This window comes from Pandoraea captiosa, assembly GCF_902459775.1.
GTDB classification, from domain to species: Bacteria; Pseudomonadota; Gammaproteobacteria; order Burkholderiales; family Burkholderiaceae; genus Pandoraea; species Pandoraea captiosa.
This window is the reverse complement of the sequence record NZ_CABPSQ010000010.1, coordinates 56,391-171,733: the sequence shown is the minus strand read 5'-3', so window position 1 is coordinate 171,733 and position 115,343 is coordinate 56,391. Positions and strand designations below refer to the sequence as shown.

Annotated in this window: 99 protein-coding genes, 1 tRNA gene, 4 pseudogenes and 1 riboswitch (2 of these 105 cut by a window edge); of the genes and pseudogenes, 26 read left to right on the top strand and 78 right to left on the bottom strand. The window is 62.8% G+C overall.

The features are described 5' to 3' along the window. Positions 1-624 (top strand): annotated as a pseudogene (locus tag PCA31118_RS21405) (IS3 family transposase) (its annotated part extends 81 nt beyond the left edge of the window); the annotation flags it as partial. Positions 625-788: 164 nt separating this feature from the next. Here PCA31118_RS21405 and PCA31118_RS21400 read toward each other — a convergent pair. The 12 genes and pseudogenes from PCA31118_RS21400 to PCA31118_RS21350 all read right to left on the bottom strand — a co-directional run. Beyond that, positions 789-1,142, bottom strand: a pseudogene (locus PCA31118_RS21400) (DUF2489 domain-containing protein); the annotation flags it as partial. Positions 1,143-1,205: 63 nt separating this feature from the next. After that, a pseudogene (locus tag PCA31118_RS21395) lies at positions 1,206-1,430 on the bottom strand (hypothetical protein); the annotation flags it as partial. 171 nt (positions 1,431-1,601) lie between these two features. Continuing rightward, positions 1,602-1,991 carry a hypothetical protein gene (locus PCA31118_RS21390; protein ID WP_246190361.1) on the bottom strand — a complete coding sequence of 130 codons (390 nt, stop codon included), beginning with the start codon at positions 1,989-1,991 and terminating at the stop codon, positions 1,602-1,604. Between the two features lie 205 nt (positions 1,992-2,196). Then, positions 2,197-3,078, bottom strand: a complete 882-nt coding sequence (locus tag PCA31118_RS21385) for a hypothetical protein (protein ID WP_150627015.1) — start codon at positions 3,076-3,078, stop codon at positions 2,197-2,199. A 215-nt stretch (positions 3,079-3,293) separates the two neighbouring features. Beyond that, the gene (locus PCA31118_RS21380; RefSeq protein WP_150627014.1) at positions 3,294-3,536 is read right to left on the bottom strand and encodes an Imm74 family immunity protein; all 243 of its coding nucleotides are present in this window, start codon (positions 3,534-3,536) and stop codon (positions 3,294-3,296) included. 299 nt (positions 3,537-3,835) lie between these two features. Beyond that, the gene (locus PCA31118_RS21375; protein WP_150627013.1) at positions 3,836-4,291 is read right to left on the bottom strand and encodes a hypothetical protein; all 456 of its coding nucleotides are present in this window, start codon (positions 4,289-4,291) and stop codon (positions 3,836-3,838) included. 138 nt (positions 4,292-4,429) lie between these two features. Further along, complete coding sequence (locus PCA31118_RS27700) at positions 4,430-5,044, bottom strand: Imm52 family immunity protein (protein ID WP_425495390.1); 615 nt, start codon at positions 5,042-5,044, stop codon at positions 4,430-4,432. Positions 5,045-5,056: 12 nt separating this feature from the next. Next, positions 5,057-16,927 carry a two-partner secretion domain-containing protein gene (locus tag PCA31118_RS21370; protein WP_150627012.1) on the bottom strand — a complete coding sequence of 3,957 codons (11,871 nt, stop codon included), beginning with the start codon at positions 16,925-16,927 and terminating at the stop codon, positions 5,057-5,059. Positions 16,928-17,033: 106 nt separating this feature from the next. Further along, positions 17,034-17,975, bottom strand: a complete 942-nt coding sequence (locus PCA31118_RS21365) for a peptidylprolyl isomerase (protein ID WP_246190360.1) — start codon at positions 17,973-17,975, stop codon at positions 17,034-17,036. Positions 17,976-18,042: 67 nt separating this feature from the next. Then, positions 18,043-19,869, bottom strand: coding sequence for a ShlB/FhaC/HecB family hemolysin secretion/activation protein (locus PCA31118_RS21360; protein ID WP_246190359.1), 1,827 nt, complete (start codon positions 19,867-19,869; stop codon positions 18,043-18,045). After that, the gene (locus PCA31118_RS21355) at positions 19,866-22,013 is read right to left on the bottom strand and encodes a filamentous hemagglutinin N-terminal domain-containing protein (RefSeq protein WP_246190358.1); all 2,148 of its coding nucleotides are present in this window, start codon (positions 22,011-22,013) and stop codon (positions 19,866-19,868) included. Before PCA31118_RS21355 ends, PCA31118_RS21360 begins: the two co-directional genes overlap by 4 nt. 488 nt (positions 22,014-22,501) lie before the next feature. Continuing rightward, positions 22,502-23,290, bottom strand: coding sequence for a DNA-binding transcriptional regulator (locus tag PCA31118_RS21350; RefSeq protein ID WP_150627011.1), 789 nt, complete (start codon positions 23,288-23,290; stop codon positions 22,502-22,504). 288 nt (positions 23,291-23,578) lie between these two features. Between PCA31118_RS21350 and PCA31118_RS21345 the strand changes: the two genes are divergently transcribed. From PCA31118_RS21345 to PCA31118_RS21295, 11 genes are all read left to right on the top strand, one after another. Then, a complete protein-coding gene (locus PCA31118_RS21345) occupies positions 23,579-25,420 on the top strand; it encodes a bifunctional 3-(3-hydroxy-phenyl)propionate/3-hydroxycinnamic acid hydroxylase (protein WP_150627010.1) in 1,842 nt (613 codons plus the stop codon). A 2-nt stretch (positions 25,421-25,422) separates the two neighbouring features. After that, the gene (locus PCA31118_RS21340) at positions 25,423-26,382 is read left to right on the top strand and encodes a 3-carboxyethylcatechol 2,3-dioxygenase (RefSeq protein ID WP_150627009.1); all 960 of its coding nucleotides are present in this window, start codon (positions 25,423-25,425) and stop codon (positions 26,380-26,382) included. A gap of 18 nt (positions 26,383-26,400) precedes the next feature. Then, positions 26,401-27,186: a 2-keto-4-pentenoate hydratase gene (gene mhpD / locus PCA31118_RS21335; RefSeq protein WP_150627008.1), complete on the top strand. Its 786-nt coding sequence runs from the start codon at positions 26,401-26,403 to the stop codon at positions 27,184-27,186. 134 nt (positions 27,187-27,320) lie between these two features. Continuing rightward, positions 27,321-28,601, top strand: coding sequence for a 3-(3-hydroxy-phenyl)propionate transporter MhpT (mhpT, locus tag PCA31118_RS21330; RefSeq protein ID WP_150627007.1), 1,281 nt, complete (start codon positions 27,321-27,323; stop codon positions 28,599-28,601). Between the two features lie 141 nt (positions 28,602-28,742). Then, positions 28,743-29,621 carry an alpha/beta fold hydrolase gene (locus tag PCA31118_RS21325; protein WP_150627006.1) on the top strand — a complete coding sequence of 293 codons (879 nt, stop codon included), beginning with the start codon at positions 28,743-28,745 and terminating at the stop codon, positions 29,619-29,621. A 446-nt stretch (positions 29,622-30,067) separates the two neighbouring features. Then, complete coding sequence (locus PCA31118_RS21320) at positions 30,068-30,259, top strand: hypothetical protein (RefSeq protein WP_150627005.1); 192 nt, start codon at positions 30,068-30,070, stop codon at positions 30,257-30,259. A gap of 97 nt (positions 30,260-30,356) precedes the next feature. Further along, positions 30,357-30,569, top strand: coding sequence for a hypothetical protein (locus PCA31118_RS21315; protein WP_150627004.1), 213 nt, complete (start codon positions 30,357-30,359; stop codon positions 30,567-30,569). A 40-nt stretch (positions 30,570-30,609) separates the two neighbouring features. After that, a complete protein-coding gene (locus PCA31118_RS21310) occupies positions 30,610-30,801 on the top strand; it encodes a hypothetical protein (RefSeq protein WP_150627003.1) in 192 nt (63 codons plus the stop codon). A gap of 212 nt (positions 30,802-31,013) precedes the next feature. After that, positions 31,014-32,186: an HlyD family secretion protein gene (locus PCA31118_RS21305; protein ID WP_150627002.1), complete on the top strand. Its 1,173-nt coding sequence runs from the start codon at positions 31,014-31,016 to the stop codon at positions 32,184-32,186. 2 nt (positions 32,187-32,188) lie between these two features. Continuing rightward, positions 32,189-34,618, top strand: coding sequence for a peptidase domain-containing ABC transporter (locus tag PCA31118_RS21300; RefSeq protein WP_174990554.1), 2,430 nt, complete (start codon positions 32,189-32,191; stop codon positions 34,616-34,618). A gap of 125 nt (positions 34,619-34,743) precedes the next feature. Further along, positions 34,744-36,237, top strand: a complete 1,494-nt coding sequence (locus PCA31118_RS21295; RefSeq protein WP_174990553.1) for a TolC family protein — start codon at positions 34,744-34,746, stop codon at positions 36,235-36,237. A gap of 80 nt (positions 36,238-36,317) precedes the next feature. Here the strand turns inward: PCA31118_RS21295 and PCA31118_RS21290 are convergent. The 6 genes from PCA31118_RS21290 to petA all read right to left on the bottom strand — a co-directional run bounded on the left by PCA31118_RS21290 (position 36,318) and on the right by petA (position 40,515). Then, positions 36,318-36,393: transfer RNA gene (locus PCA31118_RS21290), tRNA-Thr, on the bottom strand. A 138-nt stretch (positions 36,394-36,531) separates the two neighbouring features. Further along, positions 36,532-36,990, bottom strand: a complete 459-nt coding sequence (locus PCA31118_RS21285; protein ID WP_150627000.1) for a ClpXP protease specificity-enhancing factor — start codon at positions 36,988-36,990, stop codon at positions 36,532-36,534. Positions 36,991-37,066: 76 nt separating this feature from the next. Continuing rightward, entirely contained in the window at positions 37,067-37,678 is a 612-nt protein-coding gene (locus tag PCA31118_RS21280; protein ID WP_044457268.1) for a glutathione S-transferase N-terminal domain-containing protein, read from the bottom strand. An 83-nt stretch (positions 37,679-37,761) separates the two neighbouring features. Further along, positions 37,762-38,481, bottom strand: a complete 720-nt coding sequence (locus tag PCA31118_RS21275) for a cytochrome c1 (protein WP_044457269.1) — start codon at positions 38,479-38,481, stop codon at positions 37,762-37,764. Positions 38,482-38,512: 31 nt separating this feature from the next. Next, positions 38,513-39,898, bottom strand: coding sequence for a cytochrome b (locus tag PCA31118_RS21270; protein WP_150626999.1), 1,386 nt, complete (start codon positions 39,896-39,898; stop codon positions 38,513-38,515). A gap of 2 nt (positions 39,899-39,900) precedes the next feature. Continuing rightward, positions 39,901-40,515 (bottom strand): ubiquinol-cytochrome c reductase iron-sulfur subunit, encoded by a 615-nt coding sequence (gene petA, locus PCA31118_RS21265; RefSeq protein ID WP_150627034.1) that lies wholly within the window; start codon positions 40,513-40,515, stop codon positions 39,901-39,903. Positions 40,516-40,941: 426 nt separating this feature from the next. Between petA and mscL the strand changes: the two genes are divergently transcribed. Next, on the top strand, positions 40,942-41,388 hold the full coding sequence (mscL, locus tag PCA31118_RS21260) for a large conductance mechanosensitive channel protein MscL (protein WP_044457272.1): 447 nt from the start codon (positions 40,942-40,944) through the stop codon (positions 41,386-41,388). 60 nt (positions 41,389-41,448) lie between these two features. Here the strand turns inward: mscL and PCA31118_RS21255 are convergent, their stop codons facing one another. Next, complete coding sequence (locus PCA31118_RS21255; RefSeq protein WP_150626998.1) at positions 41,449-42,198, bottom strand: Nif3-like dinuclear metal center hexameric protein; 750 nt, start codon at positions 42,196-42,198, stop codon at positions 41,449-41,451. 18 nt (positions 42,199-42,216) lie between these two features. Here PCA31118_RS21255 and PCA31118_RS21250 point away from each other — a divergent pair, with 18 nt between their 5' ends. After that, positions 42,217-43,431, top strand: coding sequence for a Do family serine endopeptidase (locus tag PCA31118_RS21250; protein WP_044457274.1), 1,215 nt, complete (start codon positions 42,217-42,219; stop codon positions 43,429-43,431). A gap of 106 nt (positions 43,432-43,537) precedes the next feature. Here the strand turns inward: PCA31118_RS21250 and tatC are convergent, their stop codons facing one another. The 26 genes from tatC to PCA31118_RS21120 form a co-directional block, all read right to left on the bottom strand. Further along, positions 43,538-44,353 carry a twin-arginine translocase subunit TatC gene (tatC, locus tag PCA31118_RS21245; protein ID WP_150626997.1) on the bottom strand — a complete coding sequence of 272 codons (816 nt, stop codon included), beginning with the start codon at positions 44,351-44,353 and terminating at the stop codon, positions 43,538-43,540. 108 nt (positions 44,354-44,461) lie between these two features. Beyond that, positions 44,462-45,004 (bottom strand): Sec-independent protein translocase protein TatB, encoded by a 543-nt coding sequence (gene tatB / locus PCA31118_RS21240; RefSeq protein WP_150626996.1) that lies wholly within the window; start codon positions 45,002-45,004, stop codon positions 44,462-44,464. Positions 45,005-45,016: 12 nt separating this feature from the next. Further along, positions 45,017-45,262, bottom strand: coding sequence for a Sec-independent protein translocase subunit TatA (tatA, locus tag PCA31118_RS21235; protein WP_150626995.1), 246 nt, complete (start codon positions 45,260-45,262; stop codon positions 45,017-45,019). Between the two features lie 294 nt (positions 45,263-45,556). Beyond that, positions 45,557-45,931 carry a histidine triad nucleotide-binding protein gene (locus tag PCA31118_RS21230; protein ID WP_150626994.1) on the bottom strand — a complete coding sequence of 125 codons (375 nt, stop codon included), beginning with the start codon at positions 45,929-45,931 and terminating at the stop codon, positions 45,557-45,559. 53 nt (positions 45,932-45,984) lie between these two features. Then, positions 45,985-46,398 carry a DUF4870 family protein gene (locus PCA31118_RS21225; RefSeq protein WP_246190357.1) on the bottom strand — a complete coding sequence of 138 codons (414 nt, stop codon included), beginning with the start codon at positions 46,396-46,398 and terminating at the stop codon, positions 45,985-45,987. Positions 46,399-46,545: 147 nt separating this feature from the next. Next, positions 46,546-46,911: a phosphoribosyl-ATP diphosphatase gene (locus tag PCA31118_RS21220; RefSeq protein WP_150626993.1), complete on the bottom strand. Its 366-nt coding sequence runs from the start codon at positions 46,909-46,911 to the stop codon at positions 46,546-46,548. A gap of 5 nt (positions 46,912-46,916) precedes the next feature. Next, positions 46,917-47,315 (bottom strand): phosphoribosyl-AMP cyclohydrolase, encoded by a 399-nt coding sequence (gene hisI, locus PCA31118_RS21215; protein WP_044457280.1) that lies wholly within the window; start codon positions 47,313-47,315, stop codon positions 46,917-46,919. A gap of 57 nt (positions 47,316-47,372) precedes the next feature. Continuing rightward, complete coding sequence (gene hisF, locus PCA31118_RS21210) at positions 47,373-48,146, bottom strand: imidazole glycerol phosphate synthase subunit HisF (protein WP_044457281.1); 774 nt, start codon at positions 48,144-48,146, stop codon at positions 47,373-47,375. 38 nt (positions 48,147-48,184) lie between these two features. Continuing rightward, a complete protein-coding gene (gene hisA, locus PCA31118_RS21205; protein ID WP_044457282.1) occupies positions 48,185-48,934 on the bottom strand; it encodes a 1-(5-phosphoribosyl)-5-[(5-phosphoribosylamino)methylideneamino]imidazole-4-carboxamide isomerase in 750 nt (249 codons plus the stop codon). Positions 48,935-49,125: 191 nt separating this feature from the next. Then, a complete protein-coding gene (hisH, locus tag PCA31118_RS21200; protein ID WP_150626992.1) occupies positions 49,126-49,767 on the bottom strand; it encodes an imidazole glycerol phosphate synthase subunit HisH in 642 nt (213 codons plus the stop codon). After that, the gene (locus PCA31118_RS21195) at positions 49,764-50,390 is read right to left on the bottom strand and encodes a MarC family protein (protein ID WP_150626991.1); all 627 of its coding nucleotides are present in this window, start codon (positions 50,388-50,390) and stop codon (positions 49,764-49,766) included. Before PCA31118_RS21195 ends, hisH begins: the two co-directional genes overlap by 4 nt. 159 nt (positions 50,391-50,549) lie before the next feature. Continuing rightward, entirely contained in the window at positions 50,550-51,137 is a 588-nt protein-coding gene (gene hisB, locus PCA31118_RS21190; protein ID WP_047906164.1) for an imidazoleglycerol-phosphate dehydratase HisB, read from the bottom strand. Between the two features lie 27 nt (positions 51,138-51,164). Next, positions 51,165-52,229, bottom strand: a complete 1,065-nt coding sequence (hisC, locus tag PCA31118_RS21185; protein WP_150626990.1) for a histidinol-phosphate transaminase — start codon at positions 52,227-52,229, stop codon at positions 51,165-51,167. A gap of 17 nt (positions 52,230-52,246) precedes the next feature. Continuing rightward, the gene (locus PCA31118_RS21180) at positions 52,247-52,678 is read right to left on the bottom strand and encodes a hypothetical protein (protein WP_150626989.1); all 432 of its coding nucleotides are present in this window, start codon (positions 52,676-52,678) and stop codon (positions 52,247-52,249) included. A gap of 220 nt (positions 52,679-52,898) precedes the next feature. Beyond that, a complete protein-coding gene (gene hisD, locus PCA31118_RS21175) occupies positions 52,899-54,221 on the bottom strand; it encodes a histidinol dehydrogenase (protein ID WP_150626988.1) in 1,323 nt (440 codons plus the stop codon). Further along, positions 54,218-54,907, bottom strand: a complete 690-nt coding sequence (gene hisG, locus PCA31118_RS21170; RefSeq protein ID WP_044457289.1) for an ATP phosphoribosyltransferase — start codon at positions 54,905-54,907, stop codon at positions 54,218-54,220. Before hisG ends, hisD begins: the two co-directional genes overlap by 4 nt. Further along, the gene (gene murA, locus PCA31118_RS21165; protein WP_150626987.1) at positions 54,904-56,247 is read right to left on the bottom strand and encodes a UDP-N-acetylglucosamine 1-carboxyvinyltransferase; all 1,344 of its coding nucleotides are present in this window, start codon (positions 56,245-56,247) and stop codon (positions 54,904-54,906) included. Before murA ends, hisG begins: the two co-directional genes overlap by 4 nt. Then, positions 56,244-56,483 carry a BolA family protein gene (locus PCA31118_RS21160; RefSeq protein WP_044457291.1) on the bottom strand — a complete coding sequence of 80 codons (240 nt, stop codon included), beginning with the start codon at positions 56,481-56,483 and terminating at the stop codon, positions 56,244-56,246. The genes murA and PCA31118_RS21160 overlap by 4 nt, the downstream gene beginning before the upstream one ends. A gap of 18 nt (positions 56,484-56,501) precedes the next feature. Then, positions 56,502-57,257 carry an ABC transporter permease gene (locus PCA31118_RS21155; protein ID WP_150626986.1) on the bottom strand — a complete coding sequence of 252 codons (756 nt, stop codon included), beginning with the start codon at positions 57,255-57,257 and terminating at the stop codon, positions 56,502-56,504. Further along, entirely contained in the window at positions 57,254-58,180 is a 927-nt protein-coding gene (locus PCA31118_RS21150; RefSeq protein WP_150626985.1) for an ABC transporter ATP-binding protein, read from the bottom strand. The genes PCA31118_RS21155 and PCA31118_RS21150 overlap by 4 nt, the downstream gene beginning before the upstream one ends. A gap of 313 nt (positions 58,181-58,493) precedes the next feature. Beyond that, positions 58,494-58,751 carry an STAS domain-containing protein gene (locus tag PCA31118_RS21145; RefSeq protein WP_044457292.1) on the bottom strand — a complete coding sequence of 86 codons (258 nt, stop codon included), beginning with the start codon at positions 58,749-58,751 and terminating at the stop codon, positions 58,494-58,496. 4 nt (positions 58,752-58,755) lie between these two features. Next, a complete protein-coding gene (locus tag PCA31118_RS21140; RefSeq protein ID WP_044457293.1) occupies positions 58,756-59,376 on the bottom strand; it encodes an MlaC/ttg2D family ABC transporter substrate-binding protein in 621 nt (206 codons plus the stop codon). Between the two features lie 261 nt (positions 59,377-59,637). Beyond that, positions 59,638-60,567, bottom strand: coding sequence for an MlaA family lipoprotein (locus PCA31118_RS21135; RefSeq protein ID WP_150626984.1), 930 nt, complete (start codon positions 60,565-60,567; stop codon positions 59,638-59,640). A 5-nt stretch (positions 60,568-60,572) separates the two neighbouring features. Continuing rightward, positions 60,573-61,124 carry an outer membrane lipid asymmetry maintenance protein MlaD gene (gene mlaD / locus PCA31118_RS21130; RefSeq protein WP_150626983.1) on the bottom strand — a complete coding sequence of 184 codons (552 nt, stop codon included), beginning with the start codon at positions 61,122-61,124 and terminating at the stop codon, positions 60,573-60,575. A gap of 53 nt (positions 61,125-61,177) precedes the next feature. Then, positions 61,178-61,945, bottom strand: coding sequence for a lipid asymmetry maintenance ABC transporter permease subunit MlaE (gene mlaE, locus PCA31118_RS21125; RefSeq protein WP_150626982.1), 768 nt, complete (start codon positions 61,943-61,945; stop codon positions 61,178-61,180). Then, the gene (locus PCA31118_RS21120; RefSeq protein WP_044458574.1) at positions 61,942-62,754 is read right to left on the bottom strand and encodes an ABC transporter ATP-binding protein; all 813 of its coding nucleotides are present in this window, start codon (positions 62,752-62,754) and stop codon (positions 61,942-61,944) included. The genes mlaE and PCA31118_RS21120 overlap by 4 nt, the downstream gene beginning before the upstream one ends. Before the next feature lie 347 nt (positions 62,755-63,101). Between PCA31118_RS21120 and PCA31118_RS21115 the strand changes: the two genes are divergently transcribed. Beyond that, complete coding sequence (locus PCA31118_RS21115; protein ID WP_150626981.1) at positions 63,102-63,638, top strand: GNAT family N-acetyltransferase; 537 nt, start codon at positions 63,102-63,104, stop codon at positions 63,636-63,638. 49 nt (positions 63,639-63,687) lie between these two features. Here the strand turns inward: PCA31118_RS21115 and PCA31118_RS21110 are convergent, their stop codons facing one another. The 4 genes from PCA31118_RS21110 to PCA31118_RS21095 all read right to left on the bottom strand — a co-directional run bounded on the left by PCA31118_RS21110 (position 63,688) and on the right by PCA31118_RS21095 (position 67,257). Continuing rightward, complete coding sequence (locus PCA31118_RS21110) at positions 63,688-64,881, bottom strand: thiamine phosphate synthase (RefSeq protein ID WP_150626980.1); 1,194 nt, start codon at positions 64,879-64,881, stop codon at positions 63,688-63,690. Positions 64,882-65,062: 181 nt separating this feature from the next. Beyond that, positions 65,063-65,908, bottom strand: coding sequence for a thiazole synthase (locus tag PCA31118_RS21105; RefSeq protein ID WP_425495389.1), 846 nt, complete (start codon positions 65,906-65,908; stop codon positions 65,063-65,065). Between the two features lies 1 nt (position 65,909). Continuing rightward, complete coding sequence (gene thiS, locus PCA31118_RS21100) at positions 65,910-66,107, bottom strand: sulfur carrier protein ThiS (RefSeq protein ID WP_150626979.1); 198 nt, start codon at positions 66,105-66,107, stop codon at positions 65,910-65,912. A gap of 16 nt (positions 66,108-66,123) precedes the next feature. Then, positions 66,124-67,257 (bottom strand): FAD-dependent oxidoreductase, encoded by a 1,134-nt coding sequence (locus tag PCA31118_RS21095; protein ID WP_150626978.1) that lies wholly within the window; start codon positions 67,255-67,257, stop codon positions 66,124-66,126. A gap of 133 nt (positions 67,258-67,390) precedes the next feature. Further along, positions 67,391-67,510, bottom strand: a riboswitch (TPP riboswitch). 231 nt (positions 67,511-67,741) lie between these two features. On the opposite strand from PCA31118_RS21095, the gene PCA31118_RS21090 reads away from it, so the two are divergent. The 3 genes from PCA31118_RS21090 to PCA31118_RS21080 all read left to right on the top strand — a co-directional run bounded on the left by PCA31118_RS21090 (position 67,742) and on the right by PCA31118_RS21080 (position 71,919). Further along, positions 67,742-69,535: an ABC transporter ATP-binding protein/permease gene (locus PCA31118_RS21090; protein WP_150626977.1), complete on the top strand. Its 1,794-nt coding sequence runs from the start codon at positions 67,742-67,744 to the stop codon at positions 69,533-69,535. 203 nt (positions 69,536-69,738) lie between these two features. Continuing rightward, complete coding sequence (locus tag PCA31118_RS21085; protein ID WP_150627031.1) at positions 69,739-70,518, top strand: SDR family NAD(P)-dependent oxidoreductase; 780 nt, start codon at positions 69,739-69,741, stop codon at positions 70,516-70,518. Positions 70,519-70,659: 141 nt separating this feature from the next. After that, entirely contained in the window at positions 70,660-71,919 is a 1,260-nt protein-coding gene (locus tag PCA31118_RS21080; protein ID WP_150626976.1) for an MFS transporter, read from the top strand. Between the two features lie 208 nt (positions 71,920-72,127). On the opposite strand, the gene PCA31118_RS21075 is transcribed toward PCA31118_RS21080, so the two are convergent. The 6 genes from PCA31118_RS21075 to PCA31118_RS21050 all read right to left on the bottom strand — a co-directional run bounded on the left by PCA31118_RS21075 (position 72,128) and on the right by PCA31118_RS21050 (position 83,268). After that, positions 72,128-73,069, bottom strand: a complete 942-nt coding sequence (locus PCA31118_RS21075) for an SMP-30/gluconolactonase/LRE family protein (protein WP_150626975.1) — start codon at positions 73,067-73,069, stop codon at positions 72,128-72,130. Further along, the gene (locus PCA31118_RS21070; RefSeq protein WP_150626974.1) at positions 73,066-73,890 is read right to left on the bottom strand and encodes an NAD-dependent epimerase/dehydratase family protein; all 825 of its coding nucleotides are present in this window, start codon (positions 73,888-73,890) and stop codon (positions 73,066-73,068) included. Before PCA31118_RS21070 ends, PCA31118_RS21075 begins: the two co-directional genes overlap by 4 nt. 134 nt (positions 73,891-74,024) lie before the next feature. Further along, positions 74,025-75,353, bottom strand: coding sequence for an MFS transporter (locus PCA31118_RS21065; protein WP_150626973.1), 1,329 nt, complete (start codon positions 75,351-75,353; stop codon positions 74,025-74,027). Positions 75,354-75,867: 514 nt separating this feature from the next. After that, positions 75,868-77,334, bottom strand: a complete 1,467-nt coding sequence (locus PCA31118_RS21060) for a glutamate synthase subunit beta (RefSeq protein WP_044457306.1) — start codon at positions 77,332-77,334, stop codon at positions 75,868-75,870. 98 nt (positions 77,335-77,432) lie between these two features. After that, the gene (locus tag PCA31118_RS21055; protein WP_425495388.1) at positions 77,433-82,166 is read right to left on the bottom strand and encodes a glutamate synthase-related protein; all 4,734 of its coding nucleotides are present in this window, start codon (positions 82,164-82,166) and stop codon (positions 77,433-77,435) included. 400 nt (positions 82,167-82,566) lie between these two features. Further along, complete coding sequence (locus tag PCA31118_RS21050) at positions 82,567-83,268, bottom strand: transposase (protein WP_150626972.1); 702 nt, start codon at positions 83,266-83,268, stop codon at positions 82,567-82,569. Positions 83,269-83,466: 198 nt separating this feature from the next. On the opposite strand from PCA31118_RS21050, the gene PCA31118_RS21045 reads away from it, so the two are divergent. The 3 genes from PCA31118_RS21045 to PCA31118_RS21035 all read left to right on the top strand — a co-directional run bounded on the left by PCA31118_RS21045 (position 83,467) and on the right by PCA31118_RS21035 (position 86,006). Further along, a complete protein-coding gene (locus PCA31118_RS21045) occupies positions 83,467-84,315 on the top strand; it encodes an OmpW/AlkL family protein (RefSeq protein WP_044457308.1) in 849 nt (282 codons plus the stop codon). A 281-nt stretch (positions 84,316-84,596) separates the two neighbouring features. Then, on the top strand, positions 84,597-85,346 hold the full coding sequence (locus PCA31118_RS21040) for an OmpW/AlkL family protein (RefSeq protein ID WP_150626971.1): 750 nt from the start codon (positions 84,597-84,599) through the stop codon (positions 85,344-85,346). A gap of 282 nt (positions 85,347-85,628) precedes the next feature. Further along, entirely contained in the window at positions 85,629-86,006 is a 378-nt protein-coding gene (locus tag PCA31118_RS21035; protein ID WP_174990552.1) for an ElaB/YgaM/YqjD family protein, read from the top strand. Positions 86,007-86,327: 321 nt separating this feature from the next. Here PCA31118_RS21035 and PCA31118_RS21030 read toward each other — a convergent pair whose 3' ends face one another. The 6 genes and pseudogenes from PCA31118_RS21030 to pilM all read right to left on the bottom strand — a co-directional run bounded on the left by PCA31118_RS21030 (position 86,328) and on the right by pilM (position 94,242). Next, positions 86,328-87,464: a deoxyguanosinetriphosphate triphosphohydrolase gene (locus PCA31118_RS21030; protein WP_150626969.1), complete on the bottom strand. Its 1,137-nt coding sequence runs from the start codon at positions 87,462-87,464 to the stop codon at positions 86,328-86,330. Positions 87,465-87,479: 15 nt separating this feature from the next. Beyond that, positions 87,480-88,556 carry a 3-dehydroquinate synthase gene (gene aroB / locus PCA31118_RS21025; RefSeq protein ID WP_150626968.1) on the bottom strand — a complete coding sequence of 359 codons (1,077 nt, stop codon included), beginning with the start codon at positions 88,554-88,556 and terminating at the stop codon, positions 87,480-87,482. A 570-nt stretch (positions 88,557-89,126) separates the two neighbouring features. Then, positions 89,127-89,645 (bottom strand): annotated as a pseudogene (locus PCA31118_RS21020) (shikimate kinase); the annotation flags it as partial. Next, entirely contained in the window at positions 89,551-92,436 is a 2,886-nt protein-coding gene (locus PCA31118_RS21015) for a type IV pilus secretin PilQ (protein WP_150626967.1), read from the bottom strand. The gene PCA31118_RS21015 and the pseudogene PCA31118_RS21020, both read right to left, overlap by 95 nt. Beyond that, complete coding sequence (locus tag PCA31118_RS21010) at positions 92,426-93,094, bottom strand: PilN domain-containing protein (protein ID WP_150626966.1); 669 nt, start codon at positions 93,092-93,094, stop codon at positions 92,426-92,428. Before PCA31118_RS21010 ends, PCA31118_RS21015 begins: the two co-directional genes overlap by 11 nt. Next, positions 93,085-94,242 carry a pilus assembly protein PilM gene (gene pilM, locus PCA31118_RS21005; protein WP_150626965.1) on the bottom strand — a complete coding sequence of 386 codons (1,158 nt, stop codon included), beginning with the start codon at positions 94,240-94,242 and terminating at the stop codon, positions 93,085-93,087. The genes PCA31118_RS21010 and pilM overlap by 10 nt, the downstream gene beginning before the upstream one ends. A 244-nt stretch (positions 94,243-94,486) precedes the next feature. On the opposite strand from pilM, the gene PCA31118_RS21000 reads away from it, so the two are divergent. Then, positions 94,487-96,937 carry a penicillin-binding protein 1A gene (locus PCA31118_RS21000; RefSeq protein WP_150626964.1) on the top strand — a complete coding sequence of 817 codons (2,451 nt, stop codon included), beginning with the start codon at positions 94,487-94,489 and terminating at the stop codon, positions 96,935-96,937. Between the two features lie 12 nt (positions 96,938-96,949). Here PCA31118_RS21000 and cyaY read toward each other — a convergent pair whose 3' ends face one another. Continuing rightward, a complete protein-coding gene (gene cyaY, locus PCA31118_RS20995; RefSeq protein ID WP_044458581.1) occupies positions 96,950-97,282 on the bottom strand; it encodes an iron donor protein CyaY in 333 nt (110 codons plus the stop codon). A gap of 57 nt (positions 97,283-97,339) precedes the next feature. Here cyaY and lptM point away from each other — a divergent pair, with 57 nt between their 5' ends. Both lptM and lysA read left to right on the top strand, forming a co-directional pair. Further along, positions 97,340-97,567 carry an LPS translocon maturation chaperone LptM gene (gene lptM, locus PCA31118_RS27425; RefSeq protein ID WP_150626963.1) on the top strand — a complete coding sequence of 76 codons (228 nt, stop codon included), beginning with the start codon at positions 97,340-97,342 and terminating at the stop codon, positions 97,565-97,567. Positions 97,568-97,732: 165 nt separating this feature from the next. After that, positions 97,733-99,001 carry a diaminopimelate decarboxylase gene (gene lysA, locus PCA31118_RS20985; protein ID WP_150626962.1) on the top strand — a complete coding sequence of 423 codons (1,269 nt, stop codon included), beginning with the start codon at positions 97,733-97,735 and terminating at the stop codon, positions 98,999-99,001. Between the two features lie 51 nt (positions 99,002-99,052). Here lysA and msrQ read toward each other — a convergent pair whose 3' ends face one another. The 5 genes from msrQ to PCA31118_RS20960 form a co-directional block, all read right to left on the bottom strand. Beyond that, positions 99,053-99,718, bottom strand: coding sequence for a protein-methionine-sulfoxide reductase heme-binding subunit MsrQ (gene msrQ, locus PCA31118_RS20980; RefSeq protein ID WP_150627029.1), 666 nt, complete (start codon positions 99,716-99,718; stop codon positions 99,053-99,055). 56 nt (positions 99,719-99,774) lie between these two features. Continuing rightward, positions 99,775-100,770 (bottom strand): protein-methionine-sulfoxide reductase catalytic subunit MsrP, encoded by a 996-nt coding sequence (gene msrP / locus PCA31118_RS20975; RefSeq protein ID WP_150626961.1) that lies wholly within the window; start codon positions 100,768-100,770, stop codon positions 99,775-99,777. Between the two features lie 264 nt (positions 100,771-101,034). Then, positions 101,035-102,219 carry a c-type cytochrome biogenesis protein CcsB gene (gene ccsB / locus PCA31118_RS20970; RefSeq protein ID WP_150626960.1) on the bottom strand — a complete coding sequence of 395 codons (1,185 nt, stop codon included), beginning with the start codon at positions 102,217-102,219 and terminating at the stop codon, positions 101,035-101,037. 11 nt (positions 102,220-102,230) lie between these two features. Further along, the gene (locus PCA31118_RS20965; protein ID WP_246190356.1) at positions 102,231-104,366 is read right to left on the bottom strand and encodes a cytochrome c biogenesis protein ResB; all 2,136 of its coding nucleotides are present in this window, start codon (positions 104,364-104,366) and stop codon (positions 102,231-102,233) included. A 174-nt stretch (positions 104,367-104,540) separates the two neighbouring features. After that, positions 104,541-105,197, bottom strand: a complete 657-nt coding sequence (locus PCA31118_RS20960) for a c-type cytochrome (protein WP_150626959.1) — start codon at positions 105,195-105,197, stop codon at positions 104,541-104,543. A gap of 298 nt (positions 105,198-105,495) precedes the next feature. Between PCA31118_RS20960 and yihA the strand changes: the two genes are divergently transcribed. Beyond that, complete coding sequence (gene yihA, locus PCA31118_RS20955) at positions 105,496-106,164, top strand: ribosome biogenesis GTP-binding protein YihA/YsxC (RefSeq protein WP_150626958.1); 669 nt, start codon at positions 105,496-105,498, stop codon at positions 106,162-106,164. 603 nt (positions 106,165-106,767) lie between these two features. Next, positions 106,768-107,766 carry a porphobilinogen synthase gene (hemB, locus tag PCA31118_RS20950; RefSeq protein WP_150626957.1) on the top strand — a complete coding sequence of 333 codons (999 nt, stop codon included), beginning with the start codon at positions 106,768-106,770 and terminating at the stop codon, positions 107,764-107,766. Positions 107,767-107,803: 37 nt separating this feature from the next. Here hemB and dsbD read toward each other — a convergent pair whose 3' ends face one another. The 11 genes from dsbD to rplO form a co-directional block, all read right to left on the bottom strand. Next, on the bottom strand, positions 107,804-109,705 hold the full coding sequence (gene dsbD, locus PCA31118_RS20945; protein ID WP_150627027.1) for a protein-disulfide reductase DsbD: 1,902 nt from the start codon (positions 109,703-109,705) through the stop codon (positions 107,804-107,806). A 97-nt stretch (positions 109,706-109,802) separates the two neighbouring features. After that, positions 109,803-110,135 carry a divalent-cation tolerance protein CutA gene (gene cutA, locus PCA31118_RS20940; RefSeq protein ID WP_150626956.1) on the bottom strand — a complete coding sequence of 111 codons (333 nt, stop codon included), beginning with the start codon at positions 110,133-110,135 and terminating at the stop codon, positions 109,803-109,805. A 188-nt stretch (positions 110,136-110,323) separates the two neighbouring features. After that, on the bottom strand, positions 110,324-110,716 hold the full coding sequence (gene rplQ, locus PCA31118_RS20935; protein ID WP_039393695.1) for a 50S ribosomal protein L17: 393 nt from the start codon (positions 110,714-110,716) through the stop codon (positions 110,324-110,326). Between the two features lie 156 nt (positions 110,717-110,872). Next, positions 110,873-111,850 (bottom strand): DNA-directed RNA polymerase subunit alpha, encoded by a 978-nt coding sequence (locus PCA31118_RS20930; protein WP_039393697.1) that lies wholly within the window; start codon positions 111,848-111,850, stop codon positions 110,873-110,875. A 105-nt stretch (positions 111,851-111,955) separates the two neighbouring features. Continuing rightward, on the bottom strand, positions 111,956-112,579 hold the full coding sequence (gene rpsD / locus PCA31118_RS20925; RefSeq protein ID WP_044457324.1) for a 30S ribosomal protein S4: 624 nt from the start codon (positions 112,577-112,579) through the stop codon (positions 111,956-111,958). 152 nt (positions 112,580-112,731) lie between these two features. Continuing rightward, complete coding sequence (gene rpsK / locus PCA31118_RS20920; RefSeq protein ID WP_010804113.1) at positions 112,732-113,136, bottom strand: 30S ribosomal protein S11; 405 nt, start codon at positions 113,134-113,136, stop codon at positions 112,732-112,734. Positions 113,137-113,153: 17 nt separating this feature from the next. Continuing rightward, positions 113,154-113,519, bottom strand: a complete 366-nt coding sequence (rpsM, locus tag PCA31118_RS20915) for a 30S ribosomal protein S13 (RefSeq protein ID WP_044457325.1) — start codon at positions 113,517-113,519, stop codon at positions 113,154-113,156. 35 nt (positions 113,520-113,554) lie between these two features. After that, positions 113,555-113,671: a 50S ribosomal protein L36 gene (rpmJ, locus tag PCA31118_RS20910; protein ID WP_010804115.1), complete on the bottom strand. Its 117-nt coding sequence runs from the start codon at positions 113,669-113,671 to the stop codon at positions 113,555-113,557. 19 nt (positions 113,672-113,690) lie between these two features. Next, a complete protein-coding gene (infA, locus tag PCA31118_RS20905; RefSeq protein WP_010804116.1) occupies positions 113,691-113,909 on the bottom strand; it encodes a translation initiation factor IF-1 in 219 nt (72 codons plus the stop codon). Positions 113,910-113,918: 9 nt separating this feature from the next. Beyond that, entirely contained in the window at positions 113,919-115,256 is a 1,338-nt protein-coding gene (gene secY, locus PCA31118_RS20900) for a preprotein translocase subunit SecY (RefSeq protein WP_039406340.1), read from the bottom strand. Positions 115,257-115,279: 23 nt separating this feature from the next. Next, positions 115,280-115,343 carry the final stretch of a 50S ribosomal protein L15 gene (gene rplO / locus PCA31118_RS20895; RefSeq protein ID WP_039393709.1) on the bottom strand. Its footprint extends 371 nt past the window's final position, so only the last 64 of its 435 coding nucleotides appear in the window; the start codon falls outside the window, past its right edge — the gene reads right to left on this strand; the stop codon is at positions 115,280-115,282.

The window sequence follows — 115,343 nt, the reverse complement described above, 5'->3', positions numbered from 1 at the left end:
AGTCGCTTGATGGCGGAGCTTGGACTGATCTGCAAACAACCGGGCAGCCACGCCTACAAGCGAGCCACTATCGAGCGCGTGGACATTCCGAATCGCCTGAATCGGCAGTTTGTGGTGGAGGCGCCGAATCGAGTCTGGTGCGGCGACATCACATACGTTTGGGCACAAGGCCGTTGGCATTACTTGGCCGCAGTCCTGGACCTGTTCACGCGCCGTGTCGTCGGTTGGGCGTTCTCGACGCGTCCTGACACCGACCTGGTGGTGCAGGCACTCGACATGGCCTATGAGCAGCGCGGTCGTCCACAAGGGCTGCAATTTCACTCGGATCAGGGTGGCCAGTACGGTAGTCGTAAGTTCCGCCAGCGACTATGGCGGTACCGGATCGAGCAGAGCATGAGTCGGCGCGGCAATTGCTGGGACAACTCGCCAATGGAGCGTTTGCTCCGGAGTTTGAAAACGGAATGGGTACCGAACACGGGATATATGACGGCGCCGCAAGCTCACCGGGACATCAGTCATTACCTGATGCAGCGATACAACTGGATACGTCCGCATCAGTTCAACGACGGGCTAGCCCCAGCCGTAGCAGAAGAAAAACTTAACGCAGTGACCGGGATGGGTTGACCACTACAAACTTCCGCCCCGAAGTCGCCGGAGGGCTCTTCGAGATAGCCCGTGCCGTACGCACAATCACCGTGAATTACGCAAATCGCACGACAGCGCCGCGACGCTCCCGGACGCCTTACAAGAGCAAACCCGGCTCGCGGCCGGATTCAGTGCTCTATAGTTCATGCGTCATCTGCCTCATCACTAACCGTGTCGAATCGGGCTATCAGGTTTCTGCAGGCCTGCAGAGCAAATGACCGTGCCCACTCTTCTGTCCGTTTGAATTCTGGTTCAAGGCGAGCAAGAGCTTCGGCCGCCCAGAGAGGCCGCTGAGCTTCAAGAGGTAAATGATCGGTTTCAGACATGATAACCAGAAAGGAATCAAAGTCGGGATCACGCTCGGCAATACCAATCAACCGATTCTTTATGGCGTACACCTGAACGGCCCCCTCAAGGAACGATACCCTGCCGTCAAGCATGGCCTGAGCCAATTCGACCAATCTTCGGCGCTCCGTAATCTCGCGTTCATTCATTGCTTGCCGCCGCTCATTTCAACACGATTGATTTTGGTTCCACGACTTGACCGGTCACAGCGTTTCGACTTGCGGGGTGTAGGTGTTTGCGGTCGTGATGCCGTTGACCAGACTCGTACCCGTGAGCGACACCGACTGGCCCACCACATTGCCCACGTTGACGATCTGACCGCCCGACGTCAGCGTCAAATTCGGCGCTTGAATCGTCGCAGCGATGTTCCCCACCGGCGTCGGCGGGTTGATCACACCGCCTACGCTCGTGTAAGCATCCCCATACAGCGACGTACACTCCGTAGCACTGCAGATTCCGGTAGGCGATGAGCGCCTGCTCGAAGTTTACTGCACGACCACAGGCATTGGTCGTCGCGTTGTGGCGCTGCCGAACAACAATCAAAATTCAACACTCGAGCCCTTCAAAATCGACATCAGGATCAGTTGATGGTCGATCCAACCTGCGAGACATTAGGTGTTATCGCGCTCAGGTAACCAGCCGTCCTCGATTCTTTTGATTAACAAGGTGTCATTCCATATCTGGCGAATCGGCAATTTCCTCTGGTCGTCCGTGATCTCTCCCACCATCCACTCTTTTTCACCATCCCACAGCCACCAATTTTCCACTCTTTTTGTGACTGAATTGGCGTTACCTGCGCGAAAAAGTGGCATACCCCGGGAGTATTCCGGAATTTCAAAATTCCCGACTTTACTAATGCCCCCTAACTTCAGCGCCCCCGCAACCGGGAAGAAAATAAAGAAATTTGTAACCTCATTAACGAGAGATGCCATGTCTTCCGGAGGCTCCTCAAACACCCCCGGCAAAACCCTGATCATCGACCCCATAATCTTGTGCTTCATGACATACTGAAAATACGCCAATCCCCTCGAAGTTCTTATTGAAAATATGTCGCCAATTTTAATCATTTTACGAACCCACCATATTCAATATTTTTCAGCAATTTTACCCCCCCCTCTTTAGCGATTCAGCGCAAATAGTATTTTTATTATATATGCCATTTATTTTATTCATCAGTGAGCCAGAATTTTCCCCAATACCATTGTATTAAATCAAGACCCGCTCCCTTGCGTCTTCACGCGCAAGTCCTTGAAGACCAGCTATTGGCTCAATAAATATGCCCTGTTGAGCCAGATGGGTCCGAACTCTGGCGACCACGTTCGCGCGGTTCGTCAGCGTGCCGGTGTTCACCGTCAGCGTCCCGCCTGAGGTGATCGAGCCCGTGTTCAGAATGCTGCCGCCTGTGGCCGTGTTGCCAAAGTTCAGCGACAGGTCGTTGCTCGCCAGAATCTGGCCGCCAGCAGACAGCGCAGAGAAGTTCTCCGGCAGGTACACCTGAGGCATCAGCGCTGTGACGGTCGGGCACTTCGCATTGCCCGTCGCAGCACATCCCGGCTCCGGCACCGTCTGCTCGACGTACCAAAGCATCGGTTGCGACAACCCGGCGACCTGCTCAGGCGTCAGTGCTTGACCCAACTGGATGTTGTTCGCCTTCGCGTACTCCACCGCGTTGCCGTACAGCACCAGCTTTTGCTGGTCGTTGACGCTCAACTGCGACGTGCTGTCCGTCGACAAACCATTGATGAAGCTCGCCTTGCCCGTTTGCATCAGGGCCGCTTGCTGCAGTTGGATGGCTTCTTGCTGGGGAGAAAAGTAGAACGTCGTCGTGCTCGGCTGCAGCGACGCAGGTAAGTTCGAGATTAGAACCTGCGGCGAGACGGGATCGAGCGTTGCGCCCAATCCGCCCACGACATAACTCGGGCCGTTCTGCTGGCCGACCGCGCCCGTGAGGATCGACGACCCCGTGCCGCCCAAGCTCGCCGGGATCGTCAGGTTCAGACCACCGTTCGCCGGTGCCAGGCTAATCACCTGCGGTGGGTTGCCGACTTGCGGGGTGTAGGTGTTTGCGGTCGTGATGCCGTTGACCAAGCTCGTGCCGGTGCGAGTGTCAGTAGGTGTTAAGCGTCTGAGCGCTGTTGACCACCGGGCTGCTGACGTTGATCGTTGCGTTAAGCCCTGCCGTGATCAGGACGACTGCCAATCTGGACTGACAGATCCGGAACGATGGGCCCGTACGAATTTCCTAAGCGGATGTTAATCAACATCCCAGCCCGGAAGTCCTTACCGCAGGCATCTGTCTTCCCTCATTCCACCTCTAAGCTATGCCCTCCGCTCAAAAAGTCTCTTCTTATGTCATCGATAATCATCTGCTTTTCCTCCGGAGTGACAATCAAATTCTGATTTGGAGGATCCCACGATTTGATTGTGTCGGAATAGATAACAAACCCAAGTTTGTCACCACCAGGAAAAAACATTTCCCCATGCACGGTCACGGTTCGATCCATTAGTTTTACCAATATGTGACCACGAGATACGTCGACAACCATTATGGACCTCTCGAAAAAATTACCTTACTAGCACCAGTTGCCGGATCAATAGTGATGATCTTCGTGAAATTTGGATTGTTGATTAATGCCGGTAGTTCTGCTGTTTCCCACACATTTAGCGGACGAAGATTCTCCCCTATTACGGCCCGGACTGTACCTGATGCACCCGAAGCGTACTGAGCAGAGATCTGTTGCCACGCCTTTACGACAGCGGGATTGGAGGAATCCCACGCGGGCATCTCGATGCCTTTTTGAGCAATCATCATTTCAAGGGTGGCACCCCCTCTGTGCTGAGCAATTTAGGCAGCACACCCCGGCTCCGGCACCGTCTGCTCGACGTACCACAGCATCGGTTGCGACAAGCCTGCGATCTGCTCAGGCGTCAGGGCCTGACCCAGTTGGATGTTGTTCGCCTTCGCGTACTCCACCGCGTTGCCGTACAGCACCAGCTTCTGCTGGTCGTTCACGCTCAACTGCGACGTGCTGTCCGTCGACAAACCATTGATGAAGCTCGCCTTGCCCGTCTGCATCAGGGCGCCTTGCTGGAGTTGGATGGCTTCTTGTTGCGGCGAGAAGTAGAACGTCGTCGTGCTCGGTTGCAGCGACGCTGGCAAGTTCGAGATCAGCACTTGCGGCGAGACGGGATCGAGCGTTGCGCCCAATCCGCCCACGACATAACTCGGGCCGTTCTGCTGGCCGACCGCGCCCGTGAGGATCGACGACCCCGTGCCGCCCAAGCTCGCTGGGTTCGTCACGCTCGACCGTTTGCGAGAACTGCTCGCATTCCGTCCAGACAGCCGTTTAGACTCTTTCTCCGATAGGCTTTTCTTAATCGCACAACCCGATCAATTAACTCCCCCAGACTACCGGCCAAAATTTTCCGAAAATAATAGCTATGAAAATATAATCTCGCCACCCGCAACCTCATAGCCAGCAAGACCTAAAAATTCCGGATAATTTTCTTTTATTGACGATGACATATACAATGCCCTATCCAAAAAAGGGGCATTTTTTTTATTATTACCCCGACCTCCTGAGCTGGACGCAACTACAGCCCAGTCGGGTTGCCAAGCACGGATCACAGATACAAGAAGGCGCCTCACTTTTGCGACGGAATCCAAGTCGAATTCCGAGGGAATTGTTAACGATACCGCATTATTAACCCCGGGAACCTCCGAATATAAGCCGCATCTCATCGTCAGGGATGCTGCGTGGTCATCACCCGCACCGTTCCACACGGAAATTCGGAACCCTAGCTCATCAATAGATTCGCCACCGACATCCCGGCGATTCACTCCTTTAAGAAATAAGGTCTCAAGGTGATGCAAGTCGGAAGTGAGGCGCGGACTTCGTCCTGCCTCAGTTCGACTGCGCCCCGGTAGTCGCCACTCGATAAAGTCATCCGACAAGGTTGATAGATCTTCCAAAAACGTGGAAGCTCGACGAGCACATTCTCGCGCTGATTCCTTCCGTGGTCCCCAGTACGCTCCCAAAAAGCTATTACTCATGATTCACCCCCTTCATTTCGGCGCTTTATAAACTATGGAAATTCCGCGAATACCTTCCCGATCAAGAAGCGATTGTATTGCCTTGGCGGCAGATGGCTCAGCGACAATCCACCGAACCGAACGACCGTTTGCTGCTAGGAGTTGGCGTTGCGCTTGGTCAATAAGGGCGTACTGCCCCTGAAACCAGGGTCGAAACTCACCGTTCTTCGCCACGAATCGAGCATACCCGGGCCCTTTTGCGTCTAATAACGTACCGTCGGCGTCGACCCCATCGAATTTGACGCCCTTGACCGTATACACCTTCCCTCTAGCACCCGTAACCTGCTCTTGATAGTCTCGTGCCCCGGGCGACATCGCCTCGTTGGCGGACGTCCAGGTTCCTTCGTCATCATTTGTGTTGGGAGGTTCGTTGCTGCCGCTAGATAACGTCCAACCGCTTGGCGCGGCACCACCACCGACAGAAGGCGGTCCCATGACGCAACCACCGCCTCCTGGGGCAGCGAAGCAAACAACCGTCGGCGACGAGACTGCCTTGCCTCCCGCCGTCGGCGGAGTACGATCATTCTCCTGAGTGAGCGGATTTGCGTCCGCCGGAGGCGTTTCACCGGACTGCTGATGCTGCGCCAACAGGAACTGGTGCGTTATCCACGCGCGTGCGTTTGAGCGCCAATTTACGACGGAAATTAACGCATCGACGAGTTTCGTGACAAACCCGCTATCTCCCGGATGCTCCTCAGCGTTGTTGGTCGCCTCATTCTGCGCCCAGAACGCCCCAGCATTTGCGTCTGATCCAGACGCTCCCGCTCCGAATGCACCTGCGAGGCCCGCGAGCATCGTTAATGCAGCCCGCTGCGAGGGGTCCAGCGATTGACTGCCGTTGCCCATCGCTTGTATCAAGTCAGGCGTCAATGCAGCGCTAATGCTTGCCCCGATAGCTCCCCCAGCGCAATCGCTTCCCAACGCTGCTGCGCCAGCGCACCCTAGGGCCGCATGGGCGGCCACATAGGCCAAGCCTCCCGACAATCCATCACCAAAGCCGCCCGCCTCGTTCAACTCACCAATCTGAAACGCTAGCGCCGCACCAAGGTTGCTAACCCCACTGCCCTTCAACGCCTCTAGGAAACTCCCTCCCTGAATCGCCGTTTGAACGCCCGCCTGAATCGCCGACACCCCAGCCATTGCCGCCAGTTGGCGAGCATAATCGCTCGCCGTCGAACTCACCGCATTGCTCGCCAGTCCTTCGGCGATACTCGGATTCGCACCGGCCAGATTGGCCAAACTATCGGACGAACCCGACATCGAAAAGCCCAAGCCATCGGCATCACTGAACGTGATTCCTCGGGTCAGACCGGCCGTGACCGCCGAGACCGCGCCTGCCGTCAAGACATCGCCAAAATTGAGCGTGCCATTCGTCATGACCTGCGACGCGGCCGAGGCGAACGCGCTCGCCACAAATGCCGACGCCATGGCGTTGCCCACCGTGCCCGCCGCGAACATTCCGCTGGAGAGCAACCCTCCTGTGACACTCGCAGCGGCGGTCTCGGCTGCGGCTGCCGTACCACCTTCAACGATCGCCGTCATCGCTGCATCGAGTGCTGCTTGCTGTGCTGCAGTCTCCGCCGACGCCAATGCTAGCGATGCCCCCTGCGTCGCGATAACCGTCATCGCCATGATGACGATCATCCCGACCTGCTGAATCCCGAAATTCCCGCCCTGCTTCACAAAATCCGTGTGCAGGTCGTTTTGCAGTGTCTGCTGGAGGAAGTTGTCACCCAACTGCGCAGCTACGCCCGCGATGAATGCCTGGGTTGCAGACTGGTCAACCTCTCCGTTCTGTCCCAGCAGTTGAAGCGCACCACCAATCTGGTTGAACTGATCGACGTTAAGCGTCAGGCCGCCCGCTGCGGCGCTCATGAAGCCGCCCGGCTGCACCATCGTGCCGGTGGTCTTCAGATAGCCCGCGTCCTTGATGTAGCTCCAGATCTCACCGACGTCCACCACGTTCGCGCGGTTTGTCAGCGTGCCGGTGTTTACCGTCAGCGTCCCGCCTGAGGTGATCGAGCCCGTGTTCAGAATGCTGCCGCCTGTGGCCGTGTTGCCAAAGTTCAGCGACAGGTCGTTGCTCGCGAGAATCTGACCGCCAGCCGAGAGCGCCGAGAAGTTCTCCGGCAGGTACACCTGCGGCATCAGCGCTGTGACGGTCGGGCACTTCGCATTGCCCGTCGCAGCGCATCCCGGCTCCGGCACTGTCTGCTCGACGTACCACAGCATCGGTTGCGACAAGCCGGCGACCTGCTCAGGCGTCAGTGCTTGACCCAACCGGATGTTGTTCGCCTTCGCGTACTCCACCGCGTTGCCGTACAGCACCAGCTTCTGCTGGTCGTTGACGCTCAACTGCGACGTGCTGTCCGTCGACAATCCATTGATGAAGCTCGCCTTGCCCGTTTGCATCAAGGCGGCTTGCTGAAGCTGAATCGCTTCCTGCTGAGGAGAGAAGTAGAACGTCGTCGTGCTCGGCTGCAGCGACGCGGGCAAGTTTGAAATCAGCACTTGCGGCGAGACGGGATCGAGCGTTGCGCCCAACCCGCCTACGACATAGCTCGGGCCGTTCTGCTGGCCGACCGCGCCCGTGAGGATCGATGATCCCGTGCCGCCCAAGCTCGCCGGGATCGTCAGGTTCAGACCACCGTTCGCCGGTGCCAGGCTAATCACCTGCGGTGGATTGCCGACTTGCGGGGTGTAGGTGTTTGCGGTCGTGATGCCGTTGACCAAGCTCGTACCCGTGAGCGACACCGACTGGCCCACCACATTGCCCACGTTGACGATCTGACCGCCCGAGGTGAGCGTCAAATTCGGCGCTTGAATCGTCGCAGCGATGTTACCCACCGGCGTCGGCGGGTTGATCACACCGCCTACGCTCGTGTAAGCATCCCCATACAGCGACGTACACTCCGCCGCACTGCCGCAGCTCCACACATCGTGACGCTTGTCCGACTCGGACATGCCCGTCTCTTGCACCCAGTGCGAGTGCCAGTAGGCATTGAGCGTCTGTGCACTGTTGACCACCGGGCCGCTGACGTTGATCGTCGCGTTAAGTCCCGCCGTGATCAGACTGCCGACGTTCGTCAGCGACCCGGCGTTGATCGTCAGATTGTTTCCCGCACCGATGATCGACGAGTTGCCCGACTGCTGATCGACGTACGCCTCGCAGTAGCTCTCCTTGTAGCCACCCGCCGTCATGCAACCCGAGTACTTTTCGAGCTTGCCGTAGTTCTCATGCACCTGCACCGGCGGCGGCAGCGTGTTGGTGATGCCGCCCGCTACATTCAGCGTCAGGTTGTTGCCCGCAAGGATGTTCCCCGACGTGTTCGTCAGTGAATCGGCTGCGGTCGTGCCCGTGGCCGACGAACCGACGCCACCGATCACGAGATCGTGACCGGCGATCAGATCACCATACTTGTTGTTGATCGTGCCCGCAGCAATCGTGAGGTTGTTGCCCGCGATGATGGCCGCGTTGTTCTGCGCGAAGGTGAACGAGGTGGTGTTCGGGTTCTGGCCGCGAACGTCGTTACCTCGGTAGCAAGCAACGTTGCTCGTACCCGCCGCGCACCCCGCCTGTGACATGAATTGCTGGGTATTTCCCCCTTGATTCGTGACGCTCGCGGCGTAGATGTTGACGTTGTTTTGGGCGTAGATCATGCCCTCGTTCACGAGGTTGCCGCCGTAGAGGTTTAGCGTATTCGCAGCGGTGATCAGTCCGAGCGACGTCGACCACGAAATCGTCGAAGTCGACGTTGGGGCTGCAGCGTCCGTCGAAATCTTGAAAGCGACGAGTTCATGCTCGTTCTGCATATCGGCGATCGTTTCATAGTGAGCAGCCGGAACCTCGATCTCACCGAGAGAAGCCAATTGCGCAAGAAACGCAGAATACTGCCCCTGATCCACCGCATTGAGAACGGTACTCGTCGCTGTCGGCGCTACCGCACCGTTGGAGAGCGTGCCGACATTGAGTGTGACATTCCGACCTGCCGCGATCTGCCCGCCCCTATTGGAAAGATTCGCAGTTGTCAGCGAAACATCTCCACCCGCGATCATGACACCCGACGCACCCATCTGAGTCACAGTCGATGTTTGGTTGACCGTTGGCAACGCAATCGCGATCGACTCCTGCGCACCCGGCACCGGCGCAGTGCTCATTTGCCAATAGTCATAGTCGACTGGATAGTCGCCCACCATCCGACTGCCGCGGAACTTGTTCATGTAGAACGTTCCGGAGTCAATCACAGGCGCGCCAGTGCCCGCATTACATGACAAAACAGCTAGCCCGTTGGTGCAACGGTCTCCCGTCCACGGACTGATGCCGTCTGGCTTGCCTTCCAGCGTTACTCCCGTAGGCGACAATAGATCACCGAGCGTTGCAGTGGACGTCACATCGAGCCACCGAACGTTCATGTCGCCTTCACCGCCACCCGGTCCTTGGCTGAGCCGCGAACTACGTATTCCGATAATCGCACTCCAGATCAGACTCGGATCAACGACCGTCGTGGTAGTCGTCACCGAACCCGACCCCGCCGCCTGATCATTCACCACCGCCCCCGCATTCACCGTCAGGTTGTTCCCTGCGATGATCGTGCCGCCGATGTTATTCAGCGTGCCTGGCAGCGAGAACGTGATGTCGCCCGCCGCCTGCGTCTTGGCGCCGGCGTTCGTGAAGTTGCCGCCGGTCGCGCTCAGGTTGCGGTTCGCTTCGATGAGGCCACTATTGATGACGTCTCGGGTCAGCGACAGATCGCGGTCGGCGTGAATCGTCGCGCCTGCGCCGTTGATCGTTGCCGCGTTGATCGTCACATCGCTGCCGCCCACTACACTGCCGCTGTTCGTGAACCAGCCGTTGCTCGCCAGCGTCAGTGCGCCGTTGCTCTGGATCGTGCCGCTATTGATGAACGACGACAGGCCCGTGAGCGACGTGCTCGCACCGCCCAACTGCAACATGCCCGCGTTATTGATGACGTTGGCCGTGATCGACATCGTGCCGCCAGCCTGCAACGCGCCGCCCGTCACGTCGAACGTCGCCGCGCCCATCGACGCCGCCAGATTGCGCGTCGCGGCCAGTTCGCCGCCGGCGGTCGTCACCGTACCCGCGCCATTGACCGTCAGCGAGAGATCCGCGCTCGTGGGCGTCGCACTCGTCACGTCGCCTGCCAGGATCATGCCGCCGTTGTTGTTCAATCCGTTGACGTTGAGCGACACACCGCCCGCGCCGAGCACCGTGCCGCTATTGGTCAGTGTGCCCTCCGCCGTAACGGACGTCGTGCTGCCGTTGAGCAAACCGGCATTGGTGACATCCCCGGTCGACGTCAGCGTCAGCGCCTTCGTCGACGCCAGTTGCCCACCCGCCTGGTTGACGATGCCACCGGCCTTGATCGTCAACGCGCCCGCGCTAAGCACCGACGCGCCTGCCGAGTTCGTAAACGTGCCCGCACCGGCATTGAAGGTCGTCGCGCCGTTGATCAGCGCGAGGCCGTGCGTCCTTACCCATTGCGTCGCAGTCACATCCAGCGCGCCGCCGACGATCATCGCGCCGGTGTCGATGCGCGCGCCGCTCAGCTTCGCGTCTTGGGTGACGAAGAGTTGCCCGCCACTGGCATCAAGTGCGCCGATTGCTGTGACCGTGAAGGATTTGGACGCGGTCGTAGCGCCGTTGATGACGACGTTCCCGCCATCGAGCGTCACGTCGCCGACGACGGTGTTGGTGCCTCCCAGGGTGAGCGTCTGCCCCGCACGCAGGGCGATGGTGTCGTTGCCCGAGACGTTCGCTACGCCGAGGTTTCCGCTCTGCGCGGTCAACGTCATCGCACCCATGCTCGACACGCCTTGCAGTGCCGTCAGTTGCGTCGCAGCGGTCGCATCGAGTGTGCCACCCACGAGCACCTTGTCCAGCGTCAGGCTGCCCGACGTGCTGGTGAGCGATGCCTTGCCCATCGAGGTCAACGCACCGAGCAACGCGTCGCTGGCGGATGTGATCCTCACATCCCCCGCCGTATCCACACCGCCCAGCGTCAGCTTGCCGCCGGAAGTAATCGCCACGTCCTTGCCGAACGTCAGGGCGCCATTGCTTCCATTGATGTCGCCACCCGATTGCAATGTTGCGGTGCCCTTGCCGAGCAGATGGCCGCTCAGCGCCATCGTCGTGCCGGACGTCAGCAACGTGTCACCGTTGACCTGCGCAGCCCCCATCGCCAACGCACTGCCCGCCTTCGCCGTGAAGTTCTGAATCGCGGTGACGGGTCCGGCCAGCGTGACGCTGCCTTGCGTCGCGGTCAGTGCAATGTCCTGATTCGCCGAGAGCGCGCCAGTCACCGTCAGGCCCCGCGCGGCCGTGACGGTCAGACCCTCACCCGCCGTCACTGCACCGCCGAGCGTCACGTCGCGTCCGGCATTGACGCTCAGGCGGGCGCCAGTGCCGATATCTCCTGCAACGCGAACGTCGCCGGCACCACCCGCCGTGAGCGTTGCCGACTTGCCCGCCTGAATCGTGCCCGCCGTCAGATCACCTGTCGTGGTCATCGCCAGCGCCTCGCCTGCGACGATGGCTCCCGTGACTTGCGTCGCACCACCTGACACCGTGGTGAGGCCACCGTTGCCAAACGTGAGCGACGTAGCGCTGAGCTTGCCGCCCGCCGTCAGCAGACCGGCGACGGCGTCTGCCACGACGCTACGTACGTTGCCCAGCGTCATGTCGCCGCCGGAGGTCAGACGCACCAGACCGTTGGCCGTCGTGTCTCCTTGCATCGTCAGCGACTTGCCCGCATCGACCGTCATGTCGCCCTGCGCGCCCGCGTTGCCCGTGGTGATCGCGCCGTTCGCCGCCGTCAGCGTGAGATTGCGCTCGGAAGCCGTGTCGCCTTGCAGACGAATGTCGCCCGTCGTGGCGCTCACCGTGACGTTGTCGCCGCCGACGGTCTTGCCGGTCACGGCGACGTCGCGCGCACCGGAGAGCGTTACCGTGCCAAGTGCGACGGCGTCGCCAGTAATGGCGACATCGCCGCCGCCCGCCGTCACCGTCAGCGCCTGGGTCGCCTGCACGTTATGCAGACCTGCGTTGTTTGCGGCGTGGACGTCGACGTTCTGGCCGGAAAGCGCGCCCGTGAGCGCAATGCTGCGCCCCGCATCGAGCGTGACGTCTGCGCCGAACAAGGCGGTACCGTCACCGAGGATGTCGCGACCGGCGCTCAACGCGCCGATCCCCTGCACGTTCGTTTGCCCGGTCAGCGTGAGATCGTTGACGGCATTAGCGCGCAAGTCACCTTGCACGCTCAGCTTGCCGCCAAGCGTCGCGTTGCCCGCACTCGTTGCGAGCAGCGCGCCCGCAGTCGTTACCTCACCACTGATGGCGAGGTCACCCGTGCGCGTCATCAACGAGAGATCGCTCATCGTGAGCGCCGTCCCCGTGACCGACAGATGGCGTTGTGCGACCAGTTCGCATGCCGCACCGCACGCCACGCTGCCGGCAAGGAGAATGTCGCGTGCCGCAGTCGCCGAAAACGCATTCGGCGACGACACCGCGCCGTTGAAGACGATGTCGCCCGCACCAGCCAGCGCCCCGGCCGTGCCGGTCGTCGTGACGTTGATGCCGGTGGCCGAGTTGAGAACCCCGAGCGTCGCATTGCCACCGGCCGTCACGTCGATGGCATTCGCCTGCACGCCCCCCGTGAGTCGCGTGTCGCCTGCCGACGCGAGCGTGGCATTGCCCGTGAAGACGGCCTTGCTGCTGCCATCGCCGGTATCGAGCAACGTGCGGCCCGCCGTCAGGTTCGCGTTCACGCCGACCAACACCGCGCCGAGTTGCAGATCGCGTCCGGCGTTGATCGTGACGTCGCGCAACGCACTCGTCGACTGACCAAGCGCGACATCTTGTGCCGCGTTGAAGAAGAGGTTTGCGGCGCCGCTCACACCGCCCGTCGCGCGAATGCTGCCGCCACGTGCCGTCAGGTTGGCGTCGCCTACCGACTGGATCGCGCCGCCCACGACGATGTCGCGTTGTGCGTCGAGCGTGGTGCCCGCGCCGCCGCCGAGCGTGCCCGCCACGGTGATGTCGCGCGCGGCCTGCAACGACACGGCGCCCGCTGCGCCGGATTCGCCATTGACCATCACGTCGCCACCACCGGCAAGCCCCCTGGCGGTCAACGTCAATGCGCCGGTCGACTGCGCGTTTTTGACGGTCACGCTATTGCCCGCGACGACCGTCAGACCGCCGCCCTGCAACAGGCCGTTCTGGTCGATGTCACGCGCTGCGCTGACGTCGAGCGCGCCGGTGAACGACGCGGACCCTGTGCCGCTCACGTCGCGTCCGGCATCGATGCGTCCGGTGCCTTGACCGTTCAACGCGCCCTGGACGACCGTGTCGCGCCCGGAGGCGAGCGTTGTGTTGCCTGCAACCGCCGTCTGCCCGGCCATGACGACGTCCGTCCCCGCCAACGCGGTCAGTTGCCCGCCGACACCGAGCTTGCCCTGCGCATCGACGTTGACACTGCCTTGCGTGGCCGTCAGCGATGCGTCTTTCGCCGTGCGGACCGTGCCCGTAATGTTGACGTCGCGGGCGCCGGTGAGCGTGGCGTCTTCGCCTGTCTGCAAGGTGCCTGCGACGGTGACGTCGCGCGCACCCTTCAGCGTGACTGCCCCGACCACGCTCGATTCGCCGTTGACGATCACGTCGCCTCCGCCCGCATTGCCGGTGGCCGTTACCGAGAACAGGCCGTTCGACGTGACGCTGGACACCGTTGCGCTGTTGCCCGCAGCCACGCTCACACCGTTGCCCTGCAACACGCCGGACAGATTGATGTCCCGGTTCGCCGTGAGCCTTGCGGTATCGGAGAACGCCGATGCGCCCGTCCCGACGAGATCGCGACCTGCTTGCAGCACGCCCCCCAGCCCAACCAGTGCACCGTTGAGCACGATGTCCTGACCGGCCGTCACCGATGCATTGCCGATGGCGCTGGTCTGGGGTGCGCCCAACGTCACCGTCTGCCCTGCGCTCAAGGCAAGCGTGCTGTTGGTGCTCAGATCGGCCGTCGTCGTCAGATTGCCGGATGACGCCGTCATCGTGACATCGCCGACAGCCGTCACACCACCGTCGACCTGAATGTCTCGCTGCCCGGTCACGGTGAGTCTGTCGTTGGCGGCGATCTTTCCCGTCGAGGTGATGAACACGTCACGTGCCGCGTTCAGCGTGGCGACGCCGAACGACGCGAGCGGTCCCGTGAGGCGAATGTCGCCACCACCGCCGAGACCGTTTGCCGTGACGTCCAACGTGCCGCTAGCCTGAATGTCGCCGAGCGTCACATCGTTGCGACTGGTGACGGCCAGATTGGCCGTCTGCAACTTGCCGCCGAGCGTGGCGTTTGCGCCTGAGGTGAGCAACGTATTGCCGAGGAAATGCGCGCCGCCGCCAATGTCGAGGTTCCCGCCCGCGTCGAGGGTGGCTGTGCGTTGTCCGGACACATTGCCCGACACGCGCATGTCGCCACCGGATTGGAGACGGACGTCGCCCGCGGCCGTGGCGGTGCCCGCGATGTCGAGCGTCGTGCCCGCATTCGCCTTCAGGTCGGCGCTGGCTTCGACGGTGCCCGGCACCGACACGGCGTTGGCCGCGCTCACCGACAGCGTCTGGTTCGTGCCCGCGGTTTGAAGTGTTCCGGTGACGGTCACGTTGCGCGAAGCGGCGAGCGACAGGGCGTCCCCACCGGCCGTCGTGCCGGTCACGAGCACGTCGCGCGCAGCCGTGAGCGCCGCCGCGCCATAGAACGAGACCTTGCCTTGCAGTGCGATGTCGCCGCCACCCGCGCTACCCAACGCACTAAGCGTTGCCATGCCGGTGCTTTGCGCGTCATTGAGCGACAGGCTGTTCCCCGCATCCATGTTCAGCGCACCCGCCAGCAAGGTCCCGGTCAACGAGATGTCGCGAGCCGCGCGCAACGTTGCGTTCGTGCCGAAGGCGAGCTTGCCCTTGCCGGTGACATCGCTGCCGGCGCGCAGCGTCGCATCGGTTTGTCCGAGCAGCGTACCGTCGATATTCAGCGCGCCGTCGGCGCTCAATCGCGCGGTTTGTGTCGAAGCGATATCTCCCTGAACGTCGAGGCCGCCTCGCGATGTCATGTCCAACTGCCCGCCGGAAGCGAGTGTGCCGTCGACGCGCGTGTCGCCCGCCGATTGCGTCGCCACGCCGCCGTGCCCCGTCAATCGCGCGCCCTGGGCGATCTGCAAGTCGCCGCCGGTCGTAATCGACACATTGCCCGTCGCACCGGTGCTGTCGGTGACAAACATACCGCGCGCGGCGTTGGCGACCAGTGCGCCGGCGACAGTCACCGGTCCCGTGAGTCGAATGTCGCCTTGCGCGATATCCTGCGTTGCGAGCGACAAGTCACCGCCCACTTGCGCTTCGCGCAGCGTCAGCGTTTTGGCCGCGCTCAGCGTCGCACTGTCGTTGGACTGAATGCTGGCGAGCGTGAGATTGCCACCTGCGCGGACGTCCAGTGCCTTGCCCGACTGAAGCGAGCCTGCCGCAGCGACGTCACCGGTCGCCGTCAGGCGATAGCCCGTCTCGCCAAGGCCGGTGCCGGTAAGCGCAACGTTGCCTGCGCTGCTCATCTGCACCTGCTGCTGCGCGGCGTGATTCGCCACCGTAAGATCGCCGCCGGACGAAAGCGTCAGGTCGCCGGCGGTGGACGCAAGATCGCCCGCCATACGCACGCCAAGGCCCGCCGTCGTGCCGATCACCTGAATCTGCCCGGCAGTCATCGCGCCGAAACGTGTAGCGTCAATGGCGAGGACCTGCGTGTCGCCCGTGGCGCGCTGCACGGCCTGCGCCGTATTCGCCGCGCCGTTGGCGGTCGTGATGTAGCGCGTGCCCGTACCGTCCACGGCACCGGTCGAGACTTGCTGATTGCCGGTGATGACGTTGATACGCGTACCGGCATACAGTGGGGCATTGACACCGACCGTCTGGCCGATCAGGTCGATGGCGCCGACCGTGCCCTCGATGCCGCTGCCCGGACCGTTCGCGCCCGCGTTGCCTTCCAGTTGAATGTGGCCACTGGTGACGTTGAAGCCGAGCGCGCCGGCGTTGGCGAAATCGGTCGGCGTGCCGCCGGGCGCGCTCAGGAACTGCGGCGTGCCCGTCGCGAGCGTCACGCCGATGGTGTTGGTGAACCCCGCGCCACGCACCGAAATACCGTTCGGGTTCGCGATGATGACCGTGGCAGGGGCGCCGAACACTTCCAGCGGGCCATTCAGCGCGCTCGCGTACGCACTGCCGGACCACGTTACCTGATTGACGATGGTGCTCGCCGTGCGCCCCGACAGATTGGGGTTGGCGGCGATGGCGCCGCCATTGAGCGACGTCCCGTTGAGCAGACTGTTGTTGAGGATCAGGCCTGCGGCGTCGACGTTGAAGGTCTGGTACTGGTTGAGTGAGATACCTGCCGCATTGGGGGCGGTGATGTTGACCACCGGTACGCCGTTGCCGCTAGTTGTGATCTTCGGCGCGAAAACGACAGGGGCCGTCGGATCGGTGATGGGGGCCGCCAAGGCTTCACGCATGCCCACGTGCACGCGTAGCGTGGCGAGCGAGCGCATGACCGTCAACGCAGTGTCGTCAAAGCCCGCGCGATTGGCGGCGAGTTCGCGCGCCGCGGACTGGCTCAGCTCGAACGTCACGGAGATCGGGCTCACGAGCAGTGTCAGGGCGACGCATGCCGCAATCGTGCGTTGCCACACGCGAATCGTCGGCGTCTCGTTGAGGACGAGATCGCCTGCGTCGTCGGTACGTGCCGATTGACGAGCGGTTTTCCCGGCTTCGATGAACTCTCGTGAAGTTGCCTTCATGACGTGCCTTGTCCGTTTTTATGACGTGCGTTGCCCGAGGCCGCCGTGGTAAACATGGCGGCCTCGAGACTTGCGGATTGCGGTGCGTGCGGTAGAGCGACTGCGGTTACTGCTGAATGCGTGCGTTCTTGACGAGGTCACCGATGACCTGCGCAGTCGCCTTCTCCATCGCCACTTGCTCAAGTTGCTTGCGCAGCAGCGGTGCGCTGTCTTCGAACTTTGGAATCTGCGTGGCGCGCTTGTCGTCCATGCGCAGAATCCAGAACTGCTCGCCGATCTTCAATGGCTCGGCAGATACCGCGCCCTTGGGCAACTTCACCAACGCTTCGGCGATCGGTTGCGGCCAGTTCTGCGTATTGCCCGCCGTGATCGGCGTCTTGAACGAGACCCAGTTCAGTTGGCCGCCCTGCGCGGCGTTGGGACCCTGGCTGTACTGACGCGCCAATGCCGCGAAATCGCTGCCATTCTTGAGCGCGTCGAGCACGGTCTGCGCGGTGGCGGCGTCGCGTACCGCAATGGCGCTGGCGTGATACTCGTTTTCGCCCAGCGTTGCGACCACGGCGTCGTACTTGGCTCTGACGTCGGCGTCGCTCACCGGTGCGGCGTTCAGATGCTCGGTCATGTACGTGCGCGTGACGATCACCGTCTTCGCCGCTTCGAGCGCAGCCTGCACTTCCGGACGTGTCTCGTAATGCTGCTTGAGCGCGGCCTGCTTGAGCAGTTCGTTGGCGATCAATTGCCCCTTGAACAGTTCACGCAGCTGCGCACTGTCGGGCTGGCCGCTCGCCTTGACCATCGCGTCGACCGACGCCCTCGAGATCGTCACCCCGTTCACGCTGGCGACGGCATCGGCGGGCAGCGGCTTTGACACCGCGCCCTTGCCATCAGTCTTGCCGTCGGTCTTGCTGTCGACCTTGGCGTCGGCCTTGTTGTCTGCCTTGTTGTCCGCCTTGGTCACTTGCCTGGCCGCCATCGCGCTCGGCAGCGTCATGCTCAGCGCTGCGAACACGCTCGCAGCCACGCACACACGGCTGAACTTCACCTTCATCGATTCTTCTCCCGCAACGTTGGCGAGCATTGCGAGCCGGGTGCCCGCAAACCCGCGTCTTCAGAATTCATCCCGCCCAGTTGAGCGTGACGAGAACGACACTTCCCTTCGGCCCCAGCGACGATGGCTGCACCAACGCGCGCCCCGCCATCAACTCGCCTGAGAACGTCTGCCCCCGGAACTGCCACTGCGCACGCACACCGACACCGGCGCCGACGAGCGTCGGCCAGCCCGACTCGGCCACCAGATGCGCCTTGCCGCCGTCGAGGAACAGATACGGCTCCCACCGCAGGCCCTCCCAGACGGGCGCGTTGGCCCATACGGCCTCGTTGCGGACATAGAAGCCGCTGTCGCCCGCAATGCCGCCTTGCAGGAAACCGCGAACGGAATCGGTCCCACCGAGGAAGATCTGTGCGTTGCCGAAGAGCGCCACGCCGCTGTACTGTCCGGTGAGCGTGGTACGCCACGTCCAGTACGTCGGGCCGAGCTGGGCAAGCGGCATCTGCACCGTGGTGCTGGCGTCGAGCTTGGTGAACTGTGCGTGAGCGTCCTGCTTCTGGATGCCGTCGAAGTCGCGTGTGGCATCGAGCCATGGCAGCCCTTGCGAGATGCCGAGCGACGCCGTCAGCGCCCCCGGCTGACCGTTGCGCGTGAAGCGCCACAGTCCCGAGACACCGACGCGCAAGATCGTGAGGTCCTGCGGTGAAAGGGGAATGTCGTTGACGTCGCGCTCGGTAGAGAGCTTGGTGAGCGTGGCGTCGAGACTCACGCGGCCCGACGACGAGCGCGTGAGCACGGTGTTCCAGCCGAAGATCTGACTGAGCGTGCGGCCGTAAAGCAGCGCTGTGCCACCGATGATCTGCTGGTATTCGGAAAGCGCTGCGGTGTAGCTGAACGTCTGATATCCGTAAGGGACGGCGGCAGACACGACGAGCGCATTGCTGTCGCGCGTGCCGGTATAGGCAAGGCTCAGCGACTCCTGCAAGCCGATGACGTTGCCTGCCTCGACCGACGCCCGCGTGCGCCACCGTCCGGTTGCCGTGCTGCCGTAGTTGTCGAGGCCGACGTTGTAGTTCAGACGGCTGCCGAACGGATTCTGGATGGCGACGATGGACTCGCCTGCCGCCTGCCCCGGCAGTATCTGGATCTGCGCCTGGTTGCGACGCAACCGATTGATCTGATCGACGCCCTGTTCGAGCGCGGGCAACGCCAGCACGTCGCCGACCGATGTCGGGAAGGCCCAGGCGGTGCCGGCATCCGTCAGCAAGCCGCCACCGTCGCCCGGCTTGCCCTCGCCCGAGGGGCGCAACGCCCCGCCATTCAGCGTGAAGCCGCTGATGCGACCCGCAACGATGGTGATGGCCAATGTGCCCGACGACAGGTTCTGCGGCGTTGCAAGATAGGCCCGCGTGGTAATGAGACCGTCCGCCACGAAGGCTTCCGTCAGACGACGCAGCAGCAGATCGATGCGACGACGACCGAGCGCTTTGTGCAGGAACGGGGCGGTAATGCGATCGAGGCGCGGCTGGCTCAGTACCGTGTCGCCCTTGAAAACGATCCGGTCGATGCGAAACGTCGGCTCCGGATCGGGGAGCGTTTCGACGTCGGCATCTGCCGGGAGATCGGGGATCTGTGAGGCCGACGCGGGCGCCGAGGGCGCCACTTCGATCTGCGCTGGCTGACGATCGAGTTCGCGCTGCAATTCGCGATTGCGCTGCTCGTCGAGCAGCCGTTGCCCCGGGTCCTGCTGCGGCACGATGCCGGACGGTAACGTAGGTAGCGTGGGCAGCGGCGGCAGTCCCGGCGGGGTTTGTGCAAACGCAGCGTCCGTCGTCCAGCACAACGCGAGCGACACACCAACGATGCGCGCGAGGATTCCGATACGCATCGTCATAGGCCGAACCACGTTGTCAGACCGAGGTGTGTGCCGATACGCGCGGGTTCACGATAAGGCACGTAAGCCGTCTCGATGCCCTGCGCCGCCCTCACGCCCCCGGCGCCCGTGATGACGCCACCCTTGATCACGCCTCGCCCGGTCAGCACGACCTCGCCCGAAGCGGCGGAAAACAGGCCGCCGTCGTTCTGCGCATAGATGGCCGCCCAGTGGTTGCCGAACCATGCCTTGAGCCCGCGTGTGCCGTTGTAGGCGGTGTAGCCCATCAGCCCCTGCGCGGTGACGAGGGGCGCGTCCACGGTCAGGTCCCCGCCCCACGCAATGACGTTGCCACCCACGTTGGTCGCGCTTTGCCCCGCCCGAAGGGTGACGCTGCCCGCCGCCTGCATCTGTCCGCCATACGAGGCCGTCGTGCTCGACGCCACCGCCTTGCAGACAATGAAGCACGAGCGCTGGTACGACGCCTGTCCGGTCATGACCGCCTGATTGACGAGGTCGTTCGTCGCGGTGACGCGAATGTTGCCGCCGTTGGTGAGCACCGTGCCGCCGTTGTTATAGACGTTACGCCCCGAGAGCGAGACGTTGCCTGCGTCGGCAATGATGTATGCGAGTTGGCCCGGCGCGGGAATCGAGCCGTAGTCGACGGAGAAACCTTCGTCCCGCGTCGAAAAAAGCAGCCAACGCCGGCCGCTGTTGGCGTAGGCCGTGGCGACGCCGCCGTTCGCGCCCTCAATGTGAGAGATCGCGTTGCTGAGATCGCCCTGCGCTTGCATCGAGACCGACTGGTTCGATTCGACGCGCGCGTTGAGGTTGACGATGTCGCGTGCAGCGCGCATGACGACGTCGTCGTTCACGCCGAAGAGCACGCCGAACGCGCCGCCCGGATTCGTCGGATCGGACCTGTTGGTAATGGTGCCGGTCGCGTTCAATGTGATGGCGCCCACCGACGACGCGAGTGCGGTATCGCGCGCAACGCCCTGAATCAGGCTGCTGACGTTCGTGATGTCACCCTGACTGTCGATCACGACGGCGCTGCGCGACGACACCAGCGTCGACTGAAGCGTCCCGGCGTTGGCCATCAGTACGCCATGACTCGAGAGATTGGCCGAACCACCGGCGAGGATCGCCGCGCCGCGCAGCGTCGTTTGTCCCGCCGCTTGCCACGACAGGTTATTCGCAACGTTGATCTTGCTCGACGGCGCCAGCATCACGTCGCCTGCGGACGTCAACGAAAAATCCCCGGCGTTCGCCATCATGGCGCCCGCGTGGCGTACGCCAGCGCCGAGGTCCGTGGTAAGCAACTGGATTCGGCCGGAGGTAATGCTGCCGTTCGGTTCGACATCGAGCGCAATGGCATTGGGGTTCGCCTGCTGCTGATTGGCGAGGGAGACCCAGTCGTTGTTGTTGTCGTCCGGGGAAAAGCGCGTGTTGAGCGAGACTTTGCTGCTGCCCGCGATCACGCGAACGTAGGCCGTCGGGGAGGAGAAGTCGTTGGTAATCGGCGCACTGACCTTGACCGACTTGGCGATGAGCTCCAGCCCGATGAGGGTGCCCGCGAGCCCGCCGCCAGCGACTTCGATCGTGCCCTGCCCGGTATTGAGCACGACATTGCGCTGGTAGAGACCGGGAGCGACGAGCACGTCGCTGAACGACACCTGACCGGTGGAGAGCGCGACGTGGCCGGTGTTGACGAACGAGCCTCCGTTCACCGTGACGCCGTTGGGGTTCGCAAGGACGACGTTCGCCCGCGGGCCGGCGACGGCAATCTGGCCCTGAATCAGACTGGGGGCGGTGCCGGTCACTTCGTTGACGATGGTCCGTGCGTTCACCCCGGCGTTGTTGAGGGTGGCGCCGGCACGATCGACATTGAAGCTGGTGTAGGTGTTGTGGGACACGCCGTAAACAGGCGGGGCGACGGCGACGTTCTGACGGCCATCGGCACCGACGCTGACCGAAGTGGCTGTGCCGCCATCAGGCACGATGCCTGCGGCATGGCAATGCGCGGCCGCAGCGAGCATCGTCGCCAGGCCGTACTTCGCTACCCCTCGGAATGTCTGAAACCGCTGATTCCCCGAACTACGATTGTTGTGCCCGCCAATCTCGCCGGCCAACGGCGAGACTTCGCGCGTTGATTGCCTAGGCATCTGATCTTTCGTTTTGTAGTTGTCATACTGCTCACACATCCGAAGGTCACGTCTGACGCGGCTGTGCACCGCATCGTCGGTGTTCCCCGAACGGCACCTCGCGCGCCGGCTATCGTGTCGTGCCGGCTTCGCGCGAAGTCCCGCGCCCTTCGAATTCCTAGCCGGTGAGAACCGGCCCAGACAGAGCATTACGGAAAGACGTTATCGATTCTTTAGACTACCGACAGATCTTTTTGAATTTTCTCTTTGTTTTCTGTCGTATTGCGAAACAATCTCATTTCTAGACAATCATTAGAATCACCGAATGCGCGGAATCTACGTTGAATTACGTAGACCATTGATTTCTTTGGATGACTTTCGGTGAATCGCGAAACATCAGGTGTCCATATGGATTCCGCGGCATCTATGAAGTCAAAAAAGCTTCATGCTTCCGAATTCGCTGCCAATTATTCGGATACCGGCGTTTTTAGGAATGAAACCGGCTCACCTCATGTCAACCCCGCGCACGCCGCGGCCATCTCCGCAGCGGCGTCCTGTAAGGCGGGGACGAAGCGCCGTTCGGCTTCCGCGCGGCTGACTGCCTGATCCAGGTAAATGACGTTCAGGCTCGCGAGCACCCGGCCCTCTGTCTGAATCGCCACCGCCACTGCGCCGATCTTTCGTTGGTCGAGCCAGTCGCCATGATTCGAGCCAAAGCCGGCTTCTCGGGTCTGACGCACAAGATTGCGGATAAATGCATCGTCGTTGGCGAATCGCTGCTGCAATTCGCCTCCCGCGCCTGTGCGCAACAAATCGAGAATGTCCTCACGCTCGGCGTCCGGACACATACAGAAGTACGCACGACCGGCAGCGGTGAACAGCATGGGCAAGCGCCGCCCCACCATGGCGCGGTGAAACGACAGCGGACTGAAACGGTGCGTCGTCTCGCGAATAATCATGGCGTCGCCATCCGGCGTCGTCAGATCCGACGGCCACACGACTCGCTGCATCAGTTGTCCCATGATCGGCGGCGCCACCATCGCAATGCGTTCATCGTCCGTGAAGCCCTCGCTCAGCGAGCGCACCGCGAGCGCCAGCCGAAAGGTGTCGTCCGAGGTGCTGCGGCGCACGAACCCATCCTCCAGCAACGTTTCCAACAGCCTGCGTACCGTCGTGCGATGCAATCCCGTCGCTTCGCTCAACTGCTGCGCCGTGGCACGCCCGCGCTCCATCGCATTGAGCGCCCGCAGTACCAGCAGGCCACGCGACAAGCCCCGAACATTCGGGTATTTGCTCATAAAAATACCTTTTAAATCAACCATGTGCATTCTATGCACATTTCATCGAATTTGTTGAGCAGTTTTCGTCCCCTGCCTAGACTCATCGAAAAATCAGAGAGCTAGCGGAGACACCCTCCTTTCTGCACGAGTGACGTTCGCGACGCGAGTCGCTCGACAGCCGGACCCAGCCCAACGATTAGCGGCCGACACGAGCCGCCATGGAATCACCGAACGCAGCACGCCGATGAAACGCGCCGAATCAGCGCGGGGGCGCGCTCGCGCTTAAGAAACGTAGGAGCGAGACACATGACTGCATCCGTGAATGCCGCAGACAAGGCAGCCGACATCACCACCGACGTCGCGATCGTCGGCGCAGGTCCGGTCGGATTGATGATCGCCAACATCCTTGGCCTGCAAGGCGTGCGCGTCACCATCGTCGAGAAGCTCGATCAGCTCATCGACTACCCCCGCGCCATCGGCCTCGACGACGAAGCCCTGCGGGTCTTTCAGGCGGTCGGCCTCACCGACGCCCTGCTTCCCCACACGACCCCCGACCACTGGATGCGCTTTCTGACCAGCGACGGTCACTGCTTCGCCTCCATCGAACCCCAGACCGACGAATTCGGCTGGTCGCGCCGCAACGCCTTCATCCAACCGCTGGCGGACCGCGTGCTGTTCGAGGGACTCGACCGGTTCGCGCATGTCAACGTGCTGTTCGGCCACAGTGTCGAAGCCCTCACGCAGGACGCCCTGGGCGTGACGCTGACGACGCGCACGAGCGCCGGTGAGCTCCGTACGCTGCGCGCCGCCTATGTCGTGGGAGCGGATGGCGGAAACAGCCTGATCCGACGCATGCTGGAGGTGCCGTTCGAAGGACGCACCAAGCCGAACCAGTGGATCGTCGTCGACGTGCGTAACGATCCGGTCGGCGCGCCACATGTCTATCTGCATTGCGACCACAAGCGCCCCTACGTCTCGGCCGCCTTGCCACACGGCATTCGTCGCTTCGAATTCATGGTGATGCCCGGCGAGACGGAAGAAGAACTCTCGAAGCCGGAGAACATGGCCGCGCTCATCCGCAAGGTGGTCGCACACCCGGACAAGGTGGATTACATCCGCAAGCGCGTCTATACGCACAACGCCCGCCTTGCACGCACCTTCCGCGTGGAGCGCGTGCTGCTCGCGGGCGACGCCGCGCACATCATGCCGGTGTGGCAAGGGCAAGGCTACAACAGCGGGATTCGCGACGCCAACAACCTCGGCTGGAAACTCGCGATGGTCGTCAAGGGGCAATGCTCGGCGCGCCTGCTCGACACCTATACGGCCGAGCGCCGCCCGCACGCGCGCTCGATGATCCATCTCTCGGAAGTCGCGGGCGACCTCTTCGCACCGACCACACGCTTCGGTGTGCGGTTTCGCGATGCCTTCGTGCGCAGCTTCAACCTGTTTCCGGCGGTCAAGCGCTACTTCGTCGAAATGCGTTTCAAACCGATGCCGCGTTACGAGGAAGGCGTTGTCCTGCTTCCGCCCCCGCAGCATACGGGCGGATGGCTTGCCCGGGTACTGGAGCGCTCAGGTAATTCGGCGCCGGGGCGTTTGCTCGGCCTGATGAGTCAGAAACGCGATTCGTGGCTGGGCCGACTCGCCTACGGTCGCGATCCGCTCGCCAGCTCGCCGGTGGGCCGTCTGTTCATTCAGCCGAAGGTCCGCACGAGCGAGGGCGAGATTCAGCGGCTCGACGACGTCATCGGCAACCATTTCGCCGTGGTGGGGTGGGGCGCCGATCCGACCTTCGGTCTGACGCCCCAGGCGCGCGCTGTCGCCGACAGGCTCGGCGTGCGTTTCGTGCTCGCCAAACCCGACGTCCAGATGGCGCACACCGACGATGTTCCGGAAGGTGTGATTGCGATCGGTGACCCGCTCAACCGCCTGAAGAACTGGTTCGCCGCACGCCCCCAATCCGTTGCGCTGCTGCGGCCCGATCGCTTCGTTGCCGGTGTCTGCGCGCCGCAGGAAGTCTCCGACATGCTCCTTGAACTCGCGAGCAAGGTCAGCCTTTCCGAAGCCCCGGTGCGTCTCGTGACGACACCCGCCGCAAACGTACACACCGACGCCCCCGTCACCCTGCAAAAAGTCGCCGGAGCCTGAGCATGCCGATTCATCTGGAATGTATTTCGCACACGCCGCTGCACGGCTACTTCGATCCCGCTGACGACGTCGTGTCCGAAGTGAAGCGTATTCAGGAACAGGCGCGCGAGCGCGTGCGCGCGTTCGATCCGGAACTCGTCGTGCTGTTCGCGCCGGACCACTTCAATGGCTTCTTCTACGACGTCATGCCGCAGTTCTGCATCGGCGCGGCCGCCACCGCCATCGGTGACTTCAAGAGTCTGGCCGGCACGCTGCCAGTGCCGTCGGCCACTGCCCATGCGCTCACCGAAGAGGTGCTGGCATCGGAAGTCGATGTCGCCTTGTCCTATCGCATGCAGGTCGACCACGGCTTCGCCTACGCGCTGGAAGTGCTCACCGGCGGGCTCGACGTCTATCCCGTCGTGCCGGTGTTCATCAACTGCGTGGCTCCGCCGATGGCGACGCTGCGCCGCGCGCGCCTGTTGGGCGATGCGATTGGCCGTCACTTTTCGCAGACGAACAAGCGCGTGCTGGTCGTGGGCTCGGGCGGCATCTCGCACGAGCCGCCGGTGCCGGAGTTGATCGGCGCGAGCGAGGAAGTGGCCGAGCGTCTGATCGCCGGACGTAATCCGTCGCCGGAGTCCCGTGCAGCGCGTCAGGCCCGCACCGTCGCGGCGGCAAAGGCGTTCACCTCGGGTGAGAGTCATATGCATCCGCTCAATCCGCAGTGGGATCGCGCATTCCTCGAATTGCTGGCGAGCGGCCACCTGAGCGCACTGGATCTCATCGACAACGACACGATCACGCGCGAGGGCGGCAAGTCGGCCCACGAAATCCGCACCTGGGTCGCCGCATTCGCCGCGCTCGGCGCCTATGGCGAGTATCGCGCTTCGGTCGATTATTACCGCGCCATTCCCGAGTGGATCGCCGGTTTCGCGGCCATGCACGCCGCTCCCCAGAAGACCCTGGCTGCTGCGGCCTGAGTCCACACGGAACCCTCCATGCCAAATTACCCATTGATCCAAACGCTCGCCGAACGCCTTCGTCAGGCCGAGATATCGCGTCAGCCCATCGCCCCCGTGCGCGGCGAGATCGCACTCGACGACATGGCGAGCGCCTATGCCGTGCAGCAGCACAACGTCGACCTTCGTATCGCCGCAGGCGAGCGCGTGGTCGGTCGAAAGATCGGATTGACGTCGCTCGCCGTCCAGAAACAACTCGGCGTAGATCAACCCGACTTCGGTGCGCTCTTCGCCAGCATGGCGTACGGCGATGCGCAGCCGATGCCGCTGGCGAGCCTCATTCAGCCGAAGGTCGAAGCGGAAATCGCGCTCGTTCTCGAGCACGATCTCACGCATGAGAAGCACACCTTTGCCGACATCCTGCGTGCGAGCGCCTATGCCGTGGCGGCCATCGAGGTCGTCGACAGCCGCATCGAGCAATGGAACATCCGCTTCGTCGACACCGTGGCCGACAACGCGTCGAGCGCGCTGTTCGTGCTGGGCAGTCGGCCGGTGAAGCTCTCCGACGTCGACCTGAGCGCGTGCGCCATGACGCTCTCGCGCGACGGCGAAGTGCTCTCGCGCGGCAACGGCGCGGCGTGTCTGGGCAACCCGCTCAATGCCGCCGTCTGGCTCGCCGATCGCATGGCGCAGTTGGGAACGCCCCTGCGCGCGGGCGATGTCGTACTCACCGGTGCGCTCGGGCCCATGGTGCCCGTGACCGAAGCGGGAACGTTTGTGACCGACATTGAAGGCCTGGGCAGCGTACGGGCGGCATTTGCCTGAAGGCCTGAGAGCCTGAGGTTCTGAGGGCCTGAGGACTTGCAGCACGCGGGCTCAGCCCGAATCGAACGATCTGCCAACAAGAGCGGACGGATAAGCGGACAAGGGAAACATTCCCTGACTATGGAGACAACGCAATGAACGCATCAACACCGCAGGAAGCGAATCGCGCCAGGGGTAGCTTCGCGACGATCGGGCTATGCCTGGCCATCGCACTGCTCGAAGGCCTCGACCTGCAATCCGCAGGCGTGGCGGCACCGCGCATCGCCAAGGAATTCGGACTCTCGGTCGCGCAGATGGGATGGGCCTTCAGCGCCGGCGCGATTGGCCTGTTGCCGGGCGCGGCGCTGGGCGGACGGCTTGCCGATCGCTGGGGACGCAAGCGCGTACTGATGATGTCCGTGGCGTTGTTCGGCATCTTTTCGCTTGCCACGGCGCATGTCTGGAACTTCGAGTCGCTGCTCACGGCGCGCTTTCTGACCGGGCTGGGTCTCGGGGCCGCCATGCCGAACCTGATCGCCCTTTGCGCGGAAGCCGCCCCGCACGGCCAGCGAAACACCGCCGTGGGCGCGATGTATTGCGGCATGCCGTTCGGCGCTGCGCTGGCGGCGGTGATAGGCATTGTCAGCCCCAGCGAGGAAGGCTGGCGTCACGTGTTTTACGTCGGCGGTTTCGGTCCGTTGTTGATGGTGCCGCTGCTGGGTCTGTGCCTGCGTGAATCGGCGCAGTTCGTGGCGAGCCGTGTGGCGCGCTCCGCGACTGCCGGCGCCAGCGCACAACTCACGGCGCAAGCGACACCGAGCGTCATGCACGCGTTGTGGAAAGAAGGGCGTACGCGCACGACCATCGCGCTGTGGATCAGCTACCTGGGCACGCTCATCGTGCTCTATTTCCTGATGAACTGGCTGCCGTCGATGGTCGTGGCCAACGGCCTGTCGCGCGCGCAGGCTGGCGTCGCCATCATGATGTTCAACATCGGTGGGGGCATTGGCGCTATCGGTATCGCCAACGTAATGGACCGCTTCTCGCCGCGCCTGACGGTGATCGGCATGTATATCGGTATTGCGCTGTCGCTGGCGGGACTGTCGAGCGCCATCGGTGCGCTGACGATGGCCACCGGGGCGTTTTTCTGCGGGTTGTTTCTCGTGGGCGGTCAGTCGGTGCTCTATTCGATGGCGGGTCAGGCTTATCCGACGGAAGTGCGCGGCACGGGTGTCGGCGCGGCGGTGGCGATTGGGCGTCTCGGGTCGATTCTGGGACCGCTGATTGCCGGGCAGTTGTTCGCACTGGGACAGAGCGCGTCGATGCTGGTGTCGTCGAGCATTCCGCTGATCGTGATCGCCGCGCTGGCTGCGCTCACCGTCGTCGGCACGTTCGCGCCGCGCCTCGTGGCAGGTATGGCCCAGTCGGGACGTTGATCCGGCGTCGCGGGTGGTGCCGTTCGGCACATTCGATAGAAGCGCCGGATTGGGCGGCGAGATGCCCATGGCATCGCTGCTGCCCTCGTTTTCATTCTCATCGTTGCCATTGCACCGGCAACATTCGTAGAGGAAGTCATCATGACTGCAACTCAATCGACCGGCACGCCGCTCACGGAAGCGTCGACGAGCCGTTTCGTCACCATTCGCGACGCGGACACCGAGTTCCGCATTCATTACAACGATGTGGGCAACGGCGCCGAGACCGTGGTGATGTTGCACGGCTCGGGACCGGGCGCAACGGGATGGGCCAACTTCAACCGCAACGTCGCGCCGCTGGTCGAGGCGGGATATCGCGTATTGCTGGTGGATTGCCCCGGTTGGGGCAAGAGCTCGTCAGTGGTCAACACGGGGTCCCGTTCGGAGCTGAACGGACGTGTTCTGAAGGCAGTGCTCGACGCACTCGATATCGAGCGCGTGCACATCATCGGCAACTCGATGGGCGGGCATAGCACGGTGGCGTTCGCGCTGGCGAATCCGACGCGCGTCGGCAAGTTGATTCTGATGGGCGGTGGCACCGGTGGCCCGAGCCAGTTCGTGGCGATGCCGACCGAGGGGATCAAGTTGCTCAATGGTCTGTACAAGGACCCGACCATCGAGAACCTGAAGCGCATGATGAACGTGTTCGTCTTCGACGCCAGTTCGATCACGGACGATCTGATGCAGGCACGGCTCGACAACATGCTCGCCAACCGCGAACATCTCGAGAACTTCGTGAAGAGCCTCGCCGCGAACCCGAAGCAGTTCACGGACTATGGCGCGCGACTTGGTGAAATCGCCGCACCGACGCTGATCGTCTGGGGCCGGGAAGATCGCTTCGTGCCGATGGACGTCGGCCTGCGCCTGCTCGCCGGTCTGCCCAATGCGCAATTGCATGTGTTCAACCGTTGCGGCCACTGGGTGCAATGGGAACACGCAGACGCCTTCAACCGCATGGTTCTGGACTTTTTGAAGCATTGAGGGCGGAGGCGACAGCGCCCTGGCGCTGCGGTTTCCGTAGGTAAGACAAGGGGTTACGTGAGAATCGCGTAACCCCTTGTCATTTTTCCGCCCGTTGCGGACAGCGAAATCCGGCGGCGGCGAGCCTCGCATGCCCCTTAGCCCGGTCCCGCCGCAGTGGTCCCGAAAACCGCAGTGCGTATACGACTAAAGTCCAATGCATCCCCGCCGCTCGGTGGTTAGCATTCCTTTCGAAGATTACGTTTTGGTCGTGCGCGGGAATTGAGCGGAACTGAGCGGGAATTGAGTGGGGAATTAGGCAGGTCGCGTCTCTCTTCCTTTAAACCGTTGTGGGTACAGCGCCCGTCCAATACCCGGGGCCGTACCGTTATTGACGCGGATCGTACGTCAATTCCGTGGGAAGTCGGCGATCTCGCGCCGCTTCTCATGACTAGCAGGAGACCTGTATGAAGATGAAGACGAAGGAAGTCACCCGAAGCGATTCGGTGTCGCAATCGAGCGCGGAAGCGCCCGTCACCGAACTCAAGCCGCACGAAGTCGATCAGGTGAGCGGGGGGGCGGGAAATAGGAAGCCCACGCTGACTCCCAACCTTAACGCCGCGACGCCGAATTTCCAGAAGACCAACCAATACCTCTAGTAATGCGGCTCCGACTGGCCATCGCGCGATGACGCATTTACGCAACGTCCCGCGATGGTCCAGTCGGAACGAGGTGTCATTACGATAAGGAATCGATATGAAACGAGTCAATCAAAAAACGTCTGATAAGGCAGGCATGCCGGGCTCGGACACCGACAAGGATCGGTCGACGGAAGTCACCGCACTGACCGATCAGGAGATCCGTGAGGTCAGCGGTGGAAACGGTAAGCGCAACGCATTTGGCGTCAGCCCAGTTGCCGTCATCCCAGTTGCCGTCGGTCCGGCGTTCCCCCACAGGCATGCGGTCTGACCCGTGGCTTCATTACACCGTCTTTTCTGAGGTAATCCCAATGACAACCAAAGCTGAAAACACCACACAACGCACCGAGTCTGTGCAGCCCGCCGAACTCTCGGCAGAAGAAATCGCTCAGGTCGGCGGCGGCGTGGGCCCGAACCGGTACAACACCGGGTTGAGCGTGCCGTCGACGACTAGCGCCGGCGCAACGAAGCCGCTCTCAGGCGGCCGGGGTGTGGCGGGCTGACGTCATACGTAGGGCACTCGCAGCCGCCGCCGCGAGTGCCCTGCTTCGAGTACGACATCGCGCGCCGACACTTCATTACTCCCTCCCGCATTGTCTGACGCGACCTATCGCGCTGCTCCGCCCCCTGCACCGTGCCCCTATTCCGTGAAGAAGCGCTTGCTGCGCAAAAAACGACGTCCCTCGGGGAGATCGTTCTCGTTCAGCCGCTGTCCATGCGCTTGCTGAGCGTCGTGCTCACGACGTTCGCCGTTGCGGTCATCCTCTTTCTGACGTTTGGCAGCTATACCCAACGCGCCACGGTGCGTGGGCAATTGGCGCCGGCACAGGGGCTGATCAAGCTCTACGCGCCCGAGAGCGGCATCGTGGTCGAGCGACGCGTGCGCGACGAGCAGGTGGTGAAAGCCGGCGACGTGCTCTTCGTCGTCTCCGGCGAACGTCAGAGCGCCCTGGGCGCCACGCAGGCCGCCATCAGCGCGCAGGTGCGCCAGCGCGACGAAAGCCTGCGCGATTCGCGCGACAAGACGCGTGTCATGCAGACAAGCGAGCGCGACAGTCTTGAGGCCACCGTCAAGGGTCTGCGCGGGCAAGCCGGTGCACTGGACGCGCAGATCGCGGGCCAGCGTGAGCGTGTGTCGCTCGCGGAACAAACTGCGGAGCGTTATCGTGGGCTGGTCGGGCAGGGCTACATTTCGCAGGAGCAGGCCGATCAGAAACGGGCGGACGCCCTCGATCAACGCGGTCAGCTCCAGTCCCTCATGCGCGAGCGGCTTCGCGTGGGCGCCGATCTGGCCGCCCAACAAAATGCACTGACCGAACTCGCGGTGAAGCAGGCGAAACAACTGGCCGCGATCGATCGTGAAATCTCGGGCAACGCCGAAGCATTGAGTCAGAGCGAAGCCAAACGCAGCGCGGTGATCGTGGCGCCGCAGGCGGGCATCGTCACCGCAGCGGTGGCCGAAGTCGGTCAGGTCGTCGACGCCCAGCGCCCGCTCGCCGCCATCGTGCCCGCAGGCGCCCGCCTTCAGGCCGAACTCTATGCGCCGAGCCGGTCCGTCGGGGCCGTCAAACCGGGCGACAAGGTCCTGCTGCGCTATCAGGCCTACCCGTATGAGCGCTTCGGGCAACAGCCCGGCGTGGTGGACGCCGTCGCACGAACGGCGCTGCCCGCAGACCAGCTTGGCGACGCCGCCCGCGCGCAGCGGGAAAGCGCTGGCGAGCCGCTGTATCGCATCATCGTCTCGTTCGACGCCACGCCGACGTCGCCATTGGGTCAACCCTGGGTGCTGCGCTCGGGCATGCAGGTCGAGGCGGATCTGCTGCAACAGCGCCGCCGTTTGTATCAATGGGCGTTCGATCCCGTCCAGAGTCTGTCGGGGAAACTGTAATCATGCTTGAACGTCTGGCACTGGGCTTTCGCCAACGCATGCCGCTCATGCTTCAGACCGAGGCCGCCGAGTGCGGGCTTGCCTGTCTGGGCATGATTGCCGGCTACCACGGTCATGAGACGGATCTCGCGACGCTGCGCGGGCGCTTTCCGGTCTCGCTCAAAGGGCTCACGCTCGGGGCGCTCGTGCAACTCGCCGCGCGCATGGAACTGGCGTCGCGCCCCGTCAAACTCGACATCGACGCGCTGTCCAAACTGCGCCTGCCGTGCATTCTGCATTGGGAGTTCAATCATTTCGTGGTCTTGCGCGAAGTGAGCAGCCGCACGGTCACGATCTTCGATCCGGCGATGGGCATTCGAAAATGCTCGTTCGACGAAATCTCGCGAAGTTTCACGGGCGTGGCGCTGGAACTGTGGCCCACGGCCCAGTTCTCTCCGCTGCGCGAGCGCCGCCCTGTGCGCTTGCAGCGTCTGATCGGGCGCATCACGGGACTCGGCGCGTCCATTGCGCACGTGGTCACGCTGGCGCTGGTGCTCGAAGTCCTGATGGTGCTGCAGCCGTTCCTCATGCAGTGGGTGATCGATCACGTGCTGCCCAGTGCGGATCTGGACCTGCTGACGACGCTCGCCATCGGGTTCACGCTGCTATTGCTGATGCAACAGGTGACCACCGTGGCGCGCGGCTGGGTGCTGATGTTTCTGGGCACCACGTTGAGTCTGCAATGGCGCAGCAACGTCTTCATGCACCTGCTACGCCTGCCCGTGACCTATTTCGAGAAGCGGCATCTGGGCGACGTAGTCTCGCGCTTCGGCGCGATCGACGCCATCCAGCGCACGCTCACGACCTCGTTTCTCGAAGCCATGCTCGACGGTCTGGTCATGAGCATTACGCTCGCCATGATGTTCGTCTTCAGTGCGCCGCTCGCGTGGATAGCCGTGGGCACGATGGCGCTCTATGCGTTCGGCCGATGGCTATGGTTCGTGCCGCTGCGCGATGCGACCGAAGCCCAGATCGTGCACACCGCCAAGCAGCAGACGCACTTTCTCGAAACGGTGCGCGGGGTCAAGACCATCAAGCTATTCCGTCAGCAGGACGAACGACGCTCGCGCTGGCTCACGCTGCTCGTCAACCAGATCAACGCGGACCTGACGATCCAGAAAATGGCGCTCGGTTACCGGGCGCTCAGTGGGGTGCTGTTCGGTCTCGAGACGATCATCATCATCTGGCTTGGCGCCCGCTTCGTGCTGGGGGGCACGTTTACCGTGGGCGCGCTGATCGCGTTCATGGCGTTCAAGCTGATGTTCGACACGCGTGTGAGTGCGTTGCTCGACAAATGGGTGGACGTCAAGATGATGCAATTGCAGGGCGAGCGTCTGGCGGACATCGTGCTGCATGCGCCCGAGCCTGCGTCGCCCGCGACCTGGCGAGACGCGGCCGAGCTGAGCGACACGCCGTCGGTGCCGATCATCGAGGTGCGCAATCTTCGTTTTCGTTACAGCGAGCACGAGCCCTACGTGCTGGACGGCGTGAACTTCCGCATCGAGGCGGGGGAATCGGTGGCGATCACCGGCGTTTCCGGCGGCGGCAAGTCCACGCTCATCAATGTGCTGCTCGGCATTTTGCCGCCGACCGAGGGCGAAGTCCTGCTCGACGGGGTGCCGGTGGGGCACGTGGGGCTGGACAAACTTCGTCAGCTTGCCGGGACCGTGTTGCAGGACGACACGCTGTTCGCAGGCACCATCGCCGAGAACATCAGCTTTTTCGACCCGCATGCCGACCTCGCCTGGGTGGGCGAATGCGCGCACGTGGCAGCGATACACGATGACATTGCGGCGATGCCGATGGGGTACAACACGCTCGTCGGCGACATGGGCACGGTGCTCTCCGGCGGACAGAAGCAACGCGTGCTGCTCGCGCGTGCGCTCTACAAGCGGCCCAGCGTGCTGTTTCTGGACGAAGCGACAAGTCATCTCGACGTCGAGCGCGAAAGGGAAGTGAACGCCGCCATCGCCACGCTGCCGATCACGCGCGTGATCGTCGCGCATCGCCCGGAGACGATCGTCACCGCGTCGCGCGAGCTGATGCTCGCCGCCGGGCGTATCGTGCGCGACGTTCGGCATGCGGATACGACGCGTCGTTCGGGGGGCGGGGGTAACGGTGGTGGCGGAGCGGGTGCTGAGGATGCCGTAGGTGTCGCGGGGGTCGCGGGTGCCGTGGATGCCGTGGATGCGGCGGGTGCCGTGGGTGGCGCGCGTGTCGCGGGTGAAACGGGCCCAGCGGGAACTGTGGGTGTCCCGGTTTCGGCTGGTGTGGTGGAAGCTGTGGACTCAGTCGGTGCGGCAGGTGTGGTGGACGTCGTGGGCTCGGTCGGCGCGGCGGATGTGGTGGAAGCCGAGGGCTCGGTCGGCGCGGCAGGTGCGGCGTCAGCATGAACCTCGTGCAACGCCTCGTCGTCGCGCGCGTGCACCTGGAGCCGACATCGTCGTCATCGACGCCTGCACCTTCGGCACCTTTCGCGCCCTCCTTGCCTTTGATCCCTGCTGCGCCTGCGGTGTCTATGGCGTCTTTCGTATTGCGCACTCGGCGCCTGTTGCCTGCCGTGCTTGCACTCGGCGCGGCGCTGTTCTCTCAGACAGCCGCTGGCTGGGGCTGGAACGACCCGCTGAACACGATGGTGCCGCCCCCTCCGGCTGCGCTGGATACGCCTTCGTGGCAAGCGTCGGTTTCTTCAGCGGCGTTGGCGTCATCGACTTCGTCGCCAGTGGCAACGAATACGGTCGCCAGCACGGACGCGCCGCTTTCATTGCCCGATGCCGTCGCCATGGCCCTGACCACGGACCCTCGGACGCGGCAGGCGTGGGCCGAGATACAGGGCAGGCAGGCGCGTTTGGGCGTAGCGCGCTCGGCCTACCTGCCCAACGTGACGGCGACCGGCAGTATCGCGCGGGTCGGCCAGCGTGTGACTTACGATGATTCGCCGGAATTCGATTCGTCGCTGAACAGCCGCAGCACGGACATTGCGCTGAATCTCACGTGGGTGCTGTACGACTTCGGCCAGCGCTCGGCGACCGTCACGCGCGATACGGCGCTGGTCAACGCTGCCGTTTCGTCCAGGAATGCGAGCTTGCAGACGGTTTTTCTCGACACGGTGAAGGCTTACTACGAGGCGCAGGCGCGTCGTAGCGTGTTGCGCTCGGCGCGCGAAGCCGAGCGAATCGCGCGTGAGAGTTTCGATGCCGCTGCGGCGCGCCTGACGGCGGGAATCGGCGCACGCGCGGACCAGCTTCAGGCGGAGACGACATGGTCGCGCATGCGTCTGGCGACGTTGCAGGCCGAGAGTGCGGCACGTCTGGCGATCGGTGAGCTTGCGCTGGCTATCGGCGCACGCGCGGACACCGCGCTGACGCTAACGCCGCTGCCGCCGTTGGGCAGCGAGACACTCGACGAGCGGCGTGCAGTTGGCCCGATGCTCGACCAGGCGCTCGCGCAGCATCCGGATGTGCTTGCCGCGCAAGCCGAGCTGGAGGCCGCGCAGGCCAATGTCGACGTCGTGCAAAGTCAGGGACGCCCAACGATCTCGCTGACCGCGTGGGCGGACCGGGGCGACACGCCGATCACGCAGGTCACGACGCGTCAGGTGATCAATAACCGGAGTGTCGGGATTCAGATCTCGATTCCGTTATTCGAAGGCTTCTCGCGTCAATATCGCGTGCGCGACGCGCAGTCGGAAGTGGACCGACGCCGCGAGACGCTCAATCTGGTGAAGCGCCGCATTGCGGCAGACGTCTGGCGTCACTACGAGGTGTTTTCATCGAGCGCGGATACATTGCAATTGGCGGGAACGCTGGTGACGCGCGCACGCGAAACGACCGATGTCGCACTCGGGCGGTACAAGGCAGGCGTGGGCACCTTGCTGGAATTGCTCAAGGCGCAGAACGATCTGACCGATGCCGAGCAGCAGCGCATCGCGGCGTATACAGCATTGCAGACGGCGCGTTTGCAACTGGCGGCGGACGTGGGGAGGCTGTCGGTGGAGGCGTTGCGGTGGTGATTGGGGTGGTCGCGAACGTGCAGGCGAAATGCGGAAACGCAAAGGGGTTACGTGGAAACCACGTAACCCCTTTGTTTATTTGGTGCCGGCTGCAGGACTCGAACCCGCCACCTGATGATTACAAATCAACTGCTCTACCAGATGAGCTAAGCCGGCGAAGTCGTGTATTGTAACCGATTCACCGGTTACTGCGACTACCTGTTGGTGCGAAATATTGGTGTGACGTCATCCGCTTTGGCGGTGTCCTGACGCAAAGCCTCGAAAGGCAACGCGCGAACACCGCTTCGCTTCGACTTACTTCACCACCTTCAGGTGTGCACGCCCAGCGTTACCGCCAGCCGCACCGTTGCCGCCCGGGCGGGTCGGATCCGGATCGTCTTCACCCGTTTCCTGCACCGACGGCACCGCTTCCAACTCGGGACTCTCATCCGCAGACGCCTGCTTGTCGACCGGGAACGCCATCCCCTGGCCATTCTCGCGAGCGTAAATCGCCAGCACGTTCGGTACCTGCACTTCCACCTTCTGTGAGATACCGCCGAAGCGAGCGCTGAATTCGATCCAGTCGTTGCCCATCTGCAATCCGCTCGTGGCGTCGAAGCTGATGTTCAGCACGATCTCGCCATCTTTCACAAACTCGCGCGGAACCCGCGTCTTGGCATCGACATGCACGGCCAGATACGGCGTGTAACCGTTGTCGGTACACCACTCGTACAGCGCGCGCAGTAAATAAGGCTTCGTAGACGTTTCAGGCATATGACCAACGTATCCCGCCACGAAACCCGCCCGTCACCCTCGACAGGCCGGCTTCACCGGCGGGCAAATCAACGCATTAGCGACGCATGACCTTTTCGGACGGCGTCAGTGCTTCAATGTAAGCCGGACGGCTGAAAATCCGCTCGGCATACTTCATCAACGGCGCAGCATTCTTCGACAACTCAATGCCGTAGTGATCCAGACGCCACAACAACGGCGCAATCGCCACGTCGAGCATCGAAAACTCTTCGCCCAACATGTACTTGTTCTTCACAAAGATCGGCGCCAACTGCGTCAAACGATCACGAATCGACAGACGTGCCTTCTCGTGATTCTTCTCCGCCGCCTTGCCCTTCTCGTTTTCGAGCGCGCTCACGTGAACGAACAGCTCTTTCTCGAAATTGAACAGGAACAAACGCGCACGCGCACGCTGCACCGGGTCGGCCGGCATCAGTTGCGGATGCGGGAAACGCTCGTCAATGTACTCATTGATGATGTTCGATTCGTACAGAATCAGATCGCGCTCGACAAGAATCGGCACCTGACCGTACGGGTTCATCACCGCAATGTCTTCCGGCTTGTTGAACAGATCGACGTCACGGATTTCAAAATCCATGCCTTTTTCGAACAGAACCAGCCGGCAACGCTGGGAGAAGGGGCACGTCGTGCCCGAGTACAAAACCATCATAGCGCGTCTTCCTTAAAAACCAACGGGGCCGGGGCGGGAAACCGACGCTTCCCGAGCCCTGGCCCCGTCGTACAGACGTTATTTTACTTCACGTCCTTCCAATAGGCCGAATTCAGGCGCCAGGCAAGTACCGTAAAGAGTCCCAGGAACAACAAAACCCATACGCCCAACTGCCGACGCGTACGCTGCGCCGGTTCCGACATCCAATCCAGATAAGATACCAAATCCGCCATGGCAGAATCAAATTCCACCGGCTTCATCGTCCCCTGAGTGATCTGCACGAACTGCGCCGGACCATGCTCCCCGCCCTGCGCATGCTTCAGACCCCGCTGCCCCTGCAACTGCCAGAACGGGTTCGGCATGCCGACATTGGGAAACGCCAGATTGTTCCAGCCGGTCGGACGCGCGTCGTCCCGGTAGAAGGTACGCAAGTATGTGTACAGCCAGTCCGTTCCTCGGGCCCGCGCCTCGACCGACAGGTCAGGCGGGGCGGAGCCGAACCACTCCTTGGCGTCCGCCGTGCGCATGGCCACGGTCATGGTCTCGCCGATCTTGTCGGTCGTGAAGAGCAGATTGTTCTTGATCTCCGCTTCCGACAACCCCAGATCCTTGAGACGCGAATACCGCATCGATGCCGCCGAATGGCAGTTCAGGCAGTAGTTCACGAACAGCTTGGCGCCGCGTTGCAGCGACGCCAGATCGTCGATCCGGCTGGGCGCCGTGTCCAGCGCACCACCCTCTTCAGCCAAGGCCGGCGCCGCGAAGCCACTCAGAAGCGCCAGGATAAGCAACAGTTTTCTCATCTTGATATCCCTAGTCGTCGTTTGAGTGCGCTCAATGCGCCGCGAAGGTCACGCGATCCGGCACCGGCTTGAACGTGCCGCGCTTGCTCCACAGCGGCATCAGCCAGAAGAATCCGAAGTAATACAGCGCGCCGATCTGCGAAATGGCGGTCTTCACGGGCGTCGGCTCCTGGATCCCCAGATAGCCCAGCACCGCGAAAACGACGACGAGAATACCCAGCAATACCTTGTGGAAGCCCGGACGGTAACGAATCGACTTCACCGGGCTATGGTCCAGCCACGGCAGGAAGAACAGCGTGACCACCGCGCCGCCCATCACCACCACGCCCCAGAACTTGGCTTCCGTCAGGAACATGAACAGCAGCAGCAGAACCACACCGCCGGACGCCGCCACCTTGGTCGTCACGGCAGCACGGCCCTTGATCCACCAGACCGCCGTGACAAGCAGCGCCACGCCCATGAGCAGATGCTTGAAGTCGTCGGTCGTGGCGCGCAGCATCGAGTAGAACGGCGTGAAATACCAGACCGGGGCGATGTGCGGCGGTGTTTTGAGCGGATCGGACGGAATGAAGTTATTCGCTTCGAGGAAGTAACCGCCCATCGTCGGCGCAAAGAACACGATTGCCGAGAAAACCATCAGGAACACACCCACGCCCATAATGTCGTGCACGGTGTAATACGGATGGAACGGAATGCCGTCGAGCGGACGGCCGTTGGCGTCTTTCTTGTCCTTGATCTCGATGCCGTCCGGATTGTTCGACCCGACTTCGTGCAGCGCGATGATGTGCGCGACGATCAGGCCGATCAGCACCAGCGGGATCGCAATCACGTGAAACGCAAAGAAGCGGTTGAGCGTGGCGTCCGACACGACGTAATCGCCGCGAATCCACAGCGACAGGTCCGGCCCGATGAACGGAATCGCCGAGAACAGGTTCACGATCACCTGCGCGCCCCAGTAGGACATCTGGCCCCACGGCAGCAGATAGCCCATGAACGCTTCGGCCATCAGGCACAGGAAGATCAGACAGCCGAACACCCACACCAGCTCGCGCGGCTTGCGGTACGACCCGTACAGCAGCCCGCGGAACATGTGCAGATACACCACGACGAAGAACATCGAAGCGCCCGTCGAGTGCATGTAACGGATGAGCCAGCCCCAGGGGACTTCGCGCATGATGTACTCGACCGACGCGAACGCGAGGTTGGCGTCGGGCTTGTAGTTCATCACCAGGAAGATGCCGGTGAGAATCTGGATCACCAGCACCAGCATGGCCAGCGAGCCGAAGAAGTACCAGAAATTGAAATTCTTGGGAGCGTAATACTCGGAAGCGTGGTCCTTCCAGAGCTGCGTGAGCGGAAACCGGCGATCGATCCAGCCCAGCAAGCCCGTCGTGTCGACCTGTTTGTCGGCGGCCATGGTTACGCTTCTCCTTTTTCGTCTTTACCGATCACGATCTTGGTGTCGCTCACGAACATGAAACGAGGAACGTCGAGATTCTTTGGCGCCGGCTTGTTCTTGAAGACGCGACCGGACATATCGTAGGTCGAGCCGTGGCATGGACACAGGAAGCCAGGATCGTTGCCGAGCGCGGGCAAGGTCTTCGCCTGATACGGCCCGGAAGGAATGCAGCCCAGGTGGGTGCAGACGCCAACCACCACAAGCAGGTCCTTGTGCTCGACACGCGTACGAAACTCGTTCTTGGCGTAATCGGGCATCGGGTAGGAAAACGTTTCCTTGGAGTCCGGATCGGCCAGCTCGGCCGTCACTTTGGACAGCGAAGCCAACTCCTCCGGCGTGCGGCGGACGATCCACACAGGAAGGCCACGCCAGGAGACGGTCATCTTCTCGCCCGGCTTCAGGCCGCTGATGTCGGCTTCGACCGGTGCGCCGCCAGCCTTGGCGCGCTCTGAGGGTTCGAGGGAACTGACGAAAGGAACGAGTGTTGCAACGCCGCCTACGCCTCCAGCTACGGACGTTGCAATCAGCAGGTTCCGGCGGTTGCTGTCGACGGCACGATTCTGATTGTTACTCATCACAAGCCCCACACGGTTGAATTTGTATTTCCGTCAACCTTAAATCATACGCGAGCGCAAATGCCTGAAACAACGGCAAAACGCCTCAGTCTCCTAGTGGTTTTCGCGTATTTTCAAAGGATTAACGTACCCTGCGGGTGGCTACCGCCCACCCGGGGTTTCGCTATTGGGATGCTGCACGAGAACCGCTATGATCGCCGCTTTCGTTGACGCGTGCACGACATTTAGTCATCATTTTCCCTGTCTCGCCCCGGTGACATCGTGCGCGGCCTGTGGCAATCGCGTGACATCGACGGTCATTGATCGACGTTACCGATGCCGTCGTCCCGAGACCCGCATGAGATAGCCGGTCAATCAATGCCAATTCGAGAGGGCCGGTGCAGCCATGCTCGCCCCAGCCACTCACTAAAACAGCGGAGGAATGGCATGAGCTTCATGTCGGAATTCAAGGAATTTGCCGTCAAAGGCAACGTGATCGATCTGGCCGTCGGTGTGATCATCGGCGGGGCCTTCGGCAAGATCGTCGATTCGGTCGTCAAGGACCTCATCATGCCGATCGTCGGCGCTATCTTCGGCGGCCTCGACTTCTCGAGCAAATTCATCCTGCTCGGCGCGATCCCGCCGGACTTCAAGGGCAACCCGACGTCATACGCCGACCTGACCAAGGCCGGCGTTGCCGTATTCGGCTACGGCAACTTCATTACGGTCGCGCTGAACTTCCTGATTCTGGCGTTCATCATCTTTCTGATGGTCAAGCAGATCAACCGCCTCAAGCGCCCCGCGCCGGAAGCGCCCGCCGCGCCGGCCCCCACGCCGGAAGACATCGTTCTGCTGCGCGAAATCCGCGACAGCCTCAAGAAACAGAACGGGTAAGTCTCCCGGGGACTCGCACAGCTGATATTCCGGATATTCCGGATACGCCGCCAGCCCCGCTCAGGCGGGGTTCGGCATATCGAAGAACCGGTGTTCGAGCCCGAAGCGCGCGGCGACATGCTCGCCAACGGCGCTGGCGCCTCCGCGCTCGGTCGCATGATGCCCTGCCGCCAGATACCCCACCCCGCTCTCGAGCGCGAGATGCTGGGTGGGCTCGGACACCTCACCGCTGATATACACGTCTGCGCCGGCGGCAATTGCCGCTTCGAAGAACCCTTGCGCCCCGCCGGTACACCACGCCACGCGGCGCACCTGCCGGTTCGGATCGCCCAGCAGGAGGGGCTTGCGTCCCAATTGGCGTTCGACGTCGGCCGCGAGGGCGGCGAGCGTCGTCGGTTGTGACGGCGAGCCGAGCCAACCGAGCTGATCGGGGCCGAAACGGCCGCCATCGTCGGCAAATCCGAGCCGTTTTCCGAGCTGAGCGTTGTTGCCGAGCTCGGGATGGGCGTCGAGCGGCAGGTGATAGGCGAACAGGCTGATGTCATTGCCGATCAACACACCGAGACGCTTGCGCTTCATCCCGGTAATGCGCGCATCTTCGTTCTTCCAGAAGTATCCATGGTGGACGAGCACTGCATCGGCTCCCCAGTCGCGGGCGGCTTCGAGAAAGGCCAGGCTGGCGGTCACGCCGGAGGCAATTTTCCTGATCTCGCTGCGCCCTTCGACCTGTAGGCCATTCGGGCAGTAATCGCGAAATTGCGCGATTTGCAGGGTATCGTTCAGATACAATTCCAGTTCAACACGATTCATATAAGGTCTCGCTCTTTCATGCTCAGACGCTTCTGGCTACTGTTCGCGCAAGCGGTCACCGTGCTGCTTGCGTTGCTCTTCATCATCGCCACGCTCAAGCCTCAGTGGCTGCAACGCCAGGGTTCGTTCGGCAAGCAACTGGCCAATCCGATCATCGCCTTGCAGGAAGTCGCACCCAGCCTGTCCGACAAACCGGCGGCCGGTTCGTACGCGGACGGCGCGCAAAAGGCCATGCCCGCGGTCGTCAGCATCTTCTCCAGCAAGGAACAAAAGCAGAATCGCGATCCGCGCCTGGATGATCCGCTGTTCCGCTATTTCTTTGGGGACGGCGGCGGCACGGTGCGTCAGGATCCGGTGTCCAGCCTCGGTTCCGGCGTGATCGTGAGCAGCGAGGGCTATATTCTCACGAATCACCACGTGGTGGACGGGGCCGACGAGATCGAGGTCGCCCTCGCCGACGGCCGCAAAGCGCGCGCCAAGCTGGTCGGCAGTGACCCCGAGACCGATCTGGCCGTACTCAAGATTACGCTCGACAACCTGCCGGCCATCACCCTCGGGCGGATGGACCAGGTGCGCGTGGGCGACGTGGTACTCGCCATCGGCAACCCGTTCGGCGTTGGCCAGACGGTCACCATGGGCATCATCAGCGCGCTGGGGCGGAACCACCTCGACATCAGCACGTTCGAGAACTTCATTCAGACGGACGCGGCCATCAACCCGGGCAACTCCGGCGGCGCGCTCGTGGACGTGAACGGCAACCTGCTGGGCATCAACACCGCCATTTATTCGCGCAGCGGCGGCAACATGGGCATCGGTTTCGCGATTCCGGTGTCGACGGCGCGCTCGGTGCTCGAGAGCATCATCACGACCGGCGGCGTCACGCGCGGCTGGGTGGGCGTAGAGCCGCAGGACATCACGTCGGACATTGCCGAGTCGTTCGGACTTCAGCAGGACTCGGGGGTGATCATTGCGGGTGTCGTGCAAGGCGGTCCGGCCGACAAGGCGGGCGTGCAACCGGGCGACATTCTGACGAAGGTGAACGACGAGTCGATTCGCGATACGACCGAACTGCTCAACGTCATCGCCCAGATCAAGCCGGGCACGCAGGCCAAACTGCACGTCACGCGCAAGAAGAAGGAGTTGGATCTGACGGTGACGATCGGCAAGCGCCCACCGCCGCCCAAGCGTCCCGCACAGGACGAGGACGACGGCGACGAGAACAACGCCGACTGATCGACGTCCTGAGCTGCAACAGGCAACAAAAAAGCACGGGTTTCATCCCGTGCTTTTTGTTTTCCCGGCGGTTTGCGAATCCAGAATGTCCGGAGCGTCCACAGAATCAGGACGTTGCCTGTCCGTTCTCGCTATCCCCCTTCCCGTCCTTCGCATCCTTCTCCGCATCCGGCTGCTCCCCCTGCTTGACGAACAACCGCGCCGCGATCAGCCCCAGCTCATACAGAATGCACAGCGGCACGGCCAGCATGAGCTGCGAGAGAATGTCCGGCGGCGTCACCACGGCCGCGAGCACAAAGGCGCCCACCACCACATACGGTCGAATCTGCTTGAGCTTCGCCAGACTCACCACCCCCATGCGCGCGAGCACCACCACGACCACGGGCACCTCGAACGTCACCCCGAACGCCATGAACATCGTGAGAACGAAGCTCAGGTAATTGTCGATATCGGTGTTCATCTCCGCGCCCAACGGCGCGTTGTAATGCGCAATGAAGTGGAACACCGTCGGGAAGACGAGGAAATAGGCGAAGGCCATCCCGATCAGGAACAGCGTGTAGCTGCTCACGACCAGCGGCATGACCAGCTTCTTCTCGTGCTGATACAGCCCCGGCGCAATGAACGCCCAGACCTGATACAGCACGATGGGCAGCGCAATCACGAACGCGACCATCAGCGTGACCTTCATCGGGACGAAAAACGACCCGGTGATGTCGGTGACGATCAGCTTGCCGTCGGCGGGCAGCGATTGGGTTAGCGGGCGGGCCAGCAGCCGGAAGATGTCCGGCGCCCAGTAGACCAGTGACAGGAACACCACGATCACTGCCGTACCCGCGCGGATAATGCGGTTGCGCAGCTCGACCAGATGCGAGATGAAGGTCTCTTCGGCGCCCCCTTCGGGGATTTGTTTCTCGTCGCTCACGTCGACTTATCCAGGAATGAAGCCGGCACAGTGCCAGATGGCGGGAAGTTCGGCGCGGTTATGTCCAGAAGCGTCTCCAGGGCCCTCAACGTCCCCCGAAGACGGGCCTCAGAAGAACTTGACGGGTCGACGCAGCTTTGCCGGTGTGTGACGCGCCACGCGTGCCGCCCCCGACTGCACGCGCGTTCGCGTCGTGCTGGCTTGCTTGAACCAGATGGGCGTCGCGGCCCGGCGCACACGCCAGTTGCGGCGCTTGGTCGACGCGCGGATGCTCGATGTCACGACCGGTTCGGCGAGATAGCTGTCGGAGTATCCGGTCGCAGCATCGGTGCCACCGCCGGCGATCTCGCTCGACGAGGTGCCCGTCGCACTCGCCCAGGCGTCGTTGAGCGATGCCTCCTGCTCATGCAACTGCTTCTGTACGGTGTTCTGGGCAGTGCGCGCCGCGTCCTCGAACTGCGTGCGCATATTGCGCAGCTCATCGAGCTCCATCTCGCGGCTCACTTCGGCCTTCACATCGTTGATATAGCGTTGTGCGCGACCAAAAAGGGCGCCCGCCGTGCGGGCGACCTTGGGCAGACGCTCAGGACCGATCACGACCAGCGCAACCACGCCGATCAGCATCAGTTTGGAAAGACCGAGATCGATCATGTCGACGCCGGCTTAGCCTTGCTTGTGATTGCTCGCGTCCTTGGCCTGCACGTCGATGGTGGTCGAATCGCGCAGTTCCTTGGCAGCTGCCGGGTCTTCCTTGGCGTTGGAGGAGGTTTCGCCTTCCTTCATGCCGTCCTTGAAGCCCTTGACTGCGCCACCGAGATCGCTCCCCATGTTGCGCAGCTTCTTGGTGCCGAAAACCATCATCACGATCACCAGCACGATCAGCCAGTGCCAAATACTCAACGAACCCATGACCACTCTCCTTGCGTTTGCCTACCTCTGCCGCCTCGCGACGAGGTTTCGTCCAGCGATACTGCCCACGGCTCTCAGGCCTGCGGCGCAGCGCGCCATGTTTGCCCCGTGTTCCGCAACCCTGTGCCCCATTGTGGCACATCATGCGTCACGTCCAGCATCGTAACCGGGCACGACACCGGGTAGAAATAAATGTTTCGTGAAACCTTTCCCGATGCGGGAGCGTTGCACGCTTGACCGGAATAACGCGGCAATCCGTCGCGATATTTCCTCCGTCGCGCGCCTCGCGAGCCCTTACATGCGCTTCCACGGCCGCGGTCCGGCCAGAACGTGCATGTGAAGATGATAAACCTCCTGACCGCCACCCGGCCCGGTGTTCATCACCACACGAAAGCCGTTGCCTTCGATGTTCGACGCATCGCCGTCGAAGCGATAGCCCTGTTCGGCGGCGAGCTTCGGGGCGAGCAGCATCATCTTGCCCAGCAGCGCCTGGTCTTCCGGCTGGCAGTCCTGCAACGTGGCGATATGCTTGCGCGGCACCATGAGCAGATGCAGATCGGCGGCGGGATTGATGTCCTTGAACACGACGACATCGTCGTCGGCGTAGACCTGCGCGCTCGGGATCTGCCCGGCGATGATCTTGCAGAAGATACAGTTATCGTGCGTCATGCGTGTGTCTTCCTCTCGAATTCCTGGATGAATCGAAGCCTCGCCCGAAACGCTCAGGCGCGCGTCGCGTACATGGGTTTGCTGTCGTTCAGATAGAGCCAGCCCTTGACGATTCGGTACAGCGTCCAGATGCCGAGCACCCAGAGAATCGCGAAGCCGATGAACACGACAGCGAGGGCCACGCCCAACACCGCCCAGACCACCGACCACCAGAAGGTGCGGATCTGCCATGTGAAGTGCGAGGCGTAGAGCGTGCCGGTCGTATCGTCACGTTTGACGTAGTTGATGATGATGGCCACGATCGCCGTCACGCCGCCCGTGAGCCAGAAGAGCGCATAGAGGGCGTAGAGCACATGCGTGAGCTTGCGCAGCGCGCGCTCCTGTTCCTCGGTGGGGGCGTTCACGATATTCGGTGTGTTGACGGTATAGGGGTGGCCCGTGCTACCGGCGCTATGCGGATCGTTCATGGGGTGTCTCCTTCTGAGAGCCTGTGCGCCATGCCTCGACAGGCGGCACTCGCGGATGGTAGTAGCGAATGGCAGTAGCGGACGGCAGTAGCTGACGGAAGCGATGGACTAAAGCAGCGCACGGCAGTGTGGGCAGCAAAAACGCGCTCAGTCCGCGTGTTCGCCGCGCGTGCCGCGTTGCGCCTTCTCGACGAGCCCCGACAGCCCTTCGCGGCGCGCCAGCTCAGCGAGCACTTCGTTCGGACTCAGGTCGTGATGGGCGAGCAGCACCATGCAGTGGAACCACAGATCGGCGGTCTCGTTGACCAGCTTCTGACGCAAATCGCCAGCCTTGTCGGCACCGCCAATACGGATGTCCTTGGCAGCGAGCACCACTTCCGTGGCCTCTTCGCCGATTTTCTTGCAGATGGCGTCGTCTCCCTTGTGGAACAGCCGGGCGACATACGACTTGTCGGGATCGCCGCCCTTGCGCGAGGCGATCACTTCGGCAACACGCTCGAGCGTATCGTTCATGGCAGTCACTTATAGATCTTGTTGGGGTCCTTGAGCACCGGTTCGACGGTGGTCCACTGCCCCGCTTCGACGTTGCCCTCGAACTTCTGGAAGAAGCAGGAATGACGGCCGGTATGGCACGCGATCCCGTCGTTCTGCGTCACCTTGAGCAGCACCACGTCTTCGTCGCAATCGAGACGAATCTCGTGCACCTTCTGCACGTGGCCCGACTCCTCGCCCTTGTGCCACAGGCGCTTGCGCGAGCGCGAATAGTAGACGGCCTCGCCGATTTCCACCGTGCGCGCGAGCGCTTCGCGGTTCATCCAGGCGAACATCAGCACGTCGTTGGTGCCGACTTCCTGCGCGATCACGGGCACGAGGCCCTGTGCGTCCCAACTAACCTTGTCCAGCCAATCCTGGGTCATGATGCGTCGATTTCCCTTAGAGGCGCGAGAGCGTGATAGGCGTATAAGCGTATGCCGTCAAAGACGGACGGAAATGCCCTTGTCGGCCATGAAGCGCTTCGCTTCGCCGACCGTATGCTCGCCATAGTGGAAGATGCTCGCGGCGAGCACGGCATCCGCATGACCTTCGGTCACGCCGTTGGCCAGATCGGCCAACGACCCCACACCGCCCGAGGCGATCACGGGAATGCTTACGGCGTCCGACACGGCACGCGTGAGCGCCAGATCGAACCCGCTCTTCGTGCCGTCGCGGTCCATGCTCGTGAGCAGGATTTCGCCCGCCCCCAGCGCTTCGATCTGCCGGGCCCAGGCCACGGCGTCGAGGCCGGTGTTCTTGCGCCCGCCATGCGTGAAGACTTCCCAGCGCGGCGCTTCGCCGTCGGCCGAGACACGCTTGGCGTCGATCGCCACGACAATGCACTGCGAGCCGTACTTCGCCGCCGCGTCGGCCACCAGTTGCGGGTTCGCCACTGCCGAGGAGTTCATGCTGACCTTATCGGCGCCGGCGTTGAGCAGACGTCGCACGTCTGCCACTTCACGCACGCCACCGCCCACCGTCAGCGGAATGAAGACCTGCGCGGCCACTGCCTCGATGATCGGCAAAATGAGGTCGCGCCCGTCGGAGGTCGCCGTAATGTCCAGGAACGTGAGTTCGTCGGCGCCCTGCTCGTCATAGCGACGGGCGATCTCGACGGGGTCGCCCGCGTCGCGAAGTTCCACGAAGTTGACGCCCTTGACCACGCGGCCGGCCGTCACGTCCAGACACGGGATGATGCGTTTAGCGAGAGCCATGATGTTGGCACGCGAGGCGGCCGCAGCCGCAAGCTCGCTTATGCCGCTCCTTCGGAAAGCTCGTCGGCACGCGTTTGCGCCGCCGAGAAATTCAGGTCGCCCGAGTAAATGGCACGGCCGCAGATGACGCCTTCGACGCCCTCGCCTTCGACCTTGCACAGCGCATCGATATCGCCCAGATTCGACAGGCCGCCGCTGGCGATCACCGGCACGGTGACCGCTTGCGCGAGGCGCACCGTCGCGTCGATGTTGATGCCCTGGAGCATGCCGTCGCGGCCGATGTCGGTGTAGATGATCGACTCCACGCCGTAATCCTCGAACTTGCGGGCCAGATCGACCACCTCGTGGCCGGTGAGCTTGCTCCAGCCGTCGGTGGCGACTTTGCCGTCCTTGGCGTCGAGGCCGACGATGATGTGGCCGCCGAACGCACTGCACGCGTCGCGCAGGAAACCCGGGTTCTTCACCGCCGCCGTCCCGATGATGACGTACGACAGCCCGTCATCCAGATAGCGCTCGATGGTGCCGAGGTCACGAATGCCGCCGCCCAGTTGCACGGGAATATCGGCGCCGACTTCCTGAATGATGGCGCGGATGGCCGCTTCGTTACGCGGCTTGCCAGCAAATGCGCCGTTCAAGTCCACCAGATGGAGACGGCGCGCGCCCTGATCGACCCAGTGTCGGGCCATGGCGGCGGGGTCCTCCGAGAATACGGTGGCTTGATCCATGTCGCCTTGTTTGAGGCGAACACATTGACCGTCTTTAAGGTCGATGGCCGGGATGAGCAGCATAGGCAATCGTGAAACGTCGCTAGTGGGAAGTAAAAGGAATTCGCAAATTACGCGGACAACATGAAACCGACCCCGGACTTGCCGGACAGCGGCATGGCGGGATCGGATTCGTCAACATGACACAGTATAAGCCGTGATGGAGCGCACGCTCTGGGAGGAAACCGGGAGACGGCGCACCGCACGGGTATTCATCAGGGCTTCCACTGCGCAAAATTGCGATAAAGCGCAAGGCCGGCCTGGGCGCTCTTTTCCGGGTGAAACTGGGTGGCGAAGATATTATCTTGGGCCACCGCACAGGTAAAGGGCACACCGTAGACCGTCTCGCCGGCCGTCAGTTCAGGCTTCGCGGGCACAACGTAGTAGCTGTGCACGAAGTAAAAATAGCTGTCATCGGACACGCCGGCCCAGATCGGGTGGTTGCCTTGCGTCTGACGCACGCGGTTCCAACCCATTTGCGGCACCTTGAAGCGCGAGCCGTCGTCCTGCACCTGACCTTCGAGGTCGAAGCGCACCACGCGGCCCGGCAGCAAACCGAGCGCGGGCGTGTTGCCCTCGTCCGACATGTCGAACAGCATCTGCTCGCCCACGCACACGCCGAACATCGGCTTGGTGGCGGCGGCTTCCACGACCGCCTCGCGCAGCCCCGATTCGTTCAGGCAGCCCATGCAGTCGCGCATTGCGCCCTGCCCCGGCAGCACCACGCGGTCGGCGGCGCGAATTTCGGCGGCGTCGCTGCTGATGCTCACGTCGGCCTCCGGGGCTGCAGCACGCAGCGCCTGATAGACCGAGCGCAGGTTGCCCATTCCGTAGTCGACAATCGCAATCTTATTCATCTCAAACCCGGCAGCAGTATTTTCAAACCATCGATAATGAATTCCACGGCCAGCGCCGAGAGGATCAACCCCATCAGGCGCGTGCCGATGTTGATGCCCGTGCGCCCGAGCCAGCCTTCGATCCGGCTGGCGCTGCGCAGCGCCACCCAGCACACCGCTCCCACGCCCACGCCGATCGCCATGAGCGCCAGAATCTGCGCCCAGCCGTGGGCGCGTCCCGAATAAATGATCACGGTACTGATCGTGCCCGGGCCGGTCAGCAGCGGAATCGCCAGCGGCACCACGGCAATGTTCGGCCGCTCCTCCGCTTCGTGACGCTCTTCCGCCGTCGCCCGCGTATTGCCGGTCTGGGCGTTGATCATGTTCACCGCCATGAGCAGCATGATCACCCCGCCGCCGACTTCCAGCGACGCAATCGAGATACCGAAGAAGCGGATGATGGCTTCACCGAACAGTCCCGAACCGGCAACCACCAGCGCCACCGCGATGGCCGCAACCTTGATCGTATGACGCTTCTCTTCGCGCGTCTGCGTGGACGTCAGGCTGATGAACAGCGGGATCGCCCCGAGCGGGTTGATCAGGGCCAGCAGCGAGATGAAGAACTTGAAGGCGTCGAGCGTCATAAGGGGCACACGGCGCCGGCGTGCGGCCGGTCGATGAATCCTTCGCAGGGGCGCCGGACCATGGTCCGGCGGGCTATTCGAACTTTTCGAACTTTTCGAGCTATTTGGCGTTCCACGTCGGGCGGGCTCGCACCGGACGAGTCCGCCAAGCGCAGCCCCTTACAGGCTGCCCTTCGTGGACGGCACCACACCCGCCGCACGCGGATCGATCTCGACCGCCATGCGCAACGCACGACCGAACGCCTTGAACACCGTTTCGCACTGGTGGTGAGCGTTGATGCCGCGCAGGTTGTCGATATGAAGCGTGACGCCCGCGTGATTCACGAAGCCGCGGAAAAATTCGATGAGCAGGTCGACGTCGAAATTGCCCACGCGCGCGCGCGTGAAGGGCACATGGAATTCGAGACCGGGACGACCCGAGAAGTCGATCACCACGCGCGAAAGCGCTTCGTCGAGGGGCACATAGCTATGGCCGTAACGCACGATGCCTTTCTTGTCGCCAATGGCCTTGGCCACCGCCATGCCCAGCGTGATACCGACATCTTCGACCGTATGGTGATCGTCGATGTACGTATCGCCCTTGGCCTCGATATCCATATCGATGAGACCATGGCGCGCGATCTGGTCGAGCATGTGGTCCAGAAACGGCACGCCGGTATCGAGGGTCTTACGGCCGGTGCCGTCCAGGTCGATCTTGACGCGTATTTGCGTTTCGCTGGTATCGCGAACGACTTCCGCAATGCGCATGATGGTGAGTTCTCGTCGTATAGCTTGTTAGAGTGATGCGGCCAGGGCTTGGACCATCGCCGCATTCTCCGTGGGGGTGCCGACCGTCAATCTGAGGCAATTGGCCAGCAATACGTGCATTTTACCCACGTTTTTGATCAACACCTTGTGCGCGAGCAGTCCGGCGTGGGTTTTGTCGGCATCCGGCACGCGAACGAGCAGGAAATTCGCGTCGCTCGGGAACACCGTCACCCCGGGAAGCGCCGCCACGGCGGCCGCCAGCCGCGAGCGCTCGGCCCGCAGCTCGGCCGCCTGGGCGTCGAGCACGTCGAGGTGATCGAGCATGAACTCGGCGCATGCCTGCGTCAGCACGTTGACGTTGTAGGGCGGACGAACCTTGTCGAGCTGGTCGAGCCACTCGGCCGCGCCGGCCACATACCCCAGCCGGATGCCCGCCAGACCGAGCTTCGAGACCGTACGCATGACAAGCAGGTTCGGAAACTCGGGCAGACGCGGCATCCATGTCCTGCCGGCGAACGGCTGGTACGCCTCGTCGATCACCACCAGCCCCTTGCCCGCTGCGCGCACGAGCGTCTCGATATCCTCGTCGGCAAACAGGTTACCCGTCGGATTGTTCGGATACGCCAGATAGACGACCGCCCCCGGATGCGCCGCAATGGCATTGAGCATGGCCGGCATGTCCAGCGAGAAATCGGCACGCAGCGGCACACCGACGAACTCGATTCCCGCGAAGCGCGACGACATTTCGTACATCACGAAGCCCGGCATCGGGGCGATGACCGCCGCGCCAGGGCGAGCCGTCGCCATGGCAATCATGCTGATGATCTCGTCCGAGCCGTTACCCAGCAACAACCTGGCCCCGGCAGGCACGCCCATCGTTCGGGCGAGCTTTTCGAGCAACGCCTGCGGGCGCGGCGCCGGGTAACGGTTGAGCGCCACGTCGGCCAGACGCTGCCCCAACGCGGTGCGCAATGCATCCGGCAGGCCGTAGGGGTTCTCCATGGCGTCGAGCTTCAGGAAGCCGCTGGCATCGGGCACGGGATAGGTGCTCATGGCAAGCACATCGGGGCGAATCACTTGGTCGACGGACATGGCGATAGGAAGAAAAATCAGTTGAAGGCGAATGTCAGCAGGCCCGCGTCCGCCCCGTCGATCTTGACGGCGCAACGACGGCCGGTCTCCACGCTGCCGAGCGCGTCGGTAATGCGCTGCACGCGCACCCCCGTTTGCCACGACAGGGCTTGCGCCACCGCCGGGCTCACCCGGGCAGGCGACTCATCGGCCTCGCAGCGCATGGCGACGAGCCGGTTGCCCACGCGACCGAACACGCCGCGCGCGACTTCATCGTCGGTGCCGCGCAGCGCAGTCTTGCCGTTCAGACGTAGCACGTACACGTCGTTGTCGAACGCCTGACGCCGCACACATACCGTCATCTTCTGGACGGACGCCCCTTCGAACGTGGCGTGCTGGCACTCTGTGCCCGCTGCGTGGACCGCTGCGCTCGCCGTCAGCCCGAGGCCGAACAGGATGGCGCCGCGCAAGAGCGGCGCCAGGAACGACGGGCGCGAGGGGAGAGCCGTGAGCGCGGACGAAGGCACAGTCGCGGGCACAGATGCAGACGCAGGCACAAGCGCAGGCACAGCCCGCATGAGGCGGGCTGGCAGCGACAGTAAGGCGGGAAAAGCGTTTGCGCGGAGCCGACGCCGGACAGTGGCCGGCGTCGTTTGACAATACGCGGGCCGCAGGGCGTCGTCGCGCATGTCAGGACTCGTGATGCAGACGGTATTCGGCACTGCGCGCGTGCGCTTGCAGGCCTTCGCCGTACGCCAGTTCGGCAGCGATCTCGCCGAGCATGCGGGCACCGCCCTCGCTCACTTCGATGAGGCTCGAACGCTTGATGAAGTCGTACACGCCCAGCGGCGACGAGAAACGTGCCGTGCGCGACGTCGGCAGCACATGGTTCGGACCGGCGCAGTAATCGCCGAGGCTCTCGCTCGTGAACTTGCCGAGGAAAATCGCACCGGCGTGGCGAATCTTGTCGCCCCATTGCTGCGGCGTCTCGGCCGAAATTTCGAGGTGCTCGGGCGCGATCACGTTGGCGATCTCGCAGGCTTCCGCCATATCCCGCACCTTGATCAGCGCGCCACGGCCTTGCAGCGACGCGGCGATCACGTCCCGGCGCGGCATGTCGTCGATCTGACGCTCCAGCGACGCATACACGCGAGCGATGTACTCGGCGTCCGGGCACAACAGAATCGATTGCGCGAGTTCGTCGTGCTCGGCCTGGGAGAACAGGTCCATCGCGACCCAGTCGGGGTCCGTCGTACCGTCGCAAATCACGAGAATTTCCGACGGGCCGGCGATCATGTCGATGCCCACGGTACCGAACACGCGGCGCTTGGCCGCCGCCACGAACGCATTGCCCGGACCGACGATCTTGTCGACGGCCGGCACCGTTTGCGTGCCGTATGCCAGGGCGCCCACAGCCTGTGCTCCGCCGATGGTAAACACGCGGTCCACGCCCGCGATATGCGCAGCGGCGAGCACCAGCGGGTTCTGCACACCGTCCGGCGTGGGCACGACCATGACGATTTCCTTGACGCCAGCCACGCGCGCCGGAATCGCGTTCATCAGTACCGACGACGGATACGCCGCTTTGCCGCCCGGCACGTAAATGCCCACTCGATCGAGCGGCGTGACCTTCTGGCCCAGTACCGTGCCGTCCGACTCCGTGTACTGCCAGCTATGGCTGCCGCATTCGATGCGTTGCTTCTCGTGATAGGCGCGCACGCGGGCGGCCGCCGCTTCCAGGGCGGCGCGACGCTTCGGCTCGAGACCTTCGAGCGCGGCGGCCAGCACGTCGGCGGACAACTCCAGCGCGGCCATGTCGGGCGCGCTCAGGCGATCGAACTTGTTGGTGTATTCGATGACGGCGGCGTCCCCGCGCGTCTTCACATCGGCGAGGATTTCAGCGGCCGCACGGTCGATGGCGGCGTCTTCGCTCGCCTCGAACGCGAGGACATCGCGCAACTGCGTCGCGAAGCCGTCGGCGGTCGAATCGAGTTTGCGAATATCGAGTTTCATGCTGTTTGCCGGGACGCCTGCTCGAAGGCATCCAGAATAGGCTGCAAAGACTCACGCTTCAACTTGAGCGCAGCCTGGTTGATCACGAGGCGGGACGAGATATCCATGATCTCCTCCACTTCCACCAGATTGTTGGCCCGCAGCGTGCCGCCGGTACTCACCAGGTCGACAATCGCGTCGGCCAGACCCACGAGCGGGCCCAGCTCCATCGAGCCGTACAGCTTGATCAGGTCGACGTGCACGCCCTTGGCCGCAAAGTGCTCACGCGCCACGTGCACATACTTGGTCGCCACGCGCAGGCGCGCCCCCTGACGTACCGCGTTCGCATAATCGAAGCCGTTCGGTACAGCCACAGACATGCGGCAACGGGCAATGTTCAAATCGATCGGCTGATACAGACCGCCACCGCCGTGCTCGATGAGCACGTCCTTGCCGGCCACGCCGAAGTCCGCGGCGCCGTACTGCACATACGTCGGCACGTCCGTTGCGCGCACGATGATCACGCGCAGGTTCGGATCGGTCGTGGGCAGGATCAGCTTGCGCGAGGTCTCCGGATCTTCCGTGACTTCGATACCGGCGGCGGCCAGCAACGGCAGCGTCTCCGTAAAGATACGCCCTTTCGAGAGCGCCAGCGTCAACGGCTGGGCGAGTGGCTTGGCCGACGTAGCCGACTTGGCGGAACTCATGCAATCTCTCCCTGGCGCGCTTGCACACGCCGGATTCGCGCGCCCACGGCGCACAGCTTGGCCTCGATACGATGATAGCCGCGATCGAGGTGATGAATACGGTCGACAAGGGTACGGCCTTCGGCCGTCAATCCCGCGACGATCAGACTGGCGGAGGCGCGCAGGTCCGTGGCCATTACGTGCGCGCCGGACAGGCGATCCACGCCCGCAATCCGCGCCGTGTTGCCTTCGATGCCGATATTCGCGCCCAGACGCACTAATTCCTGCACGTGCATGAAGCGGTTCTCGAAGATCGTCTCGACAACCTGCGATGCGCCCTCGGCGATGCAGTTCAGCGCCATGAACTGGGCCTGCATGTCGGTCGGGAACGCCGGATACTCCGACGTGCGGAAACTGACCGCCTGCGCGCGCCGGTCCATCTGCACACGCAGCCAGTCCGCGCCGCCGCTCACCGTCGCGCCGGTTTCGCGCAGCTTCTCGATCACGGCGTCGAGGGTGCCGGGTACGACGCGACGCAGCGTAATGTCGCCGCGCGTGGCCACTGCCGCACAAAGGAACGTGCCGGCTTCGATGCGATCGGGCACGACGTCGTGCGTTGCACCATGCAAGCGGGCTACGCCGGTCACCACGAGACGATCGGTGCCGATGCCGTCGATCTTTGCGCCCATCTTCACGAGCAGGTTCGCCAGATCGGTCACTTCCGGTTCACGCGCCGCGTTGGCCAGCACGGTCACGCCGTCGGCGAGCGTTGCCGCCATGAGCAGGTTTTCCGTGCCCGTGACCGTGATCATGTCGGTGACGAGTGTCTCGCCGCGCAGGCGCGACGCGCGTGCAACGATGTCGCCGTGCGTGAGCGTGATCTCGGCGCCCATCTTTTGCAGGCCCTTGATGTGCTGGTCCACGGGGCGCGCACCGATGGCGCAACCGCCGGGCAGCGACACACGCGCTTCGCCGCAACGGGCAAGCAGCGGGCCGAGCACCAGAATGGACGCCCGCATGGTCTTCACCAGTTCATACGGCGCGGCGGGCTCTGCAATCTGCGACGCGTCCAGCGTGACCGATTCGCCATGACGCTCGACCTTCACGCCCATGCGCGCGAGCAACGTGAGCATGGTGCGCACGTCGTGCAGATCCGGAACGTTACCCAGCACCAGCGGCTCAGCCGTCAACAGGCTTGCGCACAGAATGGGCAGGGCCGCGTTCTTCGCGCCCGAGACCGTGATCTCTCCTGCCAGCCGCTCGCCGCCTTCGATTTCCAGGTGGTCCGCGGCCACGCGCTCACCGGCAGCGACCTCGCTACCATTGCCGGCTGCGCCGGCGCTTTCTTGCGTAATCCTCATTGCGCCTGATACTCCGCCGGCGTGAGCGTCTTCATCGAAAGCGCGTGGATTTCGGCCTTCATGCGATCGCCCAGCGCGCCGTACACGAGTTGATGGCGCGCGATGAGGCGCTTGCCTTCGAACTGCGCGCTCACGATGGTCGCGAAGAAGTGCTGGCCATCACCTTCGACGGCCACGTGCTCGCAAGCCAGACCGGCTTCGATGTACTGTTTGATTTGTTCGGGGGTAGGCAGCATTGCTGATCCTGGAGATGTTCAGTGACGCAGTTTGTAACCACGGCGCAGCATGTTCAGCGCCACGGATGCGAGTATCAGAAAGGTCGCGCCGACAACGGCGAGACTCGTCGTCGGGGCCACGTCGGACACGCCGAAGAAGCCGTACCGGAATCCGTCGATCATGTAGAAGAACGGATTGAAATGCGAGACAGCCTGCCACAACGGCGGCAGCGATTGAATCGAGTAAAACACGCCTGCGAGGAACGTTGCGGGCATGATGAGGAAGTTCTGGAACGCCGCGAGCTGATCGAATTTCTCGGCCCAGATACCGGCAATCAACCCCAGCGTGCCGAGAATGGCCGCGCCGAAAAATGCGAAGCCAATGATCCACAACGGCGCGGCGAACGTCAGATGCGTGAACGCGACCGTCACGAGGAAGACACCGAGACCGACGCACAACCCACGCACGACCGCCGCGAGTACGTAGGCGCCATACATCTCCCAGTGCGAGAGCGGCGGCAGCAGCACGAACACGAGGTTGCCCGTGATCTTCGACTGGATCAGCGACGACGAACTGTTGGCGAACGCATTTTGCAACACGCTCATCATGACCAGCCCGGGCACCAGGAAGGAGGTGTAGTTGATCTGGTCGTAGACCTTCACGCGGTCTTCGAGCACGTGGCCGAAGATCATCAGATACAGCAGCGCGGTGAGCACCGGCGCCGCCACGGTCTGGAAGCTCACCTTCCAGAAACGCAGCACTTCCTTGTAGAACAGCGTGCGAAAGCCGATCATGCTGCCACCTCCTGCGCACGCGAACCCGACATGATCTGCACGAATACGTCCTCGAGATCGGCCTTCTGAATGTCGATGTCCTCGACGATGCCACCGGCCGCACGGCACGTGGCGAGAATGGATTCCACTTCGTCGCAGCCCGACAGACGCAGCGCGAACTGATGGCCGCCGGTGTCCTGGCCGTCGACCAGCAGCGGGCGCAGTTCAGCCGGGAGCGTCCCCTGCCGGAAGCGCAGCACGAGGCGCGTGCCTGCGAAACGCTGCAATAGCGACGCGGTACGCTCGAGCGCCACGACTTCGCCGCGCTTGAGCATGGCGATACGGTCGCAAAGCGTTTCGGCTTCTTCCAGATAGTGGGTGGTCAGCACAATCGTGTGACCTTCGCGATTCAGGCGCGAGATGAACTTCCACAACGTCTGGCGCAATTCGACGTCGACGCCCGCGGTCGGCTCGTCGAGGACGATGACCGGCGGGCGGTGGACGAGCGCCTGCGCCACGAGCACGCGTCGCTTCATGCCGCCCGAGAGCTGACGCATGTTCGCATCCGCCTTGTCGGTCAGGTCGAGGTTAGCCATCACTTCGTCGATCCAGTCGTCGTTGCGCGTCAGTCCGAAATAGCCGGATTGAATACGCAGCGTTTCACGTACTGAAAAGAACGGATCGAAGACGAGCTCTTGCGGCACCACGCCGAGCTTGCGGCGAGCGTTACGGTAATCGCGCACCACGTCGTGTCCGAGCACGCTGATGTTGCCCGAATCGGCACGCGCGAGGCCCGCGAGAATGCTGATCAGCGTCGTCTTGCCGGCACCGTTGGGGCCGAGCAGACCGAAGAATTCACCTTCTTCGATCGAGAAGCTGACGCCTTTGAGCGCCTGCAACGCCTGATAGCGTTTTTTGACGTTACGGATTTCGATGGCGGCCATGGACTGCACGCACCCGTCTTGGCGGGTACGCCATTATTGTGTTTTCCGGATCGCGGTAGCCGCCATGATGACAGCGTCGGAGCCCGGCGGGGGGTCACTGCCCAAAAGTCGGCAGAAAACCCCTGATTATAAAGGAAGCCGATAGCGGCCGTGCTTACGCCCTGTGTACGGCACCGTATCTGGCCCCGAATCAGGCCTCGTCACCCGGTAAGGCATGGCCTGCATGGAGCGCGTCACCGGTCTGCCGGCCCGGGCATAAAAAAAGCGCCGTTCGGAGACGGCGCTTCTTCGGGCGGCAGTCCGGCCAGTCGAATCAGCTCGAGAGCAGATGGTCGACGCCGTACACCAGCGCAAGACTGGCCAGGCCGCTTGGCAGGTTAGTGAATGCCAACGTCGCACCACGCCGACTCGCGTGTCGGCGCAGGGCCAGCAGCACGGCGAGTGCCGACGAGTCGAAATGCGTGAGCCCGGCGCAATCGATCTGGGTCTCGCCCGCGTCGATGCGATCGATGGCCTGCGCGAGGACGTCGCCGGCAGTGTCGTGAGTCAGGTCGGTCTGCAACGCAAGCATGGACTTACTTGCCGCCCGCGAGTTGCTTGTTGCGCTCGGTCAGGAACTGGATCAGGCCTTCGACGCCCGATTGATTGACCTTTTCCGAGAACTGATTGCGATACGTCTGAACCAGCCATGCCCCCAGCACGTTCAGGTCGTACAGCTTCCATTCGCCGCTCGACGTCTTGTACAGACGGTAGTCGAGTTCGATCGGCTGACCGTTGTTGATGACGTCCGTGTACACCACAGCGTCGGTGTCGCCCGGCTGGCCGCGATACGGCTTGTAATTGACCTGCTGATCGCGAATCTGCGCGATGGCGCCTGCGTACGTGCGAAGCAGCAGCGTCTTGAACTGTTCGGTCAATTGCTTTTGCTGCTCAGGCGTCGCCTTGCGCCATGCGGCGCCGGTCGCCAGTTGCGTGGTCTTCGTGAAATCGGCGTGCGGCAGGATCTTCTGTTCGACCAGACGCGTAATGCTGTTCAGATCACCCTTCTGGATGTTCGGATCGCTCTTGGCGGCAGCCATCACTTCGGTCACGGTCTGCTTGACGAGGGCGTCGGGAGACTGCGCCTGCGCCATTGCCGACCCGGCGGCGGTATACGTCATGAAAGCCATGACGGGAATGAGCCAGAACTTCTTCATTGTGGACTTCCTCTTTCGGGTGACGAGTGTTGCGGGTTTGGATACCCGCGTCGCGTCTTGAGTTCTCGGAATGACGGCAGCGTCGTGTAACAAACTGTTGCCCGGGATGCCTCCCGCTTGTCACGGGTGGGTCCCGAAATCGCTGCCGACTTTGCCTCGACTGGCGGGGCACTCCGTCGTTGTGGTGATCCGGCGCGTGGCGCCTTGCAATCGGCATTGCAATCGACGCCGAACCACCTCGACCAAACGATCAAACGGGAATCAGCGACGGAACGGCAGTCCGCCCGGCACCATCTTGCCCGGCACGGGCGAGCCTTGCGGTGCTTCTTCACCTTGCGCACCCGAGGCGGGCGCCGGTGCACTCGCGCCCGAAGCAGGCCTGGCCGGCATCGGCTGCCCGCTCGTGCCACCTGCGGCAGCACCCGCTGCACCCGCTGCCCCCGCTGCCCCGGCAGCCGCGCCCGCGGCGCCGTCTTCGTCTTCGTAATTCGGCAGCGACGCGTTGTTCGATGCCCCGCCGTTGATCAGGTACTTGCGGCGCGCCAGATAGGCATCGCGCGTGAACGAATACGGATCGAGCGCGGCGGCTTCGAGCAGGTTCGAGGCGTCGAGCAGGTTGGCTCGCGTATTCACCAGACGCACGCCGTACAGCGAGTAGCTCACCCAGTCGGGCTTGATGTACGACGTCGGGTCGATGAACATGTTGCCCGCCATGCCGACGGTGTCACGCACCGTGCTCGGGCCGAGCAACGGCAGCACGAGGTACGGACCGTCGGGCACGCCCCACTTGCCCAGCGTCACGCCGAAATCCTGGCTGTGCTTGGGCAGACCGGCCGGCGTGGCGAAGTCGACCAGACCGCCGACACCGAACACCGTGTTGATCGTCAGACGCATCAGATCCTGCACAGCCGCCGTGATTTCGAGCTGAAGCAGGTTATTGGCGAAGTTGTACACGTCGCCCACGTTCGAGAAGAAGTTCGTGACCATGTCACGCGCCGGTTCCGGCACCGTGAAGCGGTAACCCTTCGCGACCGGCACGAGCACGGCCTTGTCGAGCGTGTCGTTGAACTTGTACATCGAACGGTTGAAACCTTCGACGGGGTCCGCAGGATTGGGGTTCGTGACGGTCGCGCATCCTGCCAGGGCCAACGCGCCGGCGGCCAACACCGCCGAAGTACGGAAGGTGGTCATTTCTCTTATTTTCCTTGGGTTACCGTTGCCGCCCCGGGCGCCGGCGCCGCAGCAGGTGCTGCCGCCGGTGCAGCCGATGCGCCGCCCGACTGGGCGCCACCGGCATCTGCCGCCTTGTTGTACAGGAACTGGCCAATCAGGTTTTCCAGCACGATGGCAGATTGCGTGAGCGTGATCGTATCACCGCCCTTGAGCATCTGATCGTCGCCACCGGGTTCGAGCCCGATGTATTGCTCCCCGAGCAGACCGGACGTCAGGATCTTCGCCGACGAGTCCTTCGGGAACTGATATTGCGAATCGATGTTGAGCGTGACGTCGGCCAGATAACGCTTGTCGTCGAACTTGATCGACGACACCCGACCCACGACCACGCCGGCACTCTTGACCGCCGCGCGCGGCTTCAGGCCGCCGATATTGTCGAATCGCACCGTGACCGGATACGTGCTCGAGAACGACAGCGAACTCATGTTGCCCGCCTTGAGCGCGAGGAACAGCAGCGCTGCGAAGCCGAGGACCACGAACAGGCCAACCCAGAAGTCGAGGGGGTGTTTTTTCATTGTGTCAGTGTGCGCAAACTGTCTGTCTATGTCTTGGCAGGCGAGCCGGCCCGTTAGCTGAACATGAGGGCCGTGAGCAGGAAGTCGAGACCGAGAACGGCCAGCGACGCCTGCACGACGGTCCGCGTCGTGGCACGCGACACGCCTTCCGGCGTCGGTTGTGCCTCGAAGCCCTGATACAGCGCGATGAATGTGACGGCAATGCCGAACACGATGCTCTTGACGACGCCGTTTGCGACGTCGGACCACACGTCCACGCCGCCTTGCATCTGCGACCAGAACGCGCCTGAATCTACGCCAATGAGCTGCACGCCGACGAGGTACCCCCCGAAAATGCCCACGGCCGAGAAGATCGCCGCAAGGATCGGCATGGCGATCACCCCCGCCCAGAATCGCGGTGCGACCACGCGCGCGATCGGGTCGATCGCCATCATTTCCATGGCGGTCAGCTGCTCGCCGGCCTTCATCAACCCGATCTCGGCGGTGAGCGACGTGCCCGCGCGCCCCGCAAACAGCAGTGCCGTCACCACCGGGCCCAGTTCGCGCACCAGCGAGAGCGCCACGAGCAGGCCGAGCGCCTGCTCCGAGCCGTACTTGTTGAGCGTGTAATAGCCTTGCAGCCCGAGCACGAAGCCCACGAACAGCCCCGAGACGGCAATGATGACGAACGAATAGTTACCGACGAAATGAATCTGATCGGTCACCAGGCGCGGACGACGCAGCAATGCGCTGCTCGACAAAAGCATGCGCCAGAACATGCGGGCGCCGTAGCCCAGGCGCTCGACGTGACCGCGAACGAAACTGCCGAGGGTCGTAATCATGCACGCGCTCCGATGCCGAAGTCGTCCGCGAGCGGCGGCGCGGGGTACTGGAATTTCACGGGACCGTCCGGCTGGGCGTCGATGAACTGACGCACGGTGGGGTCGTTCGACGCCCGCAGCGCCTCGGGCGAACCCTCGGCGGCGATACGGCCTTCGCTGATGAAATAGATGTAGTCGGCAATGGCGAACGTCTCGGCCACATCGTGCGACACGATGATCGACGTGGCGCCCAACGCATCATTGAGCTTGCGAATCAGGTTGGCGGTAATGCCCATCGAAATCGGATCGAGGCCGGTAAACGGCTCGTCGTACATGACGAGGTCCGGGTCCAGCGCAATGGTGCGCGCAAGCGCCACCCGGCGCGCCATACCGCCCGAAATCTCGGCCGGCTTCATGTCGCGTGCACCGCGCAGGCCGACGGCATTGAGCTTCATGAGCACGAGATCGCGAATCAGGTCTTCGTCGAGACGGGTGTGTTCGCGCAACGGAAACGCCACATTGTCGAACACCGTCATGTCGGTGAAGAGCGCGCCGAACTGGAACAGCATGCCCATGCGACGACGCAGCCGGTACCAGCCGTCGCGATCGAGCGTCGAGACGTCGGTGCCGTCGAAATCCACTTGCCCGCGACTCGCATGCACGAGGCCGCCGATCAGGCGCAGCACCGTGGTTTTGCCGCAGCCCGAGCCCCCCATGACGGCAATGACCTTGCCGCGGGGAAACCGCATATTTAACCCGGAAAGCACCAGACGTTCGCCATAACCGAAGCTGACGTCGCGCAATTCGAGCAAATTTTCCGGGTTCGGGATAGGCACGTTTCGGGTCTTATAGTGCGGCGCAAAACGCCAATTATAGGGGGGTTTGTCAATCGATGCCGTCCAAGCAAGGTCGGCGAAAGCAAGGAGCGACGCAGCCCGGCGGGATTTTACAGGCCTTGTGCGCCTTCGCGCGACCGCGTTCCAAAGGCTGCAACGATGCAAAAACCTAACGCGGGCAAGGACTTATCCCCAGGCTGCGGGGCGTCGTTGTTGCGCCGTTGCTACAATATGGCGTTTTCTGTCTGACACCATTGACCGGGATGTCGTCTCCCAGCCCAACCCCTTCGCACCCCATTTTTTCGCTGCCGTCCCCTCGGCCCGACTTTCGGATTCGTCCGATGCGATTCGGCGACCTTCCCCACGTATTGGACGTGCAGGCACAAGCCTACGGAGAGGTCATGCTCGAATCGGAAGCGACGCTTGCCTCGCGCCTGACGCTGTCACCGTCCACGTGCTGGGTCGCGGTGGACGCGCAGGCGCCGGACCACGAGGCCTGCCTAGCGGAAGTGGAAGTGGGAGCGGGAGCGGGCTATCTGGCGGGCTATCTGTTTACCCACCCATGGCATCTGGCCGCGCCACCGCCGCTCGACACCGTCCTCCACTCGCTGCCCGACGCGCCGGACTGCTGGTACGTTCATGACATGGCGCTCGCGCCCCGCACGCGCGGCGCCGGCGTTGCCGGCCGCCTTTACGCGGCGGCACTCACGGCCGCACAGACGCTCGGATTGTCCGCGTCTGCGCTCGTTGCCGTGCAGCAATCGCAAGGGTTCTGGGCGCGCTTCGGCTACACGGCAGCGTTGGACGTCTCCCCGCAGATCGCTGCGAAGCTCGCTGGATACGGCAACGGTGCGGTGTTCATGACACGCACGTTGTAATCGCCCACTCGCCGCATCCAACCACCCCATCAAGCCCCATCAAGCCCTATCAAGCCCGCCGCGCGAACTCGCGCTGCATGCCCTGGACTGCCGCCGCCACGTCGGCGGCTTCGGTCACCGCGCGCACGACCGCCGTGCACCTCACGCCGGTATCGAGCACCTGCGACAAATTGGCCGCGTCGATGCCGCCGATCGCCACGAGCGGGTAGTGAGGCGCAATGAGCTTCACGTAACGCGCGAGCTTCGCGAGACCTTGCGGCGCCGTGGCGATCACCTTGGTCGTCGTGGGGAACACCGCCCCCACCGCCAGGTAGCTCGGACGGAAGTGATGCGCCGCGAGAATTTCGTAATAGCCGTGCGTACTGATGCCCAGTCGCACGCCGCTGGCGTGCAGCGCCGCCACCTCGTCAGCCGAGAGCGCCGCCATGTCTTCCTGCCCCAGATGCACGCCGTACGCCCCCGCCGCGATCGCTTCGCGCCAATGGTCGTTGATGAACCACGCACTGTCGTGCGTGACCCGGCGGCCCGCTGCGACCGTTCGTTCGATCTCGGACCTCAAGCTCGGATGCGCGGGGTCCTTGATGCGCAATTGCACGGTGCCGACCTGAAGATCCGCCATGCGCTCGCACCACTCGGCGCTGGGCAGCACCGGGTAGAGACCGAGCCGTGCGGGGCACGCCGCGAACGGTCCCGGCGACGGTACCTGTCCCAGCACGACGGGGAACGTTTCGAGCACAGTCGGCCACGCGCCCAGCGTGCCGATGTCCTGCGCGCGGGCATGGCTGCCGTCGGTGCGCCACGCGCGGGCCAGCACAAGCGCGTCGTGCGGTTCGAACCCACAGTCGAGGAACGCGGCAAACGCAGGAATGAAGGCGGGATCGTCCACACCCGCAATACGGTAGACGCCTTCGCTCGTGTAGAGCGTGTCTTGCACGTGCCCCTGCGCCGTGGCGGCGGTACAAAGGACTACGGCGCCGCTCGCGCGCCACGCATCGCGTTGCACCGACATCGCCGTGCCCAGACCGTGCTCGGGTACCAGCGGCAACCAGACGATATCGCCCTTGGCCGCAGCGCCCGGCGTTCTGGCATGTAGCCGCCATGTCGGCGTGCCCGGGGCTGTGGGCCACGGCGCAAGCCGCGCACGGATCTCGTCGGCCGCGTGCCGCCATGCGTTGGCAAGCGGCTCGTCTGCGGGCACGCATTGGACGTGCGAGAGCCCCACGGCACCGGCGTGCGTCGTCATGAAGATTCCTCGTTGAACCGGCGGCGCGACCCTGTACGCGCACGCCTTGATAAGTCGGCGAGCGAGCTAGCCCGCTCTGTCCGGATTGCCCTGTTTGCCCTGTTTGCCCCGTTTGTTCCATTTGCCCCGATTGCCATGCACGCAATCGGGCGGCCGGGGTCCGCGCCGGGTGTCTATGCGCTCATGCGCCCGTCTGATGCCAGAACGGCACGCCAACCACCGGCGTACTGGCCTGCGCGCTCTCACGCGCGGCCATCGGCCCCGCAAGCCACGCGGCCCGGCCAGCCCGGATCGCCCCGGCAAACGCACCGGCCATCTCCACCGGTTGTGCAGCGAGTGCGACGGCCGTATTGAGCAGCACGCCGTCGTAGCCCCACTCCATCACCTGGCACGCATGCGACGGCAATCCCAGGCCAGCGTCGACGATCAGCGGGGTGTCCGGCAGGCGATCGCGCAGCAGACGCAGGCCGTAAGGGTTGATCACGCCCTTGCCGGTGCCGATCGGTGCGCCCCACGGCATGAGCGCCTGACAGCCCACGTCCAGCAGTCGGCGGCACAGCACCAGGTCTTCCGTGCAGTACGGCAACACCTTGAAGCCGTCGCGAATCAGTTGCTCGGCGGCCGTCACCAGGCCGAACGGATCGGGCTGAAGCGTGTAGTCGTCGCCGATCAGTTCGAGCTTGATCCAGTCGGTCTCGAAGACTTCGCGCGCCATTTGCGCGGTCGTCACCGCTTCCTGCACCGAATGGCAGCCCGCCGTGTTGGGCAGCACCGGCACCGCCAGGCGGCGCAACGTCTCCCAGAAGTGGCCCTCGGACGCCTGCGCCCCGGCGCCCGACAACTGGCGGCGCAATGCCACCGTCACCATGCCGGGACGCGCCGCATCGATCGAGTCGTTGAGCGCTTGCAGCGACGGATACCGCGCCGTGCCCAGCAGGAAACGGCTGCCGAAACGGGTGTCGTAGAGCGTCAGCGCGTCGCGCGTGCTGCTCGCGGCCACGTTGTTCGATTCGGTGAATGCGTTCATTTCAGCCTCCGGCCACCGGTTGCACGACATCGATCTTGTCGCCCTGCGCGAGCGTACGCGCAGCGTATTGCGTCTTGGGCACGAACTGCCCGTTGATCGCCGCCGCGAACGGCGGCTTGGCCCCGTAGGCGGCAAGCGCCTCGGCCAACGTCGCCGTCTCGGCCACGTTCAGTGTCTGTTGATTGATATGAATGTCCATCGCGTACCGCTTCCTCTCATGCCTGACGGAACAGATCCGGCCAGGGCCGGCTCGCTCGCCATGTCTCCCAGTCGAACGCATCCCGTGTTGCGCCCGTCGTTTGCATCAATGCCTGTGCCAGCGCGCAAGCTTCGCCCGTGACCGCCGGTGCAAGCAGGTACCCGTGACGGTACAGCCCGTTCACGCGCATCAGCCGTGCGCCGTCCCATTGCACGCGTGGCAGATGGTCGGGCAGCGCCGGACGACAGTTGACGTTCAATTCGACGATGCGCGCTTCGCCGAACGCCGGGTTCAGCGAGTGCGCCGCCGAGAGCAGTTCGAGCGCCGAGCGCACCGTCATCGGCGACATGTCTTCCGACTCCAGTTCGGTCGCGCCGATCACGTAGAGATCGTTTTCCTTGGGCGCGATGTAGATCGGATAGCGCGGATGCAGCAACCGCACCGGCCGACGCAGCCCGATGCCCGGCGCGTGAATCCGCACCACTTCGCCACGCACGCCGCGCAACCGCGTGAGCGCCTCGCGCGCGCCCAACCCGCGGCAGTCGATCACGAGACCGGCGTCCGGATACTGTCCCTCGGCGATTTCGGTATGCCAGTGCAGTTCCGCCCCCGCCTTCGCGAGCCCGGCCGCCAATGCGCGCAGCAGCTGACGGTTATCCAGTTGCCCCTCGTTCGGCAGCAGCCATCCTTCCTGAAAACGCCCGGCGAGCGCCGGTTCGACGTCGCCGAGCTGCGCACCGGCAATTCGCTCGACGCCGCCGCGCAGCAACGCCGGCGGCGCATTGGCGCGCATCCGGCGGTCGAACATGACGGCTTCGGCACGGTCGGGCTGATGCCACACGACCAGCGTGCCGTTACGTTGGAAAAACACGTGTTCGGGAAGACCGTCGATCAGACCGGGCCAGCGCTCCAGGCCCACGGCGCCCATCTCGACGATGCTCGGCTCGGCCACGGCCGCCTCGGCCAGCGGCGCGAGCATGGCGGCGGCCACCCAGCCCGCAGCAGACGAGCCGTCGGCGTCGCCGCGCTCATACAGCGCCACACGCGCCCCGGCGCGAATCAGTTGCCATGCGAGCAGACGGCCGGACAGCCCGCCGCCCAGCACGGCGACGTCCGCCCGGGAGGCGACAGGCGAAGGCGTCGCGCTCATACGCACGCACCCGCGCAAGCCATGACGGCGCGCAGGCGTTCAGAAGTATTCGAGGGATGTCGCGGAAGGCAACGCATGGGGTCCTTTCCTCATGAAAGCAAAAGGACGAAACGGTGTTGAACACCTTACCCCACTGGAGGAGTCGGAAACTTCCCACGCCGGTATTACCCGGGTCGGGTGCAAAGGGTCTCTCTCAGCCCCGCGATCTTTATGACGTGACTACGCCGATTACGGAGCACCCCTGTTTCGCCCGAAGCCATTACAACATAGATGCCGACGCCCGTGCAAGCTGGCTTCCCGGCCGGTTGCACGCTCGTCGCGTCTCGTTTTTTGACGAATCTCCCGGGCCTTGTAACGGGACGTAAACTGAAAATCCCCAAGGCATGCGCCTGAGGGCCGAAATCGTGCAACGCACCATCGGGAACTGCGGTCCAATGAATCAACAAAAAACGTAGCTCCACTGCGGCCACGCCGCCCGACGATCATGGCCCTCACGCCGAAGTCCCCCACCCCGCCCGCCGCCGGTCCGGCTGACGACAGTGCCGCCCTCCCGCCAAGGTCACCGAGGCCACCGAAGCATCCGAGCGCCTGGCAACTGATCCGACCGTACTGGGTGTCGGAGAAGCGCTGGGAAGGCCGACGCCTGCTCGCCCTCGTGATCGCGCTGAACCTTGCGGTCGTGTTCATCAACGTGCGCCTGAATGCCTGGAACGCCGGTTTCTACGACGCGCTCGACAAACGCGACTGGCCCGTCTTCAAGTCCTCGCTCGCCGAGTTCGCGGTGCTGGCGTTCAGCTTCATCATCATCGCGACGTTTCGCACGTACTTTCGCCAGATGCTCGAAATCCGCTGGCGTCAGTGGGTCACCGACACCAACCTGACCCGGTGGTTCGCGCATCAGGCGTATTACCGGATCGAGCGCGATCACCTCGCCGACAACCCGGACCAGCGTGTCTCCGAAGACATTCGCTCGCTCGTCAATTCGTCACTCGCGCTCTCGCTCGACCTGTTGACGACACTGGTCTCGCTGTTCTCGTTCATCACCATTCTCTGGACGATCTCGGGCGCGTTGTCGTTCGCACTCGGCGGCATGAACATCACGATTCCGGGCTACATGGTCTGGGTCGCGGCGCTGTACGCCATCGTGGGTTCATTCTTCATCTTCAAGGTCGGCCGCCCGCTCGTCGGTCTGAGTTATCGGCAGCAGCAGGTGGAAGCCGACTTCCGCTTCCTGCTGGTGCGATTGCGCGAGTCGGCCGAGCAAGTCGCGCTCTATCGCGGCGAAGGCGCGGAGCTCTCGCGCCTGAAAGCGGCGTTCGGCGCGGTGCGCGAGAACTGGTGGCAAATCATGGTGGTGACCAAGCGCCTGATCTTCGCCAATTCGATTTACGCGCAGATCGCCATCGTCTTCCCGATCATGGCCGCCGCCCCGCGCTACTTCGCAGGCGCTTTCACCCTGGGCGTGTTGATGCGAATCATCGACGCCTTCGGGCAGGTGAGCGACGGCTTTTCCTGGTTCGTGAACAGCTTCCAGACGCTGGCCGACTGGAAGGCGACCGTCAACCGTCTGCGCGAATTCACGCGTGTCATCGAGGACGTCCCCCACGAGGGCGGCATCGCCGTCGTCAAGTCGCCCGACACCCCCGCCTACATGGCAGCGGATCTGCAACTGTCGTTACCCAATGGCACGCCGCTCGCGCTCGCCGGGTCGTTCGCGTTTGCCCCCGGCTCGCGCTGGCTCGTGCGCGGACGCTCGGGCTGCGGCAAGAGCACCATGCTTCGCGCGCTCGCCGGACTGTGGCCGTTTGGCAGCGGCCGCATCGAAGTCCCCGCCAACGCAAGCGTGCTGTTTCTCTCGCAGCAAAGCTATCTGCCCATCGATACGCTCAAGGCCGCGCTCGCTTTCCCCTCCTCGCCCGATACCTTCACCGACGCAGCGTGCCGCGACGCATTGGGCGCCGTGGGTCTCGCGCAATATGGCGACGAACTGCAAACTTCCGCGCATTGGGCGCGGCGTTTGTCCGGCGGCGAACAACAGCGTCTGGCGGCAGCGCGCGCGTTGCTGCAAAAACCGGACTATCTGTTCCTCGACGAAGCGACCAGCGCGCTCGACGTCGAAACCGAAGAAGCCGTATACGAAGCACTGCACGCCCGGTTGCCGGGCACCGCCATCATCAGTGTGGCGCATCGCGACACGCTCGGACGTTTTCATCAGCACACCATGACGTTGCCCGCGACGGCCAATGTGCAACCCTCGCCGATGGCGGGGGCGGTGTAGCGCCCGGCGCTGCGTCGCACCTCGGGGCGGCACGGGGTGGCGCGGGGGAGCCGTATTCTCACGCCCCGATTCGTTCACTTCATAAATAATATTGACGCCTCTGGTCCGGCGCGCAGGGCGTTTGGCATAATCACGAGCACCCCTATGCGCTACCCGGGCCCATCGTGACCACCCCAACCTCCTCGTCCACCCAGTCGGCGCCCCTGCAACCCGCAGCGCAACGCCCCGGACGCACCATCGTCGTCACCGGCGCCGCTTCCGGCATCGGCGCCGCCATCGCCCGTCGGCTGGCATCCCCCGATACCCGCTTGCTGCTGCACACCCGCGGCGCGTCGGACGCCAGTCAGGCACGGCTGGCCGAGGTGCGTCACGCGTGCGAGAGCTTCGGCGCACAGTGCGCCACATGGTTTGGCGACCTGACGGACACGAGCGCCGCTGCGCGACTTGTCGACGTCGCGCGCGACGCCTTCGGCCCTATCGATCAGTTCGTGAGCAACGCGGGATTCGCCACGCGCCAGCGCGTGGCCGACATCGACGACGAGGCCTTCGCGCGCACGCTCGCCGCCATGCCCGGCGCGTTCGCCGCACTGCTGCGCTGCGCGCTGCCCGACCTGCAACGCTCGTCGCACGGCAGCGTCGTTGCCGTGAGCTCGTTCGTCGCGCATCGCTTCGCTGCGAACCAGCCGGGGTTTCCCGCCACGGCTGCCGCGAAAGCGGCGATCGAAGCCCTGGCCAAAAGCGCCGCCGCCGAATATGCGCGCTCGGGCGTGACGATCAACTGCGTGGCGCCCGGCTACACCCGCAAGGACAGCGGTCATTCCGCCATCGACCCGGGCGCGTGGCAGCGTGCCGCCGACGCCACGCCCACCGGCCGTCTGTGCGAGCCGGACGACATCGCCGCGCTGGCGGTGTTTCTGCTCGGCCCGCACGCCCGGCAGATCACGGGCCAGGTCATTCATGTCGACGGCGGACTGACGCTGTGACGTGCCCGGCGCCTTCCCGATTCGCGCATTGCCCGAATTCCCGAGTCAGACGTGGACTCAAGCATCGATGCCATGCATTGAATGACAAGAACCACACGTCGCACACATAACGACAAGCACACGATCCACCGAGGAGTCTTCATGGCATTTTTTTCCTGGTTCAACGAACTCAACACGAAGGAGCGCAAGGCCCTGTATGCGGGCTTCGGCGGCTACGCCGTCGATGCGTTCGACTTCATGATTTATTCGTTTCTCATCCCCACACTCATTGCCGCCTGGGGCATGAGCAAGAGTGAAGCCGGCATGATCGCGACCAGTTCGCTGATCTCGTCGGCGATCGGCGGGTGGCTCGCCGGCATTCTCGCGGACCGCTTCGGTCGCGTGCGTGTGCTGCAATGGACCATCGCCACGTTCTGCCTGTTCACGTTCCTCTCGGGCTTCACGAACTCGTTCTGGCAACTGCTGATCACGCGCACGTTGCAGGGGATTGGCTTCGGCGGCGAGTGGACCGTCGTCACCATGATGATGGGCGAGATGATCCGTTCGCCGCAGCATCGCGCGAAGGCGGTCGGCACGGTGCAAAGCAGCTGGTCCGTCGGCTGGGCGGCAGCGGCGTTGTTGTACTGGTTCTTCTTCGCCGTACTCGATGAAGGCTACGCGTGGCGTGCATGCTTCTGGATCGGCATTCTGCCGGCCGTCTGGATCATCTATGTGCGTCGCAACGTGTCGGATCCGGAAATTTTCACGCAAACGCGCCGCAAGATCGCCGAAGGCCAGTTGCAGGGCAACTTCACGCAAATCTTCTCGCGCGATCATCTGAAGACGACGATTCTCGGCAGCCTGCTGTGCACCGGCATGCTGGGCGGCTATTACGCCATCACCACATGGTTGCCGACGTATCTGAAAACGGTGCGCGGGCTGTCGGTGTTCAACACCAGCGCTTATCTGATCGTGCTGATCGTCGGCTCGTTCGTCGGCTACATCGTCGGCGCGATGCTCTCCGACAAGCTCGGTCGCCGTGGCGCGTTCATCTTCTTCGCCGTCGCCTCGTTCGTGCTCGGCATGGTCTACACCATGCTGCCGATTACCGATAGCGCCATGCTGTTGCTCGGCTTCCCGCTGGGCATCGTCGTGCAAGGCATTTTCGCGGGCATCGGCGCGTATCTGACAGAGCTGTATCCGAACCATATTCGCGGCTCGGGGCAGGGCTTCTGCTACAACCTCGGGCGCGGCATCGGCTCGTTCTTCCCGATCGCCGTCGGCACGCTCGCGCAAACCGGGTCGCTCGTGAAAGCGATCGGCATGGTGGCGGGAGGCGGCTATCTGCTGGTTGTCGTGTGCGCGCTGCTACTGCCGGAGACGCGTGGCAAGTCGCTCGTCACCACGGACTTCGTGCACTGATATCACGTACGAACCGAACGCCCATACGGCAAAACGGGACGCCGGATCGAACACCACGATCGATCCGACGTCCCGCCGCCTCACCGGATAGCCTTTGTGTAAGCCAGCCATCCGGAACCGCTTCAGTGCGCGCCGCTTATGTGCTGCCTAAGTGCTGCCTAAGTGCTGCCTAAGTGATGCTACGGCGTCGCGACCTTCATACCCCCGCCTACACACCTGCTACCGGCAGCGTCCCTGCATAGGGCGCTTCCGGCAATCCCTGCACGCCACACCGAACGGCGAACACATGACCGTCGTGCTCGTTTGCATTCGCGCCCGGGCGAATCGACGTGACGAACAACGTGTCGAAGTCGCGGCCTCCGAATGCGCACATCGACGGTTTCGACGCCGGCAACACGATCTCGCGATCGAGCACACCCGCCGGGGTAAAGCGCAGCAGACGGCCGCCGTCGTTGGCGCACGTCCAGTAGCACCCGTCCGCATCGACCGCTGCGCCATCGGGACGCCCGGGATATTGATTCATGTCGACGAAAAGACGCCGATTGCCGATCGTGCCTTGCTGCGCGTCGAAGTCAAAGGCCCAGACCCGGCGCACCGTCGGGTGCGAGTCGCTCAGATACAGGGTGCGGCTGTCCGGCGAGAAACCCAGACCGTTTTGTGTCACGAGCCCGTCGACGAGCGGCGCGGACAGCTGTCGCGTTTCGTCGAAACGGAAGAGCGAGCCGGCGTTGCTCGCGAGCGACATGTCGGCGACCATCGTGCCCGCCCAGAACCGACCCTGGCGGTCGCAGCGACCATCGTTGAAGCGCATGCCCGACGCGGGGAACACCGGCGCGGCCAAACGCGTCCAGTGCTCGGCGCGCACCTCACCGGGCGCACCCAGGCGCACCGCGAACAGCCCCGTCTCGCACGCGGCGAGCAGTGTGCCCGAGGCATCGAACGAGAAGCAGGCGAGCTGCTCGGGAAACGTCCACTGACGATGCTCGCCGTCGGCAGGCGTCACCCGATGCAACTGCCGTGCGGGAATATCGACCCAGTAAAGCGCCTGTTCGTCGGCACGCCACAGCGGGCTTTCCCCCACAGCGTGCGGCGCCTCGCGAGAGGGTTCGAGCCGCTCCACCGACACGCTCGGCACGCTCGCTCCGCTCATGCCTTCGGCTCCATCGGCCCAAGCAGCACGAACGGGCCACCCTGAAAGCGTTGCGTCCAGTCGTCCATCTGCGGATCCGGCGCCTTCGGCGGGAACAGGTCGGCGAATTCGGCCGAGCTGTCTTGCGGCCGGAAGCCGAGGAATGCCGCTTTGGTGTTGTCGACCCACAACGTCGGGTTGTTGGACACGCCATAAACAATCGCGTGGCCGACACGATTCGTGAACAGCGAACAGCGCACGAGTTCGACGAAATCGCGATAGCTCAGATACGTCACCATCATGCGCGGATTCTTCGGTTGCTCGAACGACGAGCCGATGCGCAGACACACCGTCTCCAGACCGAAGCGATCGAAGTAGTAACGCGAGAGGTCTTCGCCGAAGCACTTGGAAATGCCGTACATGCCGTCCGGGCGATGAGGTGCGTCGACGTCGAGCACCTCCGTCACGGGATGGAAGCCCACCGCGTGGTTCGAGCTGGCGTAGACGATACGCTTCACCCCCTGCTTTTGCGCGGCGCTGTACACGTTGTACAGACCGAGGATGTTCGCTTGCAGGATATCGTCAAACGGGGCTTCGACGGATACGCCCCCGAGGTGCACCAGGGCATCGACACCTTCGAGCAGGGCGTGCACGGCAGCACGATCGGCGAGATCGACCTGCATGGCTTCTTCATGCGGCGCGGCGTCGGTGATCGGCACGATATCGCTCACGCGCACAATGTCCGCCCAATCCGCGAGCTTGCCCCGCAGCTGCTTGCCAAGATTGCCTGCGGCGCCGGTGAGCAAAAGGCGACGGAAGGGTTTGCCGGAAGTCTGACTCATAAGATTCTTATGGCTCCTGATTCATCGGTAAATCGCAATGCGCGCACGATCCCGTGCGGCGTCGCTTGAACAAAAAACCGACGTCGCGCCGCACACCCAAGGGGGAGCGTGCGGCGCGGCGTGCGTCAAATCCGTCAGGCACTGGCGGTGCGGTTCACCTCGACCCGAGCGCCTTTCCCGAGCGTGGAGGGCGTGGAGGGCGTGGCCGTTCCGGTGATGTGCGGCTTGACCACCGTCCACAGAATCACCGCGCCGATCAGATCGCCCAGGCCCAGCGCCACGAAGAACGGGGCGTAACCGACGGCCGTCACGAACGTACCGATCACCAGCGTGAACAGCAGGTTGCCGATACCGGCAGACAGCCCCGCCAGGCCCGTGACCGTGGCCACTTCGTTGCGAGGGAACAGGTCGGCGGACATCGAGATCACGGTGATCGAAAGCGTCTGGTGCGCAAAACCGCCAAGGCACAGCAGGAAGATCGCCGTCATCGGGTCCTGCACGAAACCCACGCCGCACATGCCGGTCATGATGATCGCGCCGAGGGTGAACACCACCCGCTTGCCGTTGAAGATGGTGATCTTGAAATGTTTGTTTAGCCACACCGAAATCGTGCCGCCCATCAGACAGCCGATATCCGCCGCCACGAACGGCAGCCATGCCGTCGCGGCAATGGTCTTCAGATCGAAGCCGCGCGCCTGATTGAGGTACAGCGGCATCCAGAACACGATCGTGCCCCAGACCGGATCGGCGAAGAAGCGCGGCAGTGCGATGCCCCAGAAGTTGCGCTGGCGCAGGATCGAGATGAGGTTCGGCTTGCGGGCGTCGGCTGCGGTGTCGACGACGCGCCCCTCATTGATGTAGTCCGACTCGGCGGGTGTCAGCGCCGGATGGTCGGTCGGATGACGGTAGAACGCGTACCACAGCACGCCCCACACGAGACCGAGGCCACCGGCGATGACGAACGCCGTCTCCCAGTTGTAGCGAAGGATCGACCATGCAATGAGCGGTGGCGCGAGAATGGCCCCGATGGACGTACCGATATTGAAGACGCCTGCCGCGAGCGCCCGCTCTTTCGTCGGAAACCAGAAGGCGGCAGCGCGCATGCCCGCCGGAATGAACGAGGCTTCCGCCAGACCCAGCAGCCCGCGCAGCACGAACAGCCCCACCCATCCGTTCGCCAGCCCGTGCAACATGCACACGACCGACCACATCACGCCGCAAATCAGGAAGCCCAGACGCAGACCGATACGGTCCATCAGATAGCCGGTGACCGGCGCGCCGATCGGATACAACACCAGAAATGCCCCCGTGATCCAGCCGTACTGCTGGGTCGTGATGTGAAGGTCCTTCATCACCGTGGGGGCGGCAACGGCAAGCGAGCTGCGAGCCAGATAATTCATGACGGTGCCAAGCGTCAGCAACCCGATCATCCACCAGCGCAGGCCCTTGATCTTCAGTGCCATGATGGTCGTCTCTCTCCGTGAGTATTTTTATGCCGAGCGTTCGGCTCGTCTGGAGAGGCATCCTACGTGAGACGATGTACGATGACAACGTGAAATTAGGCGGTTTACGGATAATCCCTAGTCTTCGCGACGATTTGGGGCCCCACGCCCACATCCCTTATCAGCATTGAAGTTTGCACACCCTGGGAGGGTTTTGCAGTATGCCCGCACGAGGTGAATGCGTCTTGTTGTATGACATCTTATATTTAGCGAATTGCGGAACGCGAAGTACTGCGGCCCGCAGCTCGACGCGGCCAGGCACACGCGCGGTGCCGCGTGGCGCCAAGAAAAAACCGTCCGGACGTTACCATCCGGACGGCTTCTCCACAGTGACGCAGATGCCTACCTCCGCGCCCCCTCCTCTCAACTGACAACCACCCCGTATTTGTGGTTTTGGCAGGCACAACCGATATGCGCGGCGCACCCGAAGGTGCGCTTCACGACTTAGCCCGAACTTAGCTCAACTTAGTCGAACTTAGCGCGGCAGTTCCGAATGTCCCATCAGGAACTCGTCCACGGCACGCGCGCACTGACGACCTTCGCGGATCGCCCAGACCACCAGCGACTGGCCGCGACGCACGTCGCCGGCCGCGAACACCTTCGGCAGGTTCGTCGTGTAGGCGCGCTCGCCTTCGGTCGAGGCACGCACGTTGCCGCGCGCGTCCTTGTCCACGCCGAACGCGTCGAGCACCGTTTGCAGCGGCGAGACGAAACCCATGGCCAGCAGCACGAGGTCGGCCTTGAGCTCGAACTCCGAGCCCGGCACTTCCTGCATCTTGCCGTCCTTCCATTCGAGGCGCACGGCGATCAGCTTCTCGACCTTGCCGTTCTTGCCTTCGAAACGCTTCGTCGCCACCGACCAGTCGCGCTCGCAGCCCTCCTCATGGCTCGACGACGTGCGCAGCTTGGTCGGCCAGTACGGCCACACCATCGGCTTGTTTTCTTGCTCCGGCGGCTGCGGCAGCAGTTCGAACTGCGTCACGGCCTTGGCGCCATGACGATTCGACGTGCCCACGCAGTCCGATCCGGTATCGCCACCGCCGATCACGATCACGTTCTTGCCCGTGGCCAGCAACTGGTCCGCCAGCTTGTCGCCCGCGTTGACCTTGTTTTGCTGCGGCAGGAATTCCATCGCGAAATGGATACCGTCCAGCTCGCGCCCCGGCACCGGCAAATCGCGCGGCTGCTCGGCACCGCCGGCAATGACCACGGCGTCGAACTGCGCCTGCAACTGCTCGGGCGAGATCGTCTCTTTGGAGAAATTGTTGATGTGCGCGTCAGGGGCGTCCTTGCCCACATAGACACCGGTGCGGAACGTCACGCCCTCGGCTTCCATCTGGCGCATGCGGCGATCGATCAGCCACTTCTCCAGCTTGAAGTCGGGGATACCGTAGCGCAGCAGGCCGCCCACGCGATCGTTCTTCTCGAACACGGTGACGTCGTGACCGGCGCGCGCGAGTTGCTGCGCCACGGCCATGCCTGCAGGGCCCGAACCGACGACGGCCACGGTCTTGCCAGTCTTGTGGCGCGCCGGTTGCGGCTCGACCCAGCCTTCGCTCCATGCCTTGTCGATGATCGCGTGCTCGATCGACTTGATGCCCACGGCGTCGCTGTTAATGTTCAGCGTACACGCCGCTTCACACGGCGCAGGACAGATACGTCCCGTGAATTCCGGGAAGTTGTTGGTCGAGTGCAGCACCGAGATGGCCGACTTCCAGTCCTGGCGATACACCAGGTCGTTGAAGTCGGGAATGATGTTATTGACCGGGCAACCGTTGTTGCAGAACGGAATGCCGCAATCCATGCAGCGTGCGCCCTGAACCTTTGCCTGATCGTCGGAGAGCGCGAGCACGAACTCCTTGTAGTGCTTCACGCGTGCCAGCGGTGCTTCGTAAGACTCGCTCTGGCGCTCGAATTCGAGAAAACCTGTGACCTTGCCCATGTTTCTTCAGTCGGAAAGTTTTGTGGTTACCGTGCCTCACCCGCGCGCGGCACGCCTGCGGGGCCCTCACCCCGCGTGGCGTTGCCGCGCCAGCGGTTTCAGGCCGCCAGTGCTTGTTTGTCGCCCGCTTTGGCCATGTCGCCCAACGCGCGCTTGTATTCGCTCGGGAACACCTTCACGAACTTGCGGCGTGCGCCGTCCCAGTCTTCGAGCAGCGCCTTGGCGCGTGTGGAGCCCGTGTACTGGAAGTGACGCTCGATGAGCTCGCGCAGTTGCGCCTCGTCCGTCTGGCCACGGTGCCACAGCCCCTGGCTCACCGTACGCTCCTGCTCGCCGTGCGGCAGCACCGGATCGAGGGCGACCATCGCCGTGTTGCACTTGGCCGCGAACGAGCCGTCGGCGTCGTAGACGTAAGCCACCCCGCCCGACATACCGGCAGCGAAGTTACGGCCGGTCTCGCCCAGCACCACTACCGTGCCGCCCGTCATGTATTCGCAACCGTGGTCGCCCGTGCCTTCGACGACTGCCGTCGCGCCCGAGTTACGCACGCAGAAGCGCTCACCGGCCACGCCGTTGAAGAAGGCTTCGCCTTCGATGGCGCCGATCATCACGGTGTTGCCCACGATGATGTTGTCTTCGGCGTTGCCACGGAAGTCGTTGGTCGGACGCACGATGATGCGACCACCCGACAGGCCCTTGCCCACATAGTCGTTACCGTCGCCCACCAGATCCAGCGTGATGCCGCGTGCAAGGAACGCACCGAAGCTCTGCCCCGCCGTCCCCTTGAGCTGCACGTGGATCGTGTCTTGCGGCAGACCCTCGTGACCGTAACGCTTGGCCACCTCGCCCGAGAGCATGGCGCCGACCGTACGGTTACGGTTGCGCACCGGCTGAATGAACGAGACATGCTCGCCCTTCTCGAGCGCCGGCATTGCCTTCTCGATCAACGCGTGATCGAGGGCGCCGGCCAGACCGTGGTCCTGCGTCTCGACATGCAGACGCGGCACGTCGGCTTCCACTTCCGGCAGGTGGAAGATGCGGCTGAAGTCGAGGCCCTTCGCCTTCCAGTGCTCCACACCCGACTTGGTGTTGAGCAGATCGGCACGGCCGATCAGGTCGTCGAACTTCGCGATGCCCAGTTGCGCCATGATTTCGCGCACTTCCTCGGCCACGAAGAAGAAGTAATTGACGACGTGCTCCGGCTTGCCCTGGAACTTCTTGCGCAGCACCGGATCTTGCGTCGCAACGCCGACCGGGCAAGTGTTCAGGTGGCACTTGCGCATCATGATGCAGCCCTCGACGACGAGCGGCGCCGTTGCAAAGCCGAATTCGTCTGCGCCCAGCAGGGCACCGATCACCACGTCGCGACCCGTCTTCATCTGACCGTCGGCCTGCACGCGGATACGACCGCGCAGGCGGTTGAGCACCAGCGTCTGTTGCGTCTCGGCCAGACCCAGCTCCCACGGCGTGCCCGCGTACTTCACCGACGACAGCGGCGAAGCCCCCGTGCCGCCGTCGTGACCGGCGATCACCACGTGATCGGCCTTGGCCTTGGCGACACCGGCAGCCACCGTGCCCACGCCGACTTCCGACACGAGCTTCACCGAGATAGACGACGACGCGTTCACGTTCTTCAGATCGTGAATGAGCTGTGCCAGATCTTCGATCGAGTAGATGTCATGGTGCGGCGGCGGCGAAATCAGACCCACGCCCGGCACCGAATAACGCAGCTTGCCGATGTAGTCGGTTACCTTGTGACCCGGCAGCTGACCGCCTTCGCCCGGCTTCGCGCCTTGCGCCATCTTGATCTGGATCTGGTCTGCGGAGACCAGATAGTCGGCCGTCACACCGAAGCGGCCCGACGCGACCTGCTTGATCTTCGAGCGCAGCGAGTCGCCGTCTTGCAGTTCGATGTCGGTCTCGATGACGTCGCGGCCCACGATCGAGGCGAGCGATTCGCCCTTCTTGATCGGAATGCCCTTGAGTTCGTTGCGATAACGACGCGGATCCTCACCGCCCTCACCCGTATTCGACTTGCCGCCGATACGGTTCATGGCGACGGCCAGCGTGGCGTGCGCTTCGGTCGAGATCGAGCCGAGCGACATGGCGCCGGTCGCGAAACGCTTCACGATGTCCTTGGCCGGTTCCACCTGATCGAGCGGAATGGCGCGCTGCGGATCGACGCGGAATTCGAACAGACCGCGCAGCGTCATGTGACGCTTGCTCTGATCGTTGATGAGGTTCGCGTATTCCTTGTACGTCTGATACGAGTTCGAACGGGTCGAGTGCTGCAGCTTGGCGATCGCGTCCGGCGTCCACATGTGGTCTTCGCCACGAATGCGGAACGCGTACTCGCCACCGGCGTCGAGCATGTTCGAGAGCACCGGGTTGTCGCCGAAAGCGTCGCGATGCAGACGCACGGCTTCCTCGGCCACTTCGAAGATGCCAATGCCGCCGACGTTCGACGCCGTGCCCTGGAAGTACTTCTGAATCAGTTCCCGCGACAGGCCAATGGCTTCGAAGATCTGCGCGCCCGTGTACGACATGTAGGTCGAGATGCCCATCTTCGACATGACCTTGTGCAGGCCCTTGCCGATGGCCTTCACGAAGTGCTTCACGGCCTTCTCAGGCGTGAGGTCGCCGCCTTGCTTGCGAGCGATCTGCGCGAGCGTTTCCATGGCGAGGTACGGGTGGACGGCTTCTGCGCCGTAGCCCGCGAGCAACGCGAAGTGGTGCACTTCACGCGCCGAACCGGTTTCGACCACCAGACCCGTGCTCGTACGCAGCCCCTGCGCGACCAGATGCTGGTGCACGGCCGACGTGGCGAGCAGCGCGGGAATCGCGACCTGCTCGCGATTCGTCAGGCGATCCGAGACGATCAGGATGTTGTAGCCCGACTTCACGGCATCGACGGCTTCCGCGCACAGCGATGCGAGACGCGCTTCGATCCCTTCCTTGCCCCACGCGACCGGATAGCAGATGTTCAACTCGTACGAGCGGAATTTGCCGCCGGTGTACTTGTCGATGTGACGGATCTTCGAGATTTCCTTGAAGTCCAGCACCGGCTGCGACACCTCGAGGCGCATCGGCGGGTTGATGTTGTTCGTGTCGAGCAGGTTCGGCTTCGGACCGATGAACGACACCAGCGACATCACCATGTTTTCGCGGATCGGGTCGATCGGCGGGTTCGTCACCTGCGCGAACAACTGGCGGAAGTAGTGGTAGAGCGTCTTGTTCTTGTTGCTCATGACCGCGAGCGGGCTGTCGTTGCCCATCGAGCCCACGGCTTCTTCGCCGTTGATCGCCATCGGCGTCATCAGCAGCTTCACTTCTTCCTGGGTGTAGCCGAACGCCTGCTGCAAGTCGAGCAGCGGCGTGGCCGTGTCGTGATGTACGCCCGCTTCTTCGACCTTCGGCTCGATCTCGTCGAGCTTGATGCGCACGGCGTCGATCCAGCTCTTGTAAGGCTTCGCGTTGGCGAGGTTGTCCTTGAGTTCCTTGTCGTCGATGATGCGACCCTGATCCATGTCGATCAGGAACATCTTGCCCGGTTGCAGGCGCCACTTCTTGACGATCTTCGACTCGGGAATCGGCAGCACGCCGGACTCCGATGCGAGGATGACGACGTCATCGTCGGTGATCACGAAACGTGCCGGACGCAGACCGTTACGGTCGAGCGTCGCGCCGATCTGACGGCCGTCGGTGAACGCGATGGCCGCGGGACCGTCCCACGGCTCCATCATGGCCGCGTGGTATTCGTAGAAGGCGCGGCGGTTCTCGTCCATCAGCGTGTGCTGCTCCCAGGCTTCCGGGATCATCATCATCACGGCGTGGGCGAGCGGGTAGCCGGCCATCGTGAGCATTTCGAGGCAGTTGTCGAACGATGCGGTGTCCGACTGGCCCGGGTAGATCAGCGGCCAGAGCTTTTGCAGGTCGCTGCCGAGCACGGCCGACGAGATCGCACCCGTGCGGGCGTTGATCCAGTTGACGTTGCCCTTCACGGTGTTGATTTCACCGTTGTGCGCGACCATGCGATACGGGTGCGCCAGCTCCCATGCGGGGAACGTGTTCGTCGAGAAACGCTGGTGAACGAGGGCGAGTGCCGAGACGGTGCGCGGATCGGCCAGATCGCGGTAGTAGCGACCGACCTGATCGCACAGCAGCAGGCCCTTGTAGACGATGGTGCGTGCCGACATCGACGGCACGAAGTATTCCTTGCCGTGCTTGAGCTTGAGCGCCTGAATGCGGTGGCTCGCGGTCTTGCGGATGACGTACAGCTTACGCTCGAGGGCGTCCGTCACCATGATGTCCTGGCCGCGGCCGATGAAGATCTGGCGGATGACCGGTTCGGTCGCCTTCACATTGGGCGACATCGGCATGTCGCGATCGATCGCCACATCGCGCCAGCCCAGCACGACCTGACCTTCCGCCTTTACCGTGCGTTCCAGTTCCTGCTCGCAGGCCAGACGCGACGCGTGCTCCTTCGGCAGGAAAATCATGCCCACGCCGTATTCGCCGGCCGGCGGCAGGGTAACGCCCTGCTTGGCCATCTCTTCGCGGAAGAACTGGTCGGGAATCTGGAGCAGGATACCGGCGCCGTCACCCATCAGCGGGTCGGCACCGACGGCGCCCCGGTGATCGAGGTTTTCGAGGATCTTCAGACCCTGCTCGACGATGGCGTGGCTCTTCACGCCTTTGATATGTGCCACGAAGCCGACGCCGCAGGCATCGTGTTCGTTGGCCGGGTCGTACATGCCCTGTGCGTCCGGCGCCAAGTACGCCTCACCCGGCAGCGCTGCTGCCGTCGCAATCGGTTGCTGTTTCTTTTCCACGAGTTACACCGTCTCTTGGCGAGGCCGCCGCGCGCATGTTCGTCGCGGTCGACCGGGTTAAGTGGGGTTGGCCGGGCGGGCCAGGGCTGCGGATTCGCGCGCGTCGAAGGGCTTTCCAGGTCGTTCTCGTGCGTTGCCACAGCGACCGACTCAGCGCGCACGGTTTTCCGCATCGCACCAATCGGCCGAAGTTGGAATATACGCCATGAAATTCACATTGACAAAAGAATTTAATGGGGTCAGATTCCAATTAAAAACCGCACCAAAAGAAGGCTTGTTTTTATTGGGGTCAGATTAATTCCACCGAGCATAGCACCGACCAAAAGAACAGTGATTTCAATCGCTTGGAGGAAGGAAAGAGATGCGCGACAGGCCGGAATCGGTCTGTCGCGAAATGACTTTAGGCAGGCTCGGGGGCCAATTTACGCGGACGCCCCCGTGTGAGTGGACTCACCCGGCGGTTCGCCGCCAACGACATGCGCGCCTGATATTCCGGTCCACCGAGGAGCCACCCTTTTTGCGTGGCTGTACGCAATGCGTCGACTTCATGCGCCGGAAGCGGGACCGAAAACCCCTCCGCGTAAGCGCGTTGACGCTCGAACGGTGTATTGCCGAGCGCCCAGTAAAGCGCATGGTCCGTCACCAGACTGTCGACCGTGAGACCCACGTGATGGTTGTAACTTGACCACACGTAATTACCCGGCGCGTCGACCAGCCCGGCGCGCACGGGATTGAGTTCGACGTAACGGCTCGCCAGTAACAAATAGTGCTCGGCCTCGATCACGGTCGCCCGATAGCGCCCCTCCCAGAGGGTGCCCGTGCGCTGATGACGACGGTTGAAATAGAGCACGTAGTAGCGCCCCACGGCCTGCAGGGTCGCGGGCAAGCTACGCTCGTCCGCAGGCGTTGCGACCAGATGCAGGTGGTTGGGCATCATGCACCAGGCATGGATGGCCAGCCCATTGGCGCGCGCGGCGTCGCGAAGGCGGTCGTGGAAAACGCGTCGATCCTCGTCGTCGACGAAGATTGCCTGACGGTTATTGCCGCGCAGAATTACGTGCTGCGGCTGACGCGGAATAAAGAGTCTCGGTAATCGGGCCATGCTGATTCAAATGTAATGCTTTAAAGCTCGACATCACGATTCGCGAGAGAGATTCATCATGAAAAATCTCTTTAAATACTGATATCTAGCCAAACCCCGTTGATTCGTACAAAAGTTCTAGATTCGACGATTGCGCCGCGAAATCCCAAGCGCATAATGCATCGAAAAATAAATAAATAATCTTGGGAGGAAAGACAAATGGCAACTCGGACCTATCGGTCCGCGGCGTGTTTATGCGCGCTCGGACTCGGCATTTCCCTGGCGTCCACCGGCGCCAGTGCACAACAGGCCGGCGACAACGTCGTCAACCTCGGCTGGTTCCACATCGCCCCGCAGGACTCCAGCAAACCGATGACCACGAGCGTCACGCAGGAAGGCATCACGCCCGCCCTCGTTCCCTCGAACTTCACGTCACCCGGCAGCGGCGCCAAAGTCAGCAACGCCGACACGCTCGGGCTGGTCATCACCCACTTCTTCACCGACAACATCGCGCTCCAGACCGTGGCCGGTGTTCCCGCCAAGTTCAAGCTCACGGGTCAGGGCGTGATTGCCCCCCCGGGACTGGCCGGTGCGCTCACGAGTATCGACCTCGGCGCGCCACAAAACAACCCGATCGTGCAAAGCGTGCGCCAGTGGAGCCCGGCACTCGTGTTGCAGTATTACTTCGGACAGGCCAATTCGACGATTCGCCCTTTTCTCGGCATCGGCGTGAGTTATACGTTCTTTACCAACGTCAATCTCAATCCGAATTTTGAATCGGCGCTGAATCAGAATTTCGGCAGCGTGCTGGCCTTCACTTCCGGCCACAACGGACCCACGTCGGTCGAAGCCAAATCGTCGGCATCGTGGCAACCGGTGTTCAATGCCGGTCTGTCTTATGCGTTCGACAAGCATTGGGTCGCAAGCGCGTCGGTTTCCTACCTGCCGCTCAAGACCACGGCGAACATCAAGATCAAGGCGCAGGACGGCACCGTGCTCTCGTCCTCGGACGCCGAAATCAAGCTGAATCCGATTGTGACGTTCGTCTCCGTCGGCTACAAGTTCTAAACCCAGCAGGCGGGACGCAAATTGCGTTCCGCAAGTTGCGGCCAGAATATTGGACTCCGCAGTGAATTCCTAAAGCGTGCCTGACATATAAAGGGCACGCTTTTCTTTCGTCCAGCGCTTTTTTCTAAGGGCATTCCATAGGTCGATGCGCGGATACAACACCATTAGAGCGTGGCCTCCAGTCTCTTGCTATCCGTGGATATGCACGGTCGGCATAATGGCCCTGAATTTCATTTACCGAAATTCTCGACAATAAAGAATCTTGAGCAGGAGACGAATCGATGAAGTTGAAGCATTTGACGATTGCTGCCGCGGCTATGCTGACGGCATCGGGGGCCGCCTTCGCACAGCAAGCCGGGGATACGATGGTCAGCGCGGGCTGGTTCCACCTCTCGCCCCAGGTTTCGAGTGACCCGCTGCATGTCACCGGATCGAACGTTCCGGGGCTGGCAACGCTGGTGAACAGCCGCTTGGGCAATACGGGCGCAAATGTCGACGACGCTGACACGCTCGGCCTCACGCTGACGCACTTCTTCACCGACAACATCGCCGTCGAAGGCGTGTTCGGTGTGCCGCCGAAGTTCCGCCTGTATGGAACGGGCAGTCTGGCGCTGCCGGGCGGAGGGTCGCTGGCTTCGGCCAAGCAATGGAGCCCGGCCATTTTGCTGAAGTACTACTTCGGCAAGGCCAACGACACGTGGCGTCCGTTTGTCGGTATCGGTGCGAGCTACTTCTGGTACTCGAACATTGAACTGACGCCGGGCTTCCAGTCGCTGGCGAGCGCTGCTTTGACTGGCGGCCCGGGTGGAAACACCACGGCCTCGCTGACGAACTCGTGGGCGCCGGTGTTCAATGCCGGTCTTAACTGGAATGTCGACAAGCACTGGACCCTCGCGTTCTCGGTGTCGTACATCCCGGTGAGCACGACGGCGAAGCTGACGACCACGCGTGGCCCGATCACGACCACCAGCGAAGCCAAGGTCAAGCTGAACCCGGTGGTGACGTTCCTGTCGCTCGGTTATCGCTTCTAAGTCGCCGCGATGCGACGAAAGTCGCGTCAAGCCGCACCGCAAACGCCGCCTCGTGCGGCGTTTTCGCATTTTTACCCCTCAATCGCGTAACGTCGGCGCATTCCCACAACATCTTCAGCCAACAGGCTGCAACTTTCTTTTTTCGAGAACGGTCTCTTGATGTGTACGCACGCAAGCGGGCCGCGCCATAATGGCCGCTCGCCTCAGGGTTCCACCGGCGTCGGTCTCCTCCCAGGTCCTACCGAGCGCCGCATTTCAATACCACCTTATGGGAGTCTGAAAATGGGAATTGCCTCGAAAGCGGAAACGGCCCTCAACAGCAGTCTGGAAGACGCACGCTTTGCCGGACGGCGTACGGCGCGCGCAGCACGCCTGGCGAGTGGCGACGTGTCGTCCCGTGTCCGTGATCTGCTCGACGATCTGGATCACGCCCTGTCCAACGCCAAGTCCGCCTCCGATGTCGAAGCCTTGCGCGCCGAAATCGGCGACAAACTGCGCCAGGCTCGCAGTGACTTCGGCGACGCACGCGCGAACCTGCGCCGACGCGCCAACGAAGTCTGGGACGAAGCCGATAGCTACGTGCACGAGCGTCCGTGGCAAACCATCGGAACCGTCGCCGCCGTGGCACTGGTGCTCGGCTTTATTGCTGGACGCAGCTAAGTTCCACCGAGCGATGACCCAGACGCCTCATGGCGCGACGACAGGGTCATGGCACGGAGGAAATGAAACAGCCGGCGTATGCCGGCTGTTTTGTTTTGCGTCACGTTAGCGCCGCCTCCCCGACGGCGACATGCATCGCGCGCTCGGCCACCGATCCACGGCCGCAGCAAGACCCTTCGGGCTGACGAGTCATGCGCCGGATTTCCACAGCCCGGAATAACGGGTCATTGCGCAGCGTTCCGAGCGGCGAAACGTGGAATCTTGGAAACGTCGAAGCGTGGAAGCGTCGCAAAGCTCAACCGCCGTTACCGGCCCGGCAACTCAAAGCGTCGGCTCGACGGCAAACAACCGGCGGTACTCCTTGATCGCGTACCGGTCCGTCATGCCGGCCACATAGTGCGCGATCCAGCGCGGTTGATCTTCCGGATTCTCCGGCCGGTAATTCGGCGGCAATAGTCGCGGATCGGTCAGGAAGGCGTCGAACAACTCCTGCACGATACGTTGCGCCTTCGCTGCCATGCGCATGACGAGGTAGTGCCGGTAGAGATTATCGAACAGGAACCGCTTGAGACTGCCCGCCTGCTCACGCATCTCCGCGCTGAACGCGACCAGCGGTCCAGAGGCGCGGACGTCGTCCATCGAGAACGGTGACGCATCTGCCACTCGCTGCCGAGTCGTGGCAATGAGATCGACGATCAGGGCGTTGATGATGCGACGCGTCGTCTCATGCACGAGTCGTCGCCCCGAGATATCGGGCCACGCGAGCCTGGCCTCTGCACAATAGCGCTTCCAGAGCGGCACATCGTCGAGCTGTTCGAGCGTCAACAGGCCGGAGCGCACACCATCGTCGATGTCGTGATTGTTGTAGGCGATCTCGTCGGCGAGATTGGCAATCTGCGCTTCGATGCCAGGCTGGCGTCCCTTGAGAAAGCGTTCGCCCAACTCGCCGAGTCCGCGAGCATTGGCCCGCGAACAATGTTTGAGGATGCCTTCGCGCGTTTCAAAGCAGAGATTCAACCCGTTGAAGCCACCGTAATGCTCTTCGAGTTCATCGACGACGATGAGGCTTTGCAGATTGTGCTCGAAGCCGCCATATGCCTGCATGCAGCCATTAAGGGCGTCCTGCCCGGCATGTCCGAATGGCGTATGCCCGAGGTCATGCGCCAGCGCGATGGCTTCGACGAGATCCTCATTCACACGCAGGTTGCGCGCAATGGAACGGCCTATCTGGGCGACCTCGAGACTGTGCGTCAGGCGGGTGCGAAACAGATCGCCTTCGTGGTTCACAAAGACTTGCGTCTTGTATTCGAGGCGACGGAACGCCGTTGAATGAATGATCCGGTCGCGATCGCGCTGAAACTCGGTACGTGTGGTTGACGCCGGCTCGGGGAATCGCCGTCCACGTGACGCGCCGGAGCGCGCCGCGTAAGGGGCAAGCGACGCTTCGTAATCGATCATCGCCAGCCCCTCATCTCAAACGTTGGCGCGCAGCGTAGCGCGCAGTTCGGCATCTGGCACGCTCGTCATGAACGCTTGCCCCAACCGATTGAGTAGCACGAAGCGGATATCGCCGCCCTCGGCCTTCTTGTCGACGCGCATCAAATCGATGTAGCGATCTTCGCCCAGGTCCGGTCCGGTGACCGGCAACTTGGCCGCGGCAACCAGCGCCTTGATGCGCGGCACCATGGCTTCGTCGATGAAGCCCAGACGCGCAGACAGATCGGCCGCCATCACCATGCCGCAGCCGACCGCTTCACCGTGCAACCATTCGCCGTAACCCAGTCCGGCTTCGATGGCATGTCCGAATGTGTGGCCGAAGTTGAGCGTGGCGCGCAGGCCCTGCTCGCGCTCGTCGCTGGCCACCACGGCGGCCTTGATTTCGCATGAGCGCTGCACGGCGTGGGTCAGCGCCGCCGTGTCACGGCCATTGAGTTCGTCGATATTGGCTTCGATCCAGTTGAAGAACGTCTCGTCGGCAATGGCGCCATGCTTGATGACTTCCGCCATGCCGGCGGCAAGCTCCCGGTCGGGCAAGGTGGACAGGGTGCCGATGTCGGCCAGCACCGCGCTGGGTTGCCAGAACGCGCCGATCATGTTCTTGCCCAGCGGATGGTTAATGCCCGTCTTGCCGCCGACGGACGAGTCGACCTGCGCGAGCAACGTCGTCGGTACCTGCACGAAGGGCACGCCGCGCATGTAGCACGCTGCGGCGAAGCCCGTCATGTCGCCAACGACACCGCCCCCCAGCGCAATAAGGGTGGCTTTGCGATCCGCCTGAGCGCCGAGCAACTCGTCGAAGATCAGGTTGAGCGTCTGCCAGTTCTTGTGCGCCTCGCCATCGGGCAGCACAGCGAGCACGACGCGTTTGCCCAGGCGTTGCAGCGTCTGTGCAACCTGTTCGGCGTAAAGCGGCGCGACGGTCGTGTTCGTGACGATCACGGCGTGCGTGCCACGCACATGCGGTGCAAACAGCGCGTCCTGCTTGAGCAGTTCCGTGCCGATGTGAATGGGATAGGCGCGATCGCCAAGGTCGAGTTTCAGGGTAATCATGCCGCTTTCATGCCACGAGTTGGCTTGTTGTCATGTTCAGCGATATCGCTTCGAGTTGGTCGAGTTAGTCGCGCCAGTCGATTAATTGGGTCGACTGCGTCGGTCGGTCACGTCAGTCGATCACGTCGGTCGATATCAGCCTGCAAAGGTATCACGGGGTGGTCGCGCGGGTTCGGCTTCTGTCGCCTCGTCGTCACCAACAGTTCGCGGCGAACCCAACGTGCCGGACATACTGGACGCGCCAGCCGCGCTGGAGACGCCGCTGGCGTCGGAACGCACACCGTCTTCCGCCCCGACGCTTTGCGCCGTCTGCGCGTCTACCGCCGCCGACACATCCCAACGCGCGACATCAGGGCCGCCGACGTTATCGGCATCGCGCGCACTCTGCTCGCGGCGTTCGTTGTGCTCGTGGTGCTTGTGATGCACATTGGCGGCGTCCTTCGCGTCGCTGGCCTCATGCGCCCTCTCGGCAAGCGGGCTGGCCTCGCCGTCGGTCGAACCCACAGCGTCGGTCGCGGCAGTTGCATCGCACGCGTCCGAGGCCTGCGACGACACGGCTGGGCTTGCCGGCACGATGCCCGCGACCTCCAACTGCATCAGCACCATGTTGACCAGGGCATTGACGCTCGGCCGCCCCGTCTCGATGATGAACGTCGCACACTCTCGATAGAGTGCGTCGCGCTCCTGGTACAACTGTTCGAGCCTGGCACGCGGGTCCGCCGTTTGCAGCAACGGACGATTCTTGTCGCGACGCGTGCGCAACCAGAGATCGTGCGGATTGGCTCGCAGATACACCACTGTGCCGCGCGATTTGATGTACTCGCGGTTTTCCGCGCGCAACACGGCGCCCCCGCCCGTGGCGAGAACGATGCCATTGCGTTGTGTGAGTTCGTCGATGGTCTGGGTTTCGCGCTGGCGAAAGCCTTCCTCGCCTTCGTGCTCGAAGATGACCGGAATGCGCACGCCGGTGCGCGCTTCGATTTCGTGGTCGGAGTCATAGAACTGCCGTCCGAGACGTCGCGCCACTGCGCGTCCGACCGTGGTCTTGCCCGCCCCCATCAGTCCGACAAGTATTACGTTTTCCAGCATAAATCGCTGATATTTGGGTTCCAATCCCTGATGATACCGGTATCTGCGTCGGGCGTGCGGACCGCGTCGCCTCGGGGAACACCCCGATGAGACGAGGATGTTCACGCGGAAGGTCGTCCGACCGGGGCTCCGTTCGAGGCGATGGCACGGAGCCTGCCGTGGAATCGGGCCACTCGCGGGGCTCGAACCGTGTCGAATCTGGTGATTTTCGACGCTCAGAGTCGTCGTACGCGATCGAGCGGCGCGAGTCTTGCCAACCTTGCCAACCTTGAGAGCCTTGCGAATCCAAGGCCGGCGCCTCGTCCGGCACCACACTTGGGGTCAGAAACACCAGCAATTCCGTGCGGCGGTCTTCGTTGGCGCGGTTGCGAAAGAGTGCGCCCAGCACAGGCACCTCGCCCAGCCAGGGCACCTGCGCCTGATTGTCGCGACGCACTTCCTGATAGATGCCCCCGATGGCCACCGTACCGCCGTCCTCCACCTGAACCTGTGTCCGCACGTGACGCGTGTCCACGGCAAACCCTTCCCCAACAGCTTGCCCGACGCCATCCTTGCGCACATCCACATCCAGAATCACCTGACCGTCCGGCGTGATCAACGGCGTGACTTCGAGTCTCAGCGTGGCTTTACGGAACTGGATGGACGCCGTATTGCGACGCCCACTACGGATCTGATAGGGCAATTCCGTGCCCTGCTCGATCAGCGCCTGCACCTTGTCTGCCGTGACGACCCGGGGACGCGAAACGACCCGACCGCGCCCGCTCGTCTCCAACGCGGAAAGCTCCAATTGCAGGAAGCGGCTTGCGGAGCGTCCAAACAAGGTGATGGCGAGGCTCGGTGGCGTCAGTCCTGCCAGCGCTGCCGCCGGAAGTCCGACACCCACGGCGCTTTCCGGGGGAGGCCCGGAGCCGCGGTTACGATCGGTGCCGTTCGCGTGTAGATCGCCGCCGAAGTCGCCTGCGTCGCTCGTCGTAGGTCGCCTGGCGCCCCCGGTTCCGGCCTCTCCGTGCGCGCCTGCGAGCCGGACACCCAGCGACTCGCTGAACCGATCGTCCGCCTCGACGATGCGGGCCTCGATCAGTACCTGCCGCACGGGGACGTCGATTCGCGCAATAAACGACGCCAGAGCATCGAGCCGTTCCGGCAAGTCGGTCACAAACAGCTGATTCGTGCGCGGATCGGCAATCACACTACCGCGAGATGACAATAACCGCTCTGCCTTGCTGCCCTTCTCTCCGAGGATGATGTCCTTGAGCGCCTGAGCGCGAGGGTAATTCAGGGTAAAGCGACGGCCCGACAACGGTAGCAAGGCCTCACGTTTGGCTGCCGCCTCCAACTGCGACTGCTCATCGGCCAGCAGATCGGCGCGCGGCGCAATCCAGTCGACACCGTTGACGGTGCGCACGCCAAGCCCCGCGCTTCGGACCATGATGTCGAATGCGGCCGCAACGGTCACGCCTTGCACGTCCACGTCGAGACGTCTCGTGACACCCTCACCGATTACCACGCTACGCCCGGTCAGCCGCGCGAAAGCGCGCAGCGCATCGGCGGCATGCGCACCATGAAGGGTCACGTCGACCGTTGTGGCGTCGGAATCGGTTGCCAGATCGCCAGCGGAGCGCGAACCGCCGTCGTCTTTCACAACGCCATTGCTGCTGCCTCGGTCGCTCCACGTTGCCGTCAAACCGGCCGACGCGGTACGCCGAAGCACGACGTAGCGGGTGCCGGCCCGCATGGAACCGACAGGCGTGGTGTCGTCCTCAGGGGCGGTTGGGGACGCCGGGGACATTGTCACGGCGTCCTGTGCGGCGCGGCGCGTCAACGGTGTGCGAAAGACATCGACAGTCTCGGCAGGCGTTTGCCATGGCGCGGACGGTGGCGGCAATACCGGCCAGGACGCCGCCGAGACCATATCCATCGCGGACATCGCACCGTTAAGCTCAGTGGGACGTCGCCAACGGTACGCCGACACCATCACCGTCAGCGTGGCATCGGTACGATCCCGGTCGTCCGCGTCGGCTTTCGCTGATCCCGCCGATCCCGCCGCCATGCGAGGTCCCTGCATGGTGAGTTGATCCACGGCCAAATGACGGGGGACGCCGTCGATTTCGGCAAGCCAGCGAAGCAGGTTCGCGACGAGCCCCCGAACACGGATTTCGGCACGCTCCACCTCCAGCGACTCGGACGTCTCGGACGCCTCGGACGCCCCGGACGGCCCGGATGGCCCGGGGCGCGCAAACTCCAGCACCAGTCCCGCGCGCGCAACCAGTCGCTCGAGGTCCGCTCGCCATGCATTATGAGCGTCGTCATCCGCATCGGTTGACGATATCGGTGCCAATGTCGGCCGCAATGTCGGTGGCGATATCGCCAGCGATGTGGGCAGCGATGCCCGCGCAAATGCCTCTGGCGACGCATCGACTGCATCCCTGGCGGGCGATCCGGCGATCGGCAATAACCGCTGCCACGCCAGAGTCTGCGCCTCAGCCTCTCGAAGGCGCGTCGCTAACTGAGGTAACTGCCGCGCAGCGTCGTTGGCGCGATCCAGCGCATGCCGTTCCCCGTCGAGGCTATTTTTCAGCGACGCCCACGCGGTCAATCCGGCGAGCCACCAGATCGAACATGCCACGAGGAATCCGGTCACACCGACGGCGATCGCAACACCCCAGCGTAGGGAACGAGCCCACTCCACCGGCGACACCGACAGCCATGCCGCCCATCTCGAACGCCAGCGTTCCTTCACCTCGAGAAACATGTCGCGCACGTCATCCGGCGGATGATTCTCACCGTACATCGGGCACCTCCGTGATCACACGCTCGGTGTCGGCAATGCCGGTGAGCACCGGCGAAGCCTGCGGCTGTCTGAGCTCGATTCGCAATGTGAAACGGCGAATATTCGGCACGGCGACCGACGTGTCACCCCCCGTCCACTGGCGTCGTATGCTCTCGGGCACCACGCTCGACTCGACCTCGGCGACCTTGCGCACCCACGGCAGCGCGCGCAGTCGCTTTTGCGTCTCCCGCACCCGCGATTGCGTCGTCGCATAGCCCTCGATTCGAAGATGCTCGTCGACCGTTTTCACGAGCGTCAGTCGAACGCCATCGGCACACGCACGCATGACGTCCAGCAGCCGATAAGCCGCAGGTTGCCGGCGCTCGACGAGCGTCACCGCCGCGTGGCGGTGCGCGATCATCTCGGCGAGTCGACGTCGCGTTACCTCGAACGCTGCGGATTCCGCACGCAGGTTTTGGCGCGCTTCGCGCCATGCGGCCGCCTGCGCGCGCGCTTCCTGACGCTGATGCAAATCCCACGCGATCGGCACCGTCGAGATCAAAGCACCACACACGGCGATGCCCATCCAAATGCGAAACTGGTATCGAAAATCCTGGCGACGCCGTTCGGCCAACGTAGGCAGGAAATCCAGCGGGGGTAATTCGGCGCTTACTCGCATGACACCCCCTGCATGGACATGGCGCGCAACGCCAGTCCGTACGGTACGGCAAGCGTCGTGCCCTGCGCCGCGGGCTGATAACGCGAACCGGCAGGCGCCGCAGTTCGTCCGCGAGCCGCCACATCGAAAAGATCCACGTTATCGAACGCCTCGGCGGCATCAGTGGCCTCAGTGGCATCTGAGGCGTCGAAAGCGTCTAAAGCGTCTAAAGGCGCAAATGGGTAGACCGCGATGCCGCACGCCGACGCCACGGCCTCGCAGATTGCAGCGAGTTCGCCCGGCGTTGCTTCCTGCACCACGAGATGTATCGCCTGGGGAACCACCGGCAGCTTCGTCGACAGCTCTCGAATCACACTTGCCAAGGCTTCGGGATGACCGTCGACGCCGTCAAATCGCTCGCTGACATCGGCAACGCACCGTTGTCCGTCAAATACTGCCAGCTCGATTTCACGGGCATCGATCTGCAACAGCGCGGCCGGAGTCACCGTTCGCGGTGCGTCGGTCGTCGGCGCATTGGGTGTGCGCTCACGTGCCTCCGAACGGGCGCTCAGAAAGGCACGTCGCCCGGCTTTATGCGCCGCATCGATGGCGTGAGGGCGCAAGCCCGACATCTCCATGACCGCAATGCGATCGTCGACGAGCGTCGCCTCACAGGCGTACAGCCTGAGCCGATGGCTGCCGGGGTCTGCCCATGTGACGCCCACCCGGCTTCGCAAGTCGGGCTCCCCGTCCCCGGGCAGGAGTAGCGCCGCGCGCCGCTCACACCATGCACGCAACGCGCGCGGAGGCAACCCCGACGGGCAATCGACAACCCGCGTCTTCAGACCGTGTGACGGCAGCGCCAGCACCACGATGTCGTCCTGCAAATCCTCGATGCGCATGGCCGAGCGCTCCAGCATTTCCACCAACCGGCGCGCGACGGCTTCAGGCTTCACGATCTGCGGGCCACGCAGCATGCCATCTTCGAGCGCCGCGCTTCCATAGGCGTCGACACGCAACTGCGCGCTTCCTGCCACGCGCGTCATGCGAACGAATTGCATGCTCCCGGCGTCAAAGTGAATGCCGCAACCGCCCCCTGCCTTGCGCGGCAACATTGCCGCCAGCCGATGACCCATGTGACGCACGCTTCGCAGCACCGCCGTAACCATGACCGCCTCCCTTCCCTCGTCGTATCGATGCGATCGATGCTATCGGTCGTGGCACGACGGTCCAATCGGACGATTCCGAGTTTTTGCGGCATAACGGCCGACGATATGCCGTTTCGGAATTCATGCCGTTTTCGACTCGGCCGATTCCTAGCCTCCATAGGCGCAAACTCCGATTTCGGGGGCCCGCCGAGGGTGGTCACGGGTCGTTCGTTATAATCGGCCCATCGTTTTTTCCGGTTCCCCCATGGCAAGCACACCCCAAACCGAGACACCCCGCGACAAGCGTCCGCCCAAACCGCGCCGCTCCATCTGGCTGCGCCTCGCCCTTTGGTTCGTAGGCCTTATCGCTGCGATGGTCGTATGTGGCGCGTTGCTCGCGGGGTACGTTCTGGTAGTCATGACGCCGCAATTGCCGTCACTGGACACCATCGTCGATTACCGGCCGAAGATTCCGTTGCGCATTTACACTGCCGACGAAATCCAGATCGGGGAATTTGGAGAGGAGCGCCGGAATCTCGTGCGCTTCGCCGACATTCCCGACGTCATGAAAAAGGCCGTGCTTGCCATCGAAGACGACCGTTTCTATCAGCACGGCGGCGTGGATTTCATCGGAATTTTCCGTGCGGGCGTGGCGAACTTCACGCGTGGCGGTTCCTCCCAGGGCGCCAGCACGATCACGATGCAGGTCGCGCGCAACTTCTTCCTGTCGAGCGAGAAGACGTACACGCGCAAGATTTATGAGGCCCTGCTCGCGTACAAGATCGAATCTCGCCTGTCGAAAGATCAGATTCTTGAGCTCTACATGAATCAGATCTACCTCGGCGAGCGGGCCTACGGCTTCGCCAGCGCGGCACGCGTGTATTTCGGCAAGGACCTGAAGGACATCACGCTCGCGGAAGCCGCCATGCTCGCCGGACTGCCGAAGGCGCCTTCGGCGTACAACCCGATCGTCAATTACAAGCGGGCGCGCGTCCGCCAGGAATACATCCTGAAGCGCATGTACGATCTCGGGTACGTGTCGAAGGCCGAATACGATCAGGCGATTGCGCAGGAGATGGTCGTGCGCGGGCTGGGCAGCGAGTTCAGCGTACATGCCGGATATGTCGCGGAAATGGTGCGCCAACTCCTCTACGCACAGTTCAAGGACGAGATTTACACGCGCGGCTTCAACGTCTACACGACCATCAATTCGGCAGACCAGGAAGCGGCGTACGAAGCGCTACGCGCCGGCGTCATGGCCTACGAGTTGCGCCATGGCTATCGCGGCCCCGAAGCCAATATCGACTTGCCGGACGGCAAGGACGAACGCGAGCAACTGATCGACGACACCCTGGTGGAGCACCCGGACAGCGGCGACATGGTCGCGGCCGTGGTCCTGTCGGCAACGCCGCAGCAGGTGAAGGCGGTATTGCTCAACGGGGACGATGTCACCGTTACCGGAGACGGACTGCGCTTTGCCGCCGCCGGCCTGAGTGCCAAGGCCCAGCCGAAGCAGAAGATTCGCGCAGGCTCGGTGATTCGCGTGACGAAGGACGCCAAGGACAACTGGCGCATCGTGCAGATGCCCGACATCGAAGCAGCGTTCGTCTCGCTCGATCCGCAAAACGGCGCGATCCGTTCGCTCGTCGGCGGCTTCGACTTCAACCGGAACAAGTTCAATCACGTCACGCAGGCATGGCGTCAGCCGGGTTCCAGCTTCAAGCCGTTCATCTACTCGGCAGCGCTCGAAAAGGGATTCGCACCGGCAACCATCATCAATGACGCGCCGCTGTATTTCACGGCGGCGCAAACGGGTGGACAACCGTGGGAGCCTAAGAATTACGGCGGCGGCTTCGATGGACCGGAACCGATGCGCGTCGCGTTGATGCGCTCGCGCAACCTCGTATCGATTCGTATTCTTCAGAGCATTACGCCCGGGTACGCGCAGAAGTTCATCGGTCGATTCGGGTTCGAAGCCGACAAGCACCCCGCCTATCTGCCGATGGCGCTCGGTGCCGGCATGGTCACCCCGTTGCAGATGGCAAGCGGCTATGCGGTGTTCGCGAACGGCGGCTTCCGGGTGAATCCGTTTATCGTGGCCCGCATCACGGACTCAAAGGGCAACGTCATCATGGAAGAAAAGCCGACCACGGCCGGGGACGAGTCGATCCGCGCCATTCCGGCGCGCAATGCGTTCCTCATGAATTCGATGCTGCATGACGTTGCCACGCGCGGTACGGCGGCCAAGACCAATGCGCTCAAGCGCAGCGACCTCGCCGGCAAGACGGGCACGACGAACGACTCGCACGACGCGTGGTTCGCGGGCTATCAGTCTCAATTGGTCGGCGTGGCCTGGATCGGCTTCGATCAGCCGCGAAACCTTGGGGACAGGGAAACTGGTGGCGGCTTGGCGCTGCCGATCTGGATCGACTACATGTCGAAAGCACTGCGTGGCGTGCCGGAAGCGACGCGCCCGATGCCACCGGGCATCATTCAGGCGAACGGCGACTATTTCTATGACGACTATCCGCCGGGTCGCGCCGTGAGCACGGTGGGACTGAGCGCAGAACCGGCGCCGGACGGCTCGGCGTCGCCAGGGCCATCAGGTGCGCTGCCCGGTCAGATGCCGGCCCAGTCGGGACCGGCGCCAGCACCCGCACCGGTCGACCGTCAGGAACGTCAGCGCATCCTGGATATGTTTAACAGCAAGCCCTGACGCGCCCGTGAATCAGCCGGCCTGAAGCGTCACGGTCTCGCCGGCCTGCTGCGATGCAAAGCGCGACAAGGCTTCGAACAATTCGGAGTCGTCGCGCGTATCGCGCCACTTGTCGCCCTTCAGGCGGAAGTGGAAGCCACCCGAACGGGCGGCGATCCAGATCTCGCTCATCGGTGTTTGGACGTTGACGATGATCTTGCTACCGTCGTCGAATTCGAGCGTCAGCACGTTGCCGGTACGCTCGCAATCGATGTCGACATCACTGTCGTCGACGACCGCCTCGACAGCCGCCTCGACCTGCGCCAGCACTGCCTCTGCGAGCGCCAGGAATTCACTTTCCGTCATGCTAAACTCCACGGTTTGCGTCATCGCTTGCATGCCGCACCACGCGGCGATACCCCCATGACTGCACCTATTCGAACCTGCGCGATTGTAGCGTCGATTGCCCTTTTGAGCGTATTGGCGGGCTGTGGCCAGGCCGGTCCGCTGTACCTGCCGGCGCGTCCGGTGAAACCGACCCCGCCTCCGGGAGCACCGGTTCCGCCGCCGCCGCTCGTACCCGAGCCGCAACGTGGACCCTCGGTCGAAGTACCACCCGCCGCGTCGCTGCCGGCGGCAAAGTCGGAATAAGCGAAATTAGCCGACATTGATCGACGTTGCCTTGCGGTTAACCGACGTCACGCAAGTCCGATCATAAATTGCCGAAGCGAGACGACTTCGGCAATACCGGCACCCGTTGTTGAGCCATGGGCTGCAGTCGTCTCCGTTGCCCCAGTTGATTACCGAGTTTTTGCGATGTCCGACGCCATCTTTTCCTACCGCGACGACGTACTCCATGCCGAAGGCGTAGCACTGCCCGCGCTCGCCGAGCGCTTCGGCACGCCGCTTTACGTCTATTCGAAGGCTGCCCTGACGAATGCCTATCAGGCATACGCCAAGGCCTGCGAAGGCCGCAACGCGGCGGTGCATTACGCCGCTAAAGCCAACTCGAATCTTGCAGTGCTCGGCGTGTTCGCCAAGCTGGGGGCGGGCTTCGACATCGTGTCGGCCGGAGAACTGGCCCGCGTGATCGCCGCTGGCGGCGACCCGACGCGCGCCGTGTTTTCGGGCGTGGGCAAACATGCCGACGAAATGCGCTTCGCGCTGGAAAAGGATGTCTTCTGCTTCAACGTGGAGTCGCGTCCGGAACTCGACCGGCTCAATGAAGTGGCGGGGCAAGTCGGCAAGCGCGCGCGCGTGTCGCTGCGCGTGAATCCGAACGTGGACGCCAAGACGCATCCCTACATCTCGACGGGGCTGCGCGGCAACAAGTTCGGGGTGGCGTATGAAGAAGCGTTTGACGCCTACCGCGCGGCCGCTGCCATGCCGAATCTGGAGGTGGTCGGCATCGACTGCCATATCGGCTCGCAAATCACCGAAATCTCTCCGTATCTCGACGCGACCGACAAGGTGCTCGATCTGGTCGAAAGGCTTGAGAGTGCGGGTATTTCGCTGCATCACATCGATGTGGGCGGCGGATTGGGAATCACCTATACGGACGAAACGCCCCCGGACATCACGGCGTTCGCGACCACGCTGCTCGATCACATCGCCCAGCGCGGCCACGGCCATCGTCAGGTGTTGTTTGAGCCGGGTCGCTCGCTCGTCGGCAACGCCGGCGTGCTGCTCACACGTGTCGAATTCCTCAAGCACGGCGAGACGAAGAACTTCGCCATCGTCGATGCGGCGATGAACGATCTGGCGCGCCCCGCGATGTACGAGGCGTATCACGGCATCGATCCGGTCGAGCGTCGCACCGGTGAGCTCGCGACTTATGACGTCGTCGGCCCCGTGTGCGAGAGCGGCGACTGGCTCGGGCGGGACCGCGCGCTGGCCATTGCGCCCGGTGATCTGCTCGCCATTCGCTCCGCCGGCGCCTATGGTTTCACGATGAGTTCGAACTACAACACGCGCCCGCGCGCCGCCGAAGTCATGGTCGACGGTAACGAAGCCCACCTCGTACGCGAACGTGAAACGGTCGAATCGCTGTTCGCCGGTGAACGCCTGCTCCCCGCGGGCGTCTGATCCGCGAGTCTCTGCCGCTGACCCTTCGCGGGCACTTCGCCTACCCCTCGTCTACCCTTCGCCGACCGTTTTTCGCCTGCGAAGCGCCCAGAACAACCGGGCGCCGAGCAGGCCCGCCACCACGATCGCATAGATCGCCGGCTGGGCAAGATCGTTTTTGCCCGCCTTCATCCACCAGTAGTGCAGGATCGCCAGCACCGCGATCGCGTAAATTGCGCGGTGCAGCCGTTGCCAGCGCCGCCCGCCCAGACGTCGGACCATCGCGTGCGGCGATGTCAGCGCCAATGGCACCATCAGGACGAACGCCGCAAATCCCACCGTAATGAATGGCCGCTTCCCCGTGACGTCACGCAGGATGCTGCCCCAGTCGAACCACTGGTCCAGCCAGAAGTACGTGGCAAAGTGCAAAGCGCCGTAAAAGAACGCGAAAAGGCCGAGCATGCGGCGAAAGCGTAGCCACCACGAAAAACCGGTCAATCGCCGCAGAGGTGTCACGGCAAGGGTGATGCAGAGCATGACCAGCGTCCACGTTCCCGTCGAGCGCGTGATGAATTCGACGGGGTTCGCGCCCAATCGGTCCGTGAATCCGTAGAACACGAGCCGCAGCAACGGCAACAGCGCCACGCCGAAAACGACGACCTTCGTCCGCGCGACCCAGCGTTGTGCGGGCCGCTGCCCCGCCGACGCATGCGCAGTCGCAGTTCCAGCGCGGCGCAATTCGGCAGAGGGCTGGGAGGGAGGTTGGGAGGAGGACGTCGGCACAGTGTGTCGGCTCAGAAAAACTTGCGCAGGTCCATGCCCTGATACAGGCTCGCTACCTGGTCTCCATAGCCATTGAACATCAACGTCTTTCGTTTCGGCGTGAAAATGCCGCCTTCGCCGATGCGACGCTCAGTGGCCTGGCTCCAGCGCGGATGATCCACGTCGGGGTTCACATTCGAGTAGAAGCCGTACTCGTCAGGCGCGGCGCGATTCCAACTCGTCAACGGCATCTTCTCGACAAAACGGATCTTCACAATGGACTTCGCGCTCTTGAACCCGTATTTCCAGGGCACGACCATGCGCACCGGCGCACCATTCTGGTTCGGCAACACCTCGCCGTACAAACCAAACGTCAGCAACGACAGCGGATGCATGGCCTCGTCCATGCGCAGGCCTTCCACATACGGCCAACTCAGCACCGGATACGACAGGCCTGGCATCTGCTTCGGATCGGCAAGCGTGACGAATTCCACGTATTTCGCGTTGCCCGTCGGCTGCACCCGCTTTATCAGTTCGGACAAGGGATAGCCGATCCAGGGAATGACCATCGACCATCCCTCCACACAACGGTGCCGATATACCCGCTCTTCTTGCGGCGCAAGCTTGAGCAGCGAATCGAGATCGTAGATCTTTGGCTGTTTCACCTCGCCCTCGATCGCCACCTGCCACGGACGCGGCTGGAGCGTGCCCGCACGGCGCGACGGGTCGGACTTGTCCGTGCCGAATTCGTAGAAATTGTTGTAGGTCGTGACATCCTTGACGCCGGTCGGCTTGTCCGTCACGACGTAGCGGTTATTGCGTGTGGCCGAGAGACTGGGCAACCCGGTACCGGGGCTATCGGCCGCAAGCACGCCCGATGGCAGAACACCCAGCGCAGCGCCGCCAAGGCCTGTCAACCCCAGACCGGACGCTTGCAGAAAGCGCCGCCGTCCGGTCGCCACATCCCGCGGCGTAATACTGCTCGCCGGGATATCCGTGCCGCGCAGTGTCGACTTGTTCGTACTCATGATGCCCTCCGGACGTGCTCGCTTTGCCATTGTCGCCGCAACTGTTGCCACGCCTGTCGCGGCAACCACTACGGCCTGCGCTTGCCGATGCCTGCAGCGACAAGCCGCCGCCCGCCGGTATCGGCGCGATATCCGCTGGGACCGGCGTGCGCGCGGCGCTGTTCCCGCCGACACAGTGCGGCAAATCATACGACACGATGAAAAAAGCCGCCGACACTCGCGTGCGGCGGCTTTCCAAACCCTGTCCTGCGGGCGACGGGAACGTCAGAGTTGCCCGTAGCTATGCAATCCCGAGAGGAACATGTTCACGCCAAGGAAAGCGAACGTCGTGATCAGGAGCCCGGTCAACGACCACCACGCAGCCACAACACCGCGAAGCCCCTTCATCAGACGCATATGCAGCCAGGCGGCATAGTTCAGCCAGACGATCAGCGCCCACGTCTCCTTCGGGTCCCAGCTCCAATAGCCGCCCCAGGCATCTGCGGCCCACAGCGCACCGAGAATCGTGGCGATCGTGAAGAAGGCGAACCCGACGGCGATGGCCTTGTACATCACGTCGTCGAGCAATTCGAGCGACGGCAGACGCGAGGAGAAGAACCCGCTGTCGGCTTGCTTGCCGCTGGCAACCAGGCGCTTGTTCTCGCCTGACTTGAGCAGATAGGCGACAGCGACCATCGCCGCGAGCGCAAACGTGCCGTAACCGATAAAGTTGGCCGGCACGTGGATCTTCATCCACCAGCTTTGCAGCGCGGGCACGAGCGGCTGAATTTCGTACGCGCTTCGCGCCACGCTGTACCAGAGGTTGAAACCGACGGCCGCGCTGATCACGAGCAGGACGAACGGCCCCAGCGAGCGCGTTTCGTAGCGTTGCTCGTAATACAGATAGAACAGCGCAGTGATCAGGCAGAAGAGCACGAACACTTCGTACAGATTGGAGATGGGGATATGCCCCACATCCGCTCCGACGAGATACGACTCGTACCATCTCACCATCATGCCGGTGAAGCCCAGCAACACGGCCGCCCAGCACAGCGACGAACCGACGCTCGCACCGAACGGCGAGCGGGCGAGCAGACCGCCCCAATAGAAAAGCGTTGCGAGGAAGAACAGTGCACTCATCCACAGGATGGCGGACTGACTCGACAGGAAATACTTGAGAAAGAACGCCTGATCGGCACGCGCCAGGTCGTGGTGATACATGCCGATGCCCGAGAGCGCGAGAATCGCGATCCCCGCCATCAACCAACGCACCGACCGCCAGTGCCAGCCGAGCAACGCAAAGGTCGGCACCGAGAGCACCAGAATCGTGTGCTCGTAGTAATCCATGTAGTGGCCGTAGCGATTGAGCGCGAAGCCCGCGCCGAGCGCGAGCGCCAGCGCGAACAGCCAGTCGCCGATGCTGCGGCGTCGCAGCCACGAGATCTCTGAATAGCCCTGGGATAGCTCCATCTGTCTCACCTTCATCGTTTTGTGACGATCTCGTCCATCTCCGCCTTCGTGCGGGCGAATTCCTTTTCGAAATCCAGCGTGCGACGCGTGGTCGACACGGCCATCAACACCGAACTGCCGCCTTCGGGCGTGTCCTTGACCCACAGCCACAACCGCCGCTCGCGAACGTAGAACATCGAAAAGATGCCGAGCACGAGCAGCAAGCTGCCAAGATACACGATCTTCTTGCCCGGAGAGCGCGTGAGCTGGAAGACGCTCGCCTGGATCTGGTCGAACGAGTCGAGTTGCAGGAACACCGGCGCGTCATACAGGAAATTGTCCGACAAGGCGTTGGTGGCCGTGTGCACGAAGCGCTCGGTCTCAGGCGACGGTGCAACGGCCGGCAGTCCCGCCTGTTCGCGCGCCACCTGCCACAGTTGCCAGATCGTCCCGTCGAGAATCCGTCGGAACATGTCCGCTGCGCTCGATTGCTGATCCGGCGGCACTTTCTCGTTCACGAATTCTGCAATGGCCTGCAGGCCGCCCGTCGCATGACCGTTTTTGCTCGCCGGCATGGCGCCCGAGAACAAATCGAGTTCGCGCTTGGCGCTTTCCTGCAATTGCGCCCGCAAATCGGCCGACGTCTGCGCCGGCAACGATTGCGCCGCAAAGCGACGGGCAGCCTCGGCACGGGCACCGTCATCCTGAAGTGCGGCGCGCAACAACATCCACTGTTTGACGGAACCCTCGGCATCCGCCGGAATGCGCAGATACTGGAACGGCCCGTCCGGGGTATCACGCACGCCCGTCATGAACACGCGCTCGCCGTCTTCCACGAGAATCGGCAGCATGTAGTTGCGGTACTCCTTCGCTTGGCCGCTGCGATCTCGCACCTTGTACTGCACCGACGGACCGACGTTGCGCAGGTCCTTGCCCAGATCCGTGCGCGCTCCGGAACCGAGTTGCGCGCTCAACTCGTCACGCATCGACTTGCGGGCAACGCCGCGCGCATCGCGCTCACCCCGGCCGTTGCTGATGTTCTCCACGTTGATGGCGCGAAAATCGCTGAACTCGACCGTGTACTCGTCCTTGCCCGCCGCGCCGCCGCGCAGTTGCGTGGAACCGCCGATGTCGCCGGAGAACGCGAAGGCGCGATCGGTCGCCCCACGCATCGGGTAACCGGTCAGCTTCAGCTTGCTGCCACCGTCCTCAAAGCTCGACTGATAGATCGCCACGCCCTTGTAGATGAACGGCTCGTTGACCTTCACCGTGGCGTTCATCGTCTTGCCGGTCTCGGGGTCGGTCACGACGATATCGCTCGCGAACAGCTTTGGCATGCCCGTCGAGTAGTAGTCGACGTGAAATTTCTTTAGCTCGATGGAAAACGGCAGGTCCTGCACGACCGAGCCGTCCTGAAAATTCAGAATCGCCGTCGTCGACTTGCCGCCTTCGGGTACGAATGCGTAGCCGCGAAACGCGGGATTATTCGGCGAAAGTCGGTGTGCCTCCGGGATTTGCGCAATGACGGCGTTGCCCTGCAGCGGCGATTTCCCGAAAAGCGCCATCTGAGCGCGAATGAGCAGGTCGCTGTCGACCAGGCCACCCAGACAGATGATCACGATCGCACTGTGCGCGAAGATGTAGCCGATCTTGTTGATGGCACCGGCCTTGGCCGCAACGAGCGTTGCGCCTTCGCGCTCACGCACGACGAAGCGGTAACCTCGGCGCCCGAGATAGCCAGTCAGACGCGCGAGCAGGTCGGCGCGGGGTGCCGGGCCACTGAACTCGGCCTTGTGCCCGAAAGCGCGAAGGCTCCCCTCGCGTACGTGGTCGCGCCAGCTACGAATGTCCGCGATCATCTTCGGCGCGTTACGCACGATGCATAACGTCGTCGACGCCATCAGGAAGAACAGAATCAGCAGGAACCACCACGAGCTGTACACGGTGTACAGACCGAGCGAGCGGAAGACATCGGCCCAGAATGGACCGAACTGATTGACGTAATTAGGGTAGGGATCGCCCTGCTTGAGCACAGTGCCGACGATGCTGGCAATCGCGAGCACGGTGAGCAAACTGATGGCGAAACGCATCGAGCTGACAAGCTCAACGCCATCGCGCACCCATCGTTGCGCGCCCTTGATCTGCATTCCCGAGGTACTGATGCTCATCCTGTTTCCGACAACAAAAAGGGCGGCGACGCGTGTCTCACGCGCCCGCCACCCTGTGTATGCTAAACCAGTTCGATCCGCTCGCCTTGCGGCGCCGCGGCTGGTTTCGTTATAAGTCAGCGAATATACCCTGACATTCACATGGTGTCAGGGCAGGGCTCCCGAACGTCACCATCAACGCAGACCGGCGACGTAATCCGCCACGGCTTTGATTTCCTTGTCGGACAAACGACCGCCAATGGTGTGCATCGGCGCGTTATTGCCGCGTGTCTCGTCGCGGAAAGCCACGAGTTGGGCCGCGGTGTACTCCGCCCACTGCCCGGACAGACGCGGGTATTGTGCCGGCATGCCGGCGCCCGTCGGACCGTGACATGCGGCACACGCGGGCACGCCTTTCTCCGCGATACCGCCCCGGTAGATCTTTTCGCCGAGCGGCACGGTGTCCTTGTTGCGGGCGGCGCCCGGCTTGGGCGTCTGCGAGGCAAAGTACGCTGACACATTGCGCATGTCCTGATCGGACAATGCCGCGACCATGCCGGCCATGATGGGGTTGTTGCGTGCGGGGGTCTTGCCGGGCTGCGCCTTGAAGTCGACGAGCTGCTTGTAAAGATATTCGGAATGCTGACCGGCTAACTTCGGATAAGCCCCACCGGTGCTGTTGCCGTCTGCCGCATGGCAGGAGGCACACACCTGACTGGCGATGGCCTGTCCTCTGGCCAGGTCGGGTTTGGCGGGCGTCTGCGGCTCGGCGGCCTGTGCGGCGCCGCTCAGAAGGAAGCATGCCAGCGCCAACGGTGTTGCAGCGAGAGACTTCCACACTCCTCGGTTCATTCGCACACCTTATATCTGTTTTGTCGGGAAATCGGTCGTTCGAACTCACCGTCCGACGCCGTGTTTCTCCTCCAACCTCACGGCGCGCGAGACGTTCGGGCAAGCCTTGGCAAGGCCAAGGTTAACTTTCATATTGTACAATAAAGACTTTCCCCGGCTTTAGGGGATTTCCATGTAGAAGGCCGCAGTGCGGGGCTTCCCGGCCTCTCGCCGGTGAGTCGCCAACTCGCCGTTTTGCGTGCCTGCTCCCGCGTTGTGGCCCGATTCCGGTGGCTGCGGCGCTCCCCCGGTTTCCGTCATGTCCCTACTTCATCAAGCCCGCTTCTTCACGACCGTCAATCATCTGCGCGACCTGCCGCCCACGGCCGTGCCCGAGGTCGCCTTCGCGGGCCGCTCGAACGCGGGCAAGTCCAGCGCGCTGAACATCCTGTGCAATCAGAAGCGTCTGGCCTTCTCGAGCAAGACGCCGGGCCGCACCCAGCACATCAACTACTTCGAGATCGCCCACCTCGAGCATCTGTACGGCTACCTCGTCGACCTGCCGGGCTACGGTTACGCCGAGGTCGGCGGGGGCGTGAAAGTACACTGGCAACAGTTGCTTGGCGACTACCTGGTGCAGCGCCCACAATTGCGCGGGCTCGTGCTCGTGATGGACTCGCGCCGCCCGTTCACCGATCTCGATTGCGAGCTGATCGACTGGTTTTTGCCGACGGGCCGCCCCATCCACGCGCTGCTGACCAAAGCCGACAAGCTCACCCGCCAGGAATCCACGAACGTGCTTCGCGAGACGCAGAAGCGTCTGGCCGCGCTGCCCCGTACTGACGGCCTGCCGTCCGGGGATCCGAGCATCCCGCCGCAATTCACGGCGCAGCTGTTCTCCTCCCTCAAGCGTACCGGCGTCGATGCCGCTCAGCGTGTGCTTGAAGATTGGCTGGCGATCCCCGCTCGCGACGCCGCGAAGAAGTAAGTCCTGAAGGCCGTCACCTGTGCGGCGCGCCTGCCGATGACACGCAGCTCCATCGGCTCGAATTCCGACGCGTCGTTTTAAACGCCGATTCGAGTCCCGGCCCCTGTCATCGTAAGGTAGCCGTGGAACGACCCGCCCAAGCGCGACAAATCGTCGCGGCGCGTCATCACGTGTGTGCCGGGCTTCTTGAAATACCGATAGCGGGGAAGTATGGCTGTCGCCCATCGGCCGAACGGACGATAGCCGTCAGATTCTGCCCGAACGCGGGGGGATCGGGGAGGTTACCGGGAAGTTCGGCAACGATTCGGCCGCACATAAAAAAACCGCCGTGTAGGCACGGCGGGTTTAAATAAGCCTTATCGTAGAACGACAGGCGCCCGCTCAGGGAGGAGAAGCGGGGGACGTCACACGCAGTGCGAACATCCGGTTGGTATGATATACCATGCGTTCGAAAGTTTCCCGGCAAGCCCCCTTTTTTGCGCGCCTTCCCTCTTACGGAATCGTTGAGCCAACCGCAACGACTGCTCCGATTTCGGGACACGTCAAAGCGACTGAACCGCGGGAATTTCCGACGCGCCATTCTTCGTCCAAAGGACCGATCGCATGAGCTCCTATCCCCTGCTTCGCCCGCGCCGCATGCGACGCGACGACTTCTCGCGCCGTCTGATGCGCGAAAACCATCTGACTTGCGACGACCTCATCTACCCGGTGTTCGTCCTCGAAGGTGAGAAACGCCGCGAGGCCGTCGACTCCATGCCTGGCGTCGAGCGCGTTTCTGTCGACGAACTCATGCGTGTCGCCGATACCTGCGTCACGCTCGGCGTGCCGGTGATCTCGTTGTTCCCGAACATTGAGTCGTCCCTCAAGACGCCCGACGGCATCGAGGCGACGAATCCCGATGGCCTGATTCCGCGCGCCGTGCGCGAGCTCAAACGTCACTTCCCGGATCTGGGGGTACTCACGGACGTAGCGCTCGACCCATACACGAGCCACGGTCAAGACGGTGTGCTCGACGAAAACGGCTATGTCGTCAATGACGTGACGACGCGGATTCTGGTGCAACAGGCCGTCACACAGGCCGAAGCGGGTGTGGATATTGTGGCGCCGTCCGACATGATGGACGGCCGCATCGGCGCTATCCGCGAAGCGCTTGAGGCCGGCGGCCACATCCATACGCGCATCATGGCGTATGCCGCCAAGTACGCATCGGCGTTCTACGGCCCGTTCCGTGACGCCGTCGGTTCGGCAGCCAACCTCGGCAAGAGCAACAAGATGACGTATCAGATGGATCCCGCCAATTCGGACGAAGCGCTACGGGAAGTCGCGCTCGATATCGAAGAGGGTGCGGACATGGTGATGGTCAAGCCGGGCATGCCGTATCTCGACATCGTGCGTCGCGTGAAGGACGAATTCCGCTTCCCTACCTATGCCTACCAGGTCAGCGGTGAGTACGCGATGCTCAAGGCCGCCGCACAGAACGGCTGGCTCGATCACGACAAGGTGATGATGGAGTCATTGCTTGCGTTCAAGCGCGCCGGCGCGGACGGCATTTTGACCTACTTCGCCCTCGACGCCGCGCGTCTGATCCGCGCGCAAGGGTAAACGGCCTTCCGATCTTCAGGCCTTCGGGTCCGGCAGCTCAGCTTTCCGGCCCGAACGCCTTATCCAGACTGCGCAGGAACTGGTCGGCAGATTGCGCGCCGATCACGCGCGTTCCAGTCACCTCTTTTCCGCCCCCGTCGAAGAAGATTATCCCCGGCGGTCCAAACAAGCCGAATCGCTTGAGCAGGGCCTGATCGTCCGCATTGTTGGCAGTCACATCGGCCTGCACGAGCACCATCTGGTCGAGACGCCCCTTCACACGCGGGTCCGTAAAGACGAAGCGCTCCATCTCCTTGCAACTGATGCACCAGTCCGCATAGAAATCGAACATCACCGGACGCCCCGCCGTTGCGACCACCTGATCAAGTTCGGCCAACGTGCGCACCCGCTGAAATTTGACGCCCTCCGACACGGTCGCGCCGGCATTGGCGCTGCCCGTCGTCATGGCAGATAGCCCGGCCAACGGCGTGAGCGGATCGCGCGCTCCCGCTGCGGCGCCAACAAGCGCCACGGCCCCGAGCAGCGCGGCGACCACGCCCAATCCCTTGAGCAAGCGGCGAGCGCTGCTGACGCCATCCGGCAGGCTGTCGAATACGCGCATGAACGATGCCGCCACCAAAAGGAGTACGCCCCAACCGAACAGGAGCACAGGCGTGCTCAGCAGCGGACGCACGATCCACAGCGCCACGCCCAGCAACAGGAACCCGAAGAAGCGCTTCACACCGTCCATCCATGCCCCCGCGCGCGGCAGCAACGTGCCGCCACCGCCGGCGAGAATCACGAGCGGCAACCCCATGCCCAGCGACAACGCGAAGAGGGCCGAACCGCCGAATACGGCGTCCCCCGTCTTGGCAATGAACGCGAGCGCTGCCGCGAGCGGCGCCGTCACACACGGGCTAACGATCAGCCCCGACAGCACGCCCATCATCGCAGCCCCCATCCACTGCCCGGACTTCTGCTTCCGCGCGGCGCCGTCGATCCGGTCACGCAGCGCTGTGGGCAATTGAATCTCGTACAGACCGAACATCGACAGCGACAGCGCCACCATCAGTAGCGCGAAGAGGGCAAGTACCCACGGGGCTTGCAGGAAAGCGATCAGCCCCTGTCCGAGGAGGCCGGCAGCGACCCCGATGATCGTATTGACGATGGCCATTCCCAGAACGTAGGCAATCGCCAGACGGACGGCCTTCCCCCGGCTCGCCTCCTGGCCCGCCACGATGGAAAGCAGAATCGGCACCATCGGAAGCACGCAAGGCGTGAACGCCAGACCGACACCCAATGCGAAGAAGATTCCCAATGCGAGCGCGAAGCTTCCCCCCGAGAGAATGCGTTCTGCCTCGCTATAGTCGTCGCGCGCGGACAGCCATCCGTTTGACGCATTGGCCGACGCTGCCGGCGCTGCCGTCGCTGCCGTCGCGGCCGACTTAGCGTCGCTCGCCTGGCGTGCGCCGTCCCCCAACAATGCTTGAGTCGCCGGACCTGCGAGCGTCGCCGCATCCGAGCCTCCCGCGCCGGCAGCGCCGATTGCTGCCGCGGAGATCTTCAACGGCTTGTCCATCGGCGGGTAGCAGAGCCCCTTGTCCGCGCATCCCTGCATCGTGACGTTCAACGTAAAGGGAGCACTCGCATGAGTGATGGGAATACGAACGTCGATGGGCTCGTGAAACACCTCCATGTCCTTGCCGAAGGTTTCATCGTGCTTGACTTCCCCCTTGGGGAACACCGGTGCGCCGAGCGTGACGGCAGCGCTATCCGCAGCAAACGCAAACCGCTCGCGATAGAGGTAGTAACCTTTGGCGACCTCGAAATGCAGCAGTACGGCGCCGGGCTGTTCCGTTTTCGTCACCTTGAAGGCGACGTCCGGATCCAGAAAATCATCTGCAGCGTGAGCACGTCCTGCCGTCAAGGCAAACAGGAGCGCCAAGGCCATTAGCACCATTGACGCAAGCGACGAGCCTCGCCACAGACAGTGCCGTATAGCGCGCCCCGCCGCGCGATCTGCTGCCCACAACGCCTGCGCGCCCCTCATCTTCACGTCAAACATGCAGTTGTCCCCGTGTCTCGTCTTCCACCCAACGCGCATAAGCCGGCAGTGCCGCCGTGGCAGGCCAGGCAACGATCTCCGGAACGTCGTAAGGATGGTGTTCCTTGATGTACTGCTCCAATGCGCCATAGCGCCCGGCAGTCGTTTTGATCATGAGTGGCACTTCAAGCGTCGTCTCACGTTTGCCTTGCCAGCGATAGCTCGAACGCACCGGCGCCATCTGTTGCACGCACGCCGCGAGCCGGGCGACCAGCATGCCGTCGATGGCAGCTTCCGCGCTGGCTTCGTCGGGAAACGTCGTCATGACGATAAGAAGGGCATCCATGATGTGCGTAGACCATGCGGGTGTGAGGTTGTTCACTGTACACCGACATGGCGAAACGTGTACGTGTGAGCCCGCAATTCCAGACGGGCACTGATGCCCGCTCGGACAAAGCACAAAACAAAAAGCCAGGTCGAAGACCTGGCTCTTTTAACGACTAACGGCCCGCTAGAGACCGTTGCGCAAATCGCTTACTCAGCGACTTCCGGTGCTTCCGTGTCGACTTCCGGACGATCCAGCAGTTCGACGAAAGCCATCGGTGCGTTGTCACCCACGCGGAAACCCATCTTCAGGATACGCAGGTAGCCGCCCGGACGGTTGGCGAAACGCGGGCCCAGTTCGTTGAACAGCTTGGTGACCATTTCACGATCGCGCAGGCGGTTGAACGCCAGACGACGGTTGGCGACGGAGTCCTTCTTGCCCAGCGTGATGAGGGGCTCGACGACCTTACGCAGTTCCTTGGCCTTCGGCAGCGTGGTCTTGATCGCTTCGTGCTGCAGCAGCGAGTTCGACATGTTACGCAGCATTGCCAGACGGTGGCTGCTCGTACGATTCAGTTTACGCAAACCATGACGGTGACGCATTTCAACTTTCCTTTAAACAGAGTTTTCGACCAAGCTCTTCTATCGGTGACAAACACCGCGGGCCGGTACCTTCGCATTCGGCCGTATCGGATATCTTCCGACGCGCCGCACTTACGTAATGACACGGCCGCCCCAGGGCGGCCATGTCATTACACCTTACTTCTCGAGACCAGCCGGCGGCCAGTTTTCGAGCTTCATGCCCAGCGTGAGACCACGCGAGGCAAGGACTTCCTTGATTTCGTTGAGCGACTTGCGACCCAGGTTCGGGGTCTTGAGCAATTCGTTCTCGGTACGCTGGATCAGGTCGCCGATGTAGTAGATGTTTTCGGCCTTCAAGCAGTTAGCCGAACGCACCGTCAACTCGAGATCGTCCACCGGACGCAGCAGGATCGGATCGATCTGCGGCGCACGCGACGGCGCTTCGCTGGCGGCTTCCGTGCCTTCCAGCGCAGCGAACACCGACAGTTGGTCGACGAGGATGCGAGCCGATTGACGGATCGCTTCTTCCGGCGACACCACACCGTTGGTTTCGATGTTCATCACGAGCTTGTCCAGGTCCGTACGCTGTTCCACACGGGCCGATTCGACCGCATAGCTCACACGCTTGACCGGCGAGAACGACGCGTCGAGAACGATACGGCCGATAACCTTGGCCGACTCGTCACCATAACGGCGAACGTTACCCGGGACATAACCACGACCCTTTTCGATCTTGATCTGAACGTCGAGCTTGCCGCCCTTCGCCAGATGCGCGATCACGTGATCGGGGTTGATCAGTTCCACATCGTGGGGCACTTCGATATCCGAAGCGCGCACCACACCTTCACCATCCTTGCGCAGCGTAACGGTGACTTCGTCACGGTTATGCAGCTTGAACACGACACCCTTGAGGTTCAACAGGAAGTTAACAACGTCTTCCTGGACACCGTCGATGGTGGAATATTCATGCACAACGCCGGCGATCGTCACTTCGGTCGGCGCATAGCCCACCATCGACGACAGCAGCACGCGGCGAAGCGCGTTGCCCAAGGTGTGGCCATAGCCACGTTCGAACGGCTCCATCACGACTTTGGCGTGATGCTCACCGACCGGCTCAACCGCAATGATCTTGGGCTTCAACAAACTGGTTTGCATAGGTTTCCTTTTCAATACCCTCGGCTCGTTACACCGATAAGGCTGATGGGTGACAACCTGCACGGAACGCAAAACGCGCCGTGAGGCGCGTCAGCATCATACGGATTAACGCGAATACAATTCGACGATCAGGCTTTCGTTGATGTCGCCCGCGATATCGCTACGTTCCGGCAGTGCCTTGAAAGTGCCTTCCATCTTCTTGGCGTCAACCGAAACCCAGATCGGGAAACCGACTTGCTCAGCCAGCGTCAGTGCTTCTTGAATACGCACTTGCTTCTTGGCCTTTTCGCGCACGGCGATAACGTCGCCGGCCTTGACCTTGATCGACGGGATGTTCGACACAACACCGTTCACCACGATTGCCTTGTGGCCAACGAGTTGGCGCGCTTCAGCGCGGGTCGAACCAAAGCCCATGCGGTACACGACGTTGTCCAGGCGCGACTCGAGCAGTTGCAGCAGGTTTTCACCCGTGTTGCCCTTGACGCGGTCGGCTTCCGCGAAATAACGACGGAACTGACGCTCAAGCACGCCGTAAATACGCTTGACCTTCTGCTTTTCGCGCAGCTGGTTGCCGTAGTCCGACGTACGAGCACCCGACGTGCGGCCATGCTGACCCGGCTTGCTATCCAGCTTGCACTTGTCGGCGAGCGAGCGACGTGCGCTCTTCAGGAAGAGGTCAGTACCTTCACGACGGGAGAGTTTGGCCTTCGGGCCGATATAACGTGCCACGGTTGTTCCTTTATCTCAAAATTTGACGCAGCGAACTTTGTCCACTACGCAAGTCCGGTACCAATGTACCGGACGGTGGTCTTAGAAATTACTACGCGCACGGCCGAGACCGTGCGCGAACCCGCGATTATAGCAGGATTTTCTGAAGCGTCTTAGATGCGACGACGCTTCGGCGGACGGCAGCCGTTGTGCGGGACCGGCGTCACGTCCGAGATGGCCGTGATCTTGATACCCAGCGCATTCAGTGCACGAACCGCCGATTCGCGACCCGGGCCCGGGCCCTTGATGCGGACTTCGAGGTTCTTCACACCGTATTCCAGTGCGACGCGGCCAGCCGACTCAGCAGCAACCTGGGCGGCAAACGGGGTCGACTTACGCGAACCCTTGAAGCCCTGGCCACCCGACGTCGCCCATGCCAGCGCATTGCCCTGACGATCGGTGATCGTGATGATGGTGTTGTTGAACGAAGCGTGGACGTGCACGACGCCTTCGGCAACGCTCTTCTTGACCTTCTTGCGAACGCGCTGCGAAGCGGCGTTGTTCTGTTGCTTAGCCATGAGTTCCTATCCTCTGGTTACTTCTTCAGCGAGACGCCGGCCTTACGCGGGCCCTTGCGGGTACGCGCATTGGTACGGGTACGCTGACCGCGAAGCGGCAAGCCCTTGCGGTGACGCATACCACGATAGCAGCCCAGGTCCATCAGGCGCTTGATGCTCATGGTCACTTCACGGCGCAGGTCGCCTTCGACCGTCAGTTGACCCACTTGGTCACGCAGCTTTTCGAGATCGGCGTCGTCGAGGTCCTTGACCTTCTTCGAGTACGCCACGCCGGCGGCGTCGCAAATCTGGCGAGCGCGCGTGCGGCCGACACCGTAAATAGCCGTCAGGCCAATAGCGGTGTGCTGGTGGTTCGGGATGTTAACCCCTGCGATACGAGCCATTCGTAATTCCCCAACTAAATAGCGTTAAAGGCCGATTAGCCCTGACGTTGCTTGTGGCGCGGATCCGAACTGCAGATCACGCGCAGCACGCCTTTGCGCTTCACAAACTTGCAATTGCGGCAGATGCACTTAACAGATGCCAAAACTTTCATGACAATTCCCTCTCTCTAATCACTTCGCCCGGAAGACGATCCGCGCACGCGACAGATCGTAGGGCGTCAACTCTACCGTCACCTTATCCCCGGGCAGGATACGGATGTAGTGCATCCGCATCTTGCCGGAAATATGTCCGAGTACTACATGGCCATTTTCCAGCTTTACCCGGAAGGTGGCATTGGGGAGGTTTTCAAGGACCTCACCCTGCATTTGAATAACGTCGTCTTTCGACATGATCCCGGATCAGCGAAGCGTCATGTTATTGCCGCCCTTGAAATTCGCCTTGCGGAGCAGCGACTCATACTGTTGCGACATCACATACGACTGCACTTGCGCCATGAAGTCCATCGTCACCACCACGATAATCAGCAGTGAGGTCCCACCGAAGTAGAACGGGACATTCCAACGCAACACCAGAAACTCAGGCAGCAAACACACCAGGGTGACATACGCTGCGCCGGCCAGTGTCAGACGCGTCAGGATCTTGTCGATATACCGCGCCGTCTGGTCGCCCGGACGAATCCCCGGGACAAACGCTCCGCTCTTCTTCAGGTTCTCGGCGGTCTCCTTGCTGTTGAACACCAGTGCGGTGTAGAAGAAGCAGAAGAACACGATCGCCAGTGCGTAGAGCATCACGTAGATCGGCTGACCCGGCGACAACTTCGCCGCGATATCCTTGAGCCAGCGCGCGTTATCACCTGCGCCGAACCAATTCGCGATCGTTGCCGGGAACAGGATGATCGACGATGCAAAGATCGGCGGAATCACGCCTGCCATGTTCAGCTTGAGCGGCAGGTGCGAAGCCTGACCACCGTACACCTTGTTGCCGACCTGACGCTTGGCGTAGTTCACCAGGATCTTGCGCTGACCACGTTCGACGAAAACGACGAAGAACGTCACCAGCACCACCAGGACACAGATCACGATCGCCGAGAACGGACCGATCGAACCCGTGCTGACGAGCTCGAACAAGCCGCCTACCGCGTTCGGCAAACCGGCCGCGATACCACCGAAGATGATGATCGAGATACCGTTACCGAGGCCGCGTTCGGTGATTTGCTCACCCAGCCACATCAGGAACATCGTGCCGGTCACGAGCGTGATCACCGTCGTCAGGCGGAACAACATGCCCGGATCGACGACGAGCCCCGGCTCGCTCTCCAACGTCACCGCAATCGCAGCTGCCTGGAAGAGCGCAAGCACCACCGTGAAATACCGGGTGTACTGCGTGATCTTGCGTTGTCCGGCCTGGCCTTCCTTACGCAAAGCTTCCAATTGCGGCGATACCATCGCCAGCAACTGCATGATGATCGACGCTGAAATGTACGGCATGATCCCCAGCGCGAAGATCGTGAAACGCGACAACGCACCGCCAGAGAACATGTTGAACATGCCCAGGATCCCGCCCGACTGGCGCTGGAACAACTGCGCCAGCTGATCGGGGTCGATGCCCGGCACCGGGATATGCGCACCAATACGGTAGACGATCAACGCCAGCAGCAGAAAAACCAGCCGCCGGCGCAGATCCGCATACTTCGGGCCCTGCGTACCAGGCTTAGCGAGATTAGGAGACTTGGCCAATGCTGGCTCCGGGGTGTCCTAACTTACTCTGCGACCGAACCGCCGGCCGCCTGAATTGCCGTGAGCGCACCCTTGGTGACGCCCAGA

Excerpts from the sequence above, each read along its gene's own strand:
- PCA31118_RS21140 (WP_044457293.1), bottom strand. The coding sequence starts at position 59,376 with ATGAAGAAGTTCTGGCTCATTCCCGTCATGGCTTTCATGACGTATACC.
- yihA (WP_150626958.1), top strand. The coding sequence starts at position 105,496 with ATGTCCCTACTTCATCAAGCCCGCTTCTTCACGACCGTCAATCATCTG.
- mhpT (WP_150627007.1), top strand. The coding sequence starts at position 27,321 with ATGAACGCATCAACACCGCAGGAAGCGAATCGCGCCAGGGGTAGCTTC.
- ccsB (WP_150626960.1), bottom strand. The coding sequence starts at position 102,219 with ATGGAGCTATCCCAGGGCTATTCAGAGATCTCGTGGCTGCGACGCCGC.
- PCA31118_RS21370 (WP_150627012.1), bottom strand. The coding sequence starts at position 16,927 with ATGAAGGCAACTTCACGAGAGTTCATCGAAGCCGGGAAAACCGCTCGT.
- PCA31118_RS21110 (WP_150626980.1), bottom strand. The coding sequence starts at position 64,881 with ATGACGACGCACGCCGGTGCCGTGGGGCTCTCGCACGTCCAATGCGTG.
- PCA31118_RS21310 (WP_150627003.1), top strand. The coding sequence starts at position 30,610 with ATGACAACCAAAGCTGAAAACACCACACAACGCACCGAGTCTGTGCAG.
- PCA31118_RS21340 (WP_150627009.1), top strand. The coding sequence starts at position 25,423 with ATGCCGATTCATCTGGAATGTATTTCGCACACGCCGCTGCACGGCTAC.
- msrP (WP_150626961.1), bottom strand. The coding sequence starts at position 100,770 with ATGAGTACGAACAAGTCGACACTGCGCGGCACGGATATCCCGGCGAGC.
- PCA31118_RS21275 (WP_044457269.1), bottom strand. The coding sequence starts at position 38,481 with ATGAGAAAACTGTTGCTTATCCTGGCGCTTCTGAGTGGCTTCGCGGCG.
- PCA31118_RS21360 (WP_246190359.1), bottom strand. The coding sequence starts at position 19,869 with ATGACGATGCGTATCGGAATCCTCGCGCGCATCGTTGGTGTGTCGCTC.
- hisH (WP_150626992.1), bottom strand. The coding sequence starts at position 49,767 with ATGAATAAGATTGCGATTGTCGACTACGGAATGGGCAACCTGCGCTCG.
- rpsM (WP_044457325.1), bottom strand. The coding sequence starts at position 113,519 with ATGGCTCGTATCGCAGGGGTTAACATCCCGAACCACCAGCACACCGCT.
- cyaY (WP_044458581.1), bottom strand. The coding sequence starts at position 97,282 with ATGACGGAAAGTGAATTCCTGGCGCTCGCAGAGGCAGTGCTGGCGCAG.
- PCA31118_RS21135 (WP_150626984.1), bottom strand. The coding sequence starts at position 60,567 with ATGACCACCTTCCGTACTTCGGCGGTGTTGGCCGCCGGCGCGTTGGCC.
- PCA31118_RS21080 (WP_150626976.1), top strand. The coding sequence starts at position 70,660 with ATGGCATTTTTTTCCTGGTTCAACGAACTCAACACGAAGGAGCGCAAG.
- PCA31118_RS20960 (WP_150626959.1), bottom strand. The coding sequence starts at position 105,197 with ATGAACCGAGGAGTGTGGAAGTCTCTCGCTGCAACACCGTTGGCGCTG.
- PCA31118_RS21145 (WP_044457292.1), bottom strand. The coding sequence starts at position 58,751 with ATGCTTGCGTTGCAGACCGACCTGACTCACGACACTGCCGGCGACGTC.
- pilM (WP_150626965.1), bottom strand. The coding sequence starts at position 94,242 with ATGGTTACGGCGGTGCTGCGAAGCGTGCGTCACATGGGTCATCGGCTG.
- PCA31118_RS20930 (WP_039393697.1), bottom strand. The coding sequence starts at position 111,850 with ATGCAAACCAGTTTGTTGAAGCCCAAGATCATTGCGGTTGAGCCGGTC.
- PCA31118_RS21010 (WP_150626966.1), bottom strand. The coding sequence starts at position 93,094 with ATGCGAGTAAGCGCCGAATTACCCCCGCTGGATTTCCTGCCTACGTTG.
- PCA31118_RS21070 (WP_150626974.1), bottom strand. The coding sequence starts at position 73,890 with ATGAGTCAGACTTCCGGCAAACCCTTCCGTCGCCTTTTGCTCACCGGC.
- lysA (WP_150626962.1), top strand. The coding sequence starts at position 97,733 with ATGTCCGACGCCATCTTTTCCTACCGCGACGACGTACTCCATGCCGAA.
- hisB (WP_047906164.1), bottom strand. The coding sequence starts at position 51,137 with ATGCGCATTGCGGAAGTCGTTCGCGATACCAGCGAAACGCAAATACGC.
- PCA31118_RS21270 (WP_150626999.1), bottom strand. The coding sequence starts at position 39,898 with ATGGCCGCCGACAAACAGGTCGACACGACGGGCTTGCTGGGCTGGATC.
- PCA31118_RS21280 (WP_044457268.1), bottom strand. The coding sequence starts at position 37,678 with ATGATGGTTTTGTACTCGGGCACGACGTGCCCCTTCTCCCAGCGTTGC.
- thiS (WP_150626979.1), bottom strand. The coding sequence starts at position 66,107 with ATGGACATTCATATCAATCAACAGACACTGAACGTGGCCGAGACGGCG.
- PCA31118_RS21000 (WP_150626964.1), top strand. The coding sequence starts at position 94,487 with ATGGCAAGCACACCCCAAACCGAGACACCCCGCGACAAGCGTCCGCCC.
- PCA31118_RS21065 (WP_150626973.1), bottom strand. The coding sequence starts at position 75,353 with ATGGCACTGAAGATCAAGGGCCTGCGCTGGTGGATGATCGGGTTGCTG.
- rplQ (WP_039393695.1), bottom strand. The coding sequence starts at position 110,716 with ATGCGTCACCGTCATGGTTTGCGTAAACTGAATCGTACGAGCAGCCAC.
- hisA (WP_044457282.1), bottom strand. The coding sequence starts at position 48,934 with ATGCTGCTCATCCCGGCCATCGACCTTAAAGACGGTCAATGTGTTCGC.
- cutA (WP_150626956.1), bottom strand. The coding sequence starts at position 110,135 with ATGGATGCCCTTCTTATCGTCATGACGACGTTTCCCGACGAAGCCAGC.
- aroB (WP_150626968.1), bottom strand. The coding sequence starts at position 88,556 with ATGATTACCCTGAAACTCGACCTTGGCGATCGCGCCTATCCCATTCAC.
- PCA31118_RS21250 (WP_044457274.1), top strand. The coding sequence starts at position 42,217 with ATGCTCAGACGCTTCTGGCTACTGTTCGCGCAAGCGGTCACCGTGCTG.
- petA (WP_150627034.1), bottom strand. The coding sequence starts at position 40,515 with ATGAGTAACAATCAGAATCGTGCCGTCGACAGCAACCGCCGGAACCTG.
- dsbD (WP_150627027.1), bottom strand. The coding sequence starts at position 109,705 with ATGGTGCTAATGGCCTTGGCGCTCCTGTTTGCCTTGACGGCAGGACGT.
- mlaE (WP_150626982.1), bottom strand. The coding sequence starts at position 61,945 with ATGATTACGACCCTCGGCAGTTTCGTTCGCGGTCACGTCGAGCGCCTG.
- PCA31118_RS21105 (WP_425495389.1), bottom strand. The coding sequence starts at position 65,908 with ATGAACGCATTCACCGAATCGAACAACGTGGCCGCGAGCAGCACGCGC.
- tatA (WP_150626995.1), bottom strand. The coding sequence starts at position 45,262 with ATGGGTTCGTTGAGTATTTGGCACTGGCTGATCGTGCTGGTGATCGTG.
- hisF (WP_044457281.1), bottom strand. The coding sequence starts at position 48,146 with ATGGCTCTCGCTAAACGCATCATCCCGTGTCTGGACGTGACGGCCGGC.
- PCA31118_RS21355 (WP_246190358.1), bottom strand. The coding sequence starts at position 22,013 with ATGCCTAGGCAATCAACGCGCGAAGTCTCGCCGTTGGCCGGCGAGATT.
- PCA31118_RS21075 (WP_150626975.1), bottom strand. The coding sequence starts at position 73,069 with ATGAGCGGAGCGAGCGTGCCGAGCGTGTCGGTGGAGCGGCTCGAACCC.
- PCA31118_RS21095 (WP_150626978.1), bottom strand. The coding sequence starts at position 67,257 with ATGAGCGCGACGCCTTCGCCTGTCGCCTCCCGGGCGGACGTCGCCGTG.
- PCA31118_RS21350 (WP_150627011.1), bottom strand. The coding sequence starts at position 23,290 with ATGAGCAAATACCCGAATGTTCGGGGCTTGTCGCGTGGCCTGCTGGTA.
- infA (WP_010804116.1), bottom strand. The coding sequence starts at position 113,909 with ATGTCGAAAGACGACGTTATTCAAATGCAGGGTGAGGTCCTTGAAAAC.
- PCA31118_RS21040 (WP_150626971.1), top strand. The coding sequence starts at position 84,597 with ATGAAGTTGAAGCATTTGACGATTGCTGCCGCGGCTATGCTGACGGCA.
- PCA31118_RS21195 (WP_150626991.1), bottom strand. The coding sequence starts at position 50,390 with ATGACGCTCGACGCCTTCAAGTTCTTCATCTCGCTGCTGGCCCTGATC.
- PCA31118_RS21155 (WP_150626986.1), bottom strand. The coding sequence starts at position 57,257 with ATGATCGGCTTTCGCACGCTGTTCTACAAGGAAGTGCTGCGTTTCTGG.
- PCA31118_RS21050 (WP_150626972.1), bottom strand. The coding sequence starts at position 83,268 with ATGGCCCGATTACCGAGACTCTTTATTCCGCGTCAGCCGCAGCACGTA.
- hisI (WP_044457280.1), bottom strand. The coding sequence starts at position 47,315 with ATGACCCAGGATTGGCTGGACAAGGTTAGTTGGGACGCACAGGGCCTC.
- hisC (WP_150626990.1), bottom strand. The coding sequence starts at position 52,229 with ATGTCCGTCGACCAAGTGATTCGCCCCGATGTGCTTGCCATGAGCACC.
- PCA31118_RS21220 (WP_150626993.1), bottom strand. The coding sequence starts at position 46,911 with ATGAACGATACGCTCGAGCGTGTTGCCGAAGTGATCGCCTCGCGCAAG.
- PCA31118_RS21320 (WP_150627005.1), top strand. The coding sequence starts at position 30,068 with ATGAAGATGAAGACGAAGGAAGTCACCCGAAGCGATTCGGTGTCGCAA.
- PCA31118_RS21390 (WP_246190361.1), bottom strand. The coding sequence starts at position 1,991 with ATGAAGCACAAGATTATGGGGTCGATGATCAGGGTTTTGCCGGGGGTG.
- PCA31118_RS21150 (WP_150626985.1), bottom strand. The coding sequence starts at position 58,180 with ATGGCCGCCATCGAAATCCGTAACGTCAAAAAACGCTATCAGGCGTTG.
- PCA31118_RS21325 (WP_150627006.1), top strand. The coding sequence starts at position 28,743 with ATGACTGCAACTCAATCGACCGGCACGCCGCTCACGGAAGCGTCGACG.
- hisG (WP_044457289.1), bottom strand. The coding sequence starts at position 54,907 with ATGAGTTCCGCCAAGTCGGCTACGTCGGCCAAGCCACTCGCCCAGCCG.
- PCA31118_RS21345 (WP_150627010.1), top strand. The coding sequence starts at position 23,579 with ATGACTGCATCCGTGAATGCCGCAGACAAGGCAGCCGACATCACCACC.
- PCA31118_RS21365 (WP_246190360.1), bottom strand. The coding sequence starts at position 17,975 with ATGAAGGTGAAGTTCAGCCGTGTGTGCGTGGCTGCGAGCGTGTTCGCA.
- tatB (WP_150626996.1), bottom strand. The coding sequence starts at position 45,004 with ATGATCGATCTCGGTCTTTCCAAACTGATGCTGATCGGCGTGGTTGCG.
- mscL (WP_044457272.1), top strand. The coding sequence starts at position 40,942 with ATGAGCTTCATGTCGGAATTCAAGGAATTTGCCGTCAAAGGCAACGTG.
- PCA31118_RS21225 (WP_246190357.1), bottom strand. The coding sequence starts at position 46,398 with ATGAACGATCCGCATAGCGCCGGTAGCACGGGCCACCCCTATACCGTC.
- hemB (WP_150626957.1), top strand. The coding sequence starts at position 106,768 with ATGAGCTCCTATCCCCTGCTTCGCCCGCGCCGCATGCGACGCGACGAC.
- PCA31118_RS21045 (WP_044457308.1), top strand. The coding sequence starts at position 83,467 with ATGGCAACTCGGACCTATCGGTCCGCGGCGTGTTTATGCGCGCTCGGA.
- PCA31118_RS21015 (WP_150626967.1), bottom strand. The coding sequence starts at position 92,436 with ATGTACGGTGAGAATCATCCGCCGGATGACGTGCGCGACATGTTTCTC.
- lptM (WP_150626963.1), top strand. The coding sequence starts at position 97,340 with ATGACTGCACCTATTCGAACCTGCGCGATTGTAGCGTCGATTGCCCTT.
- PCA31118_RS21305 (WP_150627002.1), top strand. The coding sequence starts at position 31,014 with ATGCGCTTGCTGAGCGTCGTGCTCACGACGTTCGCCGTTGCGGTCATC.
- PCA31118_RS20965 (WP_246190356.1), bottom strand. The coding sequence starts at position 104,366 with ATGAGCATCAGTACCTCGGGAATGCAGATCAAGGGCGCGCAACGATGG.
- PCA31118_RS21285 (WP_150627000.1), bottom strand. The coding sequence starts at position 36,990 with ATGCCTGAAACGTCTACGAAGCCTTATTTACTGCGCGCGCTGTACGAG.
- PCA31118_RS21380 (WP_150627014.1), bottom strand. The coding sequence starts at position 3,536 with ATGGTTGTCGACGTATCTCGTGGTCACATATTGGTAAAACTAATGGAT.
- PCA31118_RS21315 (WP_150627004.1), top strand. The coding sequence starts at position 30,357 with ATGAAACGAGTCAATCAAAAAACGTCTGATAAGGCAGGCATGCCGGGC.
- PCA31118_RS21115 (WP_150626981.1), top strand. The coding sequence starts at position 63,102 with ATGCGATTCGGCGACCTTCCCCACGTATTGGACGTGCAGGCACAAGCC.
- hisD (WP_150626988.1), bottom strand. The coding sequence starts at position 54,221 with ATGAAACTCGATATTCGCAAACTCGATTCGACCGCCGACGGCTTCGCG.
- PCA31118_RS21030 (WP_150626969.1), bottom strand. The coding sequence starts at position 87,464 with ATGATCGATTACGAAGCGTCGCTTGCCCCTTACGCGGCGCGCTCCGGC.
- PCA31118_RS21300 (WP_174990554.1), top strand. The coding sequence starts at position 32,189 with ATGCTTGAACGTCTGGCACTGGGCTTTCGCCAACGCATGCCGCTCATG.
- PCA31118_RS21060 (WP_044457306.1), bottom strand. The coding sequence starts at position 77,334 with ATGGGCAAGGTCACAGGTTTTCTCGAATTCGAGCGCCAGAGCGAGTCT.
- mhpD (WP_150627008.1), top strand. The coding sequence starts at position 26,401 with ATGCCAAATTACCCATTGATCCAAACGCTCGCCGAACGCCTTCGTCAG.
- PCA31118_RS21295 (WP_174990553.1), top strand. The coding sequence starts at position 34,744 with ATGGCGTCTTTCGTATTGCGCACTCGGCGCCTGTTGCCTGCCGTGCTT.
- rpmJ (WP_010804115.1), bottom strand. The coding sequence starts at position 113,671 with ATGAAAGTTTTGGCATCTGTTAAGTGCATCTGCCGCAATTGCAAGTTT.
- PCA31118_RS21090 (WP_150626977.1), top strand. The coding sequence starts at position 67,742 with ATGGCCCTCACGCCGAAGTCCCCCACCCCGCCCGCCGCCGGTCCGGCT.
- PCA31118_RS27700 (WP_425495390.1), bottom strand. The coding sequence starts at position 5,044 with ATGAGTAATAGCTTTTTGGGAGCGTACTGGGGACCACGGAAGGAATCA.
- PCA31118_RS21230 (WP_150626994.1), bottom strand. The coding sequence starts at position 45,931 with ATGACGCACGATAACTGTATCTTCTGCAAGATCATCGCCGGGCAGATC.
- murA (WP_150626987.1), bottom strand. The coding sequence starts at position 56,247 with ATGAGGATTACGCAAGAAAGCGCCGGCGCAGCCGGCAATGGTAGCGAG.
- rpsK (WP_010804113.1), bottom strand. The coding sequence starts at position 113,136 with ATGGCTAAGCAACAGAACAACGCCGCTTCGCAGCGCGTTCGCAAGAAG.
- PCA31118_RS21160 (WP_044457291.1), bottom strand. The coding sequence starts at position 56,483 with ATGCTGCCTACCCCCGAACAAATCAAACAGTACATCGAAGCCGGTCTG.
- PCA31118_RS21035 (WP_174990552.1), top strand. The coding sequence starts at position 85,629 with ATGGGAATTGCCTCGAAAGCGGAAACGGCCCTCAACAGCAGTCTGGAA.
- mlaD (WP_150626983.1), bottom strand. The coding sequence starts at position 61,124 with ATGAAAAAACACCCCCTCGACTTCTGGGTTGGCCTGTTCGTGGTCCTC.
- PCA31118_RS21255 (WP_150626998.1), bottom strand. The coding sequence starts at position 42,198 with ATGAATCGTGTTGAACTGGAATTGTATCTGAACGATACCCTGCAAATC.